The organism is Hyphomicrobium sp., assembly GCF_009026145.1.
Taxonomy (GTDB): Bacteria; Pseudomonadota; Alphaproteobacteria; order Rhizobiales; family Hyphomicrobiaceae; genus Hyphomicrobium_A.
The window spans coordinates 1-112811 of the sequence record NZ_WBUE01000008.1 but is presented as its reverse complement, the minus strand read 5'-3'; the positions used below and the strand labels follow the sequence as shown (position 1 = coordinate 112811).

General features: G+C 64.6%; 108 protein-coding genes, 1 other RNA gene and 2 pseudogenes (1 of these 111 running past the window's edge). 52 read left to right on the top strand and 59 right to left on the bottom strand.

The features are described from left to right. The 3 genes from F9K20_RS08975 to F9K20_RS08965 form a co-directional block, all read left to right on the top strand. Window positions 1-514: the 3' portion of a TlpA disulfide reductase family protein gene (locus F9K20_RS08975; protein ID WP_291000167.1), read on the top strand. The gene continues 245 nt to the left of window position 1, outside the view; 514 of the gene's 759 nt are visible here — the last part of the coding sequence; its start codon lies beyond the left edge, outside the window; it ends in the stop codon at window positions 512-514. A 220-nt stretch (window positions 515-734) separates the two neighbouring features. Further along, on the top strand, window positions 735-1667 hold the full coding sequence (locus F9K20_RS08970; RefSeq protein WP_291000165.1) for an HAD family hydrolase: 933 nt from the start codon (window positions 735-737) through the stop codon (window positions 1665-1667). Then, entirely contained in the window at window positions 1667-2677 is a 1011-nt protein-coding gene (locus F9K20_RS08965) for a hypothetical protein (protein WP_291000164.1), read from the top strand. The genes F9K20_RS08970 and F9K20_RS08965 overlap by 1 nt, the downstream gene beginning before the upstream one ends. A 125-nt stretch (window positions 2678-2802) precedes the next feature. Here F9K20_RS08965 and F9K20_RS08960 read toward each other — a convergent pair whose 3' ends face one another. Continuing rightward, on the bottom strand, window positions 2803-3156 hold the full coding sequence (locus F9K20_RS08960; RefSeq protein WP_291000162.1) for an endonuclease domain-containing protein: 354 nt from the start codon (window positions 3154-3156) through the stop codon (window positions 2803-2805). 806 nt (window positions 3157-3962) lie between these two features. On the opposite strand from F9K20_RS08960, the gene F9K20_RS08955 reads away from it, so the two are divergent. The 3 genes from F9K20_RS08955 (at window position 3963) to F9K20_RS08945 (ending at window position 5894) form a co-directional block, all read left to right on the top strand. Next, the gene (locus F9K20_RS08955; protein ID WP_291000160.1) at window positions 3963-4463 is read left to right on the top strand and encodes a hypothetical protein; all 501 of its coding nucleotides are present in this window, start codon (window positions 3963-3965) and stop codon (window positions 4461-4463) included. 151 nt (window positions 4464-4614) lie between these two features. Beyond that, complete coding sequence (locus tag F9K20_RS08950; protein ID WP_291000158.1) at window positions 4615-5619, top strand: tetratricopeptide repeat protein; 1005 nt, start codon at window positions 4615-4617, stop codon at window positions 5617-5619. A gap of 65 nt (window positions 5620-5684) precedes the next feature. After that, complete coding sequence (locus tag F9K20_RS08945; protein WP_291000156.1) at window positions 5685-5894, top strand: PspC domain-containing protein; 210 nt, start codon at window positions 5685-5687, stop codon at window positions 5892-5894. Here F9K20_RS08945 and rsmD read toward each other — a convergent pair. Continuing rightward, on the bottom strand, window positions 5891-6457 hold the full coding sequence (gene rsmD, locus F9K20_RS08940) for a 16S rRNA (guanine(966)-N(2))-methyltransferase RsmD (RefSeq protein WP_291000154.1): 567 nt from the start codon (window positions 6455-6457) through the stop codon (window positions 5891-5893). The genes F9K20_RS08945 and rsmD overlap by 4 nt on opposite strands. Next, entirely contained in the window at window positions 6454-7344 is an 891-nt protein-coding gene (locus F9K20_RS08935; RefSeq protein WP_367115900.1) for a pseudouridine synthase, read from the bottom strand. The genes rsmD and F9K20_RS08935 overlap by 4 nt, the downstream gene beginning before the upstream one ends. A 31-nt stretch (window positions 7345-7375) precedes the next feature. Between F9K20_RS08935 and F9K20_RS08930 the strand changes: the two genes are divergently transcribed. Then, entirely contained in the window at window positions 7376-7834 is a 459-nt protein-coding gene (locus F9K20_RS08930) for a nucleoside deaminase (protein ID WP_291000152.1), read from the top strand. A 203-nt stretch (window positions 7835-8037) separates the two neighbouring features. Continuing rightward, window positions 8038-8808, top strand: coding sequence for a hypothetical protein (locus F9K20_RS08925; RefSeq protein ID WP_291000150.1), 771 nt, complete (start codon window positions 8038-8040; stop codon window positions 8806-8808). Between the two features lie 52 nt (window positions 8809-8860). On the opposite strand, the gene F9K20_RS08920 is transcribed toward F9K20_RS08925, so the two are convergent. Together F9K20_RS08920 and purD are read right to left on the bottom strand one after the other, a co-directional pair. Further along, window positions 8861-9853 (bottom strand): patatin-like phospholipase family protein, encoded by a 993-nt coding sequence (locus F9K20_RS08920; RefSeq protein ID WP_291000147.1) that lies wholly within the window; start codon window positions 9851-9853, stop codon window positions 8861-8863. Window positions 9854-9947: 94 nt separating this feature from the next. After that, on the bottom strand, window positions 9948-11231 hold the full coding sequence (gene purD / locus F9K20_RS08915; RefSeq protein ID WP_291000143.1) for a phosphoribosylamine--glycine ligase: 1284 nt from the start codon (window positions 11229-11231) through the stop codon (window positions 9948-9950). 109 nt (window positions 11232-11340) lie between these two features. Between purD and xseA the strand changes: the two genes are divergently transcribed. Continuing rightward, window positions 11341-12819, top strand: a complete 1479-nt coding sequence (xseA, locus tag F9K20_RS08910) for an exodeoxyribonuclease VII large subunit (RefSeq protein WP_291000140.1) — start codon at window positions 11341-11343, stop codon at window positions 12817-12819. Between the two features lie 77 nt (window positions 12820-12896). Continuing rightward, a complete protein-coding gene (locus F9K20_RS08905) occupies window positions 12897-13136 on the top strand; it encodes a DUF2093 domain-containing protein (protein ID WP_291000137.1) in 240 nt (79 codons plus the stop codon). Here the strand turns inward: F9K20_RS08905 and lpxK are convergent. After that, window positions 13133-14191 carry a tetraacyldisaccharide 4'-kinase gene (lpxK, locus tag F9K20_RS08900; protein ID WP_291000134.1) on the bottom strand — a complete coding sequence of 353 codons (1059 nt, stop codon included), beginning with the start codon at window positions 14189-14191 and terminating at the stop codon, window positions 13133-13135. The genes F9K20_RS08905 and lpxK overlap by 4 nt on opposite strands. Beyond that, window positions 14181-16208, bottom strand: coding sequence for a glycosyltransferase N-terminal domain-containing protein (locus tag F9K20_RS08895; RefSeq protein ID WP_291000132.1), 2028 nt, complete (start codon window positions 16206-16208; stop codon window positions 14181-14183). The genes lpxK and F9K20_RS08895 overlap by 11 nt, the downstream gene beginning before the upstream one ends. 347 nt (window positions 16209-16555) lie before the next feature. Between F9K20_RS08895 and F9K20_RS08890 the strand changes: the two genes are divergently transcribed. Further along, a complete protein-coding gene (locus F9K20_RS08890; RefSeq protein WP_291000129.1) occupies window positions 16556-17293 on the top strand; it encodes a sulfur transferase domain-containing protein in 738 nt (245 codons plus the stop codon). A 10-nt stretch (window positions 17294-17303) separates the two neighbouring features. On the opposite strand, the gene F9K20_RS08885 is transcribed toward F9K20_RS08890, so the two are convergent. The 8 genes from F9K20_RS08885 to F9K20_RS08850 all read right to left on the bottom strand — a co-directional run bounded on the left by F9K20_RS08885 (window position 17304) and on the right by F9K20_RS08850 (window position 27734). After that, the gene (locus F9K20_RS08885) at window positions 17304-19118 is read right to left on the bottom strand and encodes an ABC transporter ATP-binding protein (RefSeq protein WP_367115897.1); all 1815 of its coding nucleotides are present in this window, start codon (window positions 19116-19118) and stop codon (window positions 17304-17306) included. Continuing rightward, window positions 19115-19372 (bottom strand): DUF4170 domain-containing protein, encoded by a 258-nt coding sequence (locus F9K20_RS08880; protein ID WP_291000126.1) that lies wholly within the window; start codon window positions 19370-19372, stop codon window positions 19115-19117. The genes F9K20_RS08885 and F9K20_RS08880 overlap by 4 nt, the downstream gene beginning before the upstream one ends. Window positions 19373-19746: 374 nt before the next feature. After that, entirely contained in the window at window positions 19747-20712 is a 966-nt protein-coding gene (gene ubiA / locus F9K20_RS08875) for a 4-hydroxybenzoate octaprenyltransferase (RefSeq protein ID WP_291000123.1), read from the bottom strand. A 202-nt stretch (window positions 20713-20914) separates the two neighbouring features. Then, window positions 20915-22408, bottom strand: coding sequence for a histidine--tRNA ligase (gene hisS / locus F9K20_RS08870; RefSeq protein ID WP_291000120.1), 1494 nt, complete (start codon window positions 22406-22408; stop codon window positions 20915-20917). 259 nt (window positions 22409-22667) lie between these two features. Further along, on the bottom strand, window positions 22668-23498 hold the full coding sequence (locus F9K20_RS08865) for a metallophosphoesterase (RefSeq protein WP_291000117.1): 831 nt from the start codon (window positions 23496-23498) through the stop codon (window positions 22668-22670). Next, window positions 23495-24859 (bottom strand): glycolate oxidase subunit GlcF, encoded by a 1365-nt coding sequence (gene glcF, locus F9K20_RS08860; RefSeq protein WP_291000114.1) that lies wholly within the window; start codon window positions 24857-24859, stop codon window positions 23495-23497. Before glcF ends, F9K20_RS08865 begins: the two co-directional genes overlap by 4 nt. Before the next feature lie 180 nt (window positions 24860-25039). Beyond that, window positions 25040-26260, bottom strand: coding sequence for a glycolate oxidase subunit GlcE (gene glcE, locus F9K20_RS08855; protein ID WP_291000111.1), 1221 nt, complete (start codon window positions 26258-26260; stop codon window positions 25040-25042). A gap of 10 nt (window positions 26261-26270) precedes the next feature. After that, window positions 26271-27734: an FAD-linked oxidase C-terminal domain-containing protein gene (locus F9K20_RS08850; RefSeq protein WP_291000108.1), complete on the bottom strand. Its 1464-nt coding sequence runs from the start codon at window positions 27732-27734 to the stop codon at window positions 26271-26273. 216 nt (window positions 27735-27950) lie between these two features. On the opposite strand from F9K20_RS08850, the gene F9K20_RS08845 reads away from it, so the two are divergent. The 5 genes from F9K20_RS08845 (at window position 27951) to F9K20_RS08825 (ending at window position 32359) form a co-directional block, all read left to right on the top strand. Beyond that, on the top strand, window positions 27951-28940 hold the full coding sequence (locus F9K20_RS08845; RefSeq protein ID WP_291000105.1) for a LysR family transcriptional regulator: 990 nt from the start codon (window positions 27951-27953) through the stop codon (window positions 28938-28940). A 116-nt stretch (window positions 28941-29056) separates the two neighbouring features. Further along, entirely contained in the window at window positions 29057-29431 is a 375-nt protein-coding gene (locus tag F9K20_RS08840; protein ID WP_291000102.1) for a cytochrome c family protein, read from the top strand. Between the two features lie 50 nt (window positions 29432-29481). Continuing rightward, window positions 29482-30270 (top strand): (Fe-S)-binding protein, encoded by a 789-nt coding sequence (locus tag F9K20_RS08835; RefSeq protein ID WP_291000100.1) that lies wholly within the window; start codon window positions 29482-29484, stop codon window positions 30268-30270. After that, window positions 30267-31688 carry a lactate utilization protein B gene (locus tag F9K20_RS08830; protein WP_291000097.1) on the top strand — a complete coding sequence of 474 codons (1422 nt, stop codon included), beginning with the start codon at window positions 30267-30269 and terminating at the stop codon, window positions 31686-31688. Before F9K20_RS08835 ends, F9K20_RS08830 begins: the two co-directional genes overlap by 4 nt. Then, window positions 31685-32359: an LUD domain-containing protein gene (locus tag F9K20_RS08825; protein WP_291000094.1), complete on the top strand. Its 675-nt coding sequence runs from the start codon at window positions 31685-31687 to the stop codon at window positions 32357-32359. The genes F9K20_RS08830 and F9K20_RS08825 overlap by 4 nt, the downstream gene beginning before the upstream one ends. Window positions 32360-32362: 3 nt before the next feature. On the opposite strand, the gene F9K20_RS08820 is transcribed toward F9K20_RS08825, so the two are convergent. Both F9K20_RS08820 and F9K20_RS08815 read right to left on the bottom strand, forming a co-directional pair. Then, window positions 32363-32581, bottom strand: coding sequence for a hypothetical protein (locus tag F9K20_RS08820; protein ID WP_291000091.1), 219 nt, complete (start codon window positions 32579-32581; stop codon window positions 32363-32365). A 131-nt stretch (window positions 32582-32712) separates the two neighbouring features. After that, the gene (locus F9K20_RS08815; RefSeq protein WP_291000088.1) at window positions 32713-34095 is read right to left on the bottom strand and encodes a glutamate--cysteine ligase; all 1383 of its coding nucleotides are present in this window, start codon (window positions 34093-34095) and stop codon (window positions 32713-32715) included. Window positions 34096-34458: 363 nt separating this feature from the next. Between F9K20_RS08815 and F9K20_RS08810 the strand changes: the two genes are divergently transcribed. Further along, on the top strand, window positions 34459-34803 hold the full coding sequence (locus F9K20_RS08810; RefSeq protein WP_291000086.1) for a hypothetical protein: 345 nt from the start codon (window positions 34459-34461) through the stop codon (window positions 34801-34803). An 86-nt stretch (window positions 34804-34889) separates the two neighbouring features. On the opposite strand, the gene F9K20_RS08805 is transcribed toward F9K20_RS08810, so the two are convergent. Genes F9K20_RS08805 through F9K20_RS08795 form a run of 3 tightly spaced genes read right to left on the bottom strand, consistent with a single transcriptional unit; the run spans window position 34890 to window position 37908 of the window. Beyond that, the gene (locus F9K20_RS08805) at window positions 34890-35630 is read right to left on the bottom strand and encodes a 16S rRNA (uracil(1498)-N(3))-methyltransferase (RefSeq protein ID WP_291000083.1); all 741 of its coding nucleotides are present in this window, start codon (window positions 35628-35630) and stop codon (window positions 34890-34892) included. A 42-nt stretch (window positions 35631-35672) separates the two neighbouring features. Further along, window positions 35673-36941: a CapA family protein gene (locus F9K20_RS08800; RefSeq protein ID WP_291000080.1), complete on the bottom strand. Its 1269-nt coding sequence runs from the start codon at window positions 36939-36941 to the stop codon at window positions 35673-35675. A gap of 55 nt (window positions 36942-36996) precedes the next feature. Beyond that, window positions 36997-37908, bottom strand: coding sequence for a cation diffusion facilitator family transporter (locus F9K20_RS08795; RefSeq protein WP_291000077.1), 912 nt, complete (start codon window positions 37906-37908; stop codon window positions 36997-36999). A 186-nt stretch (window positions 37909-38094) separates the two neighbouring features. Here F9K20_RS08795 and F9K20_RS08790 point away from each other — a divergent pair, with 186 nt between their 5' ends. Next, window positions 38095-38925 (top strand): metal-dependent hydrolase, encoded by an 831-nt coding sequence (locus F9K20_RS08790; RefSeq protein ID WP_291000075.1) that lies wholly within the window; start codon window positions 38095-38097, stop codon window positions 38923-38925. A 21-nt stretch (window positions 38926-38946) separates the two neighbouring features. Here the strand turns inward: F9K20_RS08790 and F9K20_RS08785 are convergent, their stop codons facing one another. From F9K20_RS08785 to F9K20_RS08770, 4 genes are all read right to left on the bottom strand, one after another. After that, window positions 38947-39570 (bottom strand): TetR/AcrR family transcriptional regulator, encoded by a 624-nt coding sequence (locus tag F9K20_RS08785; protein ID WP_291000072.1) that lies wholly within the window; start codon window positions 39568-39570, stop codon window positions 38947-38949. A 188-nt stretch (window positions 39571-39758) separates the two neighbouring features. After that, complete coding sequence (locus F9K20_RS08780; RefSeq protein ID WP_291000069.1) at window positions 39759-40373, bottom strand: pilus assembly protein; 615 nt, start codon at window positions 40371-40373, stop codon at window positions 39759-39761. Window positions 40374-40393: 20 nt separating this feature from the next. Then, window positions 40394-40915, bottom strand: a complete 522-nt coding sequence (locus F9K20_RS08775) for a TadE/TadG family type IV pilus assembly protein (RefSeq protein WP_291000066.1) — start codon at window positions 40913-40915, stop codon at window positions 40394-40396. A 202-nt stretch (window positions 40916-41117) separates the two neighbouring features. Next, window positions 41118-41546, bottom strand: a complete 429-nt coding sequence (locus F9K20_RS08770; RefSeq protein ID WP_291000063.1) for a pilus assembly protein N-terminal domain-containing protein — start codon at window positions 41544-41546, stop codon at window positions 41118-41120. A 580-nt stretch (window positions 41547-42126) separates the two neighbouring features. On the opposite strand from F9K20_RS08770, the gene F9K20_RS08765 reads away from it, so the two are divergent. From F9K20_RS08765 to F9K20_RS08725, 9 genes are all read left to right on the top strand, one after another. Continuing rightward, a complete protein-coding gene (locus F9K20_RS08765; RefSeq protein WP_291000061.1) occupies window positions 42127-42291 on the top strand; it encodes a Flp family type IVb pilin in 165 nt (54 codons plus the stop codon). Window positions 42292-42425: 134 nt separating this feature from the next. Beyond that, window positions 42426-42926 carry a prepilin peptidase gene (locus F9K20_RS08760; protein ID WP_291000058.1) on the top strand — a complete coding sequence of 167 codons (501 nt, stop codon included), beginning with the start codon at window positions 42426-42428 and terminating at the stop codon, window positions 42924-42926. Between the two features lie 118 nt (window positions 42927-43044). Then, window positions 43045-43845: a Flp pilus assembly protein CpaB gene (cpaB, locus tag F9K20_RS08755; RefSeq protein ID WP_291000055.1), complete on the top strand. Its 801-nt coding sequence runs from the start codon at window positions 43045-43047 to the stop codon at window positions 43843-43845. A gap of 42 nt (window positions 43846-43887) precedes the next feature. Continuing rightward, on the top strand, window positions 43888-45558 hold the full coding sequence (locus tag F9K20_RS08750; RefSeq protein WP_291000052.1) for a type II and III secretion system protein family protein: 1671 nt from the start codon (window positions 43888-43890) through the stop codon (window positions 45556-45558). Between the two features lie 21 nt (window positions 45559-45579). Beyond that, a complete protein-coding gene (locus F9K20_RS08745; RefSeq protein ID WP_291000049.1) occupies window positions 45580-46326 on the top strand; it encodes a CpaD family pilus assembly protein in 747 nt (248 codons plus the stop codon). 31 nt (window positions 46327-46357) lie between these two features. Further along, entirely contained in the window at window positions 46358-47671 is a 1314-nt protein-coding gene (locus tag F9K20_RS08740) for a CtpF protein (protein WP_291000046.1), read from the top strand. 9 nt (window positions 47672-47680) lie between these two features. After that, window positions 47681-49153, top strand: coding sequence for a CpaF family protein (locus tag F9K20_RS08735; protein WP_291000044.1), 1473 nt, complete (start codon window positions 47681-47683; stop codon window positions 49151-49153). Next, on the top strand, window positions 49146-50141 hold the full coding sequence (locus F9K20_RS08730; protein ID WP_291000041.1) for a type II secretion system F family protein: 996 nt from the start codon (window positions 49146-49148) through the stop codon (window positions 50139-50141). Before F9K20_RS08735 ends, F9K20_RS08730 begins: the two co-directional genes overlap by 8 nt. Window positions 50142-50184: 43 nt before the next feature. Continuing rightward, window positions 50185-51156 carry a type II secretion system F family protein gene (locus F9K20_RS08725; RefSeq protein WP_291000038.1) on the top strand — a complete coding sequence of 324 codons (972 nt, stop codon included), beginning with the start codon at window positions 50185-50187 and terminating at the stop codon, window positions 51154-51156. A 30-nt stretch (window positions 51157-51186) separates the two neighbouring features. Here F9K20_RS08725 and F9K20_RS08720 read toward each other — a convergent pair whose 3' ends face one another. Together F9K20_RS08720 and F9K20_RS08715 are read right to left on the bottom strand one after the other, a co-directional pair. Continuing rightward, the gene (locus F9K20_RS08720) at window positions 51187-52437 is read right to left on the bottom strand and encodes a tetratricopeptide repeat protein (RefSeq protein ID WP_291000035.1); all 1251 of its coding nucleotides are present in this window, start codon (window positions 52435-52437) and stop codon (window positions 51187-51189) included. 133 nt (window positions 52438-52570) lie between these two features. Continuing rightward, window positions 52571-53233: a glutathione S-transferase family protein gene (locus F9K20_RS08715; RefSeq protein ID WP_291000033.1), complete on the bottom strand. Its 663-nt coding sequence runs from the start codon at window positions 53231-53233 to the stop codon at window positions 52571-52573. Between the two features lie 111 nt (window positions 53234-53344). Between F9K20_RS08715 and F9K20_RS08710 the strand changes: the two genes are divergently transcribed. Both F9K20_RS08710 and F9K20_RS08705 read left to right on the top strand, forming a co-directional pair. Beyond that, the gene (locus F9K20_RS08710) at window positions 53345-54784 is read left to right on the top strand and encodes a leucyl aminopeptidase family protein (RefSeq protein WP_291000030.1); all 1440 of its coding nucleotides are present in this window, start codon (window positions 53345-53347) and stop codon (window positions 54782-54784) included. Then, entirely contained in the window at window positions 54781-55704 is a 924-nt protein-coding gene (locus F9K20_RS08705; RefSeq protein WP_291000027.1) for an NlpC/P60 family protein, read from the top strand. The genes F9K20_RS08710 and F9K20_RS08705 overlap by 4 nt, the downstream gene beginning before the upstream one ends. A 225-nt stretch (window positions 55705-55929) precedes the next feature. Here the strand turns inward: F9K20_RS08705 and F9K20_RS08700 are convergent, their stop codons facing one another. The 8 genes from F9K20_RS08700 to F9K20_RS08665 form a co-directional block, all read right to left on the bottom strand. After that, the gene (locus tag F9K20_RS08700; RefSeq protein ID WP_291000025.1) at window positions 55930-56394 is read right to left on the bottom strand and encodes a hypothetical protein; all 465 of its coding nucleotides are present in this window, start codon (window positions 56392-56394) and stop codon (window positions 55930-55932) included. Between the two features lie 72 nt (window positions 56395-56466). Beyond that, on the bottom strand, window positions 56467-57108 hold the full coding sequence (locus tag F9K20_RS08695) for a glutathione S-transferase family protein (protein ID WP_291000021.1): 642 nt from the start codon (window positions 57106-57108) through the stop codon (window positions 56467-56469). A gap of 33 nt (window positions 57109-57141) precedes the next feature. Further along, window positions 57142-58764: an ABC transporter ATP-binding protein gene (locus tag F9K20_RS08690; RefSeq protein ID WP_291000019.1), complete on the bottom strand. Its 1623-nt coding sequence runs from the start codon at window positions 58762-58764 to the stop codon at window positions 57142-57144. Between the two features lie 8 nt (window positions 58765-58772). Next, entirely contained in the window at window positions 58773-59912 is a 1140-nt protein-coding gene (locus F9K20_RS08685; RefSeq protein WP_291000255.1) for an ABC transporter permease, read from the bottom strand. A gap of 82 nt (window positions 59913-59994) precedes the next feature. Next, window positions 59995-61113 (bottom strand): microcin C ABC transporter permease YejB, encoded by a 1119-nt coding sequence (locus F9K20_RS08680; RefSeq protein WP_291000018.1) that lies wholly within the window; start codon window positions 61111-61113, stop codon window positions 59995-59997. An 11-nt stretch (window positions 61114-61124) separates the two neighbouring features. After that, window positions 61125-62915 (bottom strand): extracellular solute-binding protein, encoded by a 1791-nt coding sequence (locus F9K20_RS08675; RefSeq protein WP_291000016.1) that lies wholly within the window; start codon window positions 62913-62915, stop codon window positions 61125-61127. A gap of 41 nt (window positions 62916-62956) precedes the next feature. Continuing rightward, window positions 62957-64936, bottom strand: a complete 1980-nt coding sequence (locus tag F9K20_RS08670) for an extracellular solute-binding protein (protein WP_291000013.1) — start codon at window positions 64934-64936, stop codon at window positions 62957-62959. Between the two features lie 194 nt (window positions 64937-65130). Beyond that, window positions 65131-65700 (bottom strand): cytochrome c family protein, encoded by a 570-nt coding sequence (locus F9K20_RS08665; RefSeq protein WP_367115833.1) that lies wholly within the window; start codon window positions 65698-65700, stop codon window positions 65131-65133. Window positions 65701-65848: 148 nt separating this feature from the next. On the opposite strand from F9K20_RS08665, the gene F9K20_RS08660 reads away from it, so the two are divergent. The 3 genes from F9K20_RS08660 (at window position 65849) to F9K20_RS08650 (ending at window position 68328) form a co-directional block, all read left to right on the top strand. Next, on the top strand, window positions 65849-66586 hold the full coding sequence (locus F9K20_RS08660; protein ID WP_291000011.1) for a 3-deoxy-manno-octulosonate cytidylyltransferase: 738 nt from the start codon (window positions 65849-65851) through the stop codon (window positions 66584-66586). A gap of 66 nt (window positions 66587-66652) precedes the next feature. Further along, complete coding sequence (locus tag F9K20_RS08655; RefSeq protein ID WP_291000008.1) at window positions 66653-67567, top strand: prephenate dehydratase; 915 nt, start codon at window positions 66653-66655, stop codon at window positions 67565-67567. Between the two features lie 11 nt (window positions 67568-67578). Then, window positions 67579-68328, top strand: a complete 750-nt coding sequence (locus tag F9K20_RS08650; RefSeq protein WP_291000005.1) for an SDR family oxidoreductase — start codon at window positions 67579-67581, stop codon at window positions 68326-68328. A gap of 338 nt (window positions 68329-68666) precedes the next feature. Here F9K20_RS08650 and F9K20_RS08645 read toward each other — a convergent pair whose 3' ends face one another. Further along, window positions 68667-70766, bottom strand: a complete 2100-nt coding sequence (locus F9K20_RS08645; RefSeq protein ID WP_291000002.1) for an alpha/beta hydrolase — start codon at window positions 70764-70766, stop codon at window positions 68667-68669. Window positions 70767-70959: 193 nt separating this feature from the next. On the opposite strand from F9K20_RS08645, the gene ffs reads away from it, so the two are divergent. The 6 genes from ffs to F9K20_RS08615 all read left to right on the top strand — a co-directional run bounded on the left by ffs (window position 70960) and on the right by F9K20_RS08615 (window position 74871). Continuing rightward, window positions 70960-71055, top strand: an RNA gene (gene ffs, locus F9K20_RS08640) — signal recognition particle sRNA small type. A gap of 121 nt (window positions 71056-71176) precedes the next feature. Further along, complete coding sequence (locus F9K20_RS08635; protein ID WP_290999999.1) at window positions 71177-73018, top strand: DNA polymerase III subunit gamma/tau; 1842 nt, start codon at window positions 71177-71179, stop codon at window positions 73016-73018. A gap of 25 nt (window positions 73019-73043) precedes the next feature. Beyond that, complete coding sequence (locus F9K20_RS08630) at window positions 73044-73364, top strand: YbaB/EbfC family nucleoid-associated protein (RefSeq protein WP_290999996.1); 321 nt, start codon at window positions 73044-73046, stop codon at window positions 73362-73364. 15 nt (window positions 73365-73379) lie between these two features. Further along, complete coding sequence (locus tag F9K20_RS08625; RefSeq protein WP_290999993.1) at window positions 73380-73844, top strand: YbhB/YbcL family Raf kinase inhibitor-like protein; 465 nt, start codon at window positions 73380-73382, stop codon at window positions 73842-73844. 15 nt (window positions 73845-73859) lie between these two features. Next, window positions 73860-74603: a M15 family metallopeptidase gene (locus tag F9K20_RS08620; RefSeq protein ID WP_290999991.1), complete on the top strand. Its 744-nt coding sequence runs from the start codon at window positions 73860-73862 to the stop codon at window positions 74601-74603. Between the two features lie 61 nt (window positions 74604-74664). Beyond that, on the top strand, window positions 74665-74871 hold the full coding sequence (locus F9K20_RS08615; RefSeq protein ID WP_290999988.1) for a hypothetical protein: 207 nt from the start codon (window positions 74665-74667) through the stop codon (window positions 74869-74871). A gap of 149 nt (window positions 74872-75020) precedes the next feature. Here F9K20_RS08615 and F9K20_RS08610 read toward each other — a convergent pair whose 3' ends face one another. The 3 genes from F9K20_RS08610 to F9K20_RS08600 all read right to left on the bottom strand — a co-directional run bounded on the left by F9K20_RS08610 (window position 75021) and on the right by F9K20_RS08600 (window position 77890). Next, complete coding sequence (locus F9K20_RS08610; RefSeq protein ID WP_290999985.1) at window positions 75021-76094, bottom strand: glycosyltransferase family 1 protein; 1074 nt, start codon at window positions 76092-76094, stop codon at window positions 75021-75023. Beyond that, window positions 76094-76891, bottom strand: coding sequence for a UDP-2,3-diacylglucosamine diphosphatase (locus tag F9K20_RS08605; RefSeq protein ID WP_291000250.1), 798 nt, complete (start codon window positions 76889-76891; stop codon window positions 76094-76096). The genes F9K20_RS08610 and F9K20_RS08605 overlap by 1 nt, the downstream gene beginning before the upstream one ends. A 147-nt stretch (window positions 76892-77038) precedes the next feature. Then, window positions 77039-77890 (bottom strand): transporter substrate-binding domain-containing protein, encoded by an 852-nt coding sequence (locus tag F9K20_RS08600; protein WP_290999982.1) that lies wholly within the window; start codon window positions 77888-77890, stop codon window positions 77039-77041. Between the two features lie 129 nt (window positions 77891-78019). On the opposite strand from F9K20_RS08600, the gene F9K20_RS08595 reads away from it, so the two are divergent. After that, window positions 78020-79123, top strand: a complete 1104-nt coding sequence (locus tag F9K20_RS08595) for a glycosyltransferase (RefSeq protein WP_290999979.1) — start codon at window positions 78020-78022, stop codon at window positions 79121-79123. Window positions 79124-79279: 156 nt separating this feature from the next. Further along, window positions 79280-79606, top strand: coding sequence for a hypothetical protein (locus F9K20_RS08590; protein WP_290999976.1), 327 nt, complete (start codon window positions 79280-79282; stop codon window positions 79604-79606). Window positions 79607-80045: 439 nt separating this feature from the next. On the opposite strand, the gene F9K20_RS08585 is transcribed toward F9K20_RS08590, so the two are convergent. Next, window positions 80046-80216, bottom strand: a complete 171-nt coding sequence (locus tag F9K20_RS08585) for a hypothetical protein (RefSeq protein ID WP_290999973.1) — start codon at window positions 80214-80216, stop codon at window positions 80046-80048. A gap of 366 nt (window positions 80217-80582) precedes the next feature. On the opposite strand from F9K20_RS08585, the gene F9K20_RS08580 reads away from it, so the two are divergent. Continuing rightward, complete coding sequence (locus F9K20_RS08580) at window positions 80583-80861, top strand: PepSY domain-containing protein (RefSeq protein ID WP_290999971.1); 279 nt, start codon at window positions 80583-80585, stop codon at window positions 80859-80861. After that, a complete protein-coding gene (locus F9K20_RS08575) occupies window positions 80858-81427 on the top strand; it encodes a cytochrome b/b6 domain-containing protein (protein WP_290999968.1) in 570 nt (189 codons plus the stop codon). Before F9K20_RS08580 ends, F9K20_RS08575 begins: the two co-directional genes overlap by 4 nt. Window positions 81428-81503: 76 nt before the next feature. Here the strand turns inward: F9K20_RS08575 and F9K20_RS08570 are convergent, their stop codons facing one another. Next, window positions 81504-81626 (bottom strand): hypothetical protein, encoded by a 123-nt coding sequence (locus F9K20_RS08570; RefSeq protein ID WP_290999965.1) that lies wholly within the window; start codon window positions 81624-81626, stop codon window positions 81504-81506. A gap of 1029 nt (window positions 81627-82655) precedes the next feature. Here F9K20_RS08570 and F9K20_RS08565 point away from each other — a divergent pair. Next, window positions 82656-82853 carry a hypothetical protein gene (locus tag F9K20_RS08565; protein ID WP_290999962.1) on the top strand — a complete coding sequence of 66 codons (198 nt, stop codon included), beginning with the start codon at window positions 82656-82658 and terminating at the stop codon, window positions 82851-82853. Between the two features lie 187 nt (window positions 82854-83040). Next, on the top strand, window positions 83041-83337 hold the full coding sequence (locus tag F9K20_RS08560; protein WP_290999960.1) for a hypothetical protein: 297 nt from the start codon (window positions 83041-83043) through the stop codon (window positions 83335-83337). Window positions 83338-83421: 84 nt separating this feature from the next. On the opposite strand, the gene F9K20_RS08555 is transcribed toward F9K20_RS08560, so the two are convergent. The 6 genes from F9K20_RS08555 to F9K20_RS08530 form a co-directional block, all read right to left on the bottom strand. Then, window positions 83422-83586 (bottom strand): hypothetical protein, encoded by a 165-nt coding sequence (locus tag F9K20_RS08555; RefSeq protein WP_290999957.1) that lies wholly within the window; start codon window positions 83584-83586, stop codon window positions 83422-83424. A 611-nt stretch (window positions 83587-84197) separates the two neighbouring features. Next, window positions 84198-84548 (bottom strand): hypothetical protein, encoded by a 351-nt coding sequence (locus F9K20_RS08550; RefSeq protein ID WP_290999954.1) that lies wholly within the window; start codon window positions 84546-84548, stop codon window positions 84198-84200. Between the two features lie 161 nt (window positions 84549-84709). Beyond that, complete coding sequence (locus F9K20_RS08545; RefSeq protein ID WP_290999952.1) at window positions 84710-85042, bottom strand: H-NS histone family protein; 333 nt, start codon at window positions 85040-85042, stop codon at window positions 84710-84712. 214 nt (window positions 85043-85256) lie between these two features. Continuing rightward, window positions 85257-85862: a GGDEF domain-containing protein gene (locus tag F9K20_RS08540; protein ID WP_290999949.1), complete on the bottom strand. Its 606-nt coding sequence runs from the start codon at window positions 85860-85862 to the stop codon at window positions 85257-85259. A 200-nt stretch (window positions 85863-86062) separates the two neighbouring features. Further along, window positions 86063-86263: a hypothetical protein gene (locus F9K20_RS08535; protein WP_290999946.1), complete on the bottom strand. Its 201-nt coding sequence runs from the start codon at window positions 86261-86263 to the stop codon at window positions 86063-86065. A 225-nt stretch (window positions 86264-86488) separates the two neighbouring features. Next, on the bottom strand, window positions 86489-86611 hold the full coding sequence (locus F9K20_RS08530) for a hypothetical protein (protein ID WP_290999944.1): 123 nt from the start codon (window positions 86609-86611) through the stop codon (window positions 86489-86491). Between the two features lie 189 nt (window positions 86612-86800). Here F9K20_RS08530 and F9K20_RS08525 point away from each other — a divergent pair, with 189 nt between their 5' ends. After that, a complete protein-coding gene (locus tag F9K20_RS08525; RefSeq protein ID WP_290999941.1) occupies window positions 86801-87019 on the top strand; it encodes a hypothetical protein in 219 nt (72 codons plus the stop codon). A gap of 59 nt (window positions 87020-87078) precedes the next feature. On the opposite strand, the gene F9K20_RS08520 is transcribed toward F9K20_RS08525, so the two are convergent. The 3 genes from F9K20_RS08520 to mgtA form a co-directional block, all read right to left on the bottom strand. Beyond that, on the bottom strand, window positions 87079-88803 hold the full coding sequence (locus F9K20_RS08520) for an EAL domain-containing protein (protein WP_290999938.1): 1725 nt from the start codon (window positions 88801-88803) through the stop codon (window positions 87079-87081). Between the two features lie 569 nt (window positions 88804-89372). After that, entirely contained in the window at window positions 89373-89615 is a 243-nt protein-coding gene (locus tag F9K20_RS08515; protein ID WP_290999935.1) for an SHOCT domain-containing protein, read from the bottom strand. Window positions 89616-89960: 345 nt separating this feature from the next. Beyond that, window positions 89961-91871: a magnesium-translocating P-type ATPase gene (mgtA, locus tag F9K20_RS08510; protein ID WP_290999932.1), complete on the bottom strand. Its 1911-nt coding sequence runs from the start codon at window positions 91869-91871 to the stop codon at window positions 89961-89963. 800 nt (window positions 91872-92671) lie between these two features. Between mgtA and F9K20_RS08505 the strand changes: the two genes are divergently transcribed. Continuing rightward, complete coding sequence (locus F9K20_RS08505; protein ID WP_290999929.1) at window positions 92672-93229, top strand: hypothetical protein; 558 nt, start codon at window positions 92672-92674, stop codon at window positions 93227-93229. Window positions 93230-93460: 231 nt separating this feature from the next. On the opposite strand, the gene F9K20_RS08500 is transcribed toward F9K20_RS08505, so the two are convergent. The 4 genes and pseudogenes from F9K20_RS08500 to F9K20_RS21280 all read right to left on the bottom strand — a co-directional run bounded on the left by F9K20_RS08500 (window position 93461) and on the right by F9K20_RS21280 (window position 99262). Then, complete coding sequence (locus tag F9K20_RS08500) at window positions 93461-94633, bottom strand: zinc ribbon domain-containing protein (RefSeq protein WP_290999927.1); 1173 nt, start codon at window positions 94631-94633, stop codon at window positions 93461-93463. A gap of 1 nt (window position 94634) precedes the next feature. After that, window positions 94635-98606 (bottom strand): hypothetical protein, encoded by a 3972-nt coding sequence (locus F9K20_RS08495; protein ID WP_290999926.1) that lies wholly within the window; start codon window positions 98604-98606, stop codon window positions 94635-94637. A gap of 192 nt (window positions 98607-98798) precedes the next feature. After that, window positions 98799-98885, bottom strand: a pseudogene (locus F9K20_RS21285) (zinc-ribbon domain-containing protein); the annotation flags it as partial. Window positions 98886-98929: 44 nt separating this feature from the next. Further along, entirely contained in the window at window positions 98930-99262 is a 333-nt protein-coding gene (locus F9K20_RS21280) for a PAN domain-containing protein (RefSeq protein ID WP_367115832.1), read from the bottom strand. 93 nt (window positions 99263-99355) lie between these two features. Between F9K20_RS21280 and F9K20_RS08490 the strand changes: the two genes are divergently transcribed. From F9K20_RS08490 to F9K20_RS08480, 4 genes and pseudogenes are all read left to right on the top strand, one after another. Next, complete coding sequence (locus F9K20_RS08490; protein ID WP_290999925.1) at window positions 99356-100249, top strand: S41 family peptidase; 894 nt, start codon at window positions 99356-99358, stop codon at window positions 100247-100249. An 80-nt stretch (window positions 100250-100329) separates the two neighbouring features. After that, on the top strand, window positions 100330-101010 hold the full coding sequence (locus F9K20_RS08485) for a hypothetical protein (protein ID WP_290999923.1): 681 nt from the start codon (window positions 100330-100332) through the stop codon (window positions 101008-101010). A gap of 35 nt (window positions 101011-101045) precedes the next feature. Further along, window positions 101046-101117: pseudogene (locus F9K20_RS21275) on the top strand (zinc ribbon domain-containing protein); the annotation flags it as partial. Window positions 101118-101336: 219 nt separating this feature from the next. Further along, window positions 101337-101951, top strand: coding sequence for a PDZ domain-containing protein (locus tag F9K20_RS08480; protein ID WP_290999921.1), 615 nt, complete (start codon window positions 101337-101339; stop codon window positions 101949-101951). Between the two features lie 324 nt (window positions 101952-102275). Here F9K20_RS08480 and F9K20_RS08475 read toward each other — a convergent pair whose 3' ends face one another. After that, entirely contained in the window at window positions 102276-102563 is a 288-nt protein-coding gene (locus F9K20_RS08475; RefSeq protein ID WP_290999919.1) for a hypothetical protein, read from the bottom strand. 185 nt (window positions 102564-102748) lie between these two features. After that, window positions 102749-103372 carry a hypothetical protein gene (locus tag F9K20_RS08470; protein ID WP_290999917.1) on the bottom strand — a complete coding sequence of 208 codons (624 nt, stop codon included), beginning with the start codon at window positions 103370-103372 and terminating at the stop codon, window positions 102749-102751. 151 nt (window positions 103373-103523) lie between these two features. On the opposite strand from F9K20_RS08470, the gene F9K20_RS08465 reads away from it, so the two are divergent. Beyond that, the gene (locus F9K20_RS08465) at window positions 103524-104387 is read left to right on the top strand and encodes a hypothetical protein (RefSeq protein ID WP_290999916.1); all 864 of its coding nucleotides are present in this window, start codon (window positions 103524-103526) and stop codon (window positions 104385-104387) included. Window positions 104388-104428: 41 nt separating this feature from the next. Here F9K20_RS08465 and F9K20_RS08460 read toward each other — a convergent pair whose 3' ends face one another. Then, window positions 104429-104803 carry an SH3 domain-containing protein gene (locus F9K20_RS08460; protein WP_290999914.1) on the bottom strand — a complete coding sequence of 125 codons (375 nt, stop codon included), beginning with the start codon at window positions 104801-104803 and terminating at the stop codon, window positions 104429-104431. Window positions 104804-106704: 1901 nt separating this feature from the next. On the opposite strand from F9K20_RS08460, the gene F9K20_RS08455 reads away from it, so the two are divergent. After that, on the top strand, window positions 106705-108198 hold the full coding sequence (locus tag F9K20_RS08455) for a hypothetical protein (protein WP_290999912.1): 1494 nt from the start codon (window positions 106705-106707) through the stop codon (window positions 108196-108198). A 1468-nt stretch (window positions 108199-109666) separates the two neighbouring features. Here the strand turns inward: F9K20_RS08455 and F9K20_RS08450 are convergent. The 3 genes from F9K20_RS08450 to F9K20_RS08440 form a co-directional block, all read right to left on the bottom strand. Next, window positions 109667-110608 carry a tetratricopeptide repeat protein gene (locus tag F9K20_RS08450; protein WP_290999911.1) on the bottom strand — a complete coding sequence of 314 codons (942 nt, stop codon included), beginning with the start codon at window positions 110606-110608 and terminating at the stop codon, window positions 109667-109669. Window positions 110609-110619: 11 nt separating this feature from the next. Further along, a complete protein-coding gene (locus tag F9K20_RS08445) occupies window positions 110620-112137 on the bottom strand; it encodes a tetratricopeptide repeat protein (RefSeq protein WP_290999909.1) in 1518 nt (505 codons plus the stop codon). A 154-nt stretch (window positions 112138-112291) separates the two neighbouring features. After that, window positions 112292-112811: LCCL domain-containing protein (locus tag F9K20_RS08440; protein WP_290999906.1), on the bottom strand; the 520-nt coding region annotated here is incomplete at its 5' end.

Here is a 112811-nt window from a genome sequence, read left to right as displayed (position 1 = left end):
CATGACGCCGTCGCTGCTCGAGCCGTTCCTCAAATCCGAGCACATCGAGATCCCGGTCGCCGTCGATGCGCAGAACGGCTCCGGCCTGCCGCAGACCATGGAGGCCTACGGCATGCAGGGGACGCCGACGCTGCTCATCTTCGACCGCCAGGGGCGCCTGCGCCGGCACTACCTGGGCGCCGTCGACGACGTGCGCCTCGGGGCCGAGATCATGGCGCTCGCCATCGAGGACAAACAGGCGCCGCGCGAAGAGTCCATCGCCATCGAGCAGAGGCTGCACGCCGCCCTGGTCGATCCCAACGAGCACCACCATCACCACCATCATGACGGCGAGTGCTGCGGCGGGCATCACCACCATGAGCATGCGCACGATCACGACCATGATCACGAGGGCGGCTGCTGCGGCGGCAAGCACGCGCACGATCACGGCCACGATCACGAGGCCGGCTGCTGCGGCGGTCACGACCACGGCCACGAGCACGCGCACGGCGAAGGCTGCGGCTGCAAGCACTGAGCTAATCCCCCCTCTCCCCGTCCTTACGGGGAGAGGGTCGGGGTGAGGGGCAGCCGCTTGCGCGGCGCCAGTTTCTGCCCCTCACCCTAACCCTCTCCCCACGCCAAGAGGCGTGGGGAGAGGGGATGCAGCCTTCAATCCGCCCCCCGAATCGCGGCATGGTCGCGCATGCAAGTCGAGGCGGAGCCTCGCAATGCAAGTCGAGGCGCGGAGATGAGCCATGATCGAGCGCGTGGCGGACGGCGATGACGTCGGCGAGGTCGCGGAAGCCAAGCCGCGCGAGCGCGCCAAGGCCAAGGCGGCCTTCGACAAGAAGACCATCGCCCTCGTCTACGACTTCGACGGCACGCTCTCCCCGCGCCCGATGCAGGACTACGCCTTCCTGCCGCAGATCGGCGTCGACCCCGCGCAGTTCTGGAAGGAATCGAACGCCATCGCCCGCCGCGAGGGCGCCGACGGCCTCATCACCTACATGCGGCTGCTCTACAAGAAGGCGAAGGCCGCCAACGTGCGCATCGACCGCGCCGACCTCGTCGCCCAGGGCAAGCGCGTCGAGCTGTTCCCCGGCGTCGAGGAGTGGTTCGACGCGATCGGCAAGTACGTGAAGCTGCGCGCCGAGACGCACGGCATCGCGCTTCGCCACTACGTCGTCTCGGCGGGTCTAACGGAGATCATCGAGGGCACGCGCATTTTTAAGCGCTTCCATAACGTGTTCGCTAGCGAGTTCTGGTTCGAGGCCTACGAACTGCCGTTCCCCAAGCGCGTCATCACCGACACCGGCAAGACGCAGTACCTGTTCCGCATCAACAAGGGCATCGAGGATCTGCGCGTCGGGATCAACGAGCACATGGACGAGGCGGCGCGCCCCATCCCGTTCGCCAACATGATCTATTTCGGCGACGGCGACACCGACGTGCCGTCGATGGCGGTGATGCGCAAGAACGGCGGGCACGCGGTGGCGGTGCATCCGCCCGGCAAGGGCAAGAAGAAGTGCGTCGAGCTATTCAAGGCGGGGCGTTGCGATTTCTTCGCCCCCGCCGACTACCGCCGCGGCTCGGAGCTGTTCAAGCGCACGTGCCTGTTATTGGACCGCGTCCTCGCCGACATCCGCGTGCAGGAGGAAGTCTGGCGCCTGGGGCGGGAAGTCAGGTGATGGGCTCATCCAAGAACAAGCGCGATGCGGCTGGATCTCTTCAGCTCGATTTGCGCGAGGGGGACTCCGTCCAGCACCTCTGGGGGACTGCCGATGGACTTTTGGTAATTTCGCGCTGGCGAACGTGTAGAATACGTACCCCGGACTGCATTGATCCAGATCGCCAGCATTCCGACGCGCCCTGGCAACAATCCATCGTGTTCGAGCTCGGGACCGAGAGTCCTCTGGTGGCGAGGTCTCTTGTTCAGGTTCAGGAAGTTCTCAAGTCGGTCTGGCCAGAGTCTGACGGCCGAAGGTCCGCCACTTTTGACATTGCATTTCGTGTTCTGAAGGCATTGCTGACACTAGACCGGATAATTAACCGGATAAGAACGGAGACCGAGGCGCATGTTGAAGTGGTGTCCGCCTCAATCGAGCAATACACCGTCGGTCAGGCACCCAAGCCCATCCCGCCCATCTTGACGTTGGAGGAAGATTTCAAGTCGTTCGCGCTTGAGGTTCGTCAGTGCTTGAACCACATGACCGATATCTTCGACCTGATTGATGCGGGCGTTAGCCCGGGCCGCTTTGATCTAGCGCGCGAAAAGTTGAAGAAGAAATTTGGAGAAGATGCTGCGATCCTCAGGATGCTTGAGGGGGACGCGAGGTGGATAGAGCTCTGGATTGCAGTTGCGAACACGGTGAAGCACCCCAAAAAGACGGAACGTATTGTTGTCAACGATTTGCGCCTTCTACCTGACCGTCGAATCCAGCTTCCTACTTGGCAACTGTTTCACTCGACACGTTGCCTCGATGCTCCTCAGGCGCTCTTGGAGTCAGCCGACATCGTGATCCAGAACTTGTTGGGCTTGTTTGAGAACCTCTTTGTCGTCGTTATTGACCAAGTGTTGCCGGCGCTCCCTTCCGGCCTTCAATGGGTTCTCGACGATATTCCTGAAGCTGAGCGGGACCCAAAATGTCCCCAGCGGTACTTGCTGTCTATCGGGATGCGCAACGCGCGTCATGCTTAGATCGATCTGCCTGCGCCCCCTGCTCGCGCCGACGGCATTCCGGCGCGCCGCAAGGCGCGCCTGCCGCACTCATCCCTCTCCCCGCAAGCGGGGAGAGGGCTAGGGTGAGGGGCAGCCGCACGCTCCTACTTCTGCAGCTCATGCAGCAGCCACTCGAGCACGCCATCCATGTTGCGCTCGACGTCATCGTTGGTGACGCGGCACACGCGATAGCCCATCCGCTCAAGAGCCGCCGTGCGCGCTTGATCGGCGGCGATCTCTTCATCGAGTCCGTGCGTGGCGCCGTCGACTTCGACGATGAGTTTCTTCTCGCGGCAGGCAAAGTCCGCGAAGTAGGGTCCGATGGCTGCCTGGCGCACGAACTTGAAGCCGCCGAGCCGGCGGCTGCGCAGCTCCTCCCAGAGCTTCGCCTCGGCTGTGACTTGCCGCGAGCGCAGCGCCCTTGAGCGGTTCGTGCGCCATGGCTGAGGCCCACGCATGATCCAGCCCCCGTGAGGTTTGTCCCAGCTTTTGCCCCTCACCCTAACCCTCTCCCCATGCCTTGAGGAGGCATGGGGAGAGGGGATACGGGCCCATGCCTTGAGGAGGCATGGGGAGAGGGGACAGGGGCGCGAGACTTATCCCCGCCTCCGCATACACCCTTATCCTCTCCCCATCCCTGCCCGTTGAGGGACGCATCAGCTGAGCGGCCGACGCGGGGCAGGGACCGGTGCCCGGTTGAGGCGGCGTTGCTTTCCGTTCGCAGCGTCGACGCGAGGATCAGCTCTCCTCAGATGCCGGGGCAACGCACCGAGGCTGGGCGATGCTGGCAACAGCGCGCACGGACGCCCTTCGTCAGCGGCACCGTTCACTTGCGAACGGCGCAGCCGCCAACGGTCCTGAGCGATGACAGCCCGGCCCGCGAAGCGCCGGGTGGGACCGAAGGCCCGTTGCCGTCGTGAAGAGCACCCTCGGCTTTGCAGCTACCGCACGCGGGCGCCGAAAGGTCGCCGGATTGTTACCAGGATGGCGGTCGTTTGGCGCCCGCGCTCCCTCGTTCTTTGACATCCCTCGGGGCCATTGGCTCGCGAGACCGTCACGTCGCGCGCGCGCTCCCGCGGTGGCAGTGGGAAACACCACGCCGTTGTGGATAGCGCCGGCCAGAGCCCACTTGCGGCGCGCCGTTTCGGCTAACCTCGGTGCAGCGATTCTGCGTACCACCCCGCAATGACCTGCGCGGCCGATGCCGCAAGCGCCCCGTGTCGCGTCTCAAGGCGCCGTAGAGAACGCACTCGGGAGGCTCCATATGATCAAGCCATTTGCTCTCGCGCTCGCGGCGGCCATCGCCGTGCCCGTCTACTCCGGCCCGGCTTTCGCCACCGACTACTGGGACTGGAGCATGGGCAGCGGCAGCCCGACGACGCGGGCGAAGCGGGCGCGCGTCAAATATGCCAGGCGCTACCACAAGGAGGGCCCGACCAAGGTCATGGCCTACGTGAAGCGCGAGGGCGAGAAGGACGAGGTGGCCGAGCGCCGCGAGTTCACGTGCGCCGAAAAGGTGCGCGGGCTCGGCACGCAGTGGATCGGCACCGAAGGCGCCATGGACGCCGCCAAGAAGGATTGGATGGAGCGCGTGCGCTACGACTACGGCGAGTCGTTCCTCGACATGAACAACGCCAAGGATTTCGTTTCCCGCTGCGGCCGCGTGTCGGTTGGCGAGGTGGCTGGGCAGGTGATGTACCGCTGCGAGATCGTCGCCCGCCCGTGCAAGGGGCTGATGAACGAGACCAAGGCGGCTGCGAAGTAAGACGCTAGGGCTGTTGCACTTGCGGGCGGGGCGGGAGAGATCCCATACCCGCCCGCTTTTTGTCTGGCGCGCAGTTGGTTGATCCGGCGCAAGGCCGGCGCGCGCGGCCTCTCTAGGCTTCAGGGAGCTGATTCCACAGCGGGGGTGCGCCATGATCAAGACAGCTACGCATAGCCTTACGCTTCTGGGTGTCGCCCTCATCTTCACCCTCATCGGCGGTGCGGCGCGCGCCGATGTGCTCGCCGACTGCAGGACGGCCAAGTCGGGCGAGCAGCGCATCGCCGCCTGCAGCGAGATCGTTGCCTCCAAGACCGCCGCGTCGGCCGAGCGCGCCGAGGCGTTGCGGCGCCGCGCCGATGCCTACGCTGCGCGCGCCGCTCACCGCGAGGCTGCCGCCGACTACACGGAGGCGCTGCGGCTCGAGCCGGCGTCAGGGCCGGCCATCATCGGCCGCGCCCAGGCGCGCCTTGCCGTGGGCGACGCCGACGGCGCCATCGCCGATTTCACCGATGCGATGCGGCTCGGCGGCCGCTCGGCCGGCTTGTGCGTTGCCCGTGGGTACGCATGGCTGCTGAAAGGAGATGCCGATGCGGCGATCGCCGATTTCACGGCCGCGATCGAGCTGCAGCCGAAGAACGCCAGCGCCCACAACAATCGCGGGCTCGCCTACCGCAAGAAGGGCGATCTCCCCGCCGCCATCGCCGACTATTCCGCCGCCATCCGGCTCAATCCGGCATTTGCGCAGGCCTACGCCAATCGCGGCTACGTCTACGAGGCACAGGGCGACCAGCTCGCCGCGGCCGCCGACCTCGAGCGCGCGCTGTCGCTCGATCCGGCCTTGACCGGCGCCGCCAGCGGCCTCAAGCGTCTCGGCCAGCCGAGCGATGCCACCGCGCGCAGCCAGAAGCTCATCGCGCACGGCAAGGAGCTGGCGCAGAAGAATTGCGCCTGGTGTCATGCCGTCGACAAGTCCGGCGACAGCCCCAATCCGCGCGCCCCGCGCTGGCGCGACATGGCCGGGCGGCACCCCATCCTGGCGCTGCGCGAGCCGCTGTCGCGCGGCATCGCCCGCCCGCACGACGAGATGCCGAAGTTCGAGCTGTCGGACGCTGAGGTCGACACCATTATCGCCTACATCAACAGCCTGTCGCCGTGAAACTTATGGCCGAAGTGAGCGTTTGCTGCCAGACATCGCCACGAGGTACGGAAGGAGGCTCCCCAATGTCGGTCGATCCGCTCAGCCAGCCCTTGATGCGCGTGCGCCAGGGCCGGCTTATCGCCGGCGTATGCGGCGGCATCGCCAAGTGGCTGGGGTGGGATCCGACGCTGGTGCGCCTCGGCTATGTCGTGCTGTCGGTGATCTCGGTCGGCTTCCCCGGCATCATCATCTACATCCTGTTGTGGATATTGATGCCGCAGGAGCCGGCCTAGGCGCTTGGCGTATAGCGCGCGAAGATGACTTGCGTGTCGCCGTAGGCGCGTCGGTCGAACTCGGCAAAGCCCGTTGGCAGCGCAGGCGAAATCCCCGCCCGCTCTTCGAGGACTACAATCGCCCCCGGTACCAGCCATCGGCCTGCCGCCAAGGAGGCGAGAGCCCGCTCGCCGAGGCCCTGCCCGTAGGGCGGATCGAGAAAGGCGAGGCTGAACGGCGCCATGGTGCCGGCCGGCCCGAGGTCGGTCGCCTCGCGGCGGAAAATGCGCGTCACGCCGGTGAGCCCGAACTTCTCGATGTTGTTGCGAATGAGCGCCCGCGCCTCAGCCTCGCTGTCGACGAACAGGCAGAACGCCGCCCCGCGCGAGATGGCTTCGAGGCCGAGCGCGCCGGTGCCGGCAAAGAGGTCGATGACGCGCGCGCCCTCGAGCGAGAAATCGGCGACGCCGTGGGCGAGGATGTTGAACAGGCTTTCACGCACGCGGTCGGCGGTCGGCCGCAGGCCCTCGTGCTGCGGGCCGGCAATTGGGCGCCCGCGCAAGGATCCGCCGACGATCCTCATGCCTCCTCGCTGCGCTTGGCGTTGCGCGCCTTGCGCTTGGCGCGCTCCTCCTCGACCGGATCATAGAGGCCCAGCTCCTCGGCGAGGCGCGGTCCGAGCTGATCGGCGAGCACCCGGCGCTTCACCGGCTCCGCCTCGCCGGGCTTCAAGTCGAGCAATTGAAACGGGCCGTAGGAGATGCGGATGAGGCGGTTCACGTCAACGCCGAGGTGGCCGAGGATGCGGCGTACCTCGCGGTTCTTGCCCTCGCGCAGGCCCACGGTGAGCCAGGCGTTGGCGCCCTGCACGCTGTCGAGGCTCGCCTCGATGGGGCCGTAGCGCACGCCATCGATCTCGATGCCGTCCTTCAATTTGTCGAGCGCCTCCTGCGTTACGCGGCCGTGTGCGCGCACGCGGTAGCGCCGCAGCCAGCCGGTCGATGGCAGCTCCATATGGCGGGCCAGTGCGCCGTCGTTGGTGAGCAGCAAGAGGCCCTCGCTGTTGAAGTCGAGCCGCCCGACGGAGACGACGCGCGGTAGCCCCTCGGGCAGCGACTGGAACACGGTCGGGCGCCCTTGCGGGTCGCTATGGGTGGTGACGAGCCCGCGCGGCTTATAGTAGCGCCACAGGCGCGGCGGCTCGGCCGAGGGCAGCGGCTTGCCGTCGACGAGCACCTTGTCGCTGGCCGTCACCTCGAAGGCCGGCGTCGTCAGCAGCCGGCCGTTGACGTTGACGCGGCCCTGTTCGATCCATCGCTCGGCCTCGCGCCGCGAGCACAGGCCCGCTCGCGCCATCGCCTTGGCGATGCGCAACGGCTCGTCGGGCCCCGCGGCGGGTTTTGCCGGTGGTTTACGATGCTTGGCACCGGGCTTGCGATTTTGGCGCTTTGCTGGTTTGTCGACGGGCATGGAGTTCGAATGCGATTTGAGCGAGCCCCTTATGACACCTGAGCGCGATCAGGGCCACATGCTGCGCGCGCTATCCGAAGCGCAGGCGGCGGGGCAGCGCGGCGAGGTGCCTATCGGCGCCGTCATCGCCGGGCCGGAGGGTGCGCTGCTGGCGGCGGCGGGAAATCGCACGCGCGAACTGAACGATCCGACCGCGCACGCCGAGCTGTTGGCCATTCGCGCCGCCTGCGCCCGCCTCGGCTCGGAACGGCTCACCGGCTGTGACCTCTACGTGACGCTCGAGCCGTGCCCGATGTGCGCCGCGGCGATCTCGTTCGCGCGTATCCGGCGCCTCTACTACGGCGCCTCGGACCCGAAGGGGGGCGGCGTGGAGCACGGCCCGCGCATCTACAACCAGACGACCTGCCACCACGCGCCGGAAATTTATACCGGCATCGGCGAGGCCGACGCGAGCCTGATCCTCAAGGCATTCTTTCAAGCCAGGCGCTAGGCGACGTTCCCGGCACTTATGGAGGAACGAGGCGGGGTCCGGCTCTCGCCACGGCAAGCCGAGGGAAGCCAGCCGGCATTTTGCTGCCGATCAAGCCATAGGGATGCACGACGTTTTAGTTTTCTGCGCCGAGCGTATTCCGTTGGTGCCGCTTGCGGCGTCTACCCGCTGCGAAAACGATCTCCGACATCGAGGAATAGTCAGTGAGTGCCCTGCAAATAAGCACGATGATATTCGCTCTGGTTATCGCCGCTAGCATAGCGGGGGTTCTGCTTGCTCCATCTCTGTCGGCCAAATATTTGAGTGCCAACGACTCCAGAGAGTTCTTCAAAGCCGTCCGGAACGTCATCATTGGATTGGTGTCATTCAGCCTCGGTTTGCTTGTAACGAGCTCGAAGACTGACTTTCAGAAGCATAGAGATGAGCTGAAGGGGCAAGCGACCAACATCATCGTTCTCGATCGCGTTCTGAGAGACTACGGTCCGGAAGCCAACCCGGCGCGAGCCGAGCTGCGTCGGACCGTCCTCAATGAAATCCATCAGATACAACTCGCGGCGAATGATCTTGTTGCCGACGCAAAGGCGATCGGCGCCTCGCACATGGGAAAACTTCGCCTATCGCTCATTCAGCTAAGCCCCAAGAACGAGGGCCAGTCACTGCTCAAGGCGACGGCGCTTGGCATCGGCCAGCAAATCGTCACATCCCGTTGGCGGATCTATGAGGACCTGAGCAGCAACATCATATGGCCGGTGGTTGGTGCGCTCGTTTTCTGGCTCATGGCAGCGTTCTTCGCCATCGGGGTGATAGCACCGCGGCATGCGTTGGCTCTGGGCGGCCTGCTCGTCGCCTCACTATCGGTTGCGGTCGCCATGTACCTCATCGTCGAATTGGGCGCGCCCTATGAGGGGCAAATCACCATTTCTCCGCAGCCTCTCGAGGAAGCGGTGGCGCAGATTTCGGAAGTGCCCGGCTGAGAGAATTCCGCCAAGGTCGTATGTCGAGCCCACGTTCATGAGCGCGCAGCTCCTAGCCCTTGGCGGGATGGCGGCGCTTCAATAGCGGGCGCCGCAGGCGCAGTCGTTGCGGGGCGGCTGGCGGCGGCAGGTGGTCGATCGCCTCGGGGGCGGGGAGCGTTTCGGCTTCGAGCATGCGGGCGAGTTGCGCCTTGACGCGCTCCTTGGCCGGCTCGGCGGCGGCGAGGATCTCGTCGATCTTGAGGAAGTCGAGGATCTGGAAGCGGCTGGTGCCGGCGTCGATATAGAGGTCGGGCTGCCGCGTGCGCAGCTTCTCGCGGATGATGGTGCGCTCGAAGATGAAGTTGGAGGCGAACAGCGTCTCCCACGCCTTCGGTATCTCGCGCCCGGGACGCCGCACCGGCGCGCCGCTGGCGTCGACGGCGACGGTCAAGTCGGCCTCGTCGGCGATGAGGTCGAAGGGCAGTGGATTGACGAGGCCGCCGTCGATCAGCACGCGTCCTTCGATGACGACGGGCTGAAAGATGACCGGCAGCGCCATGCTGGCGGCGATGGCGGGACGCAGCGGCCCGGACGCGAACACCACCGATTCCTGCGCGTAGAAGTCGGAGGCGACGACCTTCAACGGAGTCGCCAGGTGATCGAAGTCGCGCGCGATGCGCGCCGGCAGGATGATGTCGAGCAGCTTCTCAGGAGCGAGGAAGGCGGGGCGCGGTGCCAAAGCATTGAAGAAGCCGCCCGAGGTGCGCACGCGAGCGGAATAGAGATCGCGCACGAGGTCGAGGCGCTTCTTGAGCACCTCGAAGGCGTGCATGCGGATCTGCTTGCCGCTGAGGCCCGAGGCGTAGGCGGCGGCGAAGATGGCACCGATGGACGTGCCGGCGATGATCTTGGGGCGCAGGCCGAGCTCGTCGAAGGCCTCCAGGATGGGGATATGGGCGAGCCCGCGCGCACCGCCGCCGCCGAGCGCCAGGGCGATACTGGGCGTACCCGCGGGAGAGGCAGGTACGGGTGCTGGACTGACCGGAACTGACTTTCTGCTCATCGAAGGTTTGCGGTACTATAGCGGATGGCGGTGCAGCTTAGCGTGCAAGCTTATCGCGATTTGTGCCGGTCGAGGACGGTACAGCCGTCGCACGCTAGGCAGGGGCTTTTTCCCGCGCGATGGCGCGCCAGCCGATGTCGTGGCGGTAGAATCCGCCGGGCCAATCGATAACGGCCGCGGCCGCATAGGCGCGCGCCTGCGCCTCGGCAACGGTTCGCCCGCGCGCCGTGACATTGAGCACCCGCCCGCCGTGTGCGAGCAAACGATCGCCGTCGCGACGGGTTCCAGCGTGGAAGATCTGCACCCCATCGATGGCGCCCGCGGCCTCGATCCCCTTGATCTCGCTGCCAACCTCGGGCGCCCCGGGATAGCCCTTGGCGGCGAGCACGACCGTCAGCGCCGCGTCCTCGTGCCAGCGCACATCGAAGGTGTCTAGCACGCCGTCGACGGCGGCGAGCAAGGCCGGCAACAGGTCGGATTTCAGGCGCAGCATGAGCACTTGCGTCTCGGGGTCGCCGAAGCGCACGTTGTATTCGATGAGCTTTGGCCCTTCGGCGGTGATCATCAGCCCGGCGAACAGCACACCCTTGAACGGCGTGCCGCGCCTGGCCATCGCCGCGACCGTCGGCTCGATGATCTCGCGCATGGTACGCTCGACCATCTCGCGCGTCATGACGGGAGCGGGCGAGTAGGCGCCCATGCCGCCGGTGTTGGGTCCAGTGTCGCCATCGCCGACGCGCTTGTGATCCTGCGCAGCCGCCAGCGCCCGGGCATGCTTGCCGTCGACGAGCGCGAAAAAGCTCGCTTCCTCGCCGGCGAGGAACTCCTCGATAACGACCTCGCTGCCGGCCTTGCCGAATGCCCCCGAAAAGCAGGCATCGATCGCCGCCTCGGCCTCGGCGCGCGTTTGCGCGATGGTCACGCCCTTGCCGGCGGCCAGTCCGTCCGCCTTGACGACGATCGGCAGCTCTTGCCGGGAAAGGTAGGCCTTGGCGGCGGCAGCATCTGTGAAGCGGCCATAGGCCGCGGTTGGAATATTGAACTCGCGGCACAAGTCCTTGGTGAAGCCCTTCGAGCCTTCGAGCTGCGCTGCCGCCTGCGTCGGCCCGAAGCATTTGATGCCAGCGGTGGTCAGGTCATCCACGAGCCCGGCAACCAGTGGGGCCTCCGGGCCGACGACGACGAGGTCGATGGCGTTGTCCTTGACGAAGCGGATCACCGCCGTGTGGTCGGCCACCGGTATCGGAACGCACGCGGCCACTTCCGCAATTCCGCCGTTCCCGGGCGCACAATAGAGCTTCGTTAACAGCGGACTGGCGGCAAGCTTCCAGGCGAGCGCGTGCTCGCGGCCGCCGGAGCCGATGAGGAGAACGTTCATTCCTTAGGCGTCTCTCGAAGCAAAAGCGGGGACTTGCGCCGGACCGGGCCTTCGCCGGGCGCGGACTGATGTATCATCGAATCGAAATGCCACCAACGAGCCCCACAGCGTGAACCAACCGGCACCCCAGTCACAGCCCGGCGGCAACGTCGCGACCTACACCGTCTCCGAGCTTTCTGGCGCCATCAAGCGCGCGCTGGAGGAAGGCTTCGGCCACGTGCGCCTGCGCGGCGAGATCTCCGGCTTTCGCGGCGCGCATGCCTCGGGCCACTGCTACTTCGCGCTGAAGGACGACAAGGCGAAGATCGAGGCCGTCATCTGGAAGATGACCTACGGGCGCCTGAAGGTGAAGCCCGAGGAAGGCATGGAGGTCGTCGTCCAAGGGCGCGTGACGAGCTACCCGGGCTCCTCGAAGTATCAAATCGTCATCGAGAGCCTAGAGCCCGCCGGGCTGGGGGCGCTGATGGCGCTGCTCGAAGAGCGCAAGCGCAGGCTCGCCGCCGAGGGTTTGTTCGCCGAGGAGCGCAAGAAGCCGCGGCCCTTCCTGCCGCAGCTGGTCGGCATCATCACCTCGCCGACCGGCGCCGTCATCCGCGACATGCTGCACGGCTTCGCCGAGCGCTTCCCCACGCGCGTCATCGTGTGGCCGGTGCGCGTGCAGGGCGAGACGTGCGCCGTCGAGGTTGCCGCCGCCATCGCCGGCTTCAACGCCATCGCCCTCGGTGGCCCGATCGGCCGCCCCGACGTGCTCATCGTCGCCCGCGGTGGCGGCAGCCTGGAAGACCTGTGGGGGTTCAACGAGGAGATCGTGGTGCGCGCGGTCGCGGCGAGCCGCATCCCGGTTATTTCCGCCGTCGGGCATGAAACCGACTGGACGCTGATCGACCTCGTCGCCGATGCGCGCGCGCCAACGCCGACCAAGGCGGCGGAATGGGCGGTGCCGAAGTTTGCCGATCTCGCCGACAGCACCGAGAAGTGCGGGGCCCGCTTGACGACGGCCGCGCGCAACATTCTCCGGCACGCGCGCACACATTTGAAATCTGCATCGCGCGGACTACCGCGGCTCGAGGACGTGATCGCGCTGCCGCGCCAGCGTTTCGACGCCTGCGAGAAGCGCTTGGGTCGCGCCCTGCTCGCCAACGCCCGCGCGCATCACACGCGCTATGCCCGCATCTCGGCACGGCTGCGTCCGGCGCCTATTCTGCACCGCATCGCCGTGTGCGGCGAGCGCGCGCATACCCAGCAGGCGCGTGCCGCGCAGGCGTTGCGCAATGGCGTCGCCGCGCGCCGCCGGCAGCTCGAAGGCTGCAGCAAGCTGCTCTCAACGCTCAGCTACCAGAGCGTGTTGCAGCGCGGCTTCGCTCTGGTGCGCGATGCCGAAGGGCGCACCGTGCGCTCTGTCGCCGCCGTCGCGCCGGGCGACCGCCTCGACGTGGAGCTGCGTGATGGGCATATCGAAGCGGAGGCTCAGAGGGTACGCGCTACGGGCAGCAAGGATCCAGCACCGGCAGCGCCCGCACCGCAACCTTCGCCGGGCGTGCGGCGCGCCCGCGGGCGTGGCGGCAGCAGTCAAGGCTCGCTGTTTTGATCGTCGAGCCTTTCGCAGCGCTTGACGCGCCTGCCGCGATTGGCATTGTGGGTTGCTGACATCGGCCAGAGACGCGCATGAACAGAATCGACAGGTTCTTCGGCCTCCGCGGTGAGGCGAAGGTGAAGTTCCTTAACGGAGAGTTTCAGGTTCTCTCGCCGGGCGACTTCGTGCGCTGCGCCGTGACGGGCGAGCCGATCATGTTGCCCGATCTGCGCTATTGGAGCGTCGAGCTGCAGGAGGCCTACGCCTCGCCGGAGATCTCCATGCAGCGGTACCTGCAGATGCGCGACAAGCTGCAGCGCGACCGCCTTTAGCGCGGCGGCGGCCGGTGCCGTCGCGACGTACCCTGCAATGCCGCCTCGATCAGCGAGTTGAGCCGCCCCAGGTCGCGTCCTTCGATCCTCATCTCGATCGGTAGCGTGCGCATCTGTGCGGCGAGGGCAGCGAGCGCCGCGTCGCCGTGGAGGCGCACGAAATCCTTCTCGGTGGTGACCAGTTGGGCTCCGCTCGCCTGCGCCTGAGAAATGAGCCGATCGGCGTCGGCGGTGCTGAACGGGTGATGGTCGGGGAAGGAGACGCCGTCGATCAGCCGCGCACCCAAATCTTCGAGCAGACGATAAAACCGGCGCGGGTTGGCGATGCCGGCGAAGGCGAGCACGGGCTTGCCGGAAATCCAGCTCGTGTCGCCGGAGGCGGCGACGCGCGCCACCAGCACCGGTCCGGGAAAGCCTTGCCTGAGAACGGCGTGCACACCGCGCTCGTCGTCGATGTCGGGTGGATCGCGCACGATGATGGCGTCGACGAGCCGGATCTGGAAATCGAGCGAGGCGCGCAGCGGTCCGGCTGGGATCACCTCGCCATTGCCGATACCACGCTTGCCGTCGAGCAGCGCGATCGAGAGGTCCTTGGCGACCCCGCCGTTCTGCAAACCATCGTCCATGATGGCGACGCTCGGCTGCCGGCGATCACTTTCGATGGCGATGATGCCGGCGCGCCGGTCGCGCGCCACGAGCGTCGGCGCGACGGCAGCGAGCAGCAACGGCTCATCGCCGTAGGTTCGTGCTGCATCGGACATATCTTCGACCCACGCGGGGCCCGCTGTCCTGCCGCCGTAGCCGCGCGTCAGGAAGGCCGGTCGCTCGCCGCGCCTGATCAGCAGCCGGGCGATGGCTATGGCCAGCGGCGTCTTGCCAGTGCCACCGGCGGTGAAATTACCGACGCAGATGACCGGCAGCCGCGAGCGGTATGGCTGGCGGCGGTAATAGCGCTGCTCGGCGATCCAGCCGTAAAGCCGGCCGAGCGGCGCGAGCGCACGCTGGCGGACATCGCCGGTGCCGCCATACCACCAGGACGGCTCGTCAAGACGCACGCTTCAATCTCTCATCCGGGAGGTAGCGCAGCAGCGCCTCGACCGTCTTGTCGAGCGCGCCCGACAGGGTGGCCAGCGCCTGCGTCGCTCCCGAGCGCATGCGCTGCAGCTCGGCAGGGCTGTCGAGCAGCCGGGCGACGGCGTTGGCAATGTCGGTGGCGGATTTGACCTCGATGGCCCCCTCGTGGCGCAGCAGCGTACGGTAGGCATCACGGAAGTTTTGCCAGTGAGGGCCGGTCAGCACGGCGACGCCGTGGCGCACCGCCTCGATGGGGTTCTGACCCCCACGGTCGATTAGCGAGCCGCCGATGAAGGCAACTGGGGCCAGCGCATAAAGCGTGCCGAGCTCGCCGATGGTGTCGGCGATGTAGATGTCGGTGCGCGGCCCCGGCAGCACCCCGAGCGAGCGCTGTGCCACGGAGAAGCCGAGGTTCTTCAGCGTTTCGGCCAGCGCCGTGCCGCGCTCGGGGTGGCGCGGCGCGATGATCGTGCACAAGCGCTCGAACTGGCGCGCGAGGGTGCGATGCGCGACGGCGATCGTCTCTTCCTCGCCCTCGTGAGTGCTGGCGGCGGCAAATACCGGCCGATCGCCGAGGGCTTCCTTCAACCGCTCGAGCTCGTTGAGGTCGACGGGCGGCGGCGGTGCATCGATCTTGAGGTTGCCCACGGCGTGAACGTTGCGCGCGCCGAGGGCGGAGAAGCCGAGCGCCATGCGCTCGTTCTGCGCCAGAATGATATTGAAACGGCTGAACAGCGGCATCGCTACCGACTTGTTGCGCTGCCAGCGGCGGCGGCTGCGGTGCGATAGGCGTCCGTTGACGAGCGCAATGGGAATGTTGCGGGCCGACGTCTCCAAGATGAGCGAGGGCCAGATCTCCGATTCGGTGAACACGGCAAGATCGGGTTGCCAGTGCTCGAGAAAGCGTGCCGCGTATTCGGGCGCATCGAGCGGGACATACTGGTGCACGGCACGCGGGCCGAGACGGCGCTCGGCAAGTCCAGCCGAGGTCACCGTACCCGTGGTGAGCAGGAAATTCAGGTCCGGGCGCGTTGCGCCGAGTGCCTCGATCACCGGCAACACGGCGTTCGTCTCCCCGACGCTCGCCGCGTGCACCCAGCAGAGTACGCCATGCGGACGCGCGATGGTCGCTTGACCGAGGCGCTCGCCGCGCCGGCGCCCATCCTCCTTGCCGCTGCGCTCGCGCACCTTGAGGAGGATGGGCGCCAACGGGCGCAGCAGGCTCATAGCCGCGCGATAGGCCTTAAGCCGGAAGTCGGGAGCCGTCGGCGGTGCGCTCAGATCGAGGCTCGGCGGTGTCGCCCTCGTCAAGTCCGCGCCAGCGATTTCATAGGCGCGCGCAGTCACCGTGTTCAGCGCACGCTCAAGCTGCAGGCGCGCGAACTCTAGCTCCGCTTCGCCCGCATCGGCGGGCACCCAGATCGGATCGCCGGCGACGTAGGCGAGCTTCGAGCCGGGCAGGTTTATGGTCATCCGGCTCCAGGTATTGAGGGCGCGGAATCGCGAGCTGGCCACGGCGCAAGGCACGATCGGGCGCCCCGAGAGGCGCGCCATCATGACGATGCCGATGCCGGCGCGTCGGGCAGGCCCGGGCGGCACGTCGGCCGTCATGACGATCGAGTAGCCGTCCTTCAGCGCCCGCACCGCCTGGCGCAGGGCGTAGGCGCCGCCGCGGTCTTTGCGCCGCCCGCCGGCGCCCGCCCCGCGGATGAGCTCGACGCCGAATCGGCCCATCGCCGCGCCGATCAGCTCGGCGTCTCCGTGGCGCGCCACCATGGCCGCGACCTTCGTCTCGGGCGAGGGACGAAAGCCGCTCGTCATCATGAACTGGCCGTGCCAGACGGCAACGATCAGGGGATGATTGGCGGCCAGGCGGGCAAGCGCGTCCTCAGGCTCGTAGATGGCCCGGGAGGTGCGCTTCACTAGCGAGATCATGCCGGCGAGCGCGCTTCCGGCAAGGCGGTTCAGTCTACGTGTGGTGTCAGGCGAACGTGCCATCCTCTAGTGTCCCGATTCCGAAGCTCGCCGGAGCTTGCGGCTGGGGTCTGGAGCGAGCTTCGGAAGCATAGGGGACACTAGAATCCTAAGCTTGCTAGTTTGATTGAGATCGAGAAATTTGCTCGCCACCTTACCTCTTATGATGGCGTATTTCTCGATCATCACACTAGGTGCCTCGGCGCCAGATCGCCTCATCGAGCAAGCGGTTCTGCGCGAACCACTTGCAGCTGGTTCCTATAGCGAATATTTAGCGATGGCAAACTGGGACGTTCGGGCACACACCGTCAACTTCGGCGGCCGCCCATTTCGCGGCCCGCGCCCCTAACCCTCGAAATCAGCGGACTTTAATGGCCGGATTGGTGAAGCGGGCAAAGCGCTCTTGGCGGCGCGTTGGACGCAGCCTTCGCCAGCGGGCCGCGCGCTCGCTGCCGCCTTGGCTGCGCCGCGCCGCGGGACCGCCCGCATTATATCTCGACATGCTGTTCGTCGACCATGGCATCCTGCGCCTCATCTATTGCAACAGCCACAGGATGTCGGCCAAGGCCTGGCGCTCGGCACAACCCGCCCCGCACCAGATCCGTCACTTCGCCAGGGCGGGCATCCGCACCGTCGTGAACCTGCGCGGCGCGCGCGACTGCGGCAGCTACTGGCTCGAGCGCCGCGCCTGCGAGCGCCATGGCTTGAAGCTCGTCAACTACCAGATCCGCTCGCGGGCGGCACCGACGCGCGAGGAGCTCAAGGGCGCCAAGCGTCTGTTCGAGGAGGTCGAATATCCGGTGCTGATGCACTGCAAGTCGGGCGCCGACCGGGCCGGACTGATGAGCGTGCTCTATCGCTACCTGCACGAGGGTGTGCCGCTGCGCGAGGCCAAGAAGGAGCTGTCCATAAAGTACGGCCACATCCGCCAGGCGCACACCGGCATCCTCGACTATTTCTTCGAGCGCTATCTCGCCGACAATGCCGTGCGTCCGATGCCGTTCTTCGAGTGGGTCGATACGGTCTATGACCCGGACGAGCTGAAGCGCACCTTTCGCTCCAAGGGCTGGGCCAACCGCATCGTCGACAGCGTGCTGCGCCGCGAGTAGCGCTCGCCGCTCACATGACTTGTGGGGCGGGGGCCGCGACCAGGGCCTGCGAGCGCACCAGCCGCGCGTAATGGCTGTCCGCCGCGAGCAGCTCAAGGTGGGTCCCGGTCTCCACGATCGTGCCCTCATCCATGACGCAGATGAGGTCGGCGTTCTGCACGGTCGAAAGCCGGTGGGCGATGACGAGCGTGGTTCGGTTCTTGGTGAAGCGCGCCAGGGCTTCCTGCACCAGCCGCTCCGATTCGGTATCGAGCGCGCTGGTCGCCTCATCGAGCAGCAGAATCGGCGCATCCTTGAGGATAGCGCGGGCGAGCGCCAGCCGCTGGCGCTGACCGCCCGATAAGCGCAGGCCGCGATCGCCGATCTCAGTGGCGTAGCCCTGCGGCTGGGCTAGGATGAATTCGTGGGCCGCCGCCGCCTGCGCCGCCGCGACGATCGAGGCCTGCGGGGCGCCAAGGCGGCCGAGAGCGATGTTGGCGCCGATGGTGTCGTCGAACAGCGTCACGTCCTGCGAGACGATCGAGATGGCGTCGCGCAACGAGGCGAGCGTGACGTCGCGTATGTCTTGGCCGTCGATGGTGATGCGGCCTTCCTCGACGTCGAATAGCCGGGGTACGAGGTTGAGCACCGTCGATTTGCCGGCGCCGGAGCGGCCGACGAGGGCCACCGTGCGGCCACCGGGCACGACAAGCGAAAAGTTCGAGATGGCCTGCACGCCGCTGCCGTCATAGGCGAAGCCGACGTGCTCGAAGCGGATCGTCGCGTTGTTGACGGCGAGCGGCTTGGCGCCGGGCTTGTCGACGACACGCGGCTTTTCGTCGACGAGCTCATAAAAGCTCTCCACCGCGGCGAGCCCCTCGTTGATGCGGCCCGACAGGCTGCCGAGGGCGCGAATGGGCTGCGAGGCCATCAGCAGCGCGGTGACGAAGCCCATGAAGTCGCCGACGGTCGAGATGCCGCTGGCGATGCGCCAGTAGGCCAGCGCGATGACGCCGGCGATGGCGATGCCGCCGAGCGCCTCGAGCACCGGATCGATCCGGGCGCGGTTCATCACCGCCTTCATGCGTAGCTTGTAGACGTGCTCGAAGCTCTTGTTGAGGCGGTCGGACGCGTAGTCCTCTAGTCGGAATGACTTGATGAGCCGGGCGCCCGACAGCTTCTCGGTCAAGAGCGAGGTCATGCCGCCGAGCTCGTCCTGCGTCTGCTTGGCGACGCGGCGCAGCTTCTTGCTGAGGCTGGCGACGGGCAGCGCCGCGAGCGGATAGACGCACAGCACGATCAGCGACATCACCCAGTCGAGATAGATCATCGAGGCGACGAGCGCGACGATCAGAAGCGTGTCGCGGACGGCCGTATTGAGGGCCGCCTGCACGGCCGTTTGCACGAAGCCGATGTCGTTGGTGAGCTTGGAGACGAGGCGCCCCGGCGTCTCGCGCGACAGGCGGGCGAAATCCGAGGTCATGAGATGGGCGAAGCCGACCCGCTGCATGTCCGTCGTCAGGCGCATGACGATGCGGTTTATCTCCACCGTCTGCGCGTACAGCAGCAGGCTGCGCAACATGGTGGCGCCGACGATCGCCGCCAGCACGTAGTGCAGCGTGCCGGTCTGGTCCTTCATCAGCATGTCGAAGGACGCCTTGATGATCATCGGGTAGGCGCCGGTGACGGCAGCCAGAAGGCCAGTGAGGATCAAGGCGATAATGAGCTGGCGCCAGCGCGGAAAGATCCACTCGCGCAGGAAGCGCTTGAGCAGCCCCCGCTGACGCTCGCTCAAGGCGAGTGCGCCAGCGGCTGCCTTGCGCGGCGCGGTTGGCGCCAGGCTCACGACGACGCCTTGGCGTGCTGCTCGTCCGGCTCCAGGAGGCGGTGCATGTGGACGACGAAGTAGCGCATCATGGCGTTGTCGACGGTACGCTGGGCGGCGGCCTTCCAGGCGGCATAGGCTTCGCCGTAGTTGGGATAGATGCCGACGATGTCGAGGTCCTCGAGATCGCGGAACTCTACACCGTCGAGCGACGTCAGCTCGCCACCGAAGACGAGGTGCAGCAATTGCTTCGGTGTTGTCGTCTTGTCGCTCATAAAAGGAGGTCCCTCGGCAGGATTAGGTCAGAAAGTGGCGGTCGGCAGCCGGAACAGGCCGCACAGTTACGGCGAATTTACGCTATCTCTTAAGCCGGCAGGAAGCCGGATGTGGCATTCTGTGTGAATGGTCGCACCCAGACGGCTGCTCTGAAGACAACGGTGAGGCTCTCCAGTTCCGGCTTGAACCTCGGCACGGGTTCAAGCCGGAATTGCTTAACGGCCGTCCCACGCCACTAGTGTCCCCATTCCGAAGCTCGCCAGAGCTCGCGGCTGGGCCGGGAGCGAGCTTCCGGAATTACCTAGCGTGATTCAGATCGAGAAATTCGCTCGACACCTCGCCATTGATGATGGCGAATTTCTCGATCATTACACTAGCTGAGCCCGGCCATGCGCGACAGGATCATGTCGGCGGCGAGGCCGAGGAAGATAACGAGCCCCACATCGCGATTGGAGCGGAAGCGGCGCAGGCAGTTGCGCGCATCGCTCGTGTCGAGCGTCGTCACCTGCCAGGCCATCTGCAGCGAGGCGAGCACGACGGCCATGAAGTAGATCAGGTGCGTGCCGGCGAGGTAGCCGGCGAGCAGCCACAGCACGATGGCGCCGGCATAGAAGGCTCCCACCCAGGTCATGGTGTTGTCGCCGAAGCGGATGGCGGTGGAGCGTAGCCCGAGCAACAGGTCGTCCTCGCGATCTTGGTGGGCGTAGATGGTGTCGTATCCCATGGTCCACAGCACCGAGCCGGCATAGAGCAAGAGCGCCGGAATGCCGATCGAGCCCATGACCGCGCTCCAGCCGACGAGCGCGCCCCAGTTGAAGGCCAGCCCCAGGACGAGCTGTGGCCAGTAGGTGAAACGCTTCAGAAACGGGTAGATGCCGACGAGGATGAGCGAGGCGGCGCCGAGCTTGATGGTGAAAGCGTTGAACTGCACCAGCACCAGCAAGCCGCCGAGGGCGCAGATGCCGGCGAAGGCCAGCGCCTCGGCTGGCGTCACCTGGCCGGAGGGGATTGGCCGGCTCGCGGTGCGCGCCGAGCGCGCGTCGTAGTCGCGGTCGACGTAGTCGTTATAGGCGCAGCCGGCGGCACGCATCAGGAGGGCGCCGAGCGCGAACAGGGTCAGCATCCACGGGTTCGGGTAGGGCTGGTTCAAGGTGACGTCGGCCAGGCCCACCGACCACCAGCAGGGCAGCAGCAGCAGCCAGAAGCCGATCGGGCGGTCGAGGCGTGCCAGATGCAGGTAGGGGCGCATCGATTCGGGCGCGTAGCGGTCGGCCCAGTTGTCGTGGGGCGCATCTGCAACGCGATGGGCGCTGGTCGGTGAGGACGGATTGGCGTGCATGTCTGAATTTGGCTGCCGCGGATTTGCGTTGACCCTAGCGGCCCATCCGCCCCGGATCAAATCCCTGCGAAACCGTGCTCGCAATCCGTCATGGGCCGCAGGCAGATTGCGCTATCATGCCGGCCAACGTGGGGCGAGGCGATCGCGCTCTCTCCACCGTCATCCTCCGGGCTTGTCCCGAGGATGACACGTTGAGGGGGCGTCAGCCCGCATGGCGGGCGAGGATCTTCTTCACCTCGGCGACGAGGTCGGCCTCCTTGACGGAGACCTGCGCCGGGCGCTGCTCCTTCCACTCCCTGTTGTCCTTGATGGCGGCGGCGGCCTTGGCGCCCTCGACGAGGTCCTTCAGGGTAACCTCGCCCTTGGCGCGCTCGTCCGAGCCCTGGATGACGACGCAGGGTGAGCCGCGCTTATCCGCGTACTCGAGCTGCTTGCCGAACTTCTTGGGATTGCCGAGATAAAGCTCGGCGCGAATATTTGCCGCGCGCAGCGCCTGCACCAACTTCTGGTAGTCGGCAATGCGCTCCTTCTCCATGACCGTGACGATGACGGGGCCTTCCGCGACCGGCGCCTTGTCCTTGTGGAGCGCCGCGAGTGCTGCCTGCAGGCGCGAGACGCCGATGGAGAAGCCGGTGGCCGGCACCTTCTGGCCGGTGAAGCGGGCGACGAGACCATCGTAACGCCCACCCGAGCCCACCGAGCCGAAGCGCACCGGACGCCCCTCGTCGTCCAAGATCGTCATCGTCAGATCCGTCTCGAAGACGGGCCCAGTATAGTAGTCGAGACCTCGCACCACGGTGCCGTCAAATACAATGCGGTCATGCTCGTAGCCCGCCTGTGCAAGGAGCGCGTCGATCGTGCGCAGCTCCTCCAGGCCCTGTTGACCAACCTCATTGTCGTTGGAGAAGAAGCCCTCCAGGCGCTTGATCGTATTGGCGCGGATGTCATCCCACGACAGCATGAAAACAGTGACGCTTTCGATCTGCTTTGCCGTGAGCTCGGCCCCCGGCGTGAAATCACCCGACTCGTCCTTGCGCCCCTTGCCGAGCAAGAGCTTCACCCCGTCCATTCCCAGCCGGTCGAACTTGTCGAGCGCACGGAAAATCGCCGCATGGCGCGCCGCGTCGGTGTAGTCGAGCCCCAAGCTCCACAGCACACCATCGAGAAGTTTCCGGTTGTTGACCTTGATCACATAGTCGCCGCGCTTGATGCCGAGCGCCTCCAGCGTGTCGGCGGCGAGCATGCACATCTCCGCATCCGCGGCGACGCTCTCGGCGCCCACCGTATCGGCGTCGAACTGCATGAACTGGCGAAAGCGCCCCGGCCCCGGCTTCTCGTTGCGCCACACGGGGCCAACCGCGTAGCGGCGAAAGGGCTTGGGCAGGAACTGATAGTTCTGCGCCACGTAGCGGGCGAGCGGCGCCGTCAGGTCATAGCGCAGGCTCATCCACTGCTCGTCTTCATCTTGCAGCGAAAACACGCCCTCGTTCGGGCGGTCCTGGTCGGGCAGGAACTTGCCGAGCGCATCGGTATATTCGAACGCGGGCGTCTCGAGCGGCTCGAAGCCGTAGCGCTCGTAGACTTCGCGGATCTTGACTAGCATCGCCTGCTGCTGGCGCAGCTCGGCCGCCTCGATGTCGCGAAGCCCGCGCGGCAGGCGCGGGGTGGGCCGCGCGTCTTTGTTCGTCTTGCTCATGGATGTGCTTGGCTCGGCGCGGGGTTGCGCAGGGTGCTGCCTTATAACGGATTGTCATGTTCCGGCAACCGCAACCCGACCTTGCCCCCGCACCCGCGCTCATCGCGCCTGCAGCGCGATTTTGCGCGCCCTCTCCCCACTGGGGAAAGGTTAGAAGCGGGCGATATCCCTTGGCCTCTTCCCGTCATGGCGAAGCCATGCTCCGCATGGACGAGCTTCCGGGTGAGGGGGCGGGTAAAGCAAAAGCAAAAAAGAAGCTCTAGCGCTTGGCCTGGCCGGGCGGGCGTGGCGGTGGCAACCCAAACTCGCGCTTGAGGTCGGCATAGGTTTGCTTGGTCGTCACCGAGATGATCTCGCGCTCCGGCCAGCGCAAGGCCGTCAGCCGTCCGCCGAATACGCACCCCGTATCGATGCACAGCGTATTGTTCAGCCACTCCGGCTCGGCGACGGGCGTGTGGCCGTAGACGATGGCGGTCTTGCCGCGATACTCCGCCGCCCAATTGAACCGCTCAGGCAGCCCGTCCGCTGCCAGACGCCCCGAGCTGTCGCCGTACAGGCCGAAGTCGTGGGCGCGCCGAAAGCGCTTGCCCAGCATGCTCTCGCGGATGCCGGCATGCGCGACCGCGAGGTGGCCGTCATCGAGGAGGGCGTGGCTTGGCAGCTCATCGAGGAAGGCAAGCGCGCGCGTCCTGATCGCCTCGCCCTCGCCGTCGAGCTGCGCGATGGTGCGCTCCAGCCCGTGCGCGATCTTGACGTCGCGGCCTTTCAGCCAGCGCACGAACTTGTCGTCGTGGTTGCCGACGATCGACAGGGCCTGCCCGCGCTCCACCATGTCCATGACGATGCGCAGCACGTCCGGCGCGTTGGGGCCGCGGTCGACGAGATCGCCGACGAAGAATGCCCGTCGCGCTCTCGGTGTCGTCGCGACAGTACTCCGACTATCGCCGGTACCTTCGAGCCGCACGGTGTAGCCGAGCGCATGCAGCAGTTCGACCAGCTCGTCGGCGCAACCGTGCACGTCGCCGATGATGTCGAGCGGCCCGTGCACGTCGCGCCAGTCGGTCGCCGCAGGCTCGTGGGGCGTACTCACGCGTGAATGAAGTCGTCGACCCGGCGCTTGGGCTCCGGCACGTTGGACACGAAGCGCGCCAGCGACTCCAGCCCCGGTGGCACGGGCCCGCCGAACGCCCAATCGAGCAGCTCCACCGTGTGCACGACCGGCACGTCGACCTGTCCGGCAAGCTGCGTGATGCAGCCGATGTTGCCCGCCGCGACGACGTCGGGCTTCACGCGCTTGATGTTCTTGGCCTTGCGCTCGCGCAGCGCGCCGGCGATCTCGGGCTGCAGGATGTTATAGGTTCCGGCCGAGCCGCAGCAGATGTGCGCTTCCGGGATGTCGACGACGCTGTATCCGGCCTTGGTGAGCAGGTCGCGCGGTACCTCCTTGATTCCCTGGCCGTGCTGCAGCGAGCAGGCCGGATGGTAGGCGACGCGCAGCGACGACCAGCGCTTGGGCGGCCCCAGCTCGTACTTGCCGAGGAACTCCGAGATGTCGTGCGCGAGGCCGGCGATGCGGCCGGCGCGGGCGGCGTACTCGGGCTCGCGCTTCAGGAGGTGGCCGTAGTCTTTGACCGCCGTGCCGCAGCCCGAGGCATTGACGATGATGGCGTCGATGGGGCCCTTCGCCAGCTCCTTCGACCAGGCGTCGACGTTGCGCTTGGCGAACGCGATTGCTCCCGCCTCGTCGCCGAGGTGGTAGGTGAGGGCACCGCAGCATCCTGCGCCTGCCGCGACGATGACGTCGACGCCGCGCCGGGCGAGGAGGCGGATGGTCGAGTCGTTGATCCCGGGGCGCAGCACCTGTTGGGCGCACCCCGACAGCATGATCACGCGCGCCCGCCGGTCGTCCTCGGTTACGGCGGTGCCGGGGCCCTCGAACTTCGGCGACGGCGGCAGCACATTGGGTGCCAGCTCGATCATTGCGGCGAGCTGGTTGAAGCCGAGGCGGCGCAGCAGCTTGAGCCACGGGCGCCCCAGCGGAGCGAGCTTCAACGCCAGGCGGAACCGCTCGGGATAGGGCAGCACGCGCGCCAAGAGGCGGCGCACGAAGCGCTCCTTGATGGGGCGCGTGGTGGTCTGCTCGACATAGCCGCGCGCCAGATCGATCAGGTGCATGTAGTCGACGCCGCTGGGACATGTCGACATGCACGAGAGGCACGACAGGCAGCGGTCGAGGTGGAGCTGCACCTCCGGGCTCGCCGGCGCGTTGTCCTCCAGCATGTCCTTGATGAGGTAGATGCGGCCCCGCGGGCTGTCGCGCTCATCGCCGAGCAGCACGTAGGTGGGGCAGGTCGCAGTGCACAACCCGCAGTGCACGCAGCGGCGCAGGATGGCATCGGCTTCGGCGATGCGAGGGTTGGTCAGTTGCTCGGGCCTGAAGTTGGTCTGCATGCGCTGGCGCCTAGTGTCCTGATCGCGAAATTTGTCGCCTCGTGCCGCAGATGTAGAACGAATTTCGCGATCTGAAGGACACTAGGACAATCAATACGCTAGTGTGATTCAGATCGAGAAGCCCGCTTCTTGACCCAGCCGCACGGGATATCGCGGACTTCTCGATCATCACACTAGCCCTCACATGTTGGCGTACATCCGGCCGGGGTTGAGAATTCCGGCCGGATCGAAGGCGGCCTTGAGGCCGCGGGTCAGCCGCTCGACGGGTGGGCTCAGGGGTTGGAATACTTCGACGGCAGCGCGCACGCTCGGCTCGGCGCGGATCAGCATGGCATGACCGCCGTGGATGGCGGTGACGCGACGGATCTCCGCGGTGCCTGCATCCGCCGCTGCCGGCACCTCGAGCCAGACGAGGCCACCGGCCCAGTCGTAGAAGGCCTCGGCCGGCATGTAGCGCTTGATGGCGGCGACGAGCTTGGGCGCCGTGGTCGGTTTGGTTGCGATGCGCCACAAGAGGGTCTGCCGGTTCGGCATCACCGACAGCCGCCGCAGCTCGTTCCAAAATTCCAGCGTCTCACGGTGATCGAGCTCCAGCGCCTTACCGTAGACCTTCAGCGCCTCCTTGAGCCGCTGCTTGCGGCCGGTGACGGCGCTGGCAAAGTTTTCCAGCCGCAGCGCCGTCACCGATTTGTTCATCGACTTGAGGCCGGGATGGTTGAGGCGCGAGGCGACGGAGGCCTGCAGGTGCACGGCGCCCGACACCTCGACGGGCAGTGCCATGGCGGTGGACAGCAGCTCCACGGCAAGGTTGTCGGGCAGGCCGAGGTAGATGACGGTCGCTGCCGTCTCCGGCCACGGGATGACCTTGAAGGTCACCTCCGTCATCACCGCGAGCGTGCCCCAGCTCCCCGCGAGGCCACGCGCGATATCATAGCCGGTGACGTTCTTCATCACGCGGCCGCCGGCCTGGAACAGCTCAGCACGCCCGTTGACCCCCTTGACCCCCAGGAGGTGGTCGCGTGCGGCGCCGTATTGAATGCGCCGCGCCCCCGACATGTTGGTTGCGAAGACAGCGCCGATCGTCTGCGCACCCTGTGGTCCGCCCGTTGCCGGGGCGAGATCGATGGGCTCGAAGGGCAGCATCTGGCCGCGCGCCGCAAGCTCCGCCTCGACCTGCGACAGCGGTGTGCCGGCGCGCGCCGACATGACGAGCTCGTTCGGCTCGTAGAGCGAGATGCCGCGCAGCGAGGCGGTGGTGACGGTCACCGTGCCGTCGACGGGGCGCCCAACCGCGCGCTTGGAGCCCGAGCCGACGATCTCGATCGGCAGGCGCCTCTCGGCGCAGCCGGCGATCACGAACTGAAGCTCCCAGTCGGCGCCGGGGCGCTGCAAATCGTTCAATTCCTTCTCCTCAGGCCGCCTGGTCCGCGGCCGGGCGCTCGCTCGCCTCGAGCGCGCTCAGCGGGAAGACCTTACCCCGGTTCAACAGCCAGTGGGGGTCGAACACGCTCTTTATCCGCATCTGAACGGCAAGGTCGGATGGAGAGAACTGTACCTCCATCAAGTCGCGCTTCTCGATGCCGACGCCGTGCTCGCCGGTAAGGCAGCCGCCAACGGAGACGCACAGCTTCAAGATCTCGGCGCCGGCAAGCTCGGCGCGGCGCGATTCGTCCTCGTCGTTGGCATCATAGAGTATGAGCGGATGCAGGTTGCCGTCGCCGGCGTGGAAGACGTTGGCCACCTTCAGGTGGTGCTCGGCGCAGATTTGGGCGATGCGGCTCAGCACCTCGGGCAGGCGCGACAGCGGGATGGTGCCATCCATGCAGTAGTAGTCGGAAATGCGGCCCATGGCGCCGAAGGCGGCCTTGCGCCCCTTCCAGATGCGTGCGCTGTGCTCGGCCGAGGTGCTCGCCTCGACCACCTTGGGATCGAAAGCGCGGGCGATCTCGACGATGTCGCGCAGCAGCCGCGCGATCTCGTCCTCGAAGCCTTCCACCTCGACGATGAGCAGCGCCTCGACGTCGAGCGGATAGCCAGCTTTGGCATAGGCCTCGGCAACAGCGATGGCGGGCTTGTCCATGTACTCGATGGCGACCGGGATGATGCCCGAGCCGATGATGGCGGCAACGCACTGGCCGGCCGCCTCGCAGGAGCTGAACCCGAGCAGCACCGGGCGCGCTGTCTCCATCTTGGGGACGATCTTCAGCGTCGCCTCGGTGACGATGCCGAACTGTCCTTCCGAGCCGACTATGAGGGCGAGGAAGTCGTAGCCCTCGGCATCGAGGTACGGGCCACCGATCTCGACGATCTCGCCGTCCATCAGCACGATTTTGATGCCCAGCACATTGTTGGTCGTCACGCCGTACTTCAGGCAATGGGCGCCGCCGGAGTTCATGGCGAGGTTGCCGCCCACCGTGCAGGCGAGCTGGCTCGATGGGTCGGGCGCGTAGAAGAAGCCCTCGGCCGACACCGCGTCGGTGATGGCGAGATTGGTGATGCCGGCTTCCACGGTGATCGTGCGATTGACGAAGTCGGCTTCCAGCACGCGGTTCATGCGCGAGGTTCCGATCACGATGGCATCGGCCGACGGGAGCGCGCCGCCGCATAGGGATGTCCCGGCACCACGCGGCACGACTTTCAAGCCGGCCTGATGGCAGTACTTGAGAACTTTCGACACATCTGCGGTCGAGCGCGGCAACACCACGGCGAGCGGCGCCTGCCGATAGGCGGTGAGTGCGTCGGATTCGAACGCGCGCCGGCCTTCCTCTTCGGAGATCACACCATCGACGCCCACCAGCGTCTCGAGATCTTTGATGATGGCGCTGCTCCGGTCGAGCACAGTCCGGTCTGGTTCCGGCATCCTCGACAGCGTCATGCAGTTCTCCAGCTCCACAGTCCCAAGCAAAGGCGGCGGGATCTAGATTTAAGTATCGCAGCGCGGCCGATTGCTGGCATATTGAATGGATTGGACGACGGTACAGCTATTCGGCTTCCTCGCCGATACCTTAACGTCGCCGCTCGTCATAATTCAATTCGTTTGCCACCCGGTGGCTCGGTCGAAAGCCGGGGACTCTTTCCCAACGGGGGACAAGTGACAGCTATTAGCGACCTCGATATATTCGCACGCGTCGCCCGCACCGGCAACATGTCGGCCGCCGGCCGCGAGATGGGCCTCTCTCCGGCCGTCGTTTCCAAGCGCATCAGCCAGCTGGAGGAGCGGCTCGGCGCCCGCCTCTTCCAGCGCACTACCCGGCATTTGACGCTGACCGAGACGGGGGCTGGGTATTTCAAGCGCGTCGTCGACATCCTGAGCCTGTGCGAGGAGGCGGAGGACTTCGTCAGCCGGCGCAACACCAAGCCGCGCGGCCTTTTGAAGGTGACCATGCCGACGGCCTTCAGCCGCCTGCACGTCGCCCCCTACATCGACGACTTTCTCGCCCGCTATCCCGAGATTGAGCTGCACGTGCACGTCAGCGATGCGTTCGTCGACATCATTCGCGAGGGTTTCGACCTGGCGATCCGCATCGGCGAGTTGGAGGACTCCTCGCTCGTCGCCCGCCGCATTGCCCCCGATACGCGCGTGCTGTGCGCGGCACCCTCCTATGTCGAGAAGCACGGAGCGCCGAAGAGCCTCCCCGACCTCGAGGTGCACAACTGCCTTGTGGCCGACAGCGTCGAAGTCTGGCGGCTCGACGGTCCGGAAGGAGAAGTGCAGGTTCGCCCCTACGGCACCGTGCGCTCCGACTCGGGTGAGTTCGTTCGTGAGTTGGTCTTGTCGGGCGTGGGCCTTGGCCTTTTGTCGACGTGGGACGTCGGGCCGGCGCTGCGCAGCGGCAGCCTGCGCGTGGTGCTGCCCGCGTACCGCGGTGCCGCGAGCACGGGCGTGCACGCGGTTTATCCGAGCCGCGAATTCATGCCCGCCAAGGTCGATGTGCTGATCGAGTTCCTGGCCGATCTCTATGGTCCCGTGCCGTATTGGGAAAAGGAGTTGGACCTCAATAAGATGGGCTCTCGCCAGGCTTCGCGGCCGGTATCCCGCCGGGTCGGCAAAGGGGCAGGCCCCGCGGTGGCGACACGCTGAAGTCTGCGCAACGCCGACCGGCAAATGCGACCGGCGGAGCCACGCCGGCCTCCATCATCCCTTGATCGCCGCCCCGGCATTTGCTGAGGTGGCCGGCAGGTCAGGAGGGAGAGCAGATGCGCAGGGGAAGTCTCGCGATCACCGTCGTGCTTCTTGCCGGTATACCCGCCTGGGCGCAGGACGCCTCCAAGGGCGAAGCCGTGTTCAAGCGATGCCGCGCCTGTCATGCCATAGGCCCTGCGGCAAAGAACAAGGCTGGCCCCGTGCTGACTGGCATCGTCGGCAAGAAGGCGGCGAGCGTTCCGGGCTTTAACTACTCGGACGCCATGACCGAGGCGGCGGCCGGCGGGCTAGTGTGGACTGAGGCAAAGCTGGCGCAGTTCCTCGACGCGCCCGACGCCTTCCTGCCGAACAACGTCATGGCGTCACCGGGTATAAAGAATCCCGCCGACCTCAAGGATCTCATCGCGTTCCTGAAACTACATAAGTAGCCGCGCCGCGGTTGCGCGCGGGCGACGACAAGAAGCCAGGCGGACCAGCGATGACCGAAGGCTATGCAAGGCGGCCGCGCGTTGGCCTTTTCGTCACCTGCCTCGTCGATCTGATGCGACCCTCCGTCGGCTTTGCGGCTGCGCGCCTCTTGGATGCGGCGGGGTGCGAGGTCGTGGTGCCGCGCGCGCAGACGTGCTGCGGCCAGCCTGCCTACAACAGCGGCGATGCGCGCAGCGCCAAGGCGCTCGCCTCGCAGACGATGCGCGCCTTCGAGGGCCTCGACTACGTCGTGGCCCCGTCCGGCTCGTGCGCCGCAATGCTCAAGCTGCATTATCCGCGCCTGATGGCCGGCGATGAGGAAGCTGAGCAGCGCGCCCGGGCGTTCGCCGAGCGCGTCCATGAGCTCGTCTCATTCCTCGTCGACGTACGCGGCGTCACGTCGGTGCCGGGCAGCTTCGCCGGCCGCGTCACCTATCACGACGGTTGCTCGGGGCTGCGCGAGCTCAAGATCAAGCAGCAGCCGCGCCGGCTGCTCGCCGCCGTGAGCGGGCTGGAGCTCGTCGAGATGCCGGGTACGGAGACGTGCTGCGGCTTTGGCGGGCTGTTCGCGGTGAAGTTTCCCGACATCTCCAATGCGATGGTCTCGGCGAAAATCTCCAACATCGCGACCGCTGCCCCCGACCTCGTGCTCGCGGGCGAGTTCGGCTGCCTGCTGAACGTCGCCGGCAAGCTATCGCGGCAGGGCTCGCCCATCGCCTGCCGCCACGTCGCCGAGGTGCTCGCCGGCGAGATGAGCGAGCCGCCAATCGCGCACTCCGCCTCGCGAGGCGTGCCATGAAACGCACCACCGGGTTCGGAGTCTCGGTCGCCACCGCGCTCGCCGACCAGAGCCTGCAGCGTGCGCTTGCCGACGTCCCCGCCGGCTTCGTTGCCGCGCGCGCGCAGGCCAAGGCGGCGCTTCCCGAGTTCGAGGCGCTGCGTCGCACGGGCCGCGACATCCGCGATTATACGTTGGCGCACCTCGACCTCTATCTCGAAGCCTTCGAGGCCAACGCGATCCGCGCCGGCAGCGCCGTGCACTGGGCGGCAACGAGCGAGGAGGCCTGCGGCATCATCCTCGGCATCTGCCGGCAGGCAGGCGCGCGCGTCGTCGCCAAGAGCAAGTCGATGGTCTCCGAGGAGATCGGACTTCGCCCCCGTCTCCAGGAAGCGGCGCTCGACGTCGTCGAGACCGATCTTGGCGAGTACCTCATCCAGATCCGCGGCGAGACGCCCAGCCACATCATCGCCCCGGCCATCCACCTGCGCGCCGGGGACGTGGCCGACGAGTTCCGCCGCCATCACGGGCATCTGGCCAGGGAGCGCGATCTTTCGGCGCCCGAGGCACTGGTCGCCGAGGCGCGCGGCGTGCTGCGCGAAAAATTCCTCGCCGCCGAGGTCGGGATCACCGGCGCCAACTTCCTTGTGGCCGAGACTGGCTCGGCCATCGTCGTCACCAACGAGGGTAATGCCGACCTTACGATGTCACTGCCGAAGGTCCACATCGTCCTGGCCTCGATCGACAAGATCGTGCCGACCCTCGCGGATGCCTGGCCGCTGCTGCGTCTCTTGGCGCGGTCGGCCACCGGGCAGGAGTTCACCGCCTATACAACGCTCGTCACTGGTCCGCGCCGCCCCGGCGATGTCGATGGCCCCGCGGCCTGCCATGTCGTCATCGTCGACAACGGCCGCTCGGAGCTGCTGGCAAGCGAGCTGCGCCCCGTCCTGCGCTGCATCCGCTGCGGCGCCTGCATGAACCACTGCCCGGTCTACTGCACGATTGGCGGCCATGCCTACGGCTCGGTCTATCCCGGGCCGATCGGCGCCGTGCTGTCGCCGGCGCTCGCCGGCGTGGCCGATGCGGGACATCTGCCGCAGGCCTCCACCTTCTGCGGCCGCTGCGAGGAGGTTTGTCCGGTCGAGATCCCGCTCGTCTCGCTCATGCGCCATTGGCGCCAGGTGGCGTTGGCCGAGCCGGCGTCGTGGCGCGACCGCACCCTGCTGCGCGTCTGGGCACTGCTCGCGCTGCGGCCGCGAGCCTACGCGCTAGCGGCGCGCATGCTCGCGCGCACCCTTCGGCTAATGGGACACACCAGCGGCAGGCTGCGCACGCTGCCGTTCGCTGGACGATGGACGCGGCACCGCGATCTTCTAGCGCCGCAGGGTGCCACGTTCCAGCAACTGTGGACGCGGCGTAGCCGGGGGACGGCACCATGAGCCGCGCCCGCATTCTCGCCGGTATCCGCGCCACGCTCGATGCCGCGACCAGCACTGCCGTGCGGCGTCAGAGCGTGACCGAGCGCCTGGAGCGGCCGATTGAGCATCCGCGGCCGCGACGGGCGATGCGCGGCAGCGAGGAGCGCCTGCGGCAGTTCAAGGATTTCCAGCACGCCCTCGGCGTCGAGATCATCGCTGTCGATAGCGTCACGGCAATCCCGACCGCCATCGCTTCCTATCTACAGACGCTGGGGCTGCCGCCGCGCGTGCGGCGGGGCTCCGATCCGCAGCTCGCCGGCATGCCATGGGACACTGCGCCCGGTCTCGTCGTCGAAACCGGCCCCGCGCAGGGTGGCGATACGGCCGGCCTCTCGCGCGCCGTTGCGGGCGTGGCGGAGACGGGGACGCTGGCGCTCGCGTCCGGCCCGGGCAATCCGGTGACGCTCGGCTTCCTGCCCGACGTGCATGTCGTTGTGCTGCGGGCCGACGCCATCGTCGGCAGCTACGAGGAGGCCTGCGCGCTGGTGCTGGCCGAAAGCGCCGGCGCTCTGCCGCGCACGCTCAATCTCGTCACCGGCGCCTCGCGTACCGGCGACATCGGCGGCAAGATCGTCATGGGCGCGCACGGGCCGCGGCGGCTTGCCGTCATCCTTGTCGCCGGAGAACAATGATCCTTACTTGCCGACGATGCAGCTTTGCATGCATCGCGTGAAGGCGATCTCGCAGCTCGGCGATCCCTTGGTGGAGATGCGGCACTGGTTGTAGGCGCTCTTGCATCCGGCGCCGCACTGGTTCGCCGAGACGCGGTCGATCGAGGCGAGGCCAATGGCGATGAGCAGGGCCGCGACCGCCACGGCGCTCGCCAGTGCCCAATTCAACTTGCGTCCGAGCACGTTCGTTCTCCCGCCGCTTGCGGCATACGCTTCGGCCCGTTGAAACGGATACCCAGAGAATGCCCCCTGCGCCCTAGGTCCGAGTTAACGTTGCCTAGGATGAACACAAGCTGAACCGCCGCGCCAGTGTCTTAGAAGGCATATTCTTCAAAGACATGGTCGATTTGGCGCGACCAGGGCCCCTCGTAGCGCTCGAGCAGCCGGTCGGCGAGTGTACGGCCCGTGAGGACAACCTCGTCGAGGGGGTCGAGGTAAACCGATTCGTCCTGGCTCGCGGCATTGATGCGCCGGCGCCCGCGCAGACCGCGGCGGGCTATGTGCAGAACCTCGCGGGCGACGTGCTGCACGGTTGTCGAGCGGAACGGCGTCGCCAGCGCCGCCTTGGGGACGGCATTGCGCAGGGCCTCGCGCTCCTCCGCCGTCCAATCCTTGACCAGCGACCACGCGGCATCGAGCGCCTGTGCATCGTAGAGCAGCCCGACCCACAGTGCGGGCAGGGCGCAAATGCGCTGCCAGGGTCCGCTGTCGGCGCCGCGCATCTCGAGGAAGCGCTTCACCCGCACCTCTGGGAACAGCGTGGTCAGATGGTCGGACCAGTCGTCGAGCGTCGGCCGCTCGCCGGGGAGCTGCGGCAAGCGCCCGTCGAGGAAGTCCTGGAACGAAGCGCCCGAGGCGTCGATATAGCTACCGTTGCGGTAGACGAAGTACATCGGCACGGAGAGCGCATAGTCGACATAGCGCTCGTAGCCCATGCCCGCCTCGAAGGCGAACGGCAGCATGCCGGTGCGTCGGCGGTCCGTATCGCGCCAGACTTCGCTGCGCATCGACTTGAAGCCGTTGGGGCGCCCTTCCGTGAAAGGCGAGGAGGCGAACAGCGCCGTGGCGATGGGCTGCAGCGCCAGCGAGACGCGCAGCTTCTTGACCATGTCAGCCTCATCGGCGAAGTCGAGGTTCACTTGGATCGTCGCCGTCCGGTACATCATGTCGAGGCCGCGCTTGCCGACCGTCGGCATATAGCGCGTCATGATGGTGTAGCGCTCCTTTGGCATGTGGGGCGTTTCCGCCAGCGTCCACTTGGGCGAAAAACCTAGACCGAGAAAGCCGATGCCGAGCGGCTCCCCAACGCTCAGCACTTCGCGCAGGTGCTCGCGCGTCTCCGCCGCCGTGTCGTGCAGCGTCTCGACGGGGCCGCCGGAGAGCTCGAACTGGCCACCCGGCTCGAGGCTGATGTTGCCGCACAGCTCGCAGTCTTGTCGCTTGAGAGCGATGATCTTGCCGCCCTCCATTATCGGCTCCCAGCCGAAGCGGGTTATCAGGGCGTTCATCAGCGCCGAGATGCTCCGCTCCCCTTCGTAGGGAACGGGCGTCAGGGTGTCGGTGTGGAAGACGAACTTCTCATGCTCGGTGCCGATCCGCCACTCAGCCTTCGGTTTCTCCCCAGCGGCGATCCACGCCACGAGGTCATCCCGCGAACGAGCGAGGCGGCTTGGCGCGCCTTCTTGACGGGTCGACATGCAGCGGGCCTCGAGGGTTCGTACGGCGAAGTCGTTTGCAGATCCGGGGGTTGGCGAGCCGCCCGCCAGGGCGGAGCGAGGCGAAGAGTATCGCCGACCCGTTGAGCTATTTGGAACGCGAGGCTCTAAGGCCTTGACGACGGGCGTGCAACCCATGCGGGGGAGGTGGCGCGGGAGATGCAGCTACCATAAAAAAACACTATTGCGCTCCACGAAATGTCCGCGGGATCGTTTTGGTGCCTCGACGGCTTTGACCGCTCGCCGTCGTTGGTAGTTGGGTATATGCACTGACGAGTTGAAGTCCCTGTCATGCCAGTCGCCGCTCTGCCTCCAACTTTGCTCGCAACTCTATGGGAGAATACAATGAAAAAGTACCTGGCCGCCTTCGCCCTCTGCGGCCTTTTCGCCTCGCCGGTTCTCGCCGCGAATGCGGCGGTCGAGTCGGCCGTGAAGACCTTCGAGGCCGTCGGCAATGATGCGGCCAAGCTGAAAACCTACTGCGAGATGAGCAAGGTCATGTCCTCGGCCGACGCCGAGGACGATAGCAAGGCCGAGGAGTTGGACAAGCAGATGGACGGCTTCATGAAGGAGCTTGGGCCGGAGTTCCAGACCGCGTTTGAGGCCGGCGCCGACCTTGATCCGGAATCGGAGGACGGCAAGGTTTACGATGCCGCCATGGACAAGCTCGACGACAAGTGCGGCAAGTAGGCTGCGAGCGTTCACTGCATCGCGTGCGGCGCGACGAGGCTGTCTGCGAGGACGGCCTCGATCGCGTTTAGCGAGCTCTCCGGCGGCTAACGCCAATCGCCGAGGGCGGCATTGACCAGTGCCAGCGCGGCGACGGCGGCGGTATCGGCGCGCATGACCCGGGGGCCGAGTGAGATCGCCGACGCGTAGGGTTTTTCGCGCAGCGACGTGCGCTCGGCTGGATCGAAGCCACCCTCGGGTCCGATGAGAACGGCAACCGGTCCGGCCTTTATGGTCGCCAGCGCGGCAAGGGGGCTAGCGACCTCCGCAGCCTCATCGCAGAAGATCAGCCTGCGCTGCGGCTCCCACCGCGCAAGCAGCATCTCGAGCTTCATTGGCTCGCCCACTGTCGGCACACGCAGCACGCCGCACTGCTCGGCAGCCTCGATGGCGTTTGCCCGCATGCGCTCCAGGTTGACGCGTGCTGCCACCGTGCGCCGCGTCAGTACCGGCTGCAGGTGTGCGACGCCGAGCTCCGTCGCTTTCTGCACCATGTAATCGAGACGCGCGTGCTTCAGCGGCGCAAAGACGTAGTGCAGGTCCGGCCCGTTCTGCTGCGGCCGCGTCGGCGTTAGGGACCGCAGCGCGCAGCGCCGCTTGCCCGTCTCGACCAGGCGCGCGCGCCATTCGCCGTCGCGCCCATTGAAAACGAGAATCTCGGCGCCAGCGCCGAGCCGCAGGACGTTGACGAGGTAGTTCGCCTGCTCCGGCGTGCAGGCGACGGCGGCGCCCGCTTCGAGCGGCGCGTCGACGAACAGCCTCACATCGTGGAGATTGTCGGAGCCCATGCCGCTATTAGCCAGGAGAAGTGCCGCAGCGCAAATGCGCTCTTAGCGGCTGCAGGAGCTGGGGATGGCAGCGCGCAGTCGGTCGGGTATCGGCGGCGCGGGCCTGTAGCTCTTGCACAGGGCGCCGATAGTGCCACCGTCCTTGTCCGCGCCGGACAGACAATAGAGCCCGGTCCCATCCGCCTGCGGCGTGAACATGACCCCGCGTGCGCCGGCACCATCGCCGAGATCGGCGTCGAGATAGTTCAGCGCGTAAACGCGCGCCGCACCTGCCTCGCCGGTCAGCCGGCGCGGACGAAAGTGGGTGTCGGTGACGGGGATGGCCTCCACGGCGCGCAGCTCGAGCTTGCCGTCAGGCGCCTTTTTCAGATGCACGCGCGCCATCAGGCCATAGTCGCGGCAGATGCCCTTGCCGGTCATGTCGGCGGTGCCCTGGTGCAGGAAGTTGCCCAGCCCATAGAAGATCAATGACTTGCCGGCCATCTCGACACCGCGGGGAACGTGCGCATGATGCCCGACGATGAGATCGATGCCATCCTTTTGCGCCGCCAGGGCGCGGAAGTCGGCGAACTGCTTGGCGTCGGCGCGCACCTTGCCTTCCTCGCCGTAGTGAATCGACAGGATGCGGTAGGCCGCCGGCGCGGCGACGAGCCGCCGCCGCACTTGGGCGAAGTCGTCGTCGAACCGGTAAGCGTTCTGTCCGGGCTTGTCGGGGCCGGCGCGGTGCCGTTCGAGGTTGTTGGTGACGATTCCCGTGGCCGCGAACGCGATCTCGGCGCCCTTGACGGCGACCCGCTGCGGGCGGCTCGCCTCCTCGCTGTTCATACCGACGCCGGCGGCCACCGCGAGACGCTCGCTCTGCAGCCTGCCGACGTGCTTCAGCGTTTGCTCGAGCCCCGCCACGCCGTAGTCCATCGAGTGGTTGTTGGCGAGGGACAGGAGGTTGAAGCCGCGCGAGACGAGATGGCGGATGCCGTTGGGGTGGGTGCGGAAGTTGAACGGGCCGCTCTGCCCCTTGGTGTCGCGCGGCAGGTCGTTACGGTCGGTGACCACCGTCTCGACATTCATGAAGTTGAGGTCGCCGTTGACCTCGTTGTCGATCAGCGACGTCGTCTCGGCCCAGGTCTGGAAGGCGCCGCGGCGCACGCCGTCGGCCTCGACCGGCTGATTGGAGCGATTGAGCCCTACGTCGCCGACGAGGGTGACGGTCACCTCATCGCCTGCGCTGCCCCAGCCGAGCGTGGCGGGTATAGCCGTGCACCAGGTGGCGGCCAGGGCGATGAGGGCTCGGCGGCGGAGGATGTGTTTCATGGACGGGATAAAGGCCTTGAGAGTTGGGCGCCGCCAGGGCAATCACGCGGCTTGCTTAAAGCTCGACGGCGCCCTTGCGCTTGGCTTTGTGCTCGGGCTCGACGTGAATGACGACGTCGGTGTTCTCCAGCTCCTTCTCGATCGCCTCCTCGAGACGGTCGCAGATATCGTGCGCCGATTTGACTGTCATCTCGCCGGGAACGACGAGGTGGAACTCGATGAAGGTCTGCGGGCCGGCGGTGCGCGTGCGGATATCGTGCGCCTGCAGGGCGCCCTCGCCATTGGCGCGGATCGCGTCCTTGATGCGGGCCTCGATCTCCGGCGAGGCTGCTTGGTCCATCAGCATGCTCATCGACTCGACGGCGAGATTGTAGCCGATGCGTAGAATGTTGATGGCGACCGCACCGGCGAGCAACGGGTCGAGGATGTTCCATCCCGTCAGCGTTGCCAGCACGAGGCCGATTAGGACGCCGACCGAGGTAACCACGTCGGTGAAGAGATGATGGCCGTCACCCTCGAGCGCCGGCGAGCTCCACGCCCGGCCGCGGCTGATCAGCACCCAGGCCCAGGCGGCATTGATTGCGGTGGCGAGCCCGTTGACCGCGAGGCCCGCGACCGGCTGGGTCAACGCGCGCGGCTCGGTGAAGGCTTGGTAGGCCTCGTGGAAGATGAGCATCGCCGCGACGATGATCAGCGCGCCCTCGAGCACGGCGGCAAAATACTCCGCCTTGTGGTGCCCGAACGGGTGCCCACGGTCGGGAGGCTGCGCGCCAATGCGAATGGCAATGAGCGCCGCAACGGCCGTCAGCACGTTGACGATACTCTCCATGGCGTCGGAGAACAGCGCCACGCTCCCCGTCATGAGGAAGGCGACGTACTTGATGCCCATCACCGCCACGGCGACGGCGATGCTGACTGCGGCGACGAGCTGATGCCGGTTGCGGCTGGGATCGAGGGGCGTCTTCATCAGGCGCCATTAAGCGGCTGCGCGGCCGCCGGCAAGGCCCTTGCGGCGCTGCGGCAATAATGCGTTCGGGCAACGCTTTTCCACACGCCAGGTATTCGCCTCACTCCCCTCGGGCCTGCGAATCTGATGGGGAGTGAGGCATGCGCGTCGCGGCGCGCCGGCCAGGAGAGGTGGAGGGCACGATCCATGGCGAACTTCCCCACGCACATTGTCGTCGGCACGGTGGTAGCAGGTTCGCTCGCCACGCTGACGCTGGCGGCAGACGTCATCGCGCCTGAAAACCTCGTCGCCGTCACCATGGCTGGCTCGCTCGGCTCGGTGCTTCCCGACATCGACTTGAAGGATTCGCGCCCCAGCCGCGCGCTGTTCGCCGGCCTCGCGGTCTTCTTCTCGTTCGCGCTCTTGTTCCATTTCGCGCCCCGCCTGTCGATCGCCGAAATGTGGATCCTGTGGCTCGCTACACTTCTGTTCGTGCGCTACGGCCTGCACACGGCGTTTCACCGGCTCACCAACCACCGCGGCGTGTGGCATTCGTGGATCGCCGGCCTCGCATCCGCGTTTGCGACCGTGATCATCTTCTACTACGTGTTCGACCGTCCCGACGGGGTCGCCTGGCTCGCCGGCGGCTTTTTGCTGATCGGCTTCCTGACGCATTTGATCCTCGACGAGATCTACTCGGTCGACGTGCTCGGCAATCATATCAAGAGGTCGTTCGGCACCGCGTTCAAGCCTTTCGACTGGCGCAACCCGGCCGGTTCGGCGCTCATGGCGGCCGCTGCCGTGGCGCTGCTGCTCATTACGCCTTCGATCACGACGTTCTACGACGGCATCACCTCGCGCCCGATGTGGGCGGCGCTGCATCAGCGCCTGCTGCCGCAGGACGCCTGGTTTGGCGTTATCATCGACCGCAGCCGGCTCGCCGCCAGGCCGGCACCCGCCGGCGAAGCCGTGCCGCAAACCACGGGATCTCTGCCAGCGGCAGGTATGGAGGAAGCCGCAAAGCCGGCAACGCCATAACGCGCTCCGGCTGCCGACAGATCAGCGGTGCGCCGCCGCCGCGCGGCAATGCTTCTGCAGCCCCTCGAGATAGGTCGAGACGAGGTCTTCGATCAGCGAGCGCCCCGCATGCGCGGTGATGCTGGAGAGCTTGTCCGCCGTCGACAGCGAGGTCATCCCGTGCACGCTCGCCCACAGCGTGCGTGCATGGCGCTTTTGCGAGGCCGGGTCGGTGTTGGTCAGCAATGGCGACAGCGCCCCCTCGAATGGCGCCAGCAGGTTTTCGACCTTCGCCTGATACCACTGCGGAACTTCGCGGCCGGCAGGCATGCGATGCTCGTTGAGCAGGTTCCAAAGCTTCGGTCGCTCTTGAGTGAACGCGAAGTAGGCGCTGACCAGGTGCCGCAGCCGTTCAGCGGGCGGTTCCGAATTGTCCGCCTTGGCCAGTCGCTCGGCCAGCTCGTCGAGCAGCCGCGCCTCGATGATGAGTAGAAGGTCGTCGAGGTTCTCAAACACGTTATAGAGCGTGCCGGGAGAATAGCCGACGCGCTTGGCGATCTCGCGCGCAGACAAGCCTTCCAGACCCGCCTGCTCGACGATAGCGGTCGTTGCCTCGATGATCAGCTCGCGGAGCTCATCGGGAGTATGTATGGAACGTCGGCCCATGTGCTGATCCGCACGATTAGTAGTTTGAAGACTGACGATTTGTCTACCTTATGCCGAGCCCGAGCCCGGGACAAAACGAATTTCAACAAATGATTATCTCGTCGCGCATTCGTCCGAGGCTTGCGCGAGGCGCGGCCGGGCAACACATCAGGCAACACATCAAACCACTAAGCTGGCGGCGGCGCCGCTCAGCAGGAATTCGTGCAGTTGTCCCCTTCCACATAGTCGACGCAGCTATTGCGCGGGCTGTGGTAGGACTTGTCGCTCCAGTCCATCGTATCGCTGAATCCGGGCACATAGCTACCGAATAGAGATTTGTATTTGTACTCGGCTTCAACCACGATGACACTACCGCCCTTGCCAACGAGGTTGGGCGGCAGGGCGTACGAGGTGCATTCGGCCGGCACGTCCATTCCGTTGTAGGAATACCTCCACACGACCTTCGTCTGGGAGGCGTCGGTGGTCGACGCTTGGACCGAGTAGATGCCGAGCTTCAGGGAGCTCGCATCGTACGGCTGCATGAGGTGCTTGATCGAATCCATCATGCTGTTGAGGTTGGCTGTCGCCCCGGAATCGGAGGTTCCGAGGAACTCCTCGCGGGCGACGAGATCGCCGGCCGTCGCGACCGCGGAGGTGAAATGCCGGTCGGTGTTGACCGCGCGGCCGATCTCGATCGTACCAAGCAGCATCAACAGCAAGAGGGGTGCGAGAATGCCGAACTCAATGGCCGCGCCGCCGTGCGCGTCGCGCCCGAAGCGCGTGCGAAATCCGGGAGACGCCGTGGGGCCACTTGCGCTGCGCATATGTTTCTCGACACGGTGCATCAATTGTAGGGCTCACTCTTGAATGCCGTGGCGGCCTGGATGATCGCCGGCCCCGATCCGTCGGTGCCGCTGCCCAACTTCAGAAACTTGAAGTTCTCTGCCATGTCCCACCGGTAGCAGAGGGTTACGAGGACGACCTGGCCCGCGGAGCCCGAATACTTGGAGACCTGCTCACCGGTGGTGCCGGTCGAGGCGGACATGTTGTTATCCTTGTCGAGGCAGGACTGCGGCTTCAGTTCGCCCCACGTATCCTCATGCTGCACGATGACGCTCATGTTGCCGCAATCGATGGCCACTCCGGCGCTCTGACAAACGAGATTGCGGAACTGTCCGACCGTCATGGCACCCTTTTCGGCCTCGCCGGTGCGGATCTTGCGGGCCGCCGCTTCGACCCCGTACTCGAGCGAGGTGCCGGCCAGGTAGTAGAGCCCCATGCCCAACAGGCCGAGGATGAAGAGCAGGAACGGCAAGGCGACGAGGGCGAATTCGATGGCCGCTGCGCCGCCGTCGTCATGCAGCAATCTGCGCGGCACAGAGCCGAGCCGGGGTGCGCGTTTGGAACGCGGAGTTAGAAGAAAACGCATACGGCTTCGTCTCGCGCGAACAACCGCGCAGACGTTATCTTTGCGCCCATGAATTAAATATTACTTCGTTCGCAATTGATCAGTATCGGTAATCAATCCGTTAACTGAAGTAGCTGCGTGGGTCAGCGCTCCGCTTGCTTCACTCTTGCGCTTGCGTGGCAGCCGCCGGGGCCGACGCGCCCGTCTTCGTTTGCGCCGCCTTGGTGACGTCGTCGAAGTACTTCGGATCGTCGCCGATGACAAGCGCCGGCGTGCATGTGGGCGCGCACGTATAGGTGCTGCGGAGCGACCCTCTATACACCGCCACCGTGCGGCGGTCGTCCTGATCGACGACCACCCGCTGGTCCTGGATGACATTGCGGTCGGCGTCGAGCGCGATGATGTTGGTGACCCCGAACGTCTTGCCGGTCACGACGAGGAGATTGCCGCCCTGGACCGTCACGTCGGCGATGGACGGATTGCCGATGATGACCTCGGCGACGGGCCTTGGCAGCCGCAGGAGCTGTGACTGGTCGTAGCGGACGACGAGGTCGGCGGCGTGCGCGGTCGCCAGGGGCGCGACGGCCAAGAGGCACGCCGCGGCAAAGGCGCTTGCTACTGCGCAACACCGAACTCGACCCGGAAACTGGACAGGGGACTGCATATGAGCGGGCATGCTGGAACGCGTCCTCGATGATTAAGCGGCATTACTTCAGGAAATGGTGAAGAAAGCGGAAATCGCCGTGCGGAGAATTCCATCCTGTGCCGTCGCGCAACGCTGCGGTAGCTGTCGCGCTGGTAGCTCGGCACTGCTCGGGCCTTCTCTTGTCGAGAACTACCAAGTTATATTCTGTGCTAGAAAGTATAGGCTGCGCCACTCAACAATGTCTCTGCCCGGAGAGTTGGGGGTGCGCCCCAGATTCAGCGCTGCGATCTGCTGGATGGCCGCAGAATACATTATGTTCTTCTGATGATGCTGTCTCGATTGCAACTTTGATCGATTCCTATCGATCAAAACAACCGATTGTTAGGAGAGATTTACGAGCAAATTAGTGCGTTTTACTTAGGTTTAAGAGGTGGAGGTTCATATAGGTCCAGTCCCGCAGCCACGGTCCAAACAGCCGAACTGTGGGCTCGCATATGCGACCAAAAAACTGGGAGATGCTGTCATGAAGACTTTCCTTGCTCGTTTCGCCCGGGATGAGTCCGGCGCAACGGCTATCGAATACGGCCTCATCGCCGCGCTTATCGGCGTCGCCATCGTCAGCGGCGCGAGTCTGCTCGGTAAGAATCTCGGCTTGCTGTTCAACAACATCGCCGGCAACCTCGATTAAGACGCGCGAAGCGCTCTGATTTGACATGGGGCCGTCCGGCGCGCGCACGTCGGGCGGTCCTAATCGGTTGAGTGTTTGGTCGCGTTGGCGGCTGGTGGGTCGGCGCTGGAAGTGGCGTTCTCTTGGAGATCGGCGTGGCAGCCTATCCTCTATTGTTCGTGTTCCCCTTCGTCATGCTCTACGCAGCGACGATGGACGTGCTGACGATGCGCATCTCCAACAGCGTCTCGATCGGCCTCGCCGCGGCGTTCTTTGTTGTGGCTCTGATCGCTGGATTGCCGGCGCAACAGATGCTGCTGCACGCGGCTGTCGGCGCCGTCGTGCTTCTCGCCAATATGCTGCTGTTTCAGCTGCGGCTCGTCGGTGGTGGCGATGCCAAGCTGCTGGCCGCCGCCGCGTTGTGGATTGGGTATGAGCAACTCATCCCGTTCGTCGTCTATGTGACGGTATTCGGGGGTGTTCTCGCCCTTCTCCTGTTGGCCTATCGGCGCGCGCCGGCCGGCGCGCTTCCGCTCCCGGAGTGGGCGAGCCGCCTGCACAACCGGGAGGAAGGCATGCCCTACGGTGTGGCCATCGCCGCAGGGGCGCTCGTCGTCTACCCGATGACCAGCCTGCCGGCTCTGCTGGCGGCATAGGCCAGGCGGAGCGCCGCCAAGGCCCAATCTGCAACGGCGATTAACGTTGCGTTGACGTTTGTCCGGCAGTGTCGATGAACAACATATTCGGGCTATCGGGTGAAAGGACCCGTCGGCTGTGAAGCGCGCACAACTGATCGGCATCACGATTGCAGGCGGGGCCGGCCTCCTCGCCTTCCTTCTCATGCGTTCGATCGTGAGCGGCCCTTCGGCGCCGACGCAGGTAGCCGTGCCGGTCAACGCCACCGAGGTGCTGGTCGCGCGCCGCGACATTCCGCTCGGCGAGGTCACCAAGGGCACGGATTTCCGCTGGCAGACGTGGCCGTCCGACGCCGTGACCCCCTCCTTCATCACGCAGGCCGATGGCGAGGCGGGCATGAAGATGGTTTCCGACGCGATCGCGCGCGCGCCGATGCTCGAAGGCGAGCCGGTGACGCGTCAAAAGCTGATCAAGCCCGGCCAGGGAGGCGTACTCGCCGCCATTCTGCCGAGCGGCATGCGTGCCATCTCGACGAAGATCAAAGAAGAGACGTCCGCCGGCCGCCTCATCCTGCCCAACGACCGCGTCGATGTCATCCTGACGCGTCGTGAGCGCACTCCCGGCGGGCAAGACGAGTACGTTTCCGACACGCTCTTCAACAACGTCCGCGTGCTCGCCATCGGCCAGGACATCGCCAACAAGGAGGGCGCGAAGTCGCCCGAGGGAAGCGCCAACACCGCCACCCTGGAGCTGACCCCGCGGCAAGCTGAGCTGCTGGCGCGCGCCAACTCCATGGGCGAGATCAGCCTGTCGCTGCGCAGCGTCGCCGACGGCGATCCGAAGGGCAAAGGGCCGACCGCGGCCATGAACGATCAACGCGGCACCACCGTGCGTGTTCTTCGTTACGGCGTGCCATCGCGTGCGTACGGCGTGAACTGAGTTGCGTCATTCAGTTTTCGGCTGTCGAAAAGGTAATCGATCATGCGAACGACCCTAAAATGGGCGCGCGCCAGCGTGGCTGCGGTGTTCTTCTTCGCGACTAGCGTCAGCGACATCATCGCGGCCGATATGAAGGGCCAGCCTGCCGGCCAGGCGGCCAACGACTCTGTGCTGCGCATCCCCGGCAATGCCGCGTTCCCGCTGTCGAAGCGGGTCGATCTGGGCGTCGGTCGCTCGCTTGTCGTGCAGTTTCCCATCCCGCTGAAGGACGTGCTGGTTTCGGACCCGGCGGTGCTCGATGCCGTCGTGCAGTCGTCTGATCGTGTGTTCCTCATCGCCAAGGGCACCGGGCAGACCAACGCGTTCTTCTTCGACGAGTACGGGCAGCAGATCCTCTCCCTCGAGGTCGCCATCGGCGCCGACCTGTCGGCGCTCGATCAATTGATCACGCGTCTCATCCCCGGCTCCAACGTGCGCAGCGAGATCGCCGGCCGCGCCATCGTGCTCACGGGGACGGTGCGCACGCCGGTCGATTCCAACCGCGCCGCGCAGATCGCCGCGCAGTTTGCCGCCGCCAACGCCGACGTCGCCAGCATCACCAATACGGGCCCGCAGGCGACGAGCAACACGACGTCGAGCAACACGACGAATATCGGCCGCCAGTCCAGCTATCAGGCGACGGCCGACGCCGGCGGCGGAAGCAACTCCGACGCCGCCGACGTCTATGGCGCCAAGCCGATCATCAACCTCCTCACCGTCGAGGGCGAGGAGCAGGTGATGCTGCGCGTGTCCGTCGCCGAGGTGCAGCGCACCACCCTCAAGCAGTTCGGCATCAACGTCGGCGCCCTGGTCAATTCGGGCAACTTCACCACCGCCGTCCTTTCCTCGAACGGGCTGCCGCTGACCGCCGCCGCCCTTGGCACGATGCCGACCCCCGGTATCGGAACGGCCGGCGATATCGCCGGGGCGCTGCAGTTCTTCAACCAGGGTCCGAGCACGGCGTTCGGCAACTCGGGCGTCGCGACCCTTTGGCAATCGGGCAACCAGGCGGTTGGCGGAGCGCTGCGGGCTTTGGAGCGCGACGGTCTGATCAAGACGCTCGCCGAGCCGAACCTCACGGCGGTCTCCGGCGAGCCGGCAAAGTTCCTCGCCGGTGGCGAGTATCCGGTTCCCGTGGTGGACAGCCTCGGCCAGGTGAGCGTCGTCTACAAGGAGTACGGCATCGGCCTTGCCTTTACCCCCGTCGTGCTCTCCGAGGGCCGTATCAGCCTGAAGATCGAGAGCGAGGTCAGCGAGCTCACCCTCGAGGGCGCCGTCGTTCTCTCCGGCATTCAGATCCCCGCTTTGAAGAAGCGCCAGGCCAACTCGACGGTCGAGCTCCCCTCGGGAGGCTCGATCGCCATCGCCGGCCTCTTGTCCGAGGACTCGCGGCGTAACATCGACGGCTTCCCCGGCCTGAAGGATCTGCCGATCCTCGGCACCCTGTTCCGCAGCAACGACTTTCAGCGGCACGAGACCGAGCTCGTCGTGATCGTCACGCCTTACATGGTGCGCCCGGTGGCGCGCCAGGAGCTCGCCCGGCCGCTCGACGGCCTCGGCGATCCGACCGATCGCAAAGCGAACTTCCTCGGCCACATCAATCGCATCTACGGCGGAGGACGGCCCGCTCCCGTCGGCGATCTCAAGGGTGACTACGGATTCATCGTGGAATAGCGGATGGGCTGGAGACGTGTCATGACTGCCAGGAATGCGATGCGCACTTGCGGCACCCGCGGCGCCCGATCGCTGGCCTCGAGGCTGATCGTCGCCTCCGGTGTCGCGCTCGCCTTGGCGGGCTGCAAGACCACCGACGATCCGACCCGCGTCGCCGGTTGGACGCTGATCGACTCTTCGCAGCGCCATCCGATCCTCGTTTCGCAGGAGCCGACGACCCACCTCATCCGCGTCCGCAGCGGCTCCAACGGGCTGAGCGCCTCGCAGCGCGCGCAACTGGTGGCCTTCATCAATCATTACCGAGCCACCGATTCCGGCAACAGCCGCCTCGTCGTGACCGTCCCGAGCGGGGCCGCCAACGAGGTGGCGGCGATGTATGCGGTCGGTGAGGTCCGCTCGCTGCTGAACGAGCATGGCTTTGACCAGGCCTCGATCTCGGTCGAAGCCTATAGCGCCGAAGGCGCCGGGGATCCGCCCATTCGCGTGTCCTACCTGCGCTACGTCGCCGAGCCGCCGCAGTGCGGGGACTGGTCGGCCAATCTCGCCTACGACCCGATGAACCTGCCTTATCCGAACCTCGGTTGCTCGCAGCAGCGCAACCTGGCCGTCATGGTCGCCAACCCCGCCGACCTGCTCGGCCCGCGCAGCGAGACGGCGCGTTCGGGCGAGCGGCGCGACCAGGTTTGGGGCAAGTACATCACGGGCCAGCCGACCGGTGCGCGCAAGAGTGTCGACGAGCGCGTCAACAGAGACAACAGCTCCAACTAACGTTCCAGGTCCAGCCAAGGTCGCCGACGTCATGTCCAATCAAGCCAAGCCCATTTCGAGCCCGGAGGAAGTCGTCGGCGTCGGCGCGCCGCTGGCCGAGCTCGAAGGCGGCTTCGCCGAGCCCGCCGCCGCCCGCGCGCGGCCGATCCCGCGCATCTCGATTCAGGCGTTCTGCGAAAACGGTGCAACGGCCGAGATCATTCAGATCGCGGCTGAGGACCGTCGCCTGGCCAAGGCGCACGTCAGCGTGCACATGGGAGGCGTCGAGGCCGCCGTCACGCACTACCAGCAGAACCCGACGCCCAACCTCATCATCATCGAGTGCGGCCTGCCGCGCGATCATCTCCTCGCCGAGCTCGACCGTCTGGCCGAGAACTGCGACCCGGGCACCAAGGTGCTGATCGTCGGTCAAGCGAACGACGTGATGCTCTACCGTGAGCTCTTGAAGCGCGGCGTGAGCGAATACCTCGTCGAGCCCGTGGCGCCGCTGCAGCTCATGGAGGCGGTCTCGAATCTCTACAACAATCCGGAGACCGAGCCCGTAGGCCACGTTTACGCATTCATCGGCGCCAAGGGCGGCGTCGGCTCCTCGACCATCTGTCACAACGCTTCCTGGTCGCTGTCGGAGATCCTCAAAGTCGACGTGGTGATCGCCGACCTCGACCTCGCTTTCGGCACCACCGGACTCGATTTCAACCAGGATCCGATGCAGGGGATCGCCGATGCTCTGTCCAGTCCGGATCGCCTCGACGAGGTGCTGCTCGACCGGCTGCTGACCAAGTGCTCCGAGCATCTGTCGATTTTCGCGGCGCCGGTCGTCCTCGACCGCGACTACGACATTTCGGTCGAGGGTTGCGACCGGGTCATCGACGTCGTGCGCCAGAACGTGCCCTACGTCGCCGTCGACCTGCCGCACACATGGACGCCGTGGGTCAAGAGCGTGCTGCTGCAAGCAGACGAGGTGATCATCACCGCCGCGCCGGACCTCGCCAATCTGCGCAACGCGAAGAACATCGTCGACCTGCTGCAGCAGACGCGCCGCAACGATAGCAAACCGCGCCTGGTCATGAACATGGTCAACATGCCCAAGCGGCCGGAGATCAGTGTCAAGGAATTCGAGTCGGCGATTGGCCTCAAGGCCATCAGCGTCATCGACTTCGACAGCGAGACATTCGGGCAGGCCGCCAACAACGGGCAGATGATCGAAGAACTCAGCGCCAAGGCGCGGTCGGCCGCTGCCTTTCGCGACATCGCATTGGCGATGAGCAATCGGCGCGACACCCAGGCGGTCAAGAAGTCTTCGGGATTGGTCCCGTTTCTCGAGAAGTTGAAGCTCAAGCGTTAGGAAACGTAGATGTTCGGTAAGCGTACCAGTGACGCCGCTCCTGCCCGCCGCGTTCCCCAGCCAGCGGCAGCACCGGCCGCGTCGGCGCCGCTCCTCAACGAGCCGAGGTTGCCGTCGGCAAAGCCGCCCGCTCCGCCCATCGTTGCGCCCGAGCCGCAGCGGCGTCACTCCGAAGAATACTACGACGTCAAGACGACGGTCTTTAATGCCCTTATCGACACCATCGATCTGACGCAGCTCGCCAAGCTGGACGTCGCCTCGGCGCGCGAGGAAATTCGCGACATCGTCAGCGAGATCATCCAGATCAAGAACGTCGTGATGTCCATCGCGGAGCAGGAGGAGCTGCTCGAGGACATCTGCAACGACGTGCTGGGCTACGGTCCCCTCGAGCCGCTGCTGGCGCGCGACGACATCGCCGACATCATGGTCAACGGCGCCAACACGACCTACATCGAGGTGGGCGGCAAGGTGCAGCGCACGGGGGTGCGCTTCGCCGACAATCTGCAGCTCATGAATATCTGTCAGCGCATCGTGAGCCAGGTGGGCCGCCGCGTCGACGAATCGAGCCCGATCTGCGACGCGCGCCTTCCCGACGGATCGCGCGTCAACGTCATTGCGCCGCCGCTGGCGATCGACGGTCCGGCGCTCACCATCCGCAAGTTCAAGCGCGATCGCCTCAATCTCGATCAGCTGTGCAAACTCGGAACCATCTCGCCGGACGGCAAGACGATCCTCGATATCATCGGCCGCGTGCGCTGCAACGTGTTGATCTCCGGCGGCACCGGCTCCGGCAAGACGACGCTACTCAACTGCCTCACCGGCTCGATCGAGCACGACGAGCGCATCATCACTTGCGAGGACTCTGCCGAGCTGCAGCTGCAGCAGCCGCATGTCGTGCGCCTCGAGACGCGCCCGCCCAACCTCGAGGGCGAGGGCGAGGTCAAGATGCGCGATCTGGTCAGGAACTGTCTGCGTATGCGTCCCGAGCGGATCATCGTCGGCGAGGTACGTGGCCCCGAAGCCTTCGACCTGTTGCAGGCGATGAACACCGGCCACGACGGCTCCATGGGCACGCTTCACTCCAACTCGCCGCGCGAAGCGATCAGCCGTCTGGAATCGATGATCATGATGGGCGGCTATCAGCTCCCGGTGCGCACCATCCGCGAGATGATCACCGGCTCCGTCGATGTCATCGTGCAGGTCGCACGTCTGCGCGACGGTTCGCGCAAGGTGACCCACGTCACCGAGGTGCTGGGCATGGAAGGCGACGTCGTCACGCTGCAGAACCTCATCCTGTTCGACATCACGGGCGAAGACTCGCAAGGCCGCATTCTCGGCCGCCACCGCTCCACCGGCATCGCGCGCCCGCGCTTCTGGGATCGCGCCGTCTACTTCGGTCAGGAAGTGAAGCTCGCCGAGGCGCTGGCCTCCTCCGAGGTGCTCGACGAGAACGGCAATCCGCTCGGAGACACCAATGTCTGAGGCGAATCTGGTCTCCTTCGGTGCGGCGATGCTCGTGGCGCTGGCGGTGGGGGCGCTGGCCTATGCGTTTCTCTACCCGTACTTCTCCGGCGAGCGCGAAAAGGAATCGCGTTTCAAGGGCGTACTGGAAGCCAAGCGCGACACGCTGAGCCAGCTCGAGCAGGTGGCGTCGCGGCGCAAATCGGTCGCCGACACGCTGAAGGACATGGAGAACCGCCAAAGGGCGGCGGAGCGGATCTCGCTGCGCCTGCGCCTGGAACGCGCCGGCCTCAACATAACGCCGAGGACCTACTGGTTGGCCAGCCTCGTCTGCGGAGCCGTTCTCGCCGCCGTCGTCATGTTCACCTTGCCGGCGAGCGCCACGCGCATGTTCCTGACCTTAGTAATCGGGCTCATTGGCGTGTTCGGCGTCCCTCGCTGGTTCGTCAACAAGGTCACGACCCGGCGGCAATTGAAGTTCACCGCCGAGCTACCGAATGCGATCGATATCGTGGTGCGCGGCATGAAGTCCGGCCTGCCGCTGAACGAATGCTTGGCCATCATTGCGCGCGAGAGCGAGGAGCCGCTTGCCAGCGAGTTCCGCGAGGTGATCGAGCAGCAGCGGGTCGGCATATCGCTGGGTGAGGCGCTCGAGCGATTGACGCAACGCATGCCGCTGCCCGAGGTCAAGTTCCTGTCGATCGTCGTCGCCATTCAGCAGCAGGCCGGTGGCAACCTTTCGGAAGCGCTGGGCAACCTCTCGACGGTGCTGCGCGACCGCTTCCGGTTGAAGATGAAGGTCAGGGCGCTCAGCGCGGAGGCCAAGGCCTCGGCGATGGTGCTCGCCTCGTTGCCGCCGATCGTGACATTCATGCTGTACTTATCGGCCTCCGAGTACATCTCGATCCTATTTAAGACGCGCACCGGCAACTTCGCACTGTTGTTCTGCGGTCTGTGGATGCTGATGGGCGTGCTGGTGATGCGCAAGATGATCAACTTCAAATTCTGAGTGGTGCAGGCGCGCGCTCGACCGCCAATTCAAGGTTCCGCCCATGGATTTTATCGACACCTTCACCAATCCGACGTTCCTCGTCACCATCCTGACGGCGATCTGCGCCTTCGCGACGGTGCTGACCATCGCCATGCCGATGCTCGCCCAGGACCGCATGAATCACCGCATGCGCACCATGGCGGTGGAACGCGACAAGATGCGTGCCGAGCGGCTTGCCGAGATGGCCGCACGCGACCGTCAGGGTCGTTTGCGGCAGACGCCGACCGGCTTCATGCAGCAGATCGTCAAAGCGCTGAACCTTCACAAGATCCTGGACACCGAGGATCTCCGCGATCGTCTGAAGCGCGCCGGCCTGCGCGGGCAGGCGCCGCTCGTCGCGTTCATGTTCTTCCGTGTCGCCGCGCCGGCGATCTTCTTCGTCGTTGCCGTCATCTACCTGTTCCTGCTCAACATTCTCGACTACCCGCCGCTGATCAAGCTCATGATGGCGCTCGCCGCGGCGTTCCTTGGCTCCTATGCGCCGAGCCTGTTCATCGAGAACCTCATCCAGAAGCGCCAGCAGTCCATCAAGCTGGCGTTTCCCGACGCCCTCGACATGCTGCTGATCTGCGTGCAGTCGGGCATGTCCGTCGAGGCCGCGTTTGCCAAAGTGTCGAAGGAGGTGGCGGGCCAATCGCTCGAGCTCGCCGAGGAACTGAGCCTGACTACCGCCGAGCTGTCTTACTTGCAGGATCGCCGCCAAGCCTTCGACAATCTCGGCAAGCGCACCGGCATCCCCGGCGTCAAGGCGGTAACCACCGCGCTGATCCAGGCCGAGCGCTACGGTACACCGGTCGGCCAAGCCTTGCGCGTCATGGCCAAGGAGAACCGCGATATCCGTCAGTCGGAGGCCGAAAAGAAGGCGGCTTCCTTGCCGCCCAAGCTCACCGTACCAATGGTACTGTTCTTCCTGCCTGTGCTGTTCATCATCATCTTGTTCCCGGCGGCGATCCGCTACTGGGAGTGGGCCTGAGGGCCTAGCGTCGCGACAGCGCCGAGCGGATCAGCGCTTGGCCTGGGCGATGAGCGGCGACCAGCCGTCGGACTTACCAGCCGCTGCCGTCTTGCCGGATGGCTGCTCGGGCTGCGCGGCGGCCTTCTTCGGCTGCTTGGCCGCGACCTCGTCCTCGCTGACGGCGAACTGCTTTGCCATCTCGGCAACCGAGAGAACTTTCGCTGGGGGCGCTTCGGCGCGGGGCGGGTCGGCGGGCGCCTCGGTCGAGACGACCCAAGCCGTATCGCCGGCCGCGTCAGTATCCGGCGGTGGCAACCCCTGCACGTCGGCGACCTTCTCCACCGGAGCCGCGGCGACGACGGGCTCCTCGATCGAGGCAGGCGGAGCAACTGGCGCCGCGGCGATCTTGGCTTCGACGTTCCATTCCGCCGGCTGCGGATCTGAGTTGGGTACCGACTTCGGATCGAGCTTCACCACCTGACGCAGGTAGTCGGCGTTCTCCGAGGCATTCGTCATCGGAATATCGCGGGCGGCGACCAACTTCGCCTCGTCGTATTTGCCCTGCAAGCCGAGCACGAGCGCAAGGTTCTGGCGGATGCGCGTCGAGTTGCCGTCCGTTGCCGCCGCTTGCCGCAGCATCTGCTCCGCCTCGCCTGGCTCGCCGTTCATGGCGTGGGCAAGGGCGAGGTTGCTCAGCACCGATGGCTGATCGGGCGCCAGGCTCAGAGCACGCTGAAAATAGGGGATCGCCTCGTTGTAGTTGCCCTCCTTTGCGAGGGCCGCTCCCCGCGCCGAGACCACCCGCCAATCGGGATTGCCTGGGTCGTCGGCAATGGCGAGCAGCTGCTTGGCCACGTTGACCTGGTCGAGATCGAGGGCCAGCCGCCCATATTCGCTCGCGAGCTCACGGCTCTGCCCGTGATAGAGCGACGCCTGCTGCAGCACCGCCAGGGCGCGGCGCTTCTCGCCCATGGCCCTGAGATTGCGCGCATAGTTGAGGGCGGGCTGAAGCTCGCGCGGGCTCTGGGCATAGGCCTTGCCCCAATAGTCGGTGGCCTTCAGCAGATCATCCCCGATGCCGCCTTGTGCCGCCTGCGAAGCGGTTTGCGTCGGCTGAGCCGGCCGCCGCGTCGCCCGCGCCGCCATATTCTCGGGGCTGTTGATGGACAGAAGGTCGCCGCCACCCGGCTTCAGCGTCTGGCCGCAGGCGCCCAGCATGAGCGCGGCGGTGAGCGCCGCAATGGTGCCCCCCTGCCGTAGCCTGCGAGCTGCCGATTGCCGATGCGAAGCGGACGCCATCGTGGTCTCCCTGAGCGGTGCGGAGCAGAGGGCGGGCCACTTGCCCGAATCTCTGTCCTTTGACCGTCAGGTTGTGAGACACTTCTCAATAAACGATTAAGCCTCGCTAAGCAGGCGTTAAGACGCCAGCCGGTCATGTCGCCGAGGCCACCTCGGCCTTAGCCCCCTCGGTCCAGGTCTCCATCTCTGGCATGGCAAAGATCGTGGCCACATAGGCTGCCGCCGTGCCGTCGTCACCGTACTTGGCAAGGTCGGGCAGATAGGTGCGAAAGCGCGAGGCGACGGGCGCATACATGGCGTCGGCGGCGGTGAAGGCGCCGAACAGGAACGGGCCGTCATTCCCGAAGTCCCCACGGCACTGCCGCCAGATAGCGATGATGCGGCGGACGTTCGTCTCGACATCCTCCGGAACCGAGTCGAGCGGATTCGTTGCCAGCAGCTCCATCGAGCAGGTGTTGCGCAGGGGGGCAAAGCCGGAGTGCATCTCGGCGGACACGCAGCGTGCCAACGCCCGCGCCCGCCGGTCGGCCGGCCACAAGCCCGCATCCGGATGCGCTTCCGCCAGGTATTCGAGGATGGCGAGGCTGTCCCAAATGGCCATGTCCCCGTCGAGCAGCAGCGGCACGAGGCCGGAGGGGCTGTACTTCATGATCTCGGCCTTCGAATCCGCCAGGCGCAGGCGTACGTTAATCTCCTCGAACGGCAGCTTGAGGCGGCGCATGGCCAGCCACGGCCGCAGGCTCCAGCTCGACCAATTCTTATTGCCAATCACCAGGCGATACCGGTTTGCGGCCATGCTCTTGCCTTGCCCTCCGTGATCCTGTCTTGTGCGCCGCGCGAGTCGGCTGGGGATTTATGGCAACTCACGACCGATCCGTCACGGCCTGCCAGCAGTGAGCGTCCGCACATGAGCGATGAACCGATGAAGTGCGCCAAGTCCGCCGTCGATGAAATCTTGATCAGCGGCGGGACGGTGGAGAATGAAATCCCGATTTGGGCGGTGGGCAAGGATGCCTCCCTCGACGCGCTCCCGCTCTCGGTCGAGCAACGCACCTGGATCGAGGGTGTCGGGTTCAAAGGCACTGCCAAGCAACAGACATTGGTGCCCGGCGCCGACGGCCGCATCGCCGGCGTCCTCTTCGGCCTCGGCGATGGCGCCGCGGGAGAGCCGTGCGGGACCTCGGAGTTGCTCATCGGCCAGCTGGCGCAGTCGCTGCCGGCCGGCACCTACCGGCTGGCCAAGGAGCCGCGCGACCCGACGCTCGCCGCCATCGCTTGGGGGCTCGGCGGGTATCGCTACACCCGCTACAAGACCAAGAACAACGGCGGGGCACCGGCCGCGAGCCTGCGCCTTCCCCAGGGTGCCGACCGCGATCTGGCGGTGAACACGATCGAGGCGGTTCGCCTTGGCCGCGACCTCATCAACACGCCCGCCTCCGACCTGGGGCCGGCCGAGATCGAGGCCGCCGCGCGCGATCTTGCCCAGAGGTATGGCGCGCGCATCGACGTCACGGTCGGCGAGGAGTTGCTGGCCAAGAACTTCCCGATGATCCACGCCGTCGGCCGGGCCAGCTCGCGCGCCCCACGCCTGATCGACCTCACCTGGGGCCAGGAAGGCGCGCGCACGGTGACCCTCGTCGGCAAGGGCATCACCTTCGACACCGGCGGCCTCGACATCAAGCCGTCGAGCGCCATGTTGCTGATGAAAAAGGACATGGGCGGCGCTGCCGTGGTGCTGACCCTCGCCCATATCATCATGGCGCAGAAGCTGGGCCTGCGCCTGCGCGTGCTCATTCCCACCGCCGAGAACAGCATCTCGGGCGATGCCTTCCGCCCTGGCGACGTGCTGACCTCGCGCGCCGGCACCACGGTCGAGATCGGCAACACCGACGCGGAAGGCCGCCTCGTGCTCGCCGATGCCATCGCGCTCGCCGACGAGGAAGCCCCGCACAGTATGTTCGTGTTCGCCACGCTCACCGGCGCAGCGCGCGCCGCGCTGGGGCCCGACCTGCCGGCGATGTTCACCAACGACGATGCGTTTGCGGCCCAGATGGTTGCGATGTCGGCGGGCGTCGGTGACCCGGTATGGCGCTTGCCGCTGTGGCCGGGCTACGATGGCAAGCTGGAGAGCCCGGTCGCCGACATGAACAACGTGTGGGAGGCCCCCTTCGCCGGCTCGATCACGGCCGCGCTGTTTTTGAAGCGCTTTGCCGGCCGGGCGCAGCGCTTTGCGCATTTCGACCTGTTCGGCTGGCGCCTGCTGGCCAATGCGCTGGGACCGCGCGGCGGCGAGCCGCAGGTAGCCCGCGCCCTCTATGCCGTCCTCGCCAAGGAGCTCGACCGATGAGCGCTGCGGACGAAGAGATAAAGGCTCAATCCGCGCCTCAACGCGCGGCACCGCTCGATGCACGCCGCAACGTGTTCCGGCCCGACCTTGCCGCCGAGAGCCTCTATGGGCGGGTCAGCGCCCCCCGCTACGTGCAGGGCTATCCGGCGCAAGTCATACGCGCGGCGGTGCCGCTGCGCAGCCGCCCATCGCCCACGGTCGGGTTCGAGACCGAAGCCCTGTTCGGTGAGACGGTCACTGTCTACGACGAGCGCGAGGGTTGGGCCTGGGTACAGCTCACGCGCGATCGCTACGTTGGCTATGTCCCCTTCGATGCACTTTCCCCGGAGATCGACGAGCCGACCCATCGGGTGCGGGCGCTGGGCACCTTCGTCTACCCTGTGCCCGACATCAAATCGCCGCCGCTCATGCACCTCAGCATGAACGCCGAGCTGTGCATCGCCGGCGGCGACGAGCGTTTTCTGATGCTCAAGGGCGGCGGTTTCGTCGTCACCCGGCATGTCGCCGAGCGCGGCCGTCGGGCGCCCGACTTCGTCGAGCTCGCCGAGCGCTTCATCGGTACGCCCTACCTATGGGGTGGACGCACGCGGCTTGGCATCGACTGCTCCGGTCTGGTGCAGGTCACGCTCGAGGCTGCGGGCATCGCCGCCCCCCGCGACACCGACATGCAGCAGGCCGAGCTTGGCACCGAGGTGGCGATCCCCGACGTGCTCGAGGGCATGCAGCGCGGCGATCTCATCTACTGGAAGGGCCACGTCGGCATCATGGCCGACAGCGTTACGCTGGTGCACGCCAACGCGCACCATATGCAGGTCGCCGCGGAGACACTGCCCGAGGCCATCGAGCGCATCGCCAAGCTCGGCGCCGAGATTGCCGCCGTGAAGCGGCTCCCTGCGCTATCGGGCAAAGACATCGTCTGACCGCTCCACCCCCTCACCCGGAAGCTCATTTGCATTCGCTTCCGACCTCTCCCCACCGGGGAGAGGTTAGGGTCTTGCGTGCTCGAAGGTGCGAATCCTTCTTGGCCGCCACAGTTGACACGTCACTTCGCCCGCGAAGCGGGCAAGGGCGCAAGGCGCCCCGCGCCTTAGGCGCGGCTATCAGCTCGCGCGACATTGCCGCAAGCAAAGCTTCTCTCCCTCGTGTCACCGCCTATAGGGCAGGAAGCGGCGCTCGCGTAATTCGGTTCCATCGTCGTCGATGCTGGGCATCAGGTGCGGCTCGCCGCGCGCCTCGCGCCAGATACCGCCGTTCGGCAGCGTGACCAGCGTCTCCACCGAGCGCTCCAGCCCCGTCAGCTTGCTGATCCAATGGCGCTGCACGACATTGCCTTCGGCGACGGCCTCGGCGAACGGCACGAACCAATCGAAGGAGTCGATCGGCCGATTCTCGTACGTCTCGTCGGCAATGGCGAGATCGTAACGCTGATCAGCGTGTAAAATCAGCTCAAACGGGCAAGCACTAGCCACCGACGGCGTGACAGCGATCTTCCAATAGTCGCCCGTCTCCGTTTCTTCCAGGTGCGCGGCATCCGCGATCGACGGCGCCCAGTAGCGCAACGCCGTGATCGTCGTTTGAAGCCGTGAGCGGAAGACGTCGTCGGGCAGCATCGCTATCGAATGTCGGATGATCGGTGCCGACTACGATGCCGCAAAGCGGCGCACGTTCAAGCGGAATATCTTTCAGCCGCGCATCTGTCGTGCAAATGCCTCGTCGTTGGATATTTGCCGCTGCAACGCAGGGCGTGCTGCCAGGCGCTGCGTATAGGCGACGAACTCGGGCAGCTCCGGAAGCAGCTTGAACTGCATTCCCCAGCGGAGGCTGGAGCCGATCACGACATCGGCCGCCGAGAAGCGCTCACCGAGGAGATGCGGCGAAGCCTTCGCGGTTGCCTCGCGCAGCGTGGCGATGACGGTGTCATAATCGGCCCAGCCGGCCATCGTGCGCGGCGCCGGCGGTCGGCTCAGCGCCTTGTCGATCATCGCCGGCTCGATGCAGCTCGGCGCGTAGAACAGCCACTTGAGATAAGGCCCGCGCAGCTTGTCGCCGATCGGCGGCGCCAGCCCCGCCTTGGGATAGGCATCGGCGAGATAGCAGCAGATGGCGGAAACCTCGCTGACGATGGTGCCGCCATCATCGAGCGTCGGCACCTTGCCCATTGGATTGATGGCCAGGTACTCGGGCTTGCGCTGGTCGCCGTCCTTGAGGCTCAGCAGCTTGACCTCGTATGGCTCGCCTATCTCCTCGAGCATCCACATGGCCACCGAGGAGCGCGACGGTGTGGCGTGATAGAGCTTCAGCCGTGGCTGTGCTGCTTCCGGCATGGCTGTCCCTCCTCCTGCAGACCTGCGGATTGCTCAGACGGCAAGCGCGCTCTTGTGCGCCACCTTGATGTCGAAGGCGGCGGCGAGCAGGGCCTTGGTGTAGTCCTCCTTCGGACGCGAGAACACCTCGGCGGCCGCACCCTCCTCGACCACCTTGCCGTTGCGCATCACGATCACGTAGTTGCACAAGGCGCGGATGACCTTGAGGTCGTGGCTGATGAACAGGTAGGCGAGGTCGCGCTTCTTCTGCAGGTCGCGCAACAGATCGACGATCTGCGCCTGCACCGACATATCGAGCGCGCTCGTCGGCTCGTCGAGCATGATGAACTTCGGCTGCAGCACCATGGCGCGCGCAATCGCGATGCGCTGGCGCTGACCGCCGGAGAACTCGTGCGGGTAGCGGTCCTGCGCCTTGGGGTCGAGGCCAACCTCCTTCAGGGCGGCGCTGACGCGCGCGCGGCGCTGCTCGTATGTCAACTCGGGGGACTGGATGGTCAGCCCTTCCTCGATGATCTGCCCCACCGACATGCGCGGCGATAACGAGCCGTAGGGGTCCTGGAATACGATCTGCATTTCCTTGCGCAGGGGGCGCATCTCGCGGCTCGTCAGCCCGTCGATGCGCTTGCCCATGTAGACGACCGGGCCGTCCGACGAGATGAGGCGCAGGATGGCGAGGCCGAGCGTCGTCTTGCCGGAGCCCGATTCGCCGACGACGCCCAGCGTCTGCCCCTGCCGCAGCTTCAGCGACAGCCCGTCGACCGCTTTGACGTAGTCGACGGTGCGGCGGAGCAAGCCTCGCTTGATGGGGAACCACACCTTGAGGTCGTCGGTCTCGACGACGACCGGCGCCTTGTCGTTGGCCGTGGGCGGGGCACCCTTGGGCTCGGCGGCGAGGAGCTGCTTGGTGTAGGCGTGCTGCGGCTTGGTGAAGATGTCCTCGGTGGCGCCTTCCTCGACGATCTTGCCGGCCTGCATGATGTAGACGCGCTCGGCCATCCTGCGCACGATGCCGAGGTCGTGGGTGATGAGCAGCATGGCCATGCCCATCTCGCGCTGCAGCTGCTTCAGGAGCTCGAGGATCTGCGCCTGGATCGTCACGTCGAGCGCCGTGGTCGGCTCGTCGGCAATCAGCAAGTCGGGCTCGTTGGCGAGCGCCATGGCGATCATGACGCGCTGGCGCTGGCCGCCCGAGAGCTGATGCGGGAAGGCGTCGAGCCGCTTCTCCGGCTCGCGGATGCCGACCTTGTGTAAGAGCTCGAGCACCCGCGCGCGCACTGCCGCCTCGTCCATGCGCCGATGCACGCGCAAAACCTCGCCGACCTGCCGCTCGATGGTGTGCAGCGGATTGAGCGACGTCATCGGCTCCTGGAAGATCATCGAGATGCGGTCGCCGCGCACCGATTGCAGCTGCGATGGCTTGAGCTTCAGGAGGTCGCGGCCCTCGAACCACACTTCGCCGGAGGGATGCGAGGCGGCCGGATACGGCAACAGGCGCAGGATCGACAGCGCGGAGACGGTCTTGCCGGAACCGGATTCGCCGACGAGGGCCACCGTCTCGCCCTTGCCGATGCGGAAGCTCACCTTGTCGGCAGCGATCATCTCGCCGTGCGCGAAGGCGACCGATAGGTCCCGGACATCGAGAAGCGCTTTTGACATCTCAGCACCTACCGGAACGTCTTGCGCGGGTCGAGCGCATCGCGCACCGCCTCGCCGATGAAGATCAACAGCGACAGCATGATCGCCACGGTGAAGAAGCCGGTGAGGCCCAGCCAAGGTGCCTCCAGATGCCGCTTGCCCTGCAGCAGCAATTCGCCGAGCGAGGGCGAGCCGGGCGGCAGGCCGAGGCCGAGGAAGTCGAGCGCCGTCAGTGCGGCGATGCTGCCCGACAGCTGGAACGGCATGAAGGTGAGGGTCGCCACCATGGCGTTGGGCAGCATGTGCTTCCACATGATCTTGCGATGCGACAGCCCGAGCGCGCGCGCTGCGTTGACGTACTCGAAGTTGCGCGCGCGCAGGAACTCGGCGCGCACCACGCCGACGAGGTTCACCCACTCGAACAGCAGCAGCGTGCCGAGCAGCGTCCAAAAGCCGGGCACCAGAACCGAGGAGATGATGATCAGCACGAACAGCGACGGCACCGAGGACCAGATTTCCAGGAAGCGCTGGAAAATGAGATCGGTACGTCCGCCGAAATAACCCTGCACGGCGCCGGACGTGACGCCAACCGCCGCCGACAGCAGCGCCAGGATCAGACCGAACAGAACCGAGATACGAAAGCCGTAGATGACGCGTGCGACGACGTCGCGCCCCTGGTTGTCCAGCCCCAGCCAGTTCGTATTGCCGAGTGCCTTATAGCGGGCGAGCTGATCTGCCGGCGCGTCGCACAAGGGCGCGCTCGTTGCCCACGGCGGGGGCGCCGGGTACCCAAGGCACAGCCCGCTTGGACTTTTGCGCCCCGGGTAATCCTTGTTGATGGTGTCGTAGGAATAGCGGATCGGCGGCCAGAAGGCCCAGCCGTTGTTCTTGATCTCGTCGAGGATCACCGGGTCCTTGTAGTCGGTGACGGCGAGGAAGCCACCGAACTTCGATTCCGGGTAATCGGTGAGCACCGGCGACAGGAGCTCGCCTTTGTAGCTCACCAGCAGCGGGCGGTCGTTGGCGAGGAACTCGGCGAACAGCGTGACGAGGAACAGCGTGAGAAAAATCCGCAGGCTCCAGTAGCCGCGCCGGTTGGCCTTGAAGTTGTCCAGCCGCCGCTGGTTGATGGGGCTCAGCTTGTCGCGCGACGGCCAGCGCCGCGTCAGCCATTCGGGTAGCCGGCGATGCTCCTCCCTCGGCGGCGGCTGCGATTGCGGCAAAGGCGTTTCGAGTGCGCGCAGATCCACCTCAGACCTCCCGGCTCTCGAAGTCGATGCGCGGATCAACGAGCGTGTAGGCGAAGTCCGACAGGATGTTGAGCAGCAGTCCCATCAGAGAGAAGATCCACAGCGTGGCGAAGATCACCGGATAGTCGCGCTTTTCGATCGACTCGAAGGACAGAAGCCCGAGGCCATCGAGCGAGAAGATGGTCTCGATGAGCAGCGCGCCGGCGAAGAAGGCGCCGATGAACGCGCCGGGAAAGCCCGCTATGATCAGCAGCATGGCATTGCGGAACACGTGCCCATAGAGCACCTGGTTCTCATTGAGGCCCTTGGCGCGCGCCGTCATCACGTACTGCTTGCGGATCTCGTCGATGAACGAGTTCTTGGTGAGGAAGGTCATCGTCGTGAACGCCGTCAGCGACATGGCGATAATTGGCAGCGTCAGGTGCCAGAAATAGTCGACCACCTTGCCGATGAGCGAGAGCTGATCCCAGTTGTCCGAGGTCAGCCCGCGCGACGGGAAGATCTGCAGGAACGACGAGCCGGCGAACAGGATGAGCAGGAGCACCGCGAACAGGAAACCCGGCACTGCGTAGGCGATGACCAGCGTGGTGCTGGTCCAGGCGTCGAACGGCTCCCCGTCGCGCATAGCCTTGCGGATGCCGAGCGGAATGGAGATGAGATAGGTGAGCATCATCATCCACAAGCCCAGCGAGATCGACACCGGCAGCTTTTCCTTGATGAGCTGCAGCACCGAGACGTCGCGGAAGTAGCTCTTGCCGAAGTCGAAGGTCAGGAAGCTCTTCATCATGATGAGGAAGCGTTCGTAGGCCGGCTTGTCGAAGCCGAACTGCTTCTCGAGGCTCTTGATGAATTCCGGATCGAGCCCTTGCGCGCCGCGGTACTTCGAGGTGACCGCCTCGGCGGCGCCCTGGCCGAGCTGTGCCTGGCTGCCGCTCGACAGGGTATCGGTGCCGCCGCCGCCGATGCGCGAGACGATGGATGTATCGTGCCCCGTGAGCTGCGCGATGATGCGATCGACAGGACCGCCGGGAGCGAACTGGATGATGGCGAAGCTGATCAGCATGATGCCGAACAGCGTCGGTATGATCAGCAAGAGGCGCTTGAGGAGATAGGCGGCCATCGGAGCGGGGCTCAATTCTTGGCTAGCTTGGCAGCTTTGTCGGCGTCATACCACCAGGTTTCGATCACGCCCTCGTCGTACTTCGGCTTTACCGCCGGGCGCGCATACTTGTCCCAGAATGCCACGTTGTGCATGGCCTTGTACCAGTGCGGCACCCAATACTGACCCGCGCGCAAGACACGGTCGAGGGCGCGAGTCGCAGTCGCCAGCTCGGCGCGCGACTTCGCTTCTATCACCTTCGTGATGAGGGCGTCGACGACCGGGTCCTTGATGCCGGCGAGATTGAAGCTGCCGTCCATGGCGGCGGCATCGGAGCCCCAGTAGCTCTTGACCTCTACGCCCGGCGTCAGGCGCAGCGCATAGCGCTGCGTGGTCATGTCGAAGTCGAACGACTTCATGCGCCGCTCGTACTGGGCCGGGTCGACCCTGCGCAGCGAGGCGTTGACGCCGATGCGCTTCAAATTGTCAATGTAGGGAATGACGATGCGATCGAAGCCGGACTCGAAGGAGAGGATCTCGACGGTGAGCGGTCTGCCGCCATCGCCGTAACCGGCCGCCGTGAGCAGGTCGCGCGCACGCTTGAGATGCTTGCGGTCGCGCCCCGAGGCGTCCGTCACCGGGGGCGAGTACGGCTCGCCGAACACCTCCGGCGCCAGCCTGTCCCTGTATGGCTCGAGCAGCTTGAGCTCCTCCGGGCTCGGCGGCCCTGAGGCCTTCATGTCGGAATTCTCGAAGAAGCTCTGCGTGCGCGTATAGAGCTCGAAGAACAGGTTCTTGTTCGACCACTCGAAGTCGAAGGCGAGTCCGAGCGCCTCGCGCACGCGTTTGTCCTTGAACGGCTCGCGCCGTGTGTTGATGAAGAAGCCCTGCGCTCCCGATGGGCGCTCGTCGGGCATCGTCAGCCGTATGAGCCGGCCTTCCTTCACCGCCGGGACGTCGTAGCCGGTGGCCCAGTCGATGGAGGTGAACTCCTCGCGGAAGTCGAAGCTGCCGGCCTTCAGCCCTTCCAGCTCCAGCGTGCGGTCACGGTAGTAGTCATAGCGCAGCTCGTCGAAGTTGAAGCGGCCGCGATTGACGGGAAGATCCCTGGCCCAATAGTCGGGACGGCGCTTGTAGGAGACGAAGGTGCCGGCCTTGTAGGCCCCGATCTCGTAGGGACCCGAGCCCAGCGGCTTGTCCAGCGACGTTTGATCGAAGGGGCGGGCCGTGTAGTAGGCCTTCGACAAGATCGGCAGCTCGGCGACGACGAGCGGCAGGTCGCGGATGAGGTCGCCGGTAAACTCGTAGCGGACGGTATGCGGATCGAGCGCCTCGGCCTTCACCACGTCGCGCAGCGACAACCCAAAATTCGGATGCCCCTTCTGCTTCAGCGTCTCGAAGGAGAACACGACGTCATCGGCCGTCACCGGCGTGCCGTCGGCGAACTTCGCCTCCGGCCGCATCGTGAAAGTGACCGACTTGCCGTCGAGCGCCACCTCGGCGCTGGCGGCGACGAGACCGTAGACGGCGTCCGGCTCGTCGAGGGCGCGCGTCATCAGGCTGTCGAACAGGTATTCGAGGCCCTGCGCGGAATCGCCCTTGAGGATGTAGTTGTTGAAGCTGTCGAATGTGGTGCGACCGGCGGTGCCGATCATCGCCAGGCGGCCGCCCTTGGGCGCACCGGGATTGACGTACTCGAAGTGCTTGAAGTCGGCCGGATACTTCAGCTCGCCGAAGGCCGACAGCCCGTGGCGCGGCTCGGCGCTGGCGGTCGTGGCAAGCGCCGCCGCGGCGATGGTGAGGGCGGCGAGGCGGGTGAGCATTGGGGCGCGTCGTTCAAAGGGCGCTGCCTGCATTGCCACCATCACTGTCTCCGCGCCGCGGCGAGCGCCTTCTGCTTGTCGGCATCGAACCACCAGACCTGCGACAGTGCCGACGTCTGCGAGGGCAACTTGGCGGGGCGGCCGAACACGTCCCAATAGGCGATCCGCTCGAATGGATAGTGCCACTGCGGCACGACGTAGAAGTTCCACAACAGCACGCGGTCGAGGGCGTGCGTCGCCGCTAAGAGCTCATCCCGATCCTTGGCGAACACCACTTTGTCGATCAACTTGTCGACTGCCGGGTTCTTGATGCCGGCGGTGTTGCGCGAGCCGTCACGGTCGGCGGCGGCCGAGCCCCAGAAGTCGCGCTGCTCGTTGCCGGGCGATTCCGATTGGGCGAAGTTGTCGACAATGATGTCGTAATCGCGTGAATCCTCGCGCCGCTTGTACTGCGCGCCGTCGACCATGCGAATGGATGCCTTGATGCCGAGCTTCTGCAGGTCCTGCACGTAGGGCAGCACGATCTTCTGGAAGTCGGGCGATTGGAGCAGGAATTCGGCGTCTAGCGTCTGTCCTTGCGCGTTGCGGAGGAGGTTCGCCTTCGGGGCGGACGACAGCCCCACCGTGCGCATGATGGAGCAGAACGTGCCGCAGCTTCCGTCGTCGAGCACGACCTCCTGCAACGTCCAACCGGCCTCGTTGAGAAGCTTCGAGGCTTCACGCATGTGGTTGCGGAAGTCGTCGGGCGTGTTGTTGACCGGGTTGTTCCACTCGGTGGTGAACACCTCGGCGGGGACCTCGTCCTTCACCTCGTTGAGGATCTCGAGCTCGCGCCCCTGCGGCAGCCCTTTGGCAGCCAACTCGGAATTGTCGAAGTAGCTGCCGACGCGCACATACGAATTATAGAACAGCTTTTTGTTGGCTTCCTCGAAGTTGAAGGCCAAAGCGAAGGCGCGGCGCACGCGCGGATCCTGGAACTGCTTTCGCCGCTGGTTGAACACGAACGCCTGCATCGGCGCCACGCGCTTGACCGGGATGGCTTCCTTCTTCACCCAGCCCTTGTCGATGCCCGAGAAGCCGTAGCCGGTAGCCCAGTTGCTGGCGGTGCTTTCCATCCAGTAGTCGAGCTTGCCCGACTTGAACTCCTCGAAGGCCGGTGTGCGGTCGAGGAAGTAGGTCAGCTTGAACTCGTCGAAATTCCACTGGCCCTTGGCGATGGGAAGATCCTTCGCCCAGTAGTCCTTGACGCGCTCGTAGGTGATCGAACGGCCGGCGTCGAAGCTCTTGATGCGATAGACGCCGGAGCCGACCGGTATCTCCATCGACGTCTTGGTGATGTCGCGCGGCTGGCCGTCGGGGCCGGTGCCTTCCCAGAACTTCTTGGGCACGATCATGAGCTGGCCGACGATCTGCGGCAGCTCGCGGTTGCCTTTGACGTCGAAGGTGAAGGTCACCTCGTTGTCGCCGGTCTTCTCCGCCTTGACGACGTTCTTGTAGTAAAAGGCCGCCCGCGGATGGGCTTTCTTCTGCGCCTCGAAGGAGAATACGACATCCTCGGGCGTAATCGGCGAGCCGTCCTGGAAGCGCGCCTTGGGATTGATGCCGAACGTCACCGACGAAAAGTCGGGCGGATAGGACACCCACTCGGCGATGAGCCCATACTCGGAAGACGGCTCGTCGGGGCTGCCCGTCATCAGCGAATCATAGATGAGGCCGAGGCCGCCGGCTGGATCGCCCTTGACGGTGAATGGGTTGAGACTGTCGAAGGAGCCCTCGGCGAAGCCGCGCAGCGTGCCGCCCTTGGGCGCGTCGGGGTTGACCCAGTCGAAGTGATCGAAGCCGGCGGGATACTTCGGTTCGCCGACCAGCGACAATGCATGGTGGCGCTCGTTCGCTTGCGGGGCAGGGCTGGCTTCGGTCGCCGTGCCTGCCGGTGGCTCCTGTGCTGCGGCCGGGGCGACGACGATGAGGCAAAGCAAGGCTGCGAGGCAGGTGGCGGGGACGTCGAGACGCGAAAGCACCAGGCGTTTTCCCTTTCAGTCACGGGTCGGGAGGGCAAAAGGCGTCGCTACGGCCGAAAAATCTCATGGCTTCGCGCGCCGTATGAGACCTACAAGACATGCCAACGCCCCGAGGGTCGCAAAATCCGGGCCGCGGGGCGAGTTAACTTGCTGTCATTTTGCCGCCCAGAGCGCAGCGGCGCGGCCCGGGGGTGTTATTTCACGCTGTTAAGGTAGGCGAGCAGGTCGGCGAGGTCACCCGGATCGGCAATTCCCGGGAACAGCATCTTGGTGCCGGCCACGAAGCCCTTGGGATTGTGAATGAACACCGCGAGATCCTCGAGCGTCCAATCGCCACCTTTGGCCTTCAGCGCGTCCGAATAGGTAAATCCGGCATGGCTCGCCTTGGGACGGCCTACGACCCCGGCGAGATTGGGACCAACCTTGTTGGGCCCGCCAGGCTCGGCCGAATGGCAAGCCGCGCACTTGCCGAAAATCTTCTGGCCGGCCTGAGCGTTGCCGGATGCGGCAGCGTCCGCCACCGCCTTGGGATCGAAAGCGTTCGCTGCCGGTGCCGGCGCAGCGGGTGCCGCAGCCGGAGCCGCCCCACCGGCACTGTGCCCCGCCGCGGGCGCCGCTTCCGGCGTCGCCAGCACGTAGCCCGGCTTTTCCGGTGCCTTGTCGTGCTCGCCAATTTCGAGCGCCACGCGGAAGCCGACGATGACCAGAAAGGCACAGAGAAACGCACCGACAATTTTCGAAACCTCGAAGGAATCGATTCGCATTCCACCCGCTCCGCAGCCTCGCGTCCGGCCCCGCCGAACAATCGGGGGGACTATAGAAACTCCGCATCGGCTTGCAACCGAGGCAGGCTCCGTTCTATGTGCCTGCGCCCGGGACCAATTGCCTCGGCTCAACGCTAGGTGCGGACCAGTGCCGAACACGCTCGTCGTCATCCCCGCCCGCATGCAGGCGACGCGCCTGCCCGGCAAGCCGATGGTCGACATCGCCGGCGTCCCGATGATCGTGCAGGTATGGCGTCGCGCCGTTGCCGCCGATGCCGGCCGCGTCGTGGTGGCCACTGATGCGCCGGAGGTGGTGGCGGCGGTCGAGGCGGCGGGCGGCGAGGCGGTGATGACGCGGGCCGATCACGCCTCGGGCTCCGATCGCATCTTCGAGGCGATCACCCGTGTCGATCCTGACGCGCGCGCCGAGATCATCGTCAACCTGCAGGGCGATCTACCGACGCTCGAGCCGCACCTCGTCGCCGCCTGCGTCGCGCCGCTCGCCGAGCCGGCAACGGACATCGCGACCCTCGCCGCCGAGATCGTCGAGGTGGAGGAGCGCACCAACCCCAACGTGGTGAAGGTCGTCGGCTCGCCGCTCGCCGCACCCGGGCGCCTGCGGGCGCTCTACTTCACGCGCGCCACCGCCCCCTACGGCGAGGGCCCGCTTTACCACCACATCGGCATCTACGCCTACCGGCGTGCGGCGCTGGCCCGCTTCGTGTCGCTGCAACCTTCCCCGCTCGAGAAGCGCGAGAAGCTGGAGCAGTTGCGCGCCCTGGAGGCCGGCATGCGCATCGACGTCAGCGTCGTTGACACTGTTCCGCTCGGTGTCGATACTCCCGCCGACCTCGAGCGGGCCCGCCGCCTCCTGGGGGCCGCCTGAACCTTCCGCGCCCCGCCGCGCCATAAAAAGCCGCGTGCGCCGCGGCTCATTCATCCGCTTGTGATCATGCCGAATTCACCCCGCCAGACGCGCGCGGCCGCCGAACGCATCGTCTACCAGGGCGAGCCGGGCGCCAACTCGCACCTTGCCTGCCGCGAGGCTTTCCCGGGAATGGAAGCCGTCGCCTGCCCGACTTTCGAGGACGCGCTGCAGGCGGTGAAGGTGGGCGAGGCGCGCCTCGCCATGATCCCCATCGAGAACTCGGTGGCGGGGCGCGTCGCCGACATCCACCACCTGTTGCCCGAGGCCGACCTCTACATCGTCGGCGAGCACTTCCTGCGCGTGCGCCATCAGTTGATGGCGACCCCCGGCGCCTCCCTGAAGACCATCAAACGCGTCCTCAGTCACACCCAAGCGCTCGGCCAGTGCCGCCGCAAGCTGATAGAGCTCGGCCTGAAGCCGGTCCCCGAGGCCGACACGGCCGGCTCGGCGCGCATGGTGAGCGAGGCCAAGGATCCAATGCTCGCCGCCATCGCCTCCTCGCTTGCCGCCGAGATTTACGGTCTCGACATTCTCGTCAAGGATGTCGAGGACGAGGTGCACAACACGACGCGCTTCGTCGTGCTCGCGGCCGAGGCCGACGACGCCGATCCCGACGACGGCCCGGTCATCACCACTTTCATCTTCCGGGTGCGCAACGTGCCGGCGGCGCTCTACAAGGCGCTGGGCGGATTTGCCACCAACGGCGTCAACATGACGAAGCTCGAAAGCTATCAGCTCGAGGGCACCTTCAACGCCACCATGTTCTACGCCGACATCGAAGGGCATCCTGCCGACCGCCTGGTGCGCCTGGCGCTCGAGGAGCTGTCGTTCTTCTCCTCGGAGAAGCGGGTGCTGGGCACCTATCCGGCAAGCCCGTATCGCGCCGAAGCTGCGCGCCTCGCCGCGGAAGGCAAGATCCCCGTGCGGCGCATCCGCTGAGTGAGGTGGGAATGAAGCTTCAAGGCAAGGTAGCCATCGTCACCGGCGCGGCCTCCGGGTTCGGGCGCGGCATCGCCGAGCGCTTCGCGCTGGAAGGCGCCAGCGTCGTTGCCGCCGATCTCAACGGCGAAGGGGTGCGCGCGTTCGCCTCCGGCTTCGGCGACAAGGTGATCCCCGTGCAGGGCGACGTGTCGCAGAAGGTCGACGTCGATGCCATGGTGCGCGCCGCCACTGAAGCCTTCGGCGGCCTCGACATCGTCGTCAACAACGCCGGTGTGACGCACCGCAACCAGCCGCTGCTCGAGGTCGGCGAGGCCGAGTTCGACCGCATCTACGCCGTCAACGTGAAATCCATCTACCTGTCGACCATCGCTGCCGTACCGAAGATGGAAAAGCGCGGCGGCGGCATCATCATCAACATTGCCTCCACCGCCGGCGTGCGCCCGCGCCCCGGCCTCACCTGGTACAACGGCTCCAAGGGCGCGGTGATCACGCTGACCAAGTCGATGGCGGCGGAGCTGGCGCCGAAGAACATCCGCGTCAACGCCATCAACCCGGTAATGGGCGAGACCGGCATGCTGACGCAGTTCATGGGGCTGCCCGACACGCCGGAGAACCGCGCCAAGTTCCTCGCCACCATTCCCCTGGGGCGGATGTCCCGGCCGCACGATATTGCCAACGCGGCGATGTTTCTCGCCGACCCGGCCTCCTCTTTCATCACCGGTGTCGCGCTCGAGGTCGATGGCGGCCGCTGCATTTGACGCGTTTCCGATTGAGATCGGAAGCACCCCCTCACCCGTCGCTCATGCTGCGCATTTCGCGCCGACCCCTCCAGCCGATGCAAAGATATTGCGTTTGAATCGTCATGGCCGCGCAGGCGGCCATCCGCGCCAGCTTGAGCAAACTCTTTTGGCGAAGTTCACCGCGCGTGTACGCCTCGCTCGCATCAAATCACCGTAGCGCAAGGGGAGATTTGCGTAGATGGCCGCCTGCGCGGCCATGACGGGAAGGGGAGCATCAAGCGCTAATCTCCGCATCACAGCGGACAAGCCGGTGCGCTAGCGCCGCGTGGGGCGTTTCCCAACTAGATGTTGGAACGCTAGCGCGTGGTGCCGGTCGCGGTCGGTGGCACCGCTGGCTGCTGCGCCGTGGGTGGCGCCGCCGGCGCAGGTGACGCGGCGGGCGGGGCAGGCTTGAGGCCCTCCTGCACGGCTTCCTTCGCTTCCGCCATCGGCCCCTCGGGCAGCGTCGCCCAGTATCTCTTGCCGTGCACGCCCTTGTACGGCAGCGCTTTGAATCGCTTGCCGTGCGGATCGCGATGGCTCGGATCTCCCGCCGGCAGGCCCGTGATGACAGTCTGGATGTCGTTGAGGATCACCTTGTCGTCGACGTAGTCGGCGTGCGTGTAGGTGAAGAACTTCCAGAAATCGTACTCGGGCGGTGTCTTGTCGACGACATAGACGTTGCTGGCGTTGACGGAGAGCGGCTCGCCCCAAGGCGTATGGCCCCCGGCGCGGTCATTGAGGCCGCGCAGCAAGGACGACAGCCACAGCACCCAGTCGCCGCCGGAGGTGTAGATCGTCACGCGCTGCGCGAGCTTCGCCCAGGTGAGGATCTTGGTGTTGAACACCGCCGCCGAAACGTCGGGGGCGGCGAACACGACCTGCCCCAGGCGCAGCGTGCCTTCCTCGTGACGGCGCCCGTCGAGGATGGTGCGGATCGAGCCCAAGACGCGCATCAGCTGCTGCGAGCCCATAGAGTGGGCGACGATGTCGAGCGTGCGGATGTTGTTGTCGCGCAGCATGGCGGCCAGGAACGCCTGCAGCGAGCCCTCCGCCTCCTCGGCGTTGTCGACGTCCTGCAGGTAGCGCAGCGACCGGCTGACGCTCGGCCATGAGAACATGTACACGCGCCCCTTGTAGTCGGCGCCACCGGCGATACGGGCCGCCGCCTGCACAGCCTCCAGGAACGAGTTGTTGTAGCCGTGGATGACGAGCAGTGCGTGCGTGGCGTCTTCCGCCGCAGCTGTGTCAATGATGCGTACGTAGTTCTCGGTGCTGCGGTCGATCGGCTCGCTGAGCAGCCTAATGCGCGAGTTGGCCGCGCGTGCGCCGCCGCGCCAGGCGCCACGATACGTGGTATCGCGCGCCACCGAGAAGCGCGGGTTCACCTGCACGCAGCCAAAGGTGATTCTGTCGCTTGCGGTGTTGCCGAACATGGTGCTCATGTCGCCGTCTTTGTTGGCGACCCCGCGCGTGGTGGCGAACACGATGCGCACGCCGCCGCGCCGCGCGCGCCGTTGCGACCCGAATACGCAGTTCTTGGTCGTGAGCTCCCGCCAGCCGTTCTGGTCGTAGAAATCGGAGGCGACGATGTTGAACACGGCGCGCGCGATCAGCGACCAGGCGATCTCGTTCTCGCTCGGTATCGGCGCGCCGTTGATGCCTGCCGTGTAGAGCTTGGCGATCTGCTTCTTGATCTTCTCTAATCGCGCGGCGGGGAGAATCTCGGGGGGCGGCACGAAGCCCTCCGGCGGCCTCATGTCGAAGCGAATATAGATGCCGCGCTGGCCGCCCTGGTACTCGAAGTTCATGTTGTGGAAGAAGTAGCGTGATCCCCACCGGTTGCCGGCGCCCTCGGCAATGACCTCCGATCCGGAGTTGTGGAGATACGTGAGCGTCAGCGCGCCGTAGGACTGGTAGCCGCGCGAGAAGGAGTTGGTGGAGGATTCGCGCCCCGAGACGCGAAACACGTCGATGCCGACGCGGCTGACCTTGGGGTTCTCGTATTCCTGCCAGGTTTCCGTCGATGGCTTCGCCTCGGGAGGCAACAGGCCGGCGGGAAAGGTCATCTTGAGCTGGTTCACCGGGTTGATGACCTGCTTGAACCCGATGAAGGCATAGACCGCATTGTTGTTGTGCTTGAGCGTATCGCATTCCGCTTCGGTGAGGATGGCCTCATCGGTGCCGGGCAGGCTGTTGGCGGCACGGAAATCCGCGATCGAGGTGCGCAGCATCTTCTCGTTGGCGCGGCCGATCTCGGCGGCGAGGAAGCCGGAGAGGATGAGCTGGCGCTGCACCTCCTTGTCGCGCAATTGGATGTCGAGGTCCTCGCCTTCGGGGCAGGCGGCGCGCGCGGTCGGGGACAGCAGTGCAACAACCGTGCAAACGCACGCAAAAAACGACGCAATATGCCTCATGTGCAATCTTTCCCCCGCAATGACGACCGGAGACCAGGAAGCAGAAATCTGCGGCGTCCAATAGTGCCGCGCCGCATCAGGTTGCATTCCATGCGCTCATCCTGGAGCGGAAAGATGACATGGCGTGGATGGATATTGCCCCGCCCCCCGGGGAGGGTTGTAACCCGCGGGCTGACCCCCCATAATCGGCCCGGGAGGTTGGCGGCGGACGCATCCCTCGCCAACCGGGTCAGGTCCGGAAGGAAGCAGCCCTAACGATCAGGACGCGGGTCGTTCGTCAGCCTCCTCTTTAGTCTCGCTCACGGGCCGTTCCGCTCGCCGCGCTCGCGGGGCGCTGGCCCTTCCGCGAGGGCGCGACTGGTCGCAGGCCGCACTTGCGGCGCGAGGCCCTGCGGGCCTAAGGCAGGGTCATGGCAAAGAAGAAATCCGACAGCGGGAAGAACCGGAGCGACGCCGAAGGCGGCGCTAGGCCCTATGTCGTGCTGGCGCGAAAGTATCGGCCGCAGAGCTTCGACGACCTGATCGGTCAGGAAGCGATGGTCAAGACGCTGCGCAACGCGTTTGCCTCGGGGCGCATCGCGCAGGCCTACATGCTGACCGGCGTGCGCGGGGTCGGCAAGACGACCACGGCGCGCATCATCGCGCGGGCGCTCAACTACGAGACGGAGACCGTCAAGGCGCCGACCTTCGATATGCCGGAGCTCGGCCGGCACTGCGCCGAGATCATGGAGAGCCGGCATCCCGACGTGATCGAGATGGATGCCGCCTCCAACACCGGCGTCGACAACATCCGCGAGCTGATCGAAAGCGCGCGCTACAAGCCGATCATCGCCCGCACCAAGGTCTTTATCATCGACGAAGTCCACATGCTGTCGAAGGGCGCCTTCAACGCGCTTCTGAAGACGCTCGAAGAGCCGCCCGAGCACGTCAAGTTCATCTTCGCGACGACCGAGATCCGCAAGGTGCCGGTGACGGTCCTTTCGCGCACGCAGCGCTTCGATCTGCGCCGCGTCGACGTGCCCGAGCTCGCCGCGCACTTTGCCAATATAGTCGCCAAGGAAGGTGCGAAGGCTGAGGACGATGCCCTGGCGCTGATCGCGCGCGCCGCCGAGGGCTCGGTGCGCGATGGCCTGTCGCTGCTCGACCAGGCGATCGCCATGGGCGAGGGCGACGTGCGCGTCGGAACGGTGCGATCCATGCTCGGTCTGGCGGACCGCGGCCGCATCTTCGATTTGCTCGAGCATGCCTTCCGCGGCGACGCCAAGGCCGCGCTGACCTCGCTCGACGAGTTGCACCGCGATGGCGCCGAGCCCGTGCAGTTGCTCGGCGACCTCGCCGAGGCGGTGCATGCCGCCGCACGCGTCAAGGCTGTCGGCGTCGAGGCTGGCAGCGAGGGCTTGAGCGCCGAGGAGCGGCGCCGCGCCGCCTCGATCGCCGCCAAGCTGTCGACCCCGCTTCTGTCGCGCGCCTGGCAGATGCTCTTGAAGGGCGGCGAGGAGACGGCCAAAGCGGCAAACCCGCGCGCGGCCGCCGAAATGGTGCTGATCCGGCTGGCCTACACGGCCGATCTGCCGGCTCCCGATGAGGTCATTCGCCTGCTCGGTGGCGAAGGCGCGCTCGCCCGCAGCGGCAAGCCGGTCCCCGCCGATAACGGCGGCACGCGGGATGCGCCGCTCAACCAGGACTCGCCAGCGCCGCCCGTCGCCGCGTCTGCGCCACTCGCAACGTACTCAACTCCGCCATCGGATGAGCTGCCCTTCGTCGATGACGAGAATCCGGGTCTTGATCTGGAGTACGATGCAACCTTCGACGACGCCGCCCTCGATGACGCTGCAGCCGCTCCGACGGCGCGCGCCGATCCACGCTCCTTCGACGAGGTCATCGCCCTTACCGGCGCGCGGCGCGACATGATGCTGAAGGTGCACCTTGAAGATCGTGTCAGCTTGGTGAAGTTCGATGCGGCGGCAGGCTCAATCGATCTTTACCTGTTGCCCGGCGCACCGCCGCAGATCGCCAACGAGCTGCGCGAAAAGCTCAATGCCTGGACGCAGCGCAAGTGGGTCGTGGTGCTGTCGAAGGCGGCGGGCGAACGGCCGCGCGGCGAGGTACGGCGCGAGCGCGAGGCGGCCGAGCTCGAAGCTTTGAAGACGCATCCGGCGGTTAAAGCGGTGCTCGACCAATTCCCCGACGCCAAGATCGCCGAAATCCGCCCGCTGCTCGGCCCGGGCCGCGACGAAACCGGCACCGGCTGATGCAATCAAATGGAGGCATGAGCGCATGAAGGATCTGATGGGGATGATGAAGCAGGTGGGCCAGATGCAGGCTCGCGTGCAACAGATGCAGGAAGAGCTCGCCGGCATGGAGATCGACGGGCAGTCCGGCGGCGGCCTCGTCAGAGTGACGCTCACGGGCAAGGGCGACGTGAAGAAGGTGCAGATCGACCCGAGCCTCGCCAAGGCGGACGAGGTGGAGATCCTCGAGGATCTCATCGTCGCCGCCGCCGGGGATGCCAAGGGCAAGCTCGACGCCAAGCTGCAGGCGAAGATGCAGGAGATGGCCGGCGGCCTGCCGCTGCCGCCGGGGATGAAGCTGTTCTAGAGGCGCACGATGGCCATGCAGATCACCTCTACCGCATTCACCGATGGTGATGAGATACCGGCGAAATACACCTGCGAGGGCAAGGATGCCTCGCCGCCGCTCGCCTTCGCGGGGGTCCCCGCCGGCGCCAAGAGCCTGGTGCTGATCGTCGATGACCCGGATGCGCCCGATCCCAAGGCGCCGAAGCTCACGTGGGTGCATTGGGTGCTTTTCGACCTGCCGCCCGACACGACCGGGCTGCCTGAGAGCGTCTCGACGCTGCCCGCCGGCGCCAAGGACGGCGTCAATGACTGGAAGCGGACGGGCTGGGGCGGCCCCTGCCCGCCGATCGGCCGCCATCGCTATTTCTTCAAGCTCTACGCGCTCGACACCAAGCTCGAAGGACTGAAAAATCCGACCAAGCCGCAGGTGCTCATGGCGATGGAGGGACACGTCCTCGCCGAAGCGCAGATGATCGGCACCTATCAGAAGGCCGGCTAGCAAGCCCGCTCCCGCATGCGATGTGCATTAGCCGCCGCTGTCGTTCTGCTCACGGCGCCAGCGGCGCTCGCGGGCTCCCCGCCGCGCGGCTTCGTCGATGTCACGACGCTCATTCCCGATCTCGTCGTCGATATGCGCTACGCGACGCCGCACAACTTCGTCGGCCGTCCGATCCCCGGCTATAAGTCGCCGCGCTGCTATCTGACGCGCCCCGCCGCACAGGCGCTGCAATGTGCCGCCGACGGGTTGCGCGGGCGCGGCTACGCGCTCAAGGTCTACGACTGCTATCGGCCGCAAAGAGCCGTCAACGCCTTCGTCGCCTGGGGCAGGGATCTGCGCGATCAAAAGATGAAATCGGCGTATTACCCCGATGTCGACAAGCGCAACCTCTTCCGCGAGAACTACATCGCCTCGCGGTCCGGCCACAGCCGCGGGAGCACGGTCGATCTCACCATGGTGCCGCGGGAGGCCAAGCCCGCGGCGTTCGACCCGGCCGGCCTCGACATCCGCGCCTGCGATTCAAAGGCGGGACCGCGCACCGACGACGGCAGCGCCGACATGGGCACCGGCTTCGACTGCTTCTCGAGCTTGTCGCACACGGCTTCGTCCAGGGTGAACGAAGCGCAGCGCAGCAACCGGAACCTGCTGCGCACGTTCATGCGCGGCTGCGGCTTCTACAACAATCGCAGCGAGTGGTGGCACTACACCCTGCGGGGCGAGCCGTACCCCAACACCTTTTTCGATTTCCCAGTGGAGTAGTCGGTAACCACGGGCCATATAGCTTGGGATACCCTGCAGGTGCATAAGCGAGGAACGGCACATGGCTTTCGAAGACGTCAAGGCGGAGCTCGGCATCCTGATGACGCGTATGCAGAACGAGCCGCAGGACCGCCATGAGCTGTACCTCCAGCTCATGGAAAAGCTGAATGAGCTCAAGGCTTACGGCATGCCGCTGCCGCAGGACCTGGTGGCCTTGGAGAAGGCCCTCGAAGCCGAGTTCGCGGCCGACAAGCGCGAGGCGGAATAATCCGCAACGGTCCTGCTCGGATGGGCGTTTCACGTGTGTCTATGCACTAGGCGGGCATTTCGGCATGAAACGCAGACAGCTCAGCTTTAGACGCGGCCGCCTGCCCATACCAAAGCAGGTAACGCGCGCCCGGCAGGGAAGCCATAAGCCTAGATGCGAGCCTGCGGCGGCCGCGCGGCCTTGGCCAGAGGCAGCTTGCGCACCGCCAGGGTGCGCGCCTGACCGTTGAGGCAGGCCCCGGTGATGTTGGCGAGGAACAGGCGCGCGGCATACTCCCAGCTGTATTCGGCCGCCTTGACGCGGATGCGGTCGCGATCGAGAGAGCGCGCAGCGAGCGCGGCGTGGCGCAAATCGTCGGATAGCACGCCGGTCACGCCATTGGTCACCACGTCCTTGGGACCGCACACGGGAAGCGCCGCCACCGGCAATCCCGATGCCATGGCCTCGAGCAGCACGATGCCGAAGGTGTCGGTGCGGCTGGGGAAGACAAATACGTCGGCGGAGGCATAGCACTCGGCAAGCGCCTCGCCGGTCCGCTTGCCGGTGAACAGCACGTCCGTGTACCTCGCCTGCAGTTCCTCGAGCTGCGGCCCGGCGCCGACCACCACCTTACGCCCTGGCAAGTCGAGGTCGAGGAAGGCCTCGATGTTCTTTTCCGCTGCGATGCGGCCGACGTAGAGGAACACCGGCTCTTCGCCGAACAGCCGCACGGGGCGCGGCCGAAACAGCCGCGTGTCGACACCGCGCGTCCACGGCAGGACATGCTCGAAGCCTTGCCCCTCGAGCTCGCGGCCGAGCGATGGCGTCGCCACCATCAACCCGGCGCCGGCATTGTGAAAGCGACGCAGCAACGCCAGCGTCCAGCTTGCAGGGATGGCGAATCGCTGGCTGAGATACTCGGGAAAGCGCGTGTGGAAGCTGGTGGTGAAGCGGATGCCGCGTGCCCGGCAATAGCGTCGCGCCATCCAGCCGATTGGGCCCTCGGTGGCAATGTGCACGGCATCGGGCCGGAAGGCGCGAAAGCGCTGAGCGACCCGCCGCAGACCCGGCAGGGCGAGGCGTATTTCCGGGTATGTCGGGCACGGCAGGGTGCGGAATTCGTGCGGCGCCAGCACCGTCATCTCGACGCCGAGCGCCGCGAGCTCGATGGCGAGCCGCTCATACGTGCGTACTACGCCGTTCACCTGGGGGTGCCAAGCGTCCGACGCGACGAGAATGCGCATCACGCGACCTGGAGAGCTTCGGCCAATTTGGCGGCTGTCGCGCGTTCGCGCGCTTTTACGACGTCGTGCCAACGGATGAGCTCGAACGACCCGTCGCAGTTTTCGCCGACCGCCGTGCAGCTTTCCACCCAGTCGCCGGTATTGAGATAGTGCACGCCTTCGATGTGCCGTGAAGCAGCGTGGTGGATGTGCCCGCAGATGACGCCGTCGACTTGGTTGCGCCGCGCTTCGTCGGACAGCGACTTCTCGAACTCGCCGATGAAGTTCACCGCCGTCTTCACGCGCAGCTTCAGGTGCGCCGACAGCGACCAGTAGCCGAGCCCGAAGCGGCGACGGATGAAGTTCAGCGGGTGATTCATCCATAGTGCCAGCTCGTAGCCGCGGTCACCGAGGAAAGCGAGCCACTTGGCGTAGCGCACGACGACGTCGAACTCGTCGCCGTGGATGATGAGATAGCGCTTGCCGTCGGCGGTGGTGTGCACCGTCTGGTGCTCGATCTCGATGCCGCCGAAGTGCTGGCCGCAGTACTGGCGCAAGCCTTCGTCGTGATTGCCGGGAATGAAGACGATGCGCGCGCCCTTGCGCACCTTGCGCAGCAGCTTCTGCAGCACGTCGTTGTGCGCCTGCGGCCAGATGGCGCCGCGGCGGATGCGCCAGAAGTCGATGATGTCACCGACGAGATAGATGGTGTCGGCCTCCGTCTCCCTCAGGAAGTCCAGGAGCAGGTTGGCCTGCGAAGACCGAGTTCCGAGGTGGACGTCGGATATGAACAGCGTACGGTAGTGGACCATGCCCATCCCTTTGAGCAGCAAGGGCTCCTTTGCATACGATGGGCTCCAATGACCGGATTCAGTTTGCAGTATTGTGACAATCGCCCCGCTGAGCAGGGCATTCGTGGTTAATGGGTGGTTCGGCGGCGACGCTGGCGTGCCAGAACTGCCTGCTTAATAGACTTTGACTGGAAAATAGCGCTCCACCAGCTCGTCGAGGCGGCCATTTGACCGCAGGCGCGCCAGCGCGCCGTTGATCAGCGTCTTGATCTGCGAATCCGTCTTGGGGACGGCGATGGCGATGCCGTCGCCGAAATACTTCGGCTCGAGGTATGCACCGCCCTTCAGCTCGCAGCAGCGCTTGGAGGCCGTGCCGTGCAGCCAGAAAACGAGGCCGATGCCGTCATCGAAAATGTAGTCGACCTGTCCCTGAATGAGGGCGTCGCGAGCGAGGTCGGCGTTCTCGAAAGCCTGAATGGCGCTGGAGCGGAAGAAGGTACGCAGGAACGCTTCGTGCGCCGTGTTCTTGGCGACGCCGATGCGCTTGCTCTCGAGGGCCTCGGGGGTGATTTCCACGGCCTCGCCACCGCGGCGCGCTGCGAAGCGGCCGGGTGTCTGAAAGTAGCGGTCGGTGAAGTCGACCTCGGCCAGCGACTGCGGCGTCACGGCATGCGCAGCAATCACCGCGTCGGCCTCGCCGCGGCGCAGTGCCAGCAAGAGCTCGCCCCACGGGCGCACCTTGATATCGCAGGCGGTGTTGAGCTCCATGCAGATGGCGCGCGCCAGGTCGACATTGAATCCGACCAGGGTTCCGTCCTCGTCGTAGAAGTTGAACGGGGGGAAGTCACCCTCGGTGAGGAAGCGCACTACCACGCGCCTCGACGGCTCGTCGGTGTTCGTCTCGGCCGCCGCCGGCGCATCCTCGGTGGTTTCTTCCTGCCCTACCGCAATGGCAGGCTGTGCCACCAGCACGACAAAGCATGCGACCAGGCTGGTCGCCAGCCGACGCAGAATGGTCGAGAGCATTCGCGAGGTTGATCGTCTTGGGGGCATTGCCGGTCGAATCCGCGCAGCGGGCAGGCTGAATCGCGCCCACTATGGTGAAACCCAACAGTATGGCAAGATGATCGTCGGCCCACCGGGGGGAGGGCCAGCGTGCCGAGTAGCTCGACAGCCCAGCAGTGCGGTGTACCCGCCCACGCCGGTAGCGGCATCGCGCCCGCCGCTGCGGCGGATGCGGGCGGCCAGCGGCTTCGCGAAGCTGTTGGCAGACTGCGCGCGCGCACGCCGGAGCTTTCGGCGGCAGCCGGGTTGTGGGCGTGGCAACGACGTGCCCTCCTCGCCGCCCTCCTCGCCCTCGGCGCGGGGTTGCTGCTAGCGCCCGAAACGACGCTGATCGCCTTGCTCGCCATCATGGCCGTGCCATTCCTATGCGTCGTGGTGCTGCGCACGGTTGCCCTGTGGCAGCTACGCGCGCCCTTGCACACGGCCCGGCCCTCTGGCCGCCTCGCGGAGGTGCCGCTGCCGGTCTACACGGTCCTCGTCCCCCTGTTTCGGGAGGCGGGTGTCGTTCCCGAGCTGCTGGCTTCGCTGCGGGCGCTCGATTATCCGCCGGCGCGCTTGGAGGTGATGCTCATTGTCGAGTGCATCGACATGGAGACGCAGCATGCGCTGCGCCATGCCGCGCTCGATCCGCATATGCAAGTTCTTGTCGTTCCCGAGGGCGAGCCGCGCACCAAGCCGCGTGCCACACAATACGCGCTGCAGTTTGCGCAGGGCGACTACGTCGTCGTCTACGATGCGGAGGATGCGCCCGAGCCCGATCAGCTGCGTCGGGCGCTCGCCGCGCTCCGGGCCGGTGGCAAGCACATGGGATGCCTGCAGGCGCAGCTCAACATCTACAACTCGGACGCCAGCTGGTTCACGCGCCAGTTCACCGTCGAGTACACGGCTTTGTTCGACTGCATCCTGCCGGCGCTCGAGCGACTGCAGCTGCCGGTGCCGCTCGGTGGCACCTCGAACCACTTCCCGCGCGCGGTGCTCGATGCCGTCGGCGGCTGGGACCCCTATAACGTCACCGAGGATGCCGACCTTGGCATCCGGCTGGCGCGCCAGGCCTGGCACGTCGGCGTGCTGCCGTCGACGACATGGGAGGAAGCACCGCCGACCTTCCGCGTCTGGAAGGGGCAGCGCACGCGCTGGCTAAAGGGCTGGATGCAACCATACGGTAGCCGCACGAATTTCATTATACCACGATAAATCAGTGGCTTATGAATTTTACGGTAGCCTCGATTTGACCCAGACGGTGCTATTTTTGACCTATGGATTTGGCCCAAACGGCACCGGCGACTTCTCGGGCGTCCCCGGTATGCGAGCTGATTGATCGCGCGAGCAAAACGCGTTCGCAGTCCACGCATGAGCGGAATTGGACAACAGCCGGCATCGGCGCCCAAGCGGACCCGCCCGCGGCACGCTCCGCACCTTCCAACACCCAACGCGGCGCTCCCCGCCCTCATGCACTGTCACGGCCGTTCACAGCGCGTCGTCATTCGCCGCACGTCCCGCCAGGGCATGACCGTCGAGTTTGCCTCCGGGCTACGGCCCCACGATCTCGTGCGCGTGCAGCTCTTTTCCAACCGCACCCTTTCCGGCGTGGTCGTCTGGTCGGTGGCGGCCTACTGCGGCGTTGCGTTCGACACGCCGCTCGCCGATGACGATCCGGTACTGCTGAGCCAGTACTAGCGAGCAGCCGTGAGCCGTTATCGCGCTCAGTTATAACTGCACCAATCGGCCCATAAGAAAGGGCGCCGGCCCGGGGGTAGAACCTGCGCCCTCAGCCATGTCCCCGAGGGGCGGGGAGACTTCCGCGAGGGATTACCGGAAGTGTGGCCAACCGTTATCATCATCGCCTCACACCCGAAGGCAAGATCGTCACCGTGCAATGCAATGCTGCCCGCCAGCGCCAAAGCAGCGTCGTTCGCGGTTAGCGGCGTCGCGTGATCATGGTGCACCGCACGCGCATCAAAGGCTTTATCCACTACATACCTCGGCGCATGCCGCGGATTGGCCTCGCTACCAAGACCGACAGGAGCGCTCATTCATCATGCGCGCCGCTTGTCGCGAGCTGGAAGCCGCGTGCCAGCTGGCGCGTGCGCGGTTGGGCGGCCGCCATCCGGGCGCGTTACTCAGCGGATGCCGCCGTAGGTGTTCGCCCGCCCAAAGTTTCGTAGTTGCGCGACTGCGGGCCAAACCAGACCAACGCTATGGTCGTGAGCAGGATGATCACCACCATCATCTTGGAAAACAGAGTGCCGATCTGCACGCGGGGGTCCCTGGTGTCATTTGGAATCATCGTTTCCTCCTGCGACGCCTGCTTGTTGTCACGAGAGTCCGACGTCAGGCATCTGCCGTCAACGCCCCTTCACCGGCGCCGCAGCCGGCTCGCGACGGCTTGAGACGCATTTCCGCCGCTCCCGTCGAAGTGATGTGCACGGGATGTGGCATGCGTACGGCGCTCGGTCGCGCCAGATGTTGCTCGCCAACTTCTTGTTGGTCGCTCCGGCGGAAGCCAAGGCACCGCGACAGATGCAGCGCCCGCACTTGCGCCGTTGGCTGATACGAGCCTGACGACACGCGTCAGTGTCGCGTCACGATGACTTCGGCACAGTGTCGCCATGGCGCTGAAAAATCCGCCGGCAACCATCTGAAGGAGATACCAATGAACAAAGTGCTTCTCGCGCTGGCGGGGTGTGGCGTTCTCTTTGCAGGTTCTGCGCTGGCCGGCAGCTATGCCGGGACCTGCACCAACGCTCCCAAGGCGCAATGGATGACCGAGGCCGCGGCACAGGCCAAGATCGCCGCAGTCGGCTTCACGGTGAAGAAGATCAAGACCACGCGCGTCGGCAATTGCTTCGAGGCCTACGTCACCGACAAGGACGGCACCAAATTCGAGCTGTTTCTTGATCCGACCACGGCCAACGTCGTGCACGCGCAATGACCGCGCGCCCTGACAGAGCCGCTGGCTTCGACTCCGGCCGCATCGCGCGGCCGGAGTCGGTCAAGGTATGGGACGCGTTCGTGCGCGTCTTTCATTGGTCGCTTATTATTTCTTTTGCCGTTGCCTGGTATTCAGGCGGCATCCGGGACAACCCACACCTGATCGCCGGCTACCTTGTCTTGGCGCTCGTTGTCGCCCGCATCGTGTGGGGCTTCATCGGGTCCCGCTACGCCCGGTTCTCGGATTTCATCTATGGCCCGCGTGCGACCCTGCGCTATGCCGCGGCGCTGCTGCGCCGGCGCGCGCCGCGCTTCCTCGGCCACAATCCGCTCGGCGGTGCCATGGTGCTCGCCTTGCTGGCGACGCTTCTCGTCATCGGCGTCAGCGGCGTGATGATGACCACGGACACCTTTTGGGGCGTCGCCTGGATCGACACACTGCATGCGTCGGCGAGCACGTTGGCGCTGTTCTTGGTCGGGCCGCACGTCGGCGGCGTCATTTTCACCAGCCTCGAGCACGGCGATAACCTGGTGCGGGCGATGATAACCGGCAGGAAGCGCGCCTGAGCCGATCGCCCATGGCTTCGCCGCGGATACAATACCCGAGCCAGCCTTCAATTCGTGTTCCTCCCCCGCAACGCGGTCAGCCGGATACAACCTTCCCCAACAAGCCCGCCACCGCCGCGATGATCAGCAGGCCGGCAAAAAACCAAATGATCGCGCTTTCAGCATGACCGTTGGCACCAGGATTCTTGCGGCGCGACATGGCACTCCTTCCAGCAACTTTCTATGCAAAACTAGGACCCCGGTGGTCTACTGGCAGCGACATCGAGCTCATCCAGTAGCCGCTCCACCTCGGGCAGGCGTTTGTACGCTTGCTTAACCTCCCTGCTCAGGTCAGGGCGCGCATCAGGAATTCCGGAGAGCACGGGGCCCAGGCTCGCGAGCGTTAGCCGCAGGCAGTCGCGCTCGAGTGCGAGAAGGATGTACGTGCGCTCCGCCTCAGTATAGCCCCAGGCCATGAGAGTCGTCTGCCTGCTCATGCGCTTTCAGCGGGAGCGGCGTCTTCCACGCCGTACCGAACCACCAGAGTCACAGTCGCGCAGGACGCCACTCCCATGCACCGGATACCGCACACTCAGCCCTGCAAACTTGATGCGCCTCAAATGCCGCGCGCCATTACCCCGCGGCTATCCTATCCCCAGCAGCCAAAGCCCGTGCATACAAGAGCGAGATGCGCTCTTCGCGTTCACGTTCACCCGGCGGCATCTCGCCGGACTACCTGTCGTGCTAGTGCCGGAATGTGCAGTGCTACAATAACCGCGTATGCCCGCCGCACCCGGCATCGTGAAGCGCACACTCCGCTCCGTCCTCACGCTCGTCGTCTCGGGCGCGCTCTCCATCGCTGATTTCTGATTGTCATGGACCCGCTCGCCCGTTGCATAACTCTGCGCTCACTCCCGGTTAGGATCAGCACTTCGATGAGCTTCGGGTACCCACCGAAACTCGGCACTCACGATTGCCATGGCTTCGGCCAACTGGGCGAAGCGCCGCAGCTTTCGCTTAGATGCTGGCTCGTTGAGAGCTTCCCGCCCGATGGCGCTTGCGCGCGGCCAGCTCCCGAGCTTACCGGAGCATGGCCATGTGCCCCCTGCGGTGTTCTTGAAGTGGGGGTCGGAGATGGTGCAGCTAGCACAACGCACGATGTGTGCAGCGCACTACCACCATTGGTGGCCTCCTGGATTAGTCCACGGCTCAACTAAGCTGGATGAAGGTTTGCAGGGAGGGCTGCGAAATGCCCCGGTACTTTTTCAACCTGCACTTCGATGATGGCATCGCGCGCGACCCGATCGGCATCGAGGTGGCTGACTTGGACCAAGCCGTCGCCGAAGCAAAGAAAGCTCGGATCGAGATCATGGATGAGGAGGCCCTCGATCAGCTCTGGCTCGACATACTGGACGAGAATGGTCGCGTCTTAGCCAGGGTCGGCTAGACAGTTGAGCCCATGACACTCGGGCGAGGACGAGCTAATCTCTGAGCGCCAGGCCGTAAGCCGCTGGCCTCGAAACAGAGAAGTGCAAGCCAAGAGCATATTCTTGCACTGAAAGTGCGTCGGACGCCTGTCCGGTTCTCTCGCTTGATACCGGACGCGTAGCTGCGGGCTCCGGACCCCGATTGCCATGCCAGATGATGCGCGCATTCGCGGCGATCAGTACTTTGAGAATCTCGATAGTGGGGGCGCCGGCCGACGCAAGGCCATCGATGAGAGCCCCGCTGCTGAAGTCGAAATGGTGGACGTCGTGACCGAAGCGATGCGGGCAGCCTGGGAGGAAACAATTCGCCAGCTCGGAGGAGCACCGAGCGACCCATTGCCGCTCTGGACGAGGCTTGCCACGCGCATACTGACCGCGGCCGACGAGGGCGAGTGTGATCCAAATCGCCTCAAGCTGATCGCTCTGGGCGCGCTCGAGCCTTAGGCCAAGTCATGCGCGGCTATGATCGGCGTAGGTGATTGACAGCGGCCTCGATGACCGGCCGACCATCCTCAAAACGGTGTGCGCTTAGGCATCCGGCGGCACGCGAGTTGATTTCACCTGACGTTTCTCTGCTTCGGAGATCTTGGCGAGCAGACGCAACATAGTGTCGGGCAGCCGGCGCCACGTCACGTCCGTGAAGCGCCATTGCCACAGCAGCTTCGCCGGCAGCTCTCTGTCGACATTTCCCATCGGCAGCTCTGATGATCAGCGTACCGAAGAATGGCTCTGGCGGCTAAGACGTTGCAATGGGTACAATCAAAGCGAAAACCTGGTTAGCGCCCGAACGGCCTGCTTAACTGGTAGTTAGGTCTGTTGCCGAGGAGTTTTCCATAAAGCGTAAGACTTGTTTTAGACATGCCTCAGCGGAGCTGTCGCTTGAGGATGGGCATTCGTAATGGGTGTTCGAAGGCTGATTGCCAGCGCCGGATATGCACCGGATGCAGTCGCGGCGCTTGCTCAGGTTTACGACGACGCCTGGGCCGTGATCGAGCCTGGCTTAGAAGGCGATGCAGCACTCGACCGCGCCAGTCAGAAGCTTGCTGGCATTATCATGCTCATGGGATGTCGGATCTCAGATCCCGCAGAGCTGAAGCGGGTAGCTCTACACGTCATGGCTCGCAACGAAGACGAGGGTGCGAGCACAGGAACGCGCATCCGAGTAGCTAAGCGAGCAAACGCCGCGTAGTTCTGTCCGGCGGGATCAGCTCGACTCCTACGCGCACGAATTCGCGGAACGCGCGAACTGGCTGATCAGGCCGGGGACTTCTGTCGCTTGGACCGGGGAATCGGCCAACGCTGGGTCAGTCGATGCAGGGAAATGACCGGCGCACATGGGCTACCGCTTCCTCGAGAAGGCGCTTGTCGGCTTCTGTAACCTGCGCCACCTCAATCTTGGCAAGCCAGCTGCGCATGATGCAGTCGGCCGGCACGATCTGGATCATCTTTACCCGCGCGTAGATGGGCTCTGTTCGCAAGAGAGCGCGCAGGTGAGTTTCCAGCTCTGAACGGGAGGCGCTTCTTATCATCAAAATCGAACTAAAGCCGACACCGCTGCCTTTCAGTAAGCGACGCAAACAATTGACCGCGCGTAAAAGAATGTGATCCCCCGTCTGGTCAGAGCCGACTAAGGTGCGCTCGGGGTAGTCAGGCAACGCCGCGCGAGCGGCACAGCTCTGCGGGGGAACGCATGAGCATGATTGATCCCAGGCGCTCGGCCGTAGCTGCGCTCAACGTCGGCGCGTTGGCAGCGGGCATCCTGTTTCTGTTTGCGATCGGTGCGGGCGTCGCCGCATTGCTCCTGTAGGGCTCCGCGCTAGACAGAAAGCGACTCGAGCTTGGCGCCCATCTTCACGGCGTCCACGAACCAATTCGGCTTGCGGCCGCGACCGCTCCACGTCTGAGAGGGGTTGTTGGGATTCCGGTACTTGGCCTCGCGGGGCCGGCGCGCACCGCGCTTCCCAAATAGCTCCTCGACGGTGAAGCCAGCTTTCTCGGCCATGGCGCGGAGCTGATCCTTTGTCGCGTTGGCTTCTGCTGCGCGCTTTTCGGCGAGTGCAGCCTCCAAGCGCGCCTGCAGCTTCAACAGTTCGGCATAGGACAGCTTAGTCAGATTGATGGTCGCCACCGCGCCCACCCTTCTTCTCATTGTTTCTTGCCTATTAGCGTTTCTTGCCTATTAGCGCCGGGCGGCCGTTGAAACAATATAAGCTTTGAAAGCTGCTTACCCCGCACTGCACAATGTGCGCAGCGGACGAAATCTCGCCCCCGGCAACGGCAACCGCGTGGTCTTTGCCGTTAAGCGTATGGGAAAGCTCAGCGACAACGGCAGGCAAAAGGCATGAAATGCTCACGATGCCCGCTCAGCGTCGGCGCGCGCGTTTTTCTTCGTACATTGCCTTGTCAGCGCGCGCGACGACCTCCTCCAGGGAGCGGTTGTCTTCTGCGGCGAACGAGAAGATCCCCGAGCTCGCAGCCAGCTGGTAGGGCGCGTTGTGCGAGACGTTAAACGCGGCGATCGCGGCATCGAGCCGATGCTTCGCCGCGGTCGGGTCCGGATCGCCATGCATGCCAAAGACGCAGAACTCATCGCCGCCTAGCCGTGCGACGATGTCAGACTTGCGAAATGTGCACCTCAGCACCTCGGCCAGCTTGCGCAGCATGTCATCGCCGGCGTCATGGCCGAGACTGTCGTTGACCGTCTTGAGACCGTCAGCATCGATGAAGAGGAGAAACACGCTCTTGTGCAGCCGAATAGCCGCTTTGCGCGCCTGGTCGGCGAGCAGGAAGAACCCACGCCGGTTATGCAACCCAGTCAGTTCATCGGCGAGTGAGAGCTGACGGATCTCGTCATTTGCCGTCTGCAAATCGCACGTTCGACGGCGCACGTGTTCTTCGAGCTCCGATACGATCCTGATCGACTCCATGGCCACGGCCGTGCTGTCGGCGAGGGCGCGCAGCAGATGCAATTCCCGTTCAGTTGGCTCACGCCGGCGTGCTCAGTAATTGCCGATGGCGCCGATAGGATCTTGTCTGCGGATGGGAACCATAGCGAGGCTATGTACAAATGTTGGGCGATAGGCGGCCACTGGAATGCGCGGATCACGGTAGATGTCTGGGATGACTGCCGGCAAACGGTGCTGCATGACCCAGCCACTAATACAGGTACTTATGGGAAAGCGCCGCCCTTTCCATAGCGGGGCAATGGCATCTTCGTCGGCGTAGTAAAACACTGGTCCCCCTCGCGCAGGATGAAGGTGGCGCCGTCCGCGCCCGTGAGTTCGCGTCCTGCCGAGCGCACGATCCCCTGCAGCGTGGGCATGTCGCGCGCCAATGAGAGATCCTGCACGACCTCAATGAGGCGCTCCATGCCTCGTACGTGCCAGGCGTCGAGCGTAGGATAACTTTCACGCAATGTCTGTACGGTCAGATCTCAGCTCCGCAATCAACACTCGTTCGTCCAGCACGATTGCGCCGCCACGGGTTGGGGTCCGTTTAATGCGGAGGTGAAAGTTTTACGTGTGGGAGCAGCGCGCACGAAGCGCGTCGGGACCTAAGCTTCATGCCCCGCAGAGCTGGGGTTCGCTGCAGGGCGTTAGCCGGCCACCACCTGGCCAAACAATCCCGCGACCGCCGCGATAATCAGCAGGCCGGCGAAAAACCAGGTGATCGCATTTTCAGGATGACTGTTGACGATAGGACTCTTGCGGCGCGACATGGTGTTCCCCCGTTGTCGCCTCTACGCAGTTGAGACCTCGCTGACGCCCTCTTGAAGTTGCAAGCATACATCACCCTCAGCCCAAATCAACCAAGTGCCGCGTACCGGCATGATGCCGCCGCTGTCGCCCTGCAGGCTAGTCGCTCAATGGGCAGTTGCCGAGTCAACGACAGGCGATGAGGTGCACGCATGCTCATTCGCAGCTTGATCGGCGTCATCCTCGCCGCCATCTGCGTCGGGCTCCTGGCCATGACCGGCGACGGAGATCCCTTTTCGGCGCTGAGCAAGGCCGCCGCCTACGTCATGATTGGTGCCGCCATTCTCGGCGGCCTTTGTCTCACGCTGATCTTAATAGCGGGCGCGGATCGCGCCGCGGCGCGACGCCCCAAGTGGTTGGGCAAACGATAGCCGGTTTCTAATGCCTTCGAGGATGTGCTGAAATCGCGTCAAAGTCGCTTGACGCAATTTCACGCCCTCCGAGCGGTTGCACCCATCAGATCGACGCCGTCTATCGCGACAGAGCGCTGCCTCGGCCTCGTGGGTGCGCCGCGCGACAGCAGCCCCGGCACGTCGCCGGCGGGCACCGGGGTGCTGAAGTAGAAGCCTTGCAGCTCATCGCAGCCGGCAACGAGAACGGACTCGATTTGCTCGGCTGTCTCCACGCCTTCGGCGACGCTCGTCATCTGCAGTTGCTTGGCGAGACTGGCCACCGCGCGGATGATGGCGATACTGTCCTCGCGGCGCACCGAATTAAGATCGCGCACGAAGGAGCGGTCGATCTTAATCTTGTCGAAGGGGAAGCTGCGCAGGTAGCTGAGCGAGGCATAGGCGGTGCCGAAATCGTCAAGCGCGATGCGGAGACCTAGATCGCGGAGCTTGTGCAGCAGCGCATGCGTTTTGGGATCGTCACGGAGCAGTACGCTCTCGGTGATTTCCACTTCAATCCGCTGCGGGTCGATGCCGGAGCTGGCGATCGCGCCCACGATGGTTTCGTAAAGGTCGCCCGATTCGAATTGCACCGGAGATAAGTTGACGGTGACCTTGATCGGTGCCGGCCAGGTGGCAGCGTCGGTACACGCCCTTCGGATCGCCCACGCCCCGATCTCGATGATGAGGCCCGTGCTCTCCGCCAGCCCGATGAACTCACCAGGGGCGAGGAGTCCACGCTCCGGATGACGCCAGCGCATCAAGGCTTCGAAGCTGTTCACCGCCGACGTGCGGCTGTCGATGATCGGCTGATAGTGGAGCTCTAACTGCTCCTCCGCGAGCGCGCGCTTCAGGTCGGCCTCAAGCACTCCACGCGCGCACCCATGCGTATCGCGCGCAGGCTCATAGACGACCGATGCCGCACGGCCAGCCGCTTTGGCGCGGTAGAGCGCTAAGTCAGCGTTGTGCATCAGTTCGTCGGCGTTGGTCCCGTGCTCAGGCGCCAAGGCAATGCCAATGCTCGCCGACGTCTCGAGCCGATGCCCGAGTGCCAGGTGCGGCTCCCTTAGCGCCTTGACCAGCCGTTTGCCGAGCACCTCTGCCTCGGCGCGCGTCGCCCCGACTTGGATGACGGCGAACTCATCCCCGCCCAGGCGGGCGACCAGATCGGGCTTGCGCACCGCCTTAAGGAGCCGCTTGGCGACGCTCTTTAAGAGCGCATCTCCTGCCGGGTGTCCCAGCGTATCGTTGACGGCCTTGAAGCGATCGAGGTCGATCCAATGCAGGGCGAAGCTCGATCCGTGCTTCAGCTGCAGCAATGCGTGCTCGAGCTCGTTGCCAAATTGCGTGCGATTGGCAGTTTCCGTCAACGGGTCATGGTGGGCCAGCCAATCGATGCGTTCTTCGGCCCGGCGCCGCTCGGTGATGTCCTCCTGAATATCGATCCAGCCGCCGGCGGCCAGCGGCTGGTTGGTCACCTGCACAATGCGCCCGCTCTTTAGGCGCTGCACGTGGACGAAGGTCTTTCCACGCGCGAGTTGCGCGACGTGACCTTTGATCCAGGCGCGCTGCTTGGCGCGCTCGCCGGCATCGTCGCGGCCCGTCTCGCGTCGAACGTGGTAGCGCACGATACTCGCGAGCGACGTGCCGGGCCGCGTCAACCGCGCCGGTAGCTGGTAGATCTCGCGATACAGACGATTGCACATGACGAGACGCTGGTCGGCATTAAACATCGACAGCCCGCGTCCCATGTTGCTGAGCGCCACATCGAGCTGCGCGTGCAGTGCTTTCAGTTCATTCTGGGTCCGACCCTGCCGCGACGTCTTGCGCGGCCTTCGAAGGCGCTTGGGCGCAACCCCGCACTCAGCGACCCGCGTCCGGCACTCGCCCTTTTCGAGCGTTTTGCCCGCCGTGCCGCCCTGTCTGCGTTTGCGTAAAATACTCGGATAAACACACATGTTCAACCGCCGCGGCTGGTAGGAAAGCCGCCTAAATATCATGCAATTGGTAATTGGCCGTGAACGGAGGGATTGCCTCAAGGCGCAGAACGGTTCTTTGTCGCATTCTCAAAGCGCGGGAATGTCTGAGCAACCATTCGTTGTCCGAGGCGATCACTTTTTACCGTTTAGACGCCGAGAGACAGCACCCGGACGGCGGCAGCGGGGTGCACCACCGCCGGGTGCCGGTGCCGGAGCCAAGCCGGTCGTCTCAGTCCCCTGATTGACGGCAGCGGCTCCGTCGTCATTTTTAGGCAATTTACGCCGTCCGTTGTAGTGGATCGTACGTACAAAGCTAACGCGTCGTCACCAGTAAACGCGAGCGATGTATGCCATCATCAGCTACCCGCGATGTCCTGCTTCCGCTTCACGTATTCCTCACGATCGATCTCCCCGCGTGCGTAGCGCTCGTCGAGAATATCCCGTGCGCTGCGCGTTGGCGCCCGCCCGTCGCCACCGGCTCCGCCAAGCCAACGAACCAACGCCGCGACGCCGGCGACGACCACTAGGAGCCATACGATCATCCAAAGCGGGCCGAACCACATCCCGCCGCCTCCCCACCACATGTTCCAGTCGTGCATGCGCGATACTCCTCACTTTCGGACGCTCACTCCTGAAACCATACATCCGTGCCTTCAGCTCCTGTTGCGCAGGATCAACTCCAAGAAAGTCCCCGATGCCCTTCCCACGTCATCAACGTGCCATGCCATCCATTGCGCGATCTACATTCGCGCGTACAATTCCCTCATGGCCGAGAAAACCACGCTCGACGACATCGCCAAAATCCTCATCGGGCACGGCAAGGAAATCCATATGATCTCACCGCAAGCGTCGCCCACGTCGTGAAGCACATGGCAACGAAGGACATGACCTTGGCGTCGTGCGAGATGGCGTGCTCGAAGGGCGGCGTACGGTTGAAAACGCCGTCAAATATATCCTGATTGAGAAACAGGGCGGCGCCGGCCATCGAGAACATGTTGCCGAAGTTTGAACTCGACCCCAACGTCTGCGCCGCTGTCGACGGAAATGCCGACGTCGGCCGCGTGCAGGGCGGAGGCGTCGTTGATGCCGTCGCCGAGAAAGCCAACCGCGCGCCCGGTGCGCTTGAGCGCCAAGAGAACGCGCTCCTTCTGCTGCGGTGTGACACGGCAGAAAAGATTGAGGGAAGTCAGCCGCGCGCGGAGGGTCTCTTCACTGATGCGGGCGAGCTCTTGCCCCGTCACGACACCTCTGACCGGTACCCCGATCTCTTTGCAGATGTGCTGCGTGATTTGCTCATTATCTCCGCTCAGGATCTTGACCTCGACGCCCGCTGCGGCCAGCGCGTGCACCGCGGCGGCCGCATCAGGTTTGGGCGGATCCACGAACGCGAGATAGCCGGCGAAGGTGAGTTGCGCTTCATCCCCAAGGGCGGCACTGGCGTGTTCGTGGTGCAGGACCCGCGAGGCCACGGCCAGCACGCGATAGCCTTCCGCTCCGAGCCGCTCGAATTGCTCCAAGAGTTGCTTGCGGCCAGGAGCGTCGAGGCGCGCGCGGACCCCTTCGGCCGTCTCTCGCTCGGTCGAAATCGTGATAATGTCCTCGGGCGCACCCTTGACCACCAGCAGTCGCGTGCGGCCATCATCAATAAGCACCGAGATCCGCCGCCGCTCGAAGTCGAACGGCACCTCATCGATCTTCTGCCAGCCGGAGATGTCGAGCTTGCCATGGGCCAGGATGGCCTCATCGAGCGGGTTCCTGAGCCCGCTCTCAAAAGCACTGTTGAGATACGCCAGGCGGAAGGCCGTGGCACTGTCGGCCCCCGTCGCATCGATGTGGCGCACGAGCTCAATGCGCGATTCGGTGAGCGTCCCTGTCTTGTCGGTGCACAGCACCTGCATGGCGCCGAGATCGTGAATGGCGGCGAGGCGCTTGACGATGACGCGGTGCTGGGCGAGCCGCTGCGCCCCCTTTGCCAAAGTCACCGTCACGACCATGGGCAACAGCTCGGGGGTCAACCCGACGGCAAGCGCCAGCGCAAATAGCAGCGACTCGAGCCACGGCCGGTGGAACAGCGTGTTGGCGGCGAGCACGAACAGAACCAAGAAGATGGTGAACCGCAGCATCAACAGGCCGAACTGTCGAAGACCCTGCTCGAAGGCGTCACGCGGCCGCTGCTGCGCGAGCGTCCCGGCAATCCCACCAAGCTCGGTCAGGCGCCCCGTGCGGCCGACAACGGCCGTTGCGGCGCCGCTGATAACCGAGGTTCCCATAAAGATTGTGTTCGCGGCGTGCGAAGCATGTGACGGGCTCGCATCACCGTCGACGTGCTTTTCGACCGGATAGGGCTCGCCTGTCAGCAGAGCCTGGTTGACGAAGAAATCACGCGCCGCGAGAAGCCGGCAATCGGCGGGCGCGATGTCCCCCGCCCGCAGGAGCACGACGTCACCAGGGACAAGCTCCTCGACGGGGATGGACCGCTCCACCCCGTCGCGCAGTGCCCGCGCCCTCAGGCCGACCGAGCGGCGCAAGGCCTCGATGGCATTCTCGGCGCGCCACTGCTGCGTCACATCGAGAACGACGCTTAAGAGAATGATTAGGATGATGATGGCGCAGCTTGCGACCTCACCCGTCCATGCCGATAGGCCGCTGGCGAAGAGGAGAATGAGAATGAGCGGATTGGAGAACCGGTCGAGGATCTGGCGCCAGAGCGGGCGCCGGCGATGGGTCATCGCGTCATTGGGGCCGAATTGTGCGAGGCGCCGGCCGGCCTCTGCGCTCGTCAAGCCCCGCGGGATCGCGCGAAGCTCCAGGAGCAAGGCGTCCAAGGGCAGTTTGGAGAGCAAGCTGTCGATCATCGGTGCGGAGTCTCACTGCACGGCAAAGCTATCCGTCAACAGCGTCGTTCTGCAGCCAATCGCCGATGTTGACGCCGGTCCCGCCACGACCAGATCCGCAAGGGTTCATGTGCAAGCCGCACAAGGCGCCTCGCCCGGCGGGTACCGCGCATCGGCGTCTTGGCGGCAACCTTGGAGGTGATGCCCTTGAATTTGCGGCGTGTGACGTTCGCCGACGACGGTTCCAGTTCTGCTCCTGGCCCTCCCAAACATCGACGAGAGACAGGCAAATGTCTGATCTGGGATGCTTGCGGTCATGGCGCGGACAATTGCGGAGCTAACTTGGTGGGAAAGAGGCCAACGGAAACATACGGTAAGCTCCGCGGCGATTTTCTTTCCCACTCATCAGCAAGCGATTGATTCTGCTGAATCACGCGACCTCCCTACGGGGCGCCAAAAACCCAGAAAAAGCGAAGCCATATCAATTGCTTATACGAGGTAGGACAGTCGCCGGACTCGCACCCCCGTGAGTGTGTGTCGAGTCTGGTCAGCTGATCTGCTCGGCAGTTGTGCTCTGATGCTCGATCACTGTGCGAGACTGCGATGACATTGCGCTTTTTCGACCAACGGAGATGGCCAGGGGCATCCAGGCGGCCGGGCGTCGCCGGAGCCATCCGATGACGGCCAAGCCCCCGCGCCAGCTGCTCCGACGGAATCCGAACTGCAAGCAGCAAACCAGAACATCCCCGTCCCGACCGTGAATTCGATATAGTGCAGTCGGCTGATCAGTGCCTTCGGCAGCGCGGTTTGTGGAGCAACAAATGTCAGATTGCGCGCCCCGTACCCTTGCGCCACCGCCCGCGGTGGCGCGGGCGCTCGTTGTCCTCGCGCTCGCGCTGAGTTTTCTGCAGACTCCGGCCTGGGCCGAGAAGATTTATGCCGGGATCACGCCGGACGAGCTGGTAGATTTCGCAAGACGGGAGGGCTGGAAAGCGGGGGTGGAATCTCCCGCTGCGCCCGTCGTCGTCATCGATCTGGAAGGGGAGCCGACAACAAGAAGACCAATCAGAATTGAACTGTCCGAGTGCGACCAGCACAAGCGCTGCATGACCGGCCTTCTTCGCGACATGACATACTACTCGCTGAAGCCCGAAGCGTACGGCTTCTGGCACTGGAATTTGGAACGACGGGGAGCGACCGGTTTTGGTCCGAGCTATATTACTCTGCAAAGGTATCTGCATTTCAATGGCGTGACTGATCGGTATCTCCGGGACGTCATCGGGACGATCTGGCCGAAGGCCGCCAGCTCATTCTGGGACGAAGTCGAGCGAAGAAGCGAAGCCGAACGGCAATCGGAAGAAGCGAAAGATGAGAACTAGTCGGCGGTGCTCTCTGGCGCTGCCTACTGGCGCCTTATCGGTGACCAGAACCAGTTCGCATCCGTCGATCACTCGATCGCGGCGCGCCGTTAGCGACGCATAGCTCTTCTTCTGCAATCGGTGCGACGCTCGCAACGAAGCCCGACCTGAGAGGCCTGGAATCGCGCCATCTTGGCAGCGGGCCTGCCGCTCATTCCTACCCACGACGACTGTGCGTAAGCGTGCTCACGCCTACGCCACCTGAGCCCCGCACTTGGTACAGAACCGGGCAAGGGGGCGTAGCTCGCTACCGCACGCGATGCAGAACTTGGTGCGCGGCGGCTCCTCCGTCTCAATCGCCCCCGCAAGTTTGGCTTTCCACGCCGCATCCATCGTCGTCGGCGAGGGCTCGGTGGTCTCTATAACATCCGAGGCGTTTGCGGGCTTCGTGGCAGCCGTCCAACCCGCCAATTTGCGGATGAGACTTAGCTCATCGGACAAGGCTGTTAGTCCGTCGATAGACCGGAAGCGCACCTTCCGCTCTGCCGCATCGCCAGCGGGTTGAAGCTCCCACAGCGAATTGCCACGCATCACGATCGACCAGTTGCCATCTTCGAAGGACGGCGCGGAGCTGTCACCGACCATGAGGGCGGGCACCGGGCTCAAGAGGTTGATGGCTGCATCAAGCAGCACTCCGCTAGCGAGGAAGGTTTCATCGTCAGCATCGTCTGCCACCACAAGGCCCGCAGAGGCCATCTCCTCGAGGCCCGCTTTGAATTCGCTCGGTGCGACCGGCATGACGTCCGGGAGGAAGCCATGCAGCAGCGTGACGAGAGAGCGGCGATCCGAGGACTTGATGCCAAGAAGCACCTGTTGCTCTAAGTTGCCCCGGGTGAGAACCACACCGGCAATACCGCGTCGTTCGATCAGCGTGGCGGCATAGAGCATTCGTGTGTAGTCGACCGCGGCCGCCAACACGGTCAGGCCCGCCGGCGTGAAAGCGCGATCAAAGACCATTGGTGGTGCAGTGCCAATCGGATCGAGCGGATCAAAGACCTCGGTCAACAAATTCGGCAGCGTCAGGTGGATTTGAAGCCGGTAATCGCCGGCCGGCACCCTTGTGACCAGGATTCCCAGAAGATCGGCCTGCGTGGACGGAAGCGGGTGAAAGCAGAGCGTCCCGCTGGCGTCGAGCGCGGTGCGCTGCACGACGATCTGCCGTCTCGCGTCCGCCAAGTCGCGCACCGCCAATTGCCATTCGCCGTTGAGCAGCCCTTTCCTTTGCAGAGCGGCGGCGGCACCTTTGCTGTCTGCCGGCAGGCATGGCCTGCCGAGCGGCGAGCCGCGGGGCAGATCGACGTTGAAATGGTTGAGCAGTACTGCGAACTCCTCGGAGCTCAGCGTTGCTTCAGCTCTCGTCGGCATTTCAAGCCTCGTCCTCAGGGTTCGTCTTGATCACCTGGTTCTTGATGCGCTCCTGCCGCTCGAGCCACTCGCGCTTTGCCCTTTCAATCACCTCCCGGTTCTCCGCCAAGAGGCGATTCTTGATCCCCTCCTTATGTACCGACTCTACCTTGGGGCCATGTTTGACCTCCACGTTGCCGGTGCGTGCGTTCACTTGAATGGCGCTTTGCTTGGGACCCAGATGATCGAGCGGGTTCTCCTTGGAAGGAACAACCTTGCCATCGACGATGATCACCTCCTCGCGAACAGTTTCCTCCGCAGAGATGCCGCGTCCTTGTTGGGTGGCTTCGACTTCTTGCCCCCAGTATGAAGTCTGCCTGGGGTCGCTGGGATCGAGAATCTCCGCTTTTGGAGGCAGCTTCGCCGCGTGAACGTCGCCCGTTGCTGGCTCCGGTGCTTCAGCCGATTTCATTCTGGCAAGTTTTGCCTCGGCTTCTTCCCGTATGGACTTGGAGCTGGGCATTGGCCTGCGCCGCAGATCGTCCATCTTGCGGTCGAACGTCTCGCGCAGCTCCTTTGAGCTCGGCGTCGCGGGCTTGCTCTCCAGCGCGCCCTGATCGCCAGCTTCACCGGGTGTCTCAACGGCCGGCTTTGCTCGGCCGCGCAAATGTTCCTCCCACGCCTTCTCCACGCTCTCCGGGTTCCAGGGATCGCGCAGCTCGGGCCCGTCATCCTCCTGACCAGGCCACAGCCGCTGCGGACGCTGGCGGAAGTCCGGCTGCGCCTCCGCCTGCCGGATGGTCTCTTCGACGCCACGCCGCGTCTGCGCGCCGCGGGCTTTCCCAAGCGCTTCGCGTTGCGCAGGTGAAAGGCCGCTTTCCTGCCGCGCCGCTTCTTCCTGAGGGCTTGGCACGGGTTTGACGTTGTCGTACGGATCCGGCTCTTTTGGTTGGGCAGCTCTTGGGCTGGCGGGGGTCATTTCATCCGGCCCAAGGGTCTGCTGCGGCGACTTTCGGTCAAATTCCCCAGCCCTCCTAGTTCCAGGCTCGGTGTGTTCAACTTTCGGCAGTTCTCCTCCAGCCTTCCCAGTTGCCTCGCGCTCCAGCGCCTCAACGTCTTTTTTCACGCCGACGTTCCGCGGTCGCCAGCCTCCATCGCGCGGGTCGCCACCGCTCATCCTGTGCGCTTCGTCTTGGCTGATTTCTCGGATCCGCGGTCCGAGGATGTCCTTTCCTTTTGGCAGCGTGCCCTCAGGCGTCGCACCGCGAGCCCCAGCCCCGCCGTTGGGATCGGGTGGTGGCGTCCAGTCGCGAATCTTCGGCAGCTGGGAAGCCGCGCCGTCGGAAGGGAGATCGGGAGCTTTCACGGGAACGTTCGAGATTATCGACTTTCCCGCGAGGCTCGTCATTTCACCGTACAGCGCCTCGCCGGCAGCGGTGCGGGCGTCCTTGCCCGATACGAGCACGCCCTTGGCGGTGTTCCCAAGATAGTTGGTTGTGTGCGTCACGGCGGATTTCAACAGCCCGTCCTGCTGGAACCCCGCGTCGATGGCCTCGCCGGACGCGCCCGATGCAACCCCGAGAAGGCCGGAGACCAATGCCTTCTCGCCCGAGCCGGTCTCGGCGTACGTCTCGGCCGCGTCCAAGCCGGCCTGCGAACCGATCTTGGTCAGCGCGATGATCTTGCTGCCGGACGTCGCCGCGCCGCCGATGGCGGCTGACAAGCCGCCCTTCACGCCCTTGACCAATCCTTTCGCTGCTGCCGTCCGGTCGAATTTGACGTTGCCAGTCGGGTCGACACTGAGGCCAGCCTCGGTTGCCTCCACGCTGCCGATCAGCGTGCCGCCAAGCATTGCGGCCGGCGCCAATCCGATGCCTCCCGTCAGCTGCGTCGTCGCGGCGGTGAGTGCGGCCTTGCTGACATCGCGCGTCAATGCCGCACCGGTTTCCGCGGCACCATAGACTTTACCCTTCATCTGGTCCCAGCGGGCCTCGGCGCCGAGCTTGTCGAGCTGGCTTTGGCGCGCGCCGCGTAGATGCGACCACAGCAGCTCCGCGCCTTCCGTGTCGCCCTTCTGGAGCAGGCCGCCGAGTTCGCCCATCAGCGCATCGCGCTGTTCACCGGGACCCATCTGCTCAATGGTGCTGCCTATAGCCTGACCCAGTTGGCCCAGCCGCCGTTCTTCGGCCGCTCGAGCAGCTTGATCTTCTGCCGTCCGGCGCTGCGCCTCACTCGCTGCTGCGACGGCTTCCTGCTGCCGCTGCTGGCGCCACTTCTCCATCATCTCCTGCGTGGCACGATCGTGCTCGGCCTGCTCCGCGCGCCGCGCGGCCGCTTCGCGCTGTAGAGCGGCGGACGCTTCGCGCGCCTCGACCGGGTCCAGCCATCGCCAGTTGCCCTCCGCATCCGGCGCCCAGTACTGGCCCTTGTCGTTGGTGGCAAACGGCGTGCCGTCCTTATCGTAGATCGGCGGCGGTTTCGGGGGCGGCGCCACGTCCTGACCGCCGCTTCCCTGCGTCGCGCCGCTCCCGTCGGCCGGGCGGGAACCCGCAAGCCACTCGCCGATGGCGGCCGCGATATCATCGCTGGTCATCTGCACGCCAGACTGGGCCGCGCTGGCGATGGCCGCGGCAATCGCCTGGGCGATGTTGGCGGCGATGCCGGCAGCGATGAGGATGGCGGCGACGGCAGCGCTGCCGGCGGCAACGTCAGCGGGGTTGATCGTGACATAAGGCGGATATGCGTAACCATCATCGCCGGATGTACCGGCGCCATAGTCAGGCCCTGGGCGGGTCTCGGGGACGAAAGGCGGAGGCGCCGCGTTTGTCCCGGCGCTCGGATAAGCCTCGACGTCGAGCGCCGCATGGTATTCGCCCGCAAGAGCAGGTGTCATGAGTGGCAAGAAGAGTATGCCCCCTGCTTCCTCCAGCGCCTCGCCGATCGCATCGCCGATCGCCCCGGCAATGCCGTCGCTTGGGGGCCGCTCGCGGGCAATCTGACCGCGACCGTAAGCGCGGACGGATATGCGAAAGCGGTCCTTCGACATGACGGCAGCCACTTCGCCTGTTATCGGGCTTGCGCGCTCGTCGATACTCACGCCCAAGAGGCAGGAGGCGCCACGTACCGTAATCCACTTTGCCATTTTTGATGTGACGCCACGCAGATCGGACATTTGCGGCATTGCGGCTTCAGTGGAGTCGAGGCGCTCCAAGGTGACCGAGATGCTGGAGGAGGCATCCGTTGCATACGTCGCCGTTGCGGCATTCTCGGAGATCCGTTGGAAAGAGGGCGCCGGCAACGGGATTGAAATAGGTGCGGAATCGGCCGGTGGTGGCCGTTGCCCCATAACGGCTTCGGCGAGATCCGCATCAAGGATGAGACGACTAACTCTGCTCGCGGTCTGTCGCAGGATGTCGATGACCTCCACGTCGCCGGACGACGACTGCGCTGCTGCCGGCAGGATTGCCGCCGCATGCGCGAAGAGAAAGGCGAAGGCCAGAACCGCGGCCGAGGCGTGCGCCAGCGCCTTCCGCTTCTGTAGGATGATCACCGACACGGCGCCGAGCATGGCAGTCGAGAAAGCGCCGGTGAGGAGGCCGGAACGGACGAGCCAAAGATCGGCGGCCACCGCCATCAACTGGGTAATGGCGTAGGCGGTAATCCAGATACCGAGGTAAGCAACGGTGCGCTGAGCGAAGATGCTGCCATCCTTTTTGTAAAGCTGGTGCGCTTCGCCTCGATACCAACCGACGCCAATGCCGATTGCCACCGCTCCCAGCAGGAGCACAAACGGTGGCGCGGCATGCGAGAAGAAGGCGAGCTGCACCAGGTAGCCCAGCCCTGCCGCCACCGGCGGGATCAGGCAGGTGATCAGCCCCAATCGCCAAGGCTTGCGATAGGTCCAGGCAACCATGCCGAACGATCCGCCGAACAGCCAAAGCATGCCCGGAACCTGCGCGCCGTTGTAGAGCAGCAGCAGCCCGGGGCCGAGCACGGCGGCGCTGAGAGCGAAGCTCTTGGCCGCTGCCACCGTAATGGCCTTCACGAGCGCCTTGCGCGCTTGGAACTTCGACATGGGTGCCGGTGCCGTCGCCGCAGCGTCTCTCGCCCGTCCCGCCGCGAGGTCGGTGGGCATTTCGGTCTTTACCGCGACGGGAGGGAGATCATCGCTCGCCGAGCTCAGCCTTGCACCGCACCGCCCGCAAAAGCGCGCGCTCGGCGATAGTTTGCTGCCGCATGCAGTGCAAAACCGATGTCGATTTGCGGCGCTCATAACTTCATTCGCCAAACTCACAATAGCATCTGGTCAATGCGTCTTCAGCGCAGGACGTAGCCTGAGATGCAGCAGGCCGCGCCGCGGGCGCGCGGAATGGGATTCTTCAGGTAACAGACCGGCGCCGGACCCTGGTATCCGGGCTTTACCCAGGTCCAGGCATTGCATCCGCCATTTTGCCGGCACGCTGCAGCGCATTGGTCGGGCGTGCCTCCAGCAAAGGCGGCAATATCATTTCCCGGAAGATCGCAATTGAAGCCGCATGGATCGACGGCCCCGGCAGGCTGCGCGCAGAGCAGAGCTAGGAATAGGTTGCCGCTGACGAACGTCAGAGCAGCTGCGCCGAGGCCAGAAGGTCGAGCTTCAGAAAGCTGCATCATGGTTTCCCGCCGGACGACGACAAGAAACGATAGAAATTATCATGGCACAGACTTATCCTCCCCGCATCGATTTTTGCATGGGACCCGCCCATGGCCATCTGTCCAACCTGCGGGGCTTCTGTTGCGGCTGGAGACCGCTTTTGCGGCGCGTGCGGGCATGGCCTGGCTGACCTGGGGAACGCGGCCTCCGTACTGGAGCAACGCCAGGGCTCAAAGCGTAATTTGCCCATTGTCGGCTTGGTTGTCCTCGGTGCGCTCGTGCTCGGCGTCGGTATCTATCAGGCGATCCAGCACAATTTTATCGAGCCTCCGAGCTACAGATCGATGCCGACGCCTCCAACGTCGCCTGTACCGGAACCGAGCAAGGGGTGGGCCGTTACTTGGCGCGCTGAAGGAACCATCGCCTACATCAGGTTGAGGGCATTCGAAGCCCAAACACATGCTGGCCTGGTAAGCGCGATTGAGGCTCTGAAACAGAAGATCGGCCCGGATCTGGGTGGCTACGTCCTCGACCTGCGCGACAATGCAGCTACCCTACCAGAACAAGCAGTGGACGCGGCTGACGAATTCCTCGACAGGGGCACCATTTTGACTGCGAGGAACAGCGGTGCAGACGATACAAAACGGGCCCAGGCGACGCCCGGCGATATCACGGAGGGCAAGAGGATCGTCGTGCTCATTAATGGCGCGACGGCATTAGCCGCCAATGTAGTTGCTGGCGCCTTGCAGGACCATCGACGCGCATCAATTGTGGGCACGCGTTCTCATAGTAACCCATCGCTCAAGAACGGCGCGTCGGAATACTATAGTCCATCGAACCGTGCGCTCTCCCTTGGGATCGAGCCCGACGTCGTCGTCGAGCAGGGGCGAGGAGACAAGAGCACCGGACGAACCCAATCCAGTTCATCCAGTTCGGTTCCCGAGAACCCGGTCGAAGATACGCAGCTCCAATACTCTCTCGATTTTCTTCGCAAACCGCGCTGAAGGCGAGTGGAGGCGAAGCATGGATATCTCCCATGACGCAGCACTAACATTCCAGAATTGGCTATTGCCGGGAGTTGCCCATGGCCAACTGTCCGTCCTGCGGGGGCTCGGTCGCGGCCGGTGACCGCTTCTGCGGGGCCTGCGGCCGTGATCTGCCGACTGTGCCGGGGGCGCCGTCAGGCCACGGAGGCGGGCGCAGCCTTGCTGCTATCGGGCTCGTTGTCGTCGGTGCGCTGGTGCTCGGCGCCGGTCTCTATCAGGTGATCGAGCGCAGCACCGAGGCGCCATCCCTGCCGGCATCCGTGGCGCCACCAAGAGCGACGCCTCTGCCTCCCACGCCAATGCCGCAGCCAAGCGAGACGCCGCAGTCCGCACCGGCGCCTGCGGCAAGCAGCGAGACGGCGCCAGCGCCACCGCCCGCCGTCGGCTGCGCCAACCTACTCGTTCCGGGTGCCAAGATCATATGCTCCGCATTCGAGCCGAACTGGGCTATCGAGTTGATCTGCGGCCAATCGGATCTCACGTCGAACTTCATCGATGCCTTCTCAGGCGACAGCATGGAAAAGACGTCGGGCCCCGTGGGCCTGTCACGTGAGAACCCGTGGGTGTTTCGCACCAGGCAGGGATTCGTGGGATCGATTGCGTCTACGCCGGGCGCCTGCCGCGATGAGAGCGATAAGGCCTTTGACTTCACTCTTACTCCGGTAGAGGTGCCCGGTGTCCTCGACCCGCAAACAGCCTGCTGTCGTATCGAACGATAGGTGCGCTACTATCAATGGTCGCCTAGGAGCAAGCTATGACAGGCCAATGCTCGAAGTGTGGTGCGCTCATCCAATCCGGTGATCGGTTCTGTGGCGCATGCGGACAACCGCTTTCTCCCCTGAGCTCGGCTCGGGAGTCCGGCAAGACAGCCGACCCACCGCAGCCTGCAACTCAGTCCCGCTCCTTCGGCAAGGTCGCCCTCGGGGTTGCAGGTGCGCTGCTCCTGACGGTGGGCGGCTACCAAACGATGCAATACGCTGCCTCTACAGCCCCGGACATCGTGAGCCCTGCTCCCCAAGGAAGGCGCGACGGCAGCGGCACGGCCATGGCCCCGCCCCCAGCTCCCATAGCGCCGCAATCCCCAAGCGAAGGCGACAAACCGAGCGAGCGCGCCGCACCGGATGTGCGCGCAGGGCCAGAAACGGAAGCGCAGGCAACCCCACCGCCATTCAATGTCCCCGGATTGCCCGCCGACCATCCGCTCAACGAGGCATTGAGGAACAGCCCAGGTCTGCAAAACCATCCGCTCTTCGAGCTGTTCAAAAACCTTCCACCTCCGCAAGGGCAAGAGACGGCGCGTGCTCCACAGCCGGAAAGTGCTGCACCAAACCCACGCAGCAATGCCGCGCGCGGCTGGCTCGGCGTCAAGCTGCAAGAAGTCGACGCGGACATGGCTTCGGCGCTCAGTCTGCCCGCCCCGCAAGGAGCCATGGTCGCCGAGGTCGTTGCCGGTGGCCCGGCCTCCGAGAAGCTGTCGCCCGCCGACGTCATTCTGGAAATCAACGGTCAGAGCGTGCGCAATGTCGCCGATGCCAGTGCCCGCTTGGGTAGTCGGGTGCCGGGCGAGGTGGTCAGGCTACGCGTCCTGCGCAACGGCGACCGCATGCTGTTCGCCGTGCGCGTCGGATCGTGGACGGATCCCCTGAATAGCGCCAAGTGACGATGGACACGGACGCGTGATACGCTGCTGACTGCCCTTGGCCGATTGTAGTCATGCACTCGATGGCGACACACCAGTCACAGTCGGGGGGTGAGCGGACCAACCGTTGGCTGAACGGTAGAGTTTGACCCAAAGCCGAAGCACGAGCGGACCTCAGTCTCGAACCAGCTCGGCCGAAGCGCCGTTCCCATCCGACACGAGCGGAGGACGCCTACGTCTTCGTCAATCACATAGAAGCGCGTCACGGCCCATCGTGATGTCACGCACGATTATCGTTGATGCGCGATCTAAGGACCGCTCCGTTCTTCGAGCCAGCACGCTCGGCTAACGGAAGTTTCTGCAATCAATGCGGCCCTGAGCGATGTCGGGCGAATTATGGCCGCCCTCGTAGTGCAGCGCACATGCGTGTTGCCAGGCGAATACTTCGTTCTGGAAGGATGCGATGCGCGACCAGCCGGGTTGCGTCCAATCGGAGACCGCAACTCCGATCACGCACGGATATACATTGCAGTTCCGAAAGACGGACCAGGCTTTGTACTGCTGCGCCATTGACGCCGTGCCCGACGCCAAGACCACAAACACGGCAACGACAATGGAAAACGATGTCTTCATGACAACCTCCCAATAACGACTGCATTATCAGCGCGGTCGCCACCGGTACTCGGTAGCCGCTCTGCTGCGCTCAGGATCAATCGACTAGGACGTTAGAACGACTCTTCTTCTTTGAATGTTGGTCCGTCTACGCCTGCTTGGCTGAACTTCAAATGAACAAATAGGTCGTGGCTCCTGGACTGCGACTACGTACCCGGACCGGGGCGCGGATCATCCCTGTAGTTCGTCGGCTGTCCGAACTCTTGCTTGAACAGAACTCTGAACCCTGCGATTGCCTCCTCGAAGGTTTTCCGAAAAGTCTCGTCCAGATACCTGTCCTCGTTTTTCGCCTCGTAATCGGGCCAGGCGAGGACACCTTCGCATTCAAAGCATACATTGACGCTGGCAATGGGCCTGTCATCCCTGTCAAAGTAAACGAGTGCATGGCGCGGGAGCATGCACTTTGAATCTTCAAAGCTCCCCTGAATGGCTGCGACCAGCTCTCCGGCGGCGATCGCCTGAGCTCGCATCACGAGTTGCTCGGAACGGATGTATTTGCTCCAGATGCCATTCTTCGTCACGACTTCCGGCTGCGCGTACTGCGGAAAGAAGTTGAACGTGTAGGCTTTGGCGTACGACCAGGGAACAAACGGCCACTCGGAGGGCCGAGGCTTGATGAGATCCGGACGAGGGATCGGTGGTTCGACGCGCTCATAGGACTGTTCACTCGCCATCTTCGGCTGCGCGCCGAGCGGTTGCGCACGGATCGACGGCGCATGCGGCAGTAAGGCCGCGGTAAGAAACGTGAGGCACTTCACGCCACTGCGCATGGCTCGGCTCCGTGAGCGGAACTCGAACGCCGCCGGCGGCGCGAAATCGGCTAACCGCAAGCGACTGACCGCAAGATAGGCTGATGATATCAAAGATTGGCCACGGAATGGGCATTCGGAACGATATAGCCAACTACTTGCGAGTCCGGCGATGACCACCATCGTCATCCATGGCACGCAAGCGCATCGGAGTGCCGTGCACGCCACCTGGTGGTGGAACTCATGGCATGAAGGGGGCTTCCTCGATGCCGTCCGTCACGGAATGGAGCAAGCCTCGGGGCGACATGATCTGTGGCGCGTGAACGGAGTTCCCGTGTCGGAAGTGCCCGAGCTTGCCGCCAAGAGGAGCTTGTGGAGTCTTAGTCTAGGGTCGCGCGCGTTGGCGCAGCACAACGGGCACTTCATTTGGGCAGGCGCCGCAATGGGTATCGCGCGCGGCGCCGCCAGCGAGCAGCTAGCCGCGTATCTCAACGCCATTCATGAACTCACGCGCGAGCCTTTGCGCATCATCGCCCATAGCCACGGCTGCAACATCGTCAAGCTCGCCAGTGCGTCGAAAAAGCTAGCGCCCGGGGTTCATATCGCCAGCGCCGTGTTCCTTGCGTGCCCACACTTCTTCACGCCGCATGCGATAGAGGATTACCAGCTCCCATATCCGCTCTCGCCGCAAAGGTTTGGACGCATCCTCAACGTCTACTCGCGGCACGACAGCGTCCAAGCCACTCTCGCGTCCCATCTTTCCGGCCAGATGTTCGCGACAGCAATTGCCGAAATGCTGAGCCCAACCGCATTCCGTGTCGACCAAGATCCTGCAGCACGGCATCTGTATGAGAATGTCGAGCTAGCCGTTGCCGCCGATTGCAGTGAGCAGGAGGCACACACGGTGATGCATGGTGCGACCATCGGAGGACCTGTCGGTGCTTGGCTCGACAGCAATTGCACATTCACCGAAGTGCTTCGCAGCCATCACTCTGGCGTGCTTCCTCCCATTCCCGCTCAGGATTACGGTGCTTAGGCACGCAGAAAGCACGAGCGGCTCGGCAAATCCAACGCGCCTTATGGCTCATCTGCAGGCGCAGGTTCGATAAAATCGGCACCCACCCAACCGCAGTAGCGTCTCGTGCAGACCCTGGCCCATTTCTCACCTTGGCTGTCCGTTTGCCAGCGCTCGACCGTGACGCCGTCGCCGCTGTGCAGCGCGCCAATCAACCCGGCATTTACATTTGGCTCTGGAAAGACGTTGAGTTCTGGCACGTTGACAACCATCAGCTGGCTCTTCTGCGCTTCTGGCAATGCGGAAGGGGTTGGCGCACCACGGACAAAGTCTGGATCCTCAAAGGCCATGGCCTCATGGCCGGGGGCAGCGACCAGAAGCGCCGACGCTATCGGTGCAAAGAACGCGTTACGGGGGACCTTGAATGGCATGCGCATCTGGCAGTCCTCTTAATGTGTGGTGCGTCTGCGATGCTCGCTTAACATCCAGCGCGAAGACCGCATCCACACTGCCCGGTCGTGCTCAGCTGGAATTGGGCGAAGACGGGCCCAACGCCCTCCGACTTCGGAAAGGATCTAGCGACAGCCAGGCTGGCCGCACTCGTAACCAGGACACTCTGGAAGCGACGGACGGCAGGCGCCCATTCCAAAGAATTCTGGTTCAGCGCACTGGCCCGCAGGGCAGGTGGCACCGGCAGCGCTGTGCCCGCCGGCACCTGCGCCACCGCTCCTTGGACCCACACCACTCCAGCCTGGGCCCGCACCAGCACGCGTCCCGCCTCCAGGCGCGCCTGCGCCACCACCGCCGCCCGGTGGAGGAGTACCGCCGGCACCAGGACCGCCCGCACCCGCACCAGCGGTACCGATGCCTGTCGCGCCGCCACCCGCCCCGGGAGTGCCCGTACCTGTAGGTATGCCGCCGGGACCCATGCCAGGGGCTGCTGAGGGATTTATGCACCCGAAGCTAGGCTCCCAGCCGTAGACGACAACATAGTTTCCGCTTCCGCATGTGGAGAGAGCTTGCTGTTCGACCTGCCGCGTACGGTTTTGCAGGTTCTGCTTCTCCCTTTGGGTGACGCACCGGAACGACTCCCAGACGAGATCGACGCCTCCATGCAAGTCCCTGCATCTCCGATCACGAAGCTGTTGCGCCTCATCTACTGAATCGGCGAACACCAGCCTGCATGTCGTCCCTTGCGGAATGACATGCACGCAATACGCGCCCTGAGTTTGGCAGCTGCATCTCGGAAAATCGGGACCGATAGCTCGAACCACTTCTCTCGTGCCCGCGTGGGATACGGTGGCGACTGCAAGCAATGTCACCAAAGAGGGGACAATCTGTATGGCTCTTGACGCGACCATGGGTAACCTCCCTTGAACACTCTTTGTTTCCTCACCTGGGTCGGCGAAGGCTGGGAAGGAGGTGCAGGTCAGAAGGCTTTGCCAGGCAATATAGAATTGTGTGGTTGTTCGCATGGCCGCGGCAGGACCCCAACCGGTTCACAACCTACCACGGGGACGGTCTGCCGTCAGGGTTTAGGTGTCTTTGGTGGGCGGAGCGTCCGCTTGCAGATACTGACAGTGGTCAGGCGATGGCCCTCACTGACTGACAGGCGCGAGCGACCAACCGCCACTTAGTCCCAAGTTGACCTGTTCGCTACCTGAGTCCTTGGCGTACATGGGAGGCGGTGGGACAGTGCAACACGGAACACAGCGGTAAGCGGCGAGACGATCTGCTGTCCCACTTTTCAGTAAGTCATTGGCACCGCCCGAATATTGCACTCCCCTACGGGGCGCCAAAGCTCTAAATTTCCTCAATGAAATCAATCGGTGGGAAAGCCGATTGGAAAAGCGGGAATCGAACCCCGCGGCAAGTCGGGCAATCCGCAGTCGTGAGCGCGCGCCACCTTCGCGCTGGCTGCGTTGGCAGTCTTCCTTATTCAGGCATTCCTAGATTACGTGCGGCGACGGCCACGAACTGGTCGTCATGTCCGCTGTTCGAGAACAGCGGTCGTCTACCGGTTGCCGTTGGTGAGTCGGAATGACTCGCAGCGGACGTCAGCGACGAAGCCGGTCCACCCAAGAGCGACGGCGCCAAATGACCCCGATATGCCAATTTCGCTAAAATGCCGATCTTTCGACCTTCTAACCATCATTCCCGCTTGTCCAATTTAGCAACTCGACAGATGTTCCACTTGCTGAGCGTCAACCGGCACGAGCGCCGAGGCTGAGCACGGGGTCTATCGGTAAATTGGTAAATTGCATTGGGGAATTTTATGTCTGTTTGCTTTCGGTCCCAGGTTCCGCATCTATTTGCTTATTTGGCTTGGGGCGTCGGCTTGCTGCTGGTCGCCGTCCTCTTCTCGTTCCTCACGTTCGATCGCGCATCGGCGGCCGAAGCCGAACCTCCGAGCAAACCCGGAAAGCCCGTCCCGTGCGGCGGTTGGGGCACTGAGTGCTACCTGCCGGCCGACAGACCTGACGGCACCTTGGACGCCAATCAAATGACCGTGCTGAGCTACGGCGCCAAGGGTGGAGGATGGCAGAACGTCATCTTCTCGGGCCTCAGACAAGTCAGATGCCAATGGTATGCGGGAGACCAGGGCGGCGGAGATAAGCAGTGCGTCTCGGCAAAGATCGATTTGCCTAAGGTCGACCATTGGAACGACTGCGCAAGCGGCTCCTGCTCCATCACGGTCAGCAATCCCAACGCCTTTCGCATCATACGCTATGGCGCCACAAGCGGTAGTGATAGCCGTTGGATGTATATGTACGCGGCCAAAGACACTAAATGCGTGCACAACGACTTCGGCGGCATGGAAGGCGACCCCTTCCCGAACGTCGCCAAGAAGTGCCAGGTTTCGAGCAACGAGTTCACGGGCAAGCCAGGCGCATCATGGACGGTGTGTACGTCCTCCGGCGCGAGCGGCCAGGTCTGTCAGTTCCCGAACTCTGGGAATTATCTTGTCCGCTACGGCCCGATCGACCTTTCCTGGGCAACCTACCGAATCGTCACCGGGACCGGCATCGATTGCCGAGAAGGCCCCTTCAATTGGAATGCTGCAGCAAGCGCAGCATCGGCCAACTACGGCAAGCGCTGTGACTACCTGCCGCTTCCCCAGATCGCCCGCGTAAGCGGGGCCTGGGACCTCGTCGGCATGTGTCTCGATTGTGGCGACATCTCCTACAACGTGACCGTCGGCGTGGAGCAGGGAAAGTCGAGAGAATCCGAAACGAGCTGGAGCCTCGAACTCAGCACCTCGTTTCGAACGGGCAACGACGAATCCCCGACCGGCACTGAGACCTCCTTTACGGCCAGCTACGGCGCCAGGGACCTGATTGCGCAGAGCTTCACCAAATCCCAGGGAACCGAATTCGCGATCACCTGCGACAAGGGCGCGCTCTGGCAATGGACGACGGCGGTCGAGAACGTCTGCTTCCCCGGGAGCACCGATCCGAACGAGTGCCTCACGATCGCTCGCAGCAAGATGTTCAAGTGCATGGCCGCGACCGACGACCCCGGCGATGAGCCGGTGCAGGTGGGCACCCAGGCCGCGGCTGCTGATCCGGCGCCGGCTCCGCCACCACCCACGCAAGTGACGTCCCCCACGGGTGCTCTGCCTCCTAGCTCGTCGGCAGCGACCGAGCGTGCCCAGGTCCTATGCAAATTGAATTGGACGAGCACGATGATGACCGCTCAGTCTGCCAGCACGGCCGTTGCTCAGGCCAGGCTAAGGACCACCAACCTAGACACCAACGCTGACGGCACCGTCACGATGCAGGAGTATGTGAGTGCCTGCACGGCCGCGGCGCTCGCGCAACCGCGACGGTGAAGCAAGAAAGTCGGCGACTTCGACAGCGCGTTTCGGTTGGTCGGTTTCGCCGGCTTTCGAGCGAGCCCTCGATTATCGAGGTTGGATGAGGATCACGCCGCGGTCGCTCTCTGAGCGGATGTGTTGAGGCTCTTATTCTCGCGCGGCGCGGCGCGCTTCTTCGAGACGCTCGTCTTTAAGCACGTCAACTTCGCCCGCTATCCCCGACCGGCGCCATGTCTGGAGTTAGCCCGTAGCGCACATCCCATCCTGCACTTCGGTTGGCCGCTCTCTGCGGCTGAGTTCTGAGCGGTGGGAAAGTCGCCGGCGCAAAGCTGCGATAAACTACGGGACGTTTTCTCTTTCCCACTTTCCAGTAACTCACTGATTCAACCGACTTTCGATACCTCCCTACGGGGCGCCAAAAATCATCAAATTTATAAATGAAATCAACGGGTTGGAAAGCAGACTGCAAAAAAGGGAATCGAACCCTGGTGATGCAGATGCTTATCTGCAGCAGTCCACTAAATGCGCATCGCCAAGTGCGCCGCTCGAGTTGCCCCCCCTTCCACTAGGTGAGGTCGTAATAACCTCAGGCTTCCCGAACAGCAGATCATCGGGGCTCCTGCGCAAGCGGGAGGCCGTCCGTCCGACGGCGAAGCGCAAGTATCGGGTTGGGGCGACTCTCTTCACCGAGGCCGGGGATCGACGCACTGGTCACCCTGGCAGAACTTCGGGACCCTGCAGTATCCCTTGGTCCCGCACGGCACGGAATCCAACGGGATGCAGCCGGGCCCATTCGGATGGCACTTCCATCCCGGCCCGCACGACTCGTTCGGTCTGTTGAACATCGCGCAGCTCGCGTTGCCGTGCCCGCCGCCTGGAGTGACGCAATCCCACTTATTCCCTGCCTTGCTGCAAATGTATCCGCGTGGACATGAATCGCCTTCTGGCCCTGGACAAGGCATGCTGCCTGCCGCAACACAGGCCGGTGCCGTGGGATGACAAGTATCCCCGGCCCAGCAATTTTGTTCGGGTCTGCCGACAGCGGCGCAATTGATGGTTCCCCGACCGCCACGAGCGCATGTCGATTTGCCGCCCCGCGTCGAGCACACCCAACCGATGGGGCACCCGCCACCTGTCCGGCAAGGTATGTGCCCGGACTTGAGGCAGCTCTCAACGTATGGGTGGCACAGCGTTCCCGCCGGGCAGGCCAGGTTCGGCCACTTCGCACATGCGGCGCTGCTCAGCGGAATACATTTGCCCTCCGGAGCGCACTTGAAGCCGGGCGGGCAGTAACCGCCTTTGAAACCGGGCCGGCTGCAATCGTCGCCACCTATGGGGATGCACGCGTCGCGGGTAAATTTGCTTGGCTCATGCGTGATCGGACATGGCTCTGCGGTAGCCGCAATATCCGCGGTGAGCGGCAGAGCGAGCAATAGAAGCGGAAGGAGCTTTGCGAGTGGAGCGCACATATAAGCCCTTGCCGCTATTGTGTGCAGAAGGGCGGCAACGGACATTTCATCACCATGGCCGAACCACAGTTGGCTGCTAGGCAGGCCCGCGAAATCCCCCTCATCGTGTCATCGGTCTGCGTCAGGTAATCCTTGTGGCACTTTTCGGCGCTGGCCAAACGCTCAGCGCACTCTTTGCTACCTGCGTCGACAGCGGGCTCCGGCAGGTTGACGCCAAGGCGCAGCAGATCGGCGCGCATTACATTTGCGGTCTTCTTGTCAGGAGCGAACTTGAGGGCGGCTTGGTAGTCGAGGATAGCGGCGTCCTTCTTCCCCTCCGCCTCGTTGAGCTGCGCTCTGGTGCGGTAGGCCTTGTAATGTTTGGAATCCAGCTCGATGGCTTTGTTGGTGTCTGCTCGTGCGCAGTCATAGCGTTTAGCCATCAGGCAACTGTATGCCCGGTTGGTATGGGCATTGAGGTCGTCGGGGGCGATCTCTACGTTTTGGTCATAATCGCTGATCGCCTGCTCATGCTGTCCGAGCATTGTGTACGAAAGTCCGCGGTTGCCGAAGGCCTTGGCATATTTCGGATTGACGGCGATGGCGGCCGAGAAGTCGGCGATGGCGCGCTCAAAGAAGTCCTTCTTCTTCGAAGTTTGCCCAAGAGCGAGGTAGACCGTGCCGCGATTGTAGTAGGAGCGGGCGTTCTTGGGGTCGATCTCTATAGCCTTGCCGAAGTCGGCAATGGCCTGCTCTAGATGACCCTGCCTCCTGTATTCGATGGCCCGGTTATTGTAGGCAGCGCCGCTCGTGGGATCAGCTTCGATCTTGAGGGTGCAGCCGACAATGGCCGCATCCCCCGTCTTCTTGAAGCAGTCCTCGGGGGTGGCAGCGAAGGCGGGGCACGCCATGAATAGAATTGCGCACGGCATGGTCATTGAGGCAGGAGCACGAACGCTCGCGCGTGTACTCGACATGACGCACTTCCTCATGGCTCGGCGCCGAGACGCTTGAGCGCTGCCCTGCTCTTCTCATGGGCCTGATTGAGCTCCAGCACCTTTCGAAAGTCGGCAATCGCTGCTTCACGGTTTCCGAGGTCCTCGTTGGTGAGTCCTCGGTTGAAGTAAGAAACGGTATCGTTCGGGTTTTGCTCGATAGCTTTTGTGAAATCGGCGAGGGCGAACTCGAAGCGCTTCGAACTCCAATAGCTGCTGCCCCGATCGAGGTACAATGCGCCGTCATTCGGGTTGATCTCAATAGCCCTAGTGTAGTCGGCTATCGCCTTGTCGTACTCTTCGCGCTTAGCATACGCCAGACCGCGGAACTTCAGCGCCTTGAGATTCTTCGGATCGGCATCGAGAGCCAGTGAATAGTCGCTAATGGCGCGGTCGGGCTGCTTCTTCGCCGTGTAGATAGCGGCGCGCGCGTTATAGCCGTCGGCTGACTTCGGGTTGATCTCGATCACTTTGTCGAAGTCGGCCAGGGCAAGATCGAGATCGCCTTTGGTCCAGTGCTCGAGACCACGATTATAATAGGCACCGAAGTGCTTCGGGTCGGCCTTAATGAGATCACTGCAGCCCGCGATGGCTTCATCGCCCCTCGCCTTGTCGCACTTTGCTGCTGACGCTTTGAGATTGACTGAAGTCGAAGGGGCCGGCCCGTCCCCGAGGCGCTTAAGGGCTTTCTTGGCTTCTTCATAGTCGGGATCGATCGCGAGCGCCGCGCGATAGTCGGTGATCGCATGATCCTTCGTTCCTGCGGTCTCGTGAACCCTGCCGCGAGCGAAAAAGGCATAGCCCAATTTTGGCCCTAGCTCGACCGCCTTGTTGGCATCCGCCAACGCGCGATCGAAGTCTTTCTTCTTGGTCAGACTGAGCGCACGCCCAGCGTAGGCATTGGGATCCTTGGGGTCTCGCTCGATCGCCTTCTGGTAATCGAGCAACGCCTGCTCCTCGTCACCCGAGGCTGCGTAAGCATCTGCACGATTGACGTATGCCGCTGCATAGTTTGGATCGATTGCTATAGCCTCAGAATAAAGGCTGATGGCGTCTTCGATCTCATCGGTTTCGTAGAAAAGGTTGCCGGAACGGACCAACGCTTCCGCCTTACTACGAGCGTCGTTGCCCTTGGCGTTTGGCGTCGTGCCGGAGGACTTCTCGGTCTGCGCCTCTTGCACGAGGACGTCGCTGAGCGACGGTCGGCCGGGCGGGATGCCCATCGCTATGCGATTGATCGCAGCTGACGCATCGGCATTCGATGGATCGATCTCAAGCGCCTTGGCGAAGTCGTCCTCCGCGCTCTTTACATCGCCTTTTCTTTCAAAGGCTTTTGCTCGCCAGACATACGCGGTTGCGTTCGGGCCATCCGTGCCAAGCCACTCGCTGCAGGCCTTGATTTGCGCGTCGACGTCGGCGCCAAAGACCCCCGCGCATTGCAGCGGCTGTGCAGCGGTCGGCGTTGCGGTGAGGAGGGATAGGGCAATCAATGATAGGCGCGCCGGCAACATAGCCGCACCCTGACATAATATGTTGATCAGGGGCCAAGAGGTAGTCGAGGTGGCCGCTGAAGGAAATCAGTCCTCTGAACGCCGAGCAATTTGCCTCACCTGCTTAGCCTTTGCAAGCGCGCAGTGGTATTCACGCAAGGTTCCTCTCAACAGCTTATGGCGCCACAAACTTTATCGCCGTGTCCCCTTTGGTCGGTGAAAATTGCGAGCGGATTCCGTTGCGGAGCTTCGTCTTGAAGACAGGCGGTGAATCGACGACCTCGAAGGTTACAGCGCCGCCCTTGGTCTCAAGCTTCGGCTGCTCGCCCTCTTTCGGGGACGATTGCCCCGGTACCGGTTCCGCGCTCAGAACGCCCGCATGCACGGCCGACTCGCAAATCTTACCCTTCGTCGAATACTCATCCGAGCCGTAGACATCGAGGGTGCTCAGGGCGCGCGCCTCGCAATCACAGCGATAAAGCCCCTTCTCCAACCGACTGATGTATTGTGTCGGGCAATCGCCCAGATCGATCGCATCCTGTGCTAAGGTGCTCTGGGCAGCGCCAACTGAACCGCTCCGGGTTTGTCGGAGGCTCCAGATCTTGAGAGATTGGAGCCATGGAGAATCACCAGACATCCCGCAAGTTCTCGCCGGAGGTGCGTGAACGCGCCGTCCGGATGGTGCTCGAGCATCG

Excerpts from the sequence above, each read along its gene's own strand:
- F9K20_RS08930 (WP_291000152.1), top strand. The coding sequence starts at position 7,376 with ATGACACCTGAGCGCGATCAGGGCCACATGCTGCGCGCGCTATCCGAA.
- ubiA (WP_291000123.1), bottom strand. The coding sequence starts at position 20,712 with ATGCACGCCAATCCGTCCTCACCGACCAGCGCCCATCGCGTTGCAGAT.
- F9K20_RS08815 (WP_291000088.1), bottom strand. The coding sequence starts at position 34,095 with ATGTCGACCCGTCAAGAAGGCGCGCCAAGCCGCCTCGCTCGTTCGCGG.
- F9K20_RS08700 (WP_291000025.1), bottom strand. The coding sequence starts at position 56,394 with ATGCTGCCCGACGACGTCTTCCGCTCACGGCTTCAAACGACGATCACG.
- hisS (WP_291000120.1), bottom strand. The coding sequence starts at position 22,408 with ATGAGCAAGACGAACAAAGACGCGCGGCCCACCCCGCGCCTGCCGCGC.
- F9K20_RS08535 (WP_290999946.1), bottom strand. The coding sequence starts at position 86,263 with ATGGAGCGCCTCATTGAGGTCGTGCAGGATCTCTCATTGGCGCGCGAC.
- F9K20_RS08935 (WP_367115900.1), bottom strand. The coding sequence starts at position 7,344 with ATGCCCGTCGACAAACCAGCAAAGCGCCAAAATCGCAAGCCCGGTGCC.
- F9K20_RS08480 (WP_290999921.1), top strand. The coding sequence starts at position 101,337 with ATGGCCCCGCCCCCAGCTCCCATAGCGCCGCAATCCCCAAGCGAAGGC.
- F9K20_RS08475 (WP_290999919.1), bottom strand. The coding sequence starts at position 102,563 with ATGAAGACATCGTTTTCCATTGTCGTTGCCGTGTTTGTGGTCTTGGCG.
- F9K20_RS08705 (WP_291000027.1), top strand. The coding sequence starts at position 54,781 with ATGAGCGCTGCGGACGAAGAGATAAAGGCTCAATCCGCGCCTCAACGC.
- purD (WP_291000143.1), bottom strand. The coding sequence starts at position 11,231 with ATGAACGTTCTCCTCATCGGCTCCGGCGGCCGCGAGCACGCGCTCGCC.
- F9K20_RS08530 (WP_290999944.1), bottom strand. The coding sequence starts at position 86,611 with ATGTCGCGCCGCAAGAGTCCTATCGTCAACAGTCATCCTGAAAATGCG.
- F9K20_RS08505 (WP_290999929.1), top strand. The coding sequence starts at position 92,672 with ATGTCAGATTGCGCGCCCCGTACCCTTGCGCCACCGCCCGCGGTGGCG.
- F9K20_RS08880 (WP_291000126.1), bottom strand. The coding sequence starts at position 19,372 with ATGAGCGACAAGACGACAACACCGAAGCAATTGCTGCACCTCGTCTTC.
- F9K20_RS08610 (WP_290999985.1), bottom strand. The coding sequence starts at position 76,094 with ATGCGCATTCTCGTCGCGTCGGACGCTTGGCACCCCCAGGTGAACGGC.
- F9K20_RS08740 (WP_291000046.1), top strand. The coding sequence starts at position 46,358 with ATGTCCAATCAAGCCAAGCCCATTTCGAGCCCGGAGGAAGTCGTCGGC.
- F9K20_RS21280 (WP_367115832.1), bottom strand. The coding sequence starts at position 99,262 with ATGCAGCTTTCTGAAGCTCGACCTTCTGGCCTCGGCGCAGCTGCTCTG.
- F9K20_RS08555 (WP_290999957.1), bottom strand. The coding sequence starts at position 83,586 with ATGGGAAATGTCGACAGAGAGCTGCCGGCGAAGCTGCTGTGGCAATGG.
- F9K20_RS08750 (WP_291000052.1), top strand. The coding sequence starts at position 43,888 with ATGCGAACGACCCTAAAATGGGCGCGCGCCAGCGTGGCTGCGGTGTTC.
- F9K20_RS08945 (WP_291000156.1), top strand. The coding sequence starts at position 5,685 with ATGTCGGTCGATCCGCTCAGCCAGCCCTTGATGCGCGTGCGCCAGGGC.
- F9K20_RS08570 (WP_290999965.1), bottom strand. The coding sequence starts at position 81,626 with ATGTCGCGCCGCAAGAATCCTGGTGCCAACGGTCATGCTGAAAGCGCG.
- F9K20_RS08800 (WP_291000080.1), bottom strand. The coding sequence starts at position 36,941 with ATGAAACACATCCTCCGCCGCCGAGCCCTCATCGCCCTGGCCGCCACC.
- F9K20_RS08765 (WP_291000061.1), top strand. The coding sequence starts at position 42,127 with ATGAAGACTTTCCTTGCTCGTTTCGCCCGGGATGAGTCCGGCGCAACG.
- F9K20_RS08970 (WP_291000165.1), top strand. The coding sequence starts at position 735 with ATGATCGAGCGCGTGGCGGACGGCGATGACGTCGGCGAGGTCGCGGAA.
- F9K20_RS08525 (WP_290999941.1), top strand. The coding sequence starts at position 86,801 with ATGCTCATTCGCAGCTTGATCGGCGTCATCCTCGCCGCCATCTGCGTC.
- F9K20_RS08795 (WP_291000077.1), bottom strand. The coding sequence starts at position 37,908 with ATGAAGACGCCCCTCGATCCCAGCCGCAACCGGCATCAGCTCGTCGCC.
- F9K20_RS08630 (WP_290999996.1), top strand. The coding sequence starts at position 73,044 with ATGAAGGATCTGATGGGGATGATGAAGCAGGTGGGCCAGATGCAGGCT.
- F9K20_RS08515 (WP_290999935.1), bottom strand. The coding sequence starts at position 89,615 with ATGCACGACTGGAACATGTGGTGGGGAGGCGGCGGGATGTGGTTCGGC.
- F9K20_RS08585 (WP_290999973.1), bottom strand. The coding sequence starts at position 80,216 with ATGATTCCAAATGACACCAGGGACCCCCGCGTGCAGATCGGCACTCTG.
- F9K20_RS08825 (WP_291000094.1), top strand. The coding sequence starts at position 31,685 with ATGAGCCGCGCCCGCATTCTCGCCGGTATCCGCGCCACGCTCGATGCC.
- F9K20_RS08460 (WP_290999914.1), bottom strand. The coding sequence starts at position 104,803 with ATGCGCATGCCATTCAAGGTCCCCCGTAACGCGTTCTTTGCACCGATA.
- F9K20_RS08955 (WP_291000160.1), top strand. The coding sequence starts at position 3,963 with ATGATCAAGCCATTTGCTCTCGCGCTCGCGGCGGCCATCGCCGTGCCC.
- F9K20_RS08745 (WP_291000049.1), top strand. The coding sequence starts at position 45,580 with ATGACTGCCAGGAATGCGATGCGCACTTGCGGCACCCGCGGCGCCCGA.
- F9K20_RS08470 (WP_290999917.1), bottom strand. The coding sequence starts at position 103,372 with ATGCGCAGTGGCGTGAAGTGCCTCACGTTTCTTACCGCGGCCTTACTG.
- F9K20_RS08665 (WP_367115833.1), bottom strand. The coding sequence starts at position 65,700 with ATGCGAATCGATTCCTTCGAGGTTTCGAAAATTGTCGGTGCGTTTCTC.
- F9K20_RS08545 (WP_290999952.1), bottom strand. The coding sequence starts at position 85,042 with ATGAGAAGAAGGGTGGGCGCGGTGGCGACCATCAATCTGACTAAGCTG.
- F9K20_RS08590 (WP_290999976.1), top strand. The coding sequence starts at position 79,280 with ATGAGCGGAATTGGACAACAGCCGGCATCGGCGCCCAAGCGGACCCGC.
- rsmD (WP_291000154.1), bottom strand. The coding sequence starts at position 6,457 with ATGAGGATCGTCGGCGGATCCTTGCGCGGGCGCCCAATTGCCGGCCCG.
- F9K20_RS08735 (WP_291000044.1), top strand. The coding sequence starts at position 47,681 with ATGTTCGGTAAGCGTACCAGTGACGCCGCTCCTGCCCGCCGCGTTCCC.
- F9K20_RS08920 (WP_291000147.1), bottom strand. The coding sequence starts at position 9,853 with ATGAGCAGAAAGTCAGTTCCGGTCAGTCCAGCACCCGTACCTGCCTCT.
- F9K20_RS08605 (WP_291000250.1), bottom strand. The coding sequence starts at position 76,891 with ATGGGCATGGTCCACTACCGTACGCTGTTCATATCCGACGTCCACCTC.
- F9K20_RS08615 (WP_290999988.1), top strand. The coding sequence starts at position 74,665 with ATGGCTTTCGAAGACGTCAAGGCGGAGCTCGGCATCCTGATGACGCGT.
- F9K20_RS08485 (WP_290999923.1), top strand. The coding sequence starts at position 100,330 with ATGGCCAACTGTCCGTCCTGCGGGGGCTCGGTCGCGGCCGGTGACCGC.
- F9K20_RS08730 (WP_291000041.1), top strand. The coding sequence starts at position 49,146 with ATGTCTGAGGCGAATCTGGTCTCCTTCGGTGCGGCGATGCTCGTGGCG.
- F9K20_RS08680 (WP_291000018.1), bottom strand. The coding sequence starts at position 61,113 with ATGGCCGCCTATCTCCTCAAGCGCCTCTTGCTGATCATACCGACGCTG.
- F9K20_RS08655 (WP_291000008.1), top strand. The coding sequence starts at position 66,653 with ATGCCGAATTCACCCCGCCAGACGCGCGCGGCCGCCGAACGCATCGTC.
- F9K20_RS08895 (WP_291000132.1), bottom strand. The coding sequence starts at position 16,208 with ATGGCACGTTCGCCTGACACCACACGTAGACTGAACCGCCTTGCCGGA.
- F9K20_RS08790 (WP_291000075.1), top strand. The coding sequence starts at position 38,095 with ATGGCGAACTTCCCCACGCACATTGTCGTCGGCACGGTGGTAGCAGGT.
- F9K20_RS08695 (WP_291000021.1), bottom strand. The coding sequence starts at position 57,108 with ATGCCGGAAGCAGCACAGCCACGGCTGAAGCTCTATCACGCCACACCG.
- F9K20_RS08805 (WP_291000083.1), bottom strand. The coding sequence starts at position 35,630 with ATGGGCTCCGACAATCTCCACGATGTGAGGCTGTTCGTCGACGCGCCG.
- mgtA (WP_290999932.1), bottom strand. The coding sequence starts at position 91,871 with ATGATCGACAGCTTGCTCTCCAAACTGCCCTTGGACGCCTTGCTCCTG.
- F9K20_RS08580 (WP_290999971.1), top strand. The coding sequence starts at position 80,583 with ATGAACAAAGTGCTTCTCGCGCTGGCGGGGTGTGGCGTTCTCTTTGCA.
- F9K20_RS08600 (WP_290999982.1), bottom strand. The coding sequence starts at position 77,890 with ATGCTCTCGACCATTCTGCGTCGGCTGGCGACCAGCCTGGTCGCATGC.
- F9K20_RS08575 (WP_290999968.1), top strand. The coding sequence starts at position 80,858 with ATGACCGCGCGCCCTGACAGAGCCGCTGGCTTCGACTCCGGCCGCATC.
- glcF (WP_291000114.1), bottom strand. The coding sequence starts at position 24,859 with ATGCAGACCAACTTCAGGCCCGAGCAACTGACCAACCCTCGCATCGCC.
- F9K20_RS08565 (WP_290999962.1), top strand. The coding sequence starts at position 82,656 with ATGCCCCGGTACTTTTTCAACCTGCACTTCGATGATGGCATCGCGCGC.
- F9K20_RS08715 (WP_291000033.1), bottom strand. The coding sequence starts at position 53,233 with ATGGCCGCAAACCGGTATCGCCTGGTGATTGGCAATAAGAATTGGTCG.
- F9K20_RS08675 (WP_291000016.1), bottom strand. The coding sequence starts at position 62,915 with ATGCTCACCCGCCTCGCCGCCCTCACCATCGCCGCGGCGGCGCTTGCC.
- F9K20_RS08835 (WP_291000100.1), top strand. The coding sequence starts at position 29,482 with ATGACCGAAGGCTATGCAAGGCGGCCGCGCGTTGGCCTTTTCGTCACC.
- F9K20_RS08650 (WP_291000005.1), top strand. The coding sequence starts at position 67,579 with ATGAAGCTTCAAGGCAAGGTAGCCATCGTCACCGGCGCGGCCTCCGGG.
- F9K20_RS08810 (WP_291000086.1), top strand. The coding sequence starts at position 34,459 with ATGAAAAAGTACCTGGCCGCCTTCGCCCTCTGCGGCCTTTTCGCCTCG.
- F9K20_RS08445 (WP_290999909.1), bottom strand. The coding sequence starts at position 112,137 with ATGTTGCCGGCGCGCCTATCATTGATTGCCCTATCCCTCCTCACCGCA.
- F9K20_RS08450 (WP_290999911.1), bottom strand. The coding sequence starts at position 110,608 with ATGTCGAGTACACGCGCGAGCGTTCGTGCTCCTGCCTCAATGACCATG.
- F9K20_RS08690 (WP_291000019.1), bottom strand. The coding sequence starts at position 58,764 with ATGTCAAAAGCGCTTCTCGATGTCCGGGACCTATCGGTCGCCTTCGCG.
- F9K20_RS08960 (WP_291000162.1), bottom strand. The coding sequence starts at position 3,156 with ATGCGTGGGCCTCAGCCATGGCGCACGAACCGCTCAAGGGCGCTGCGC.
- F9K20_RS08840 (WP_291000102.1), top strand. The coding sequence starts at position 29,057 with ATGCGCAGGGGAAGTCTCGCGATCACCGTCGTGCTTCTTGCCGGTATA.
- F9K20_RS08850 (WP_291000108.1), bottom strand. The coding sequence starts at position 27,734 with ATGACGCTGTCGAGGATGCCGGAACCAGACCGGACTGTGCTCGACCGG.
- F9K20_RS08965 (WP_291000164.1), top strand. The coding sequence starts at position 1,667 with ATGGGCTCATCCAAGAACAAGCGCGATGCGGCTGGATCTCTTCAGCTC.
- F9K20_RS08645 (WP_291000002.1), bottom strand. The coding sequence starts at position 70,766 with ATGAGGCATATTGCGTCGTTTTTTGCGTGCGTTTGCACGGTTGTTGCA.
- F9K20_RS08725 (WP_291000038.1), top strand. The coding sequence starts at position 50,185 with ATGGATTTTATCGACACCTTCACCAATCCGACGTTCCTCGTCACCATC.
- F9K20_RS08950 (WP_291000158.1), top strand. The coding sequence starts at position 4,615 with ATGATCAAGACAGCTACGCATAGCCTTACGCTTCTGGGTGTCGCCCTC.
- F9K20_RS08500 (WP_290999927.1), bottom strand. The coding sequence starts at position 94,633 with ATGCCGACGAGAGCTGAAGCAACGCTGAGCTCCGAGGAGTTCGCAGTA.
- F9K20_RS08625 (WP_290999993.1), top strand. The coding sequence starts at position 73,380 with ATGCAGATCACCTCTACCGCATTCACCGATGGTGATGAGATACCGGCG.
- F9K20_RS08785 (WP_291000072.1), bottom strand. The coding sequence starts at position 39,570 with ATGGGCCGACGTTCCATACATACTCCCGATGAGCTCCGCGAGCTGATC.
- F9K20_RS08710 (WP_291000030.1), top strand. The coding sequence starts at position 53,345 with ATGAGCGATGAACCGATGAAGTGCGCCAAGTCCGCCGTCGATGAAATC.
- F9K20_RS08780 (WP_291000069.1), bottom strand. The coding sequence starts at position 40,373 with ATGCGCAGCGCAAGTGGCCCCACGGCGTCTCCCGGATTTCGCACGCGC.
- F9K20_RS08890 (WP_291000129.1), top strand. The coding sequence starts at position 16,556 with ATGGCCGGATTGGTGAAGCGGGCAAAGCGCTCTTGGCGGCGCGTTGGA.
- F9K20_RS08635 (WP_290999999.1), top strand. The coding sequence starts at position 71,177 with ATGGCAAAGAAGAAATCCGACAGCGGGAAGAACCGGAGCGACGCCGAA.
- F9K20_RS08620 (WP_290999991.1), top strand. The coding sequence starts at position 73,860 with ATGCGATGTGCATTAGCCGCCGCTGTCGTTCTGCTCACGGCGCCAGCG.
- F9K20_RS08560 (WP_290999960.1), top strand. The coding sequence starts at position 83,041 with ATGCCAGATGATGCGCGCATTCGCGGCGATCAGTACTTTGAGAATCTC.
- F9K20_RS08465 (WP_290999916.1), top strand. The coding sequence starts at position 103,524 with ATGACCACCATCGTCATCCATGGCACGCAAGCGCATCGGAGTGCCGTG.
- F9K20_RS08905 (WP_291000137.1), top strand. The coding sequence starts at position 12,897 with ATGAACAGAATCGACAGGTTCTTCGGCCTCCGCGGTGAGGCGAAGGTG.
- F9K20_RS08720 (WP_291000035.1), bottom strand. The coding sequence starts at position 52,437 with ATGGCGTCCGCTTCGCATCGGCAATCGGCAGCTCGCAGGCTACGGCAG.
- F9K20_RS08830 (WP_291000097.1), top strand. The coding sequence starts at position 30,267 with ATGAAACGCACCACCGGGTTCGGAGTCTCGGTCGCCACCGCGCTCGCC.
- F9K20_RS08490 (WP_290999925.1), top strand. The coding sequence starts at position 99,356 with ATGGCCATCTGTCCAACCTGCGGGGCTTCTGTTGCGGCTGGAGACCGC.